The sequence below is a fragment of the Blautia faecicola genome (genome assembly GCF_004123145.1).
GTDB classification, from domain to species: domain Bacteria; phylum Bacillota; class Clostridia; order Lachnospirales; family Lachnospiraceae; genus Oliverpabstia; species Oliverpabstia faecicola.
Genome location: NZ_SDKC01000001.1, coordinates 1,291,200 through 1,406,542, shown reverse-complemented (window position 1 = coordinate 1,406,542; position 115,343 = coordinate 1,291,200). Strand labels below are relative to the sequence as shown.

Annotated in this window: 93 protein-coding genes, 2 pseudogenes, 3 riboswitches and 1 other annotated feature (2 of these 99 cut by a window edge); of the genes and pseudogenes, 11 read left to right on the top strand and 84 right to left on the bottom strand. The window is 46.8% G+C overall.

The features are described 5' to 3' along the window. The 8 genes from ETP43_RS06260 to ETP43_RS06225 form a co-directional block, all read right to left on the bottom strand. Positions 1-800: the start of a DNA topoisomerase gene (locus ETP43_RS06260; RefSeq protein ID WP_129257419.1), read on the bottom strand. The gene continues 1,327 nt to the left of window position 1, outside the view; the window shows 800 of its 2,127 coding nt (coding positions 1-800); the start codon lies at positions 798-800; its stop codon lies beyond the left edge, outside the window. Positions 801-1,071: 271 nt separating this feature from the next. Beyond that, the gene (asd, locus tag ETP43_RS06255; RefSeq protein ID WP_129257418.1) at positions 1,072-2,157 is read right to left on the bottom strand and encodes an aspartate-semialdehyde dehydrogenase; all 1,086 of its coding nucleotides are present in this window, start codon (positions 2,155-2,157) and stop codon (positions 1,072-1,074) included. Between the two features lie 121 nt (positions 2,158-2,278). Next, entirely contained in the window at positions 2,279-3,658 is a 1,380-nt protein-coding gene (gene argH / locus ETP43_RS06250) for an argininosuccinate lyase (protein ID WP_106492623.1), read from the bottom strand. Between the two features lie 154 nt (positions 3,659-3,812). Next, positions 3,813-4,478 (bottom strand): epoxyqueuosine reductase QueH, encoded by a 666-nt coding sequence (locus ETP43_RS06245; protein WP_129257417.1) that lies wholly within the window; start codon positions 4,476-4,478, stop codon positions 3,813-3,815. Continuing rightward, positions 4,466-5,344, bottom strand: coding sequence for a phosphatidylserine decarboxylase (locus ETP43_RS06240; protein WP_129257416.1), 879 nt, complete (start codon positions 5,342-5,344; stop codon positions 4,466-4,468). The genes ETP43_RS06245 and ETP43_RS06240 overlap by 13 nt, the downstream gene beginning before the upstream one ends. A gap of 150 nt (positions 5,345-5,494) precedes the next feature. Then, positions 5,495-6,121 (bottom strand): CDP-alcohol phosphatidyltransferase family protein, encoded by a 627-nt coding sequence (locus ETP43_RS06235; RefSeq protein ID WP_129257415.1) that lies wholly within the window; start codon positions 6,119-6,121, stop codon positions 5,495-5,497. Beyond that, a complete protein-coding gene (locus tag ETP43_RS06230; protein ID WP_129257414.1) occupies positions 6,118-7,221 on the bottom strand; it encodes a lysylphosphatidylglycerol synthase transmembrane domain-containing protein in 1,104 nt (367 codons plus the stop codon). Before ETP43_RS06230 ends, ETP43_RS06235 begins: the two co-directional genes overlap by 4 nt. Then, positions 7,218-7,889, bottom strand: coding sequence for a phosphatase PAP2 family protein (locus tag ETP43_RS06225; RefSeq protein ID WP_129257413.1), 672 nt, complete (start codon positions 7,887-7,889; stop codon positions 7,218-7,220). The genes ETP43_RS06230 and ETP43_RS06225 overlap by 4 nt, the downstream gene beginning before the upstream one ends. Positions 7,890-8,043: 154 nt before the next feature. Here ETP43_RS06225 and ETP43_RS06220 point away from each other — a divergent pair, with 154 nt between their 5' ends. Then, a complete protein-coding gene (locus tag ETP43_RS06220; protein WP_129257412.1) occupies positions 8,044-8,811 on the top strand; it encodes an ABC transporter ATP-binding protein in 768 nt (255 codons plus the stop codon). Continuing rightward, the gene (locus tag ETP43_RS06215; RefSeq protein WP_243114201.1) at positions 8,801-9,613 is read left to right on the top strand and encodes an ABC transporter permease; all 813 of its coding nucleotides are present in this window, start codon (positions 8,801-8,803) and stop codon (positions 9,611-9,613) included. Before ETP43_RS06220 ends, ETP43_RS06215 begins: the two co-directional genes overlap by 11 nt. 71 nt (positions 9,614-9,684) lie before the next feature. Here the strand turns inward: ETP43_RS06215 and ETP43_RS06210 are convergent, their stop codons facing one another. The 8 genes from ETP43_RS06210 to ETP43_RS06170 all read right to left on the bottom strand — a co-directional run bounded on the left by ETP43_RS06210 (position 9,685) and on the right by ETP43_RS06170 (position 25,856). Beyond that, on the bottom strand, positions 9,685-10,377 hold the full coding sequence (locus ETP43_RS06210) for a hypothetical protein (protein ID WP_129257411.1): 693 nt from the start codon (positions 10,375-10,377) through the stop codon (positions 9,685-9,687). Between the two features lie 17 nt (positions 10,378-10,394). Next, positions 10,395-10,841, bottom strand: a complete 447-nt coding sequence (locus ETP43_RS06205) for a hypothetical protein (RefSeq protein ID WP_022171200.1) — start codon at positions 10,839-10,841, stop codon at positions 10,395-10,397. A 13-nt stretch (positions 10,842-10,854) separates the two neighbouring features. Beyond that, positions 10,855-11,349: a hypothetical protein gene (locus tag ETP43_RS06200; protein ID WP_129257410.1), complete on the bottom strand. Its 495-nt coding sequence runs from the start codon at positions 11,347-11,349 to the stop codon at positions 10,855-10,857. A gap of 19 nt (positions 11,350-11,368) precedes the next feature. Then, the gene (locus tag ETP43_RS06195) at positions 11,369-19,630 is read right to left on the bottom strand and encodes an InlB B-repeat-containing protein (protein ID WP_129257409.1); all 8,262 of its coding nucleotides are present in this window, start codon (positions 19,628-19,630) and stop codon (positions 11,369-11,371) included. 146 nt (positions 19,631-19,776) lie between these two features. Beyond that, a complete protein-coding gene (locus ETP43_RS06190; RefSeq protein WP_243114200.1) occupies positions 19,777-21,003 on the bottom strand; it encodes a LuxR C-terminal-related transcriptional regulator in 1,227 nt (408 codons plus the stop codon). Between the two features lie 233 nt (positions 21,004-21,236). Beyond that, positions 21,237-21,926, bottom strand: a complete 690-nt coding sequence (locus ETP43_RS06180) for a zinc metallopeptidase (RefSeq protein ID WP_129257408.1) — start codon at positions 21,924-21,926, stop codon at positions 21,237-21,239. Between the two features lie 132 nt (positions 21,927-22,058). After that, a complete protein-coding gene (locus ETP43_RS06175) occupies positions 22,059-22,835 on the bottom strand; it encodes a GTP pyrophosphokinase (protein WP_117525800.1) in 777 nt (258 codons plus the stop codon). Between the two features lie 432 nt (positions 22,836-23,267). Further along, positions 23,268-25,856 (bottom strand): glycoside hydrolase family 3 protein, encoded by a 2,589-nt coding sequence (locus ETP43_RS06170; RefSeq protein ID WP_129257407.1) that lies wholly within the window; start codon positions 25,854-25,856, stop codon positions 23,268-23,270. A 289-nt stretch (positions 25,857-26,145) separates the two neighbouring features. Between ETP43_RS06170 and ETP43_RS06165 the strand changes: the two genes are divergently transcribed. Further along, complete coding sequence (locus tag ETP43_RS06165) at positions 26,146-26,967, top strand: AraC family transcriptional regulator (protein WP_117525797.1); 822 nt, start codon at positions 26,146-26,148, stop codon at positions 26,965-26,967. A gap of 129 nt (positions 26,968-27,096) precedes the next feature. Here ETP43_RS06165 and queA read toward each other — a convergent pair whose 3' ends face one another. From queA to ETP43_RS06145, 4 genes are all read right to left on the bottom strand, one after another. Next, positions 27,097-28,122, bottom strand: coding sequence for a tRNA preQ1(34) S-adenosylmethionine ribosyltransferase-isomerase QueA (queA, locus tag ETP43_RS06160; protein WP_117525796.1), 1,026 nt, complete (start codon positions 28,120-28,122; stop codon positions 27,097-27,099). Between the two features lie 91 nt (positions 28,123-28,213). Further along, positions 28,214-29,353 (bottom strand): beta-aspartyl-peptidase, encoded by a 1,140-nt coding sequence (gene iadA / locus ETP43_RS06155; protein WP_118575830.1) that lies wholly within the window; start codon positions 29,351-29,353, stop codon positions 28,214-28,216. Positions 29,354-29,536: 183 nt separating this feature from the next. Next, complete coding sequence (yfcC, locus tag ETP43_RS06150; RefSeq protein WP_129257406.1) at positions 29,537-31,057, bottom strand: putative basic amino acid antiporter YfcC; 1,521 nt, start codon at positions 31,055-31,057, stop codon at positions 29,537-29,539. A gap of 256 nt (positions 31,058-31,313) precedes the next feature. After that, positions 31,314-33,797 (bottom strand): glycoside hydrolase family 2 protein, encoded by a 2,484-nt coding sequence (locus tag ETP43_RS06145; protein ID WP_164979618.1) that lies wholly within the window; start codon positions 33,795-33,797, stop codon positions 31,314-31,316. A gap of 366 nt (positions 33,798-34,163) precedes the next feature. Between ETP43_RS06145 and ETP43_RS06140 the strand changes: the two genes are divergently transcribed. Next, a complete protein-coding gene (locus ETP43_RS06140) occupies positions 34,164-35,171 on the top strand; it encodes a helix-turn-helix transcriptional regulator (RefSeq protein ID WP_164979617.1) in 1,008 nt (335 codons plus the stop codon). 280 nt (positions 35,172-35,451) lie between these two features. Here ETP43_RS06140 and ETP43_RS06135 read toward each other — a convergent pair whose 3' ends face one another. The 4 genes from ETP43_RS06135 to ETP43_RS06120 form a co-directional block, all read right to left on the bottom strand. After that, positions 35,452-36,684: a DUF4129 domain-containing protein gene (locus ETP43_RS06135; RefSeq protein WP_129257403.1), complete on the bottom strand. Its 1,233-nt coding sequence runs from the start codon at positions 36,682-36,684 to the stop codon at positions 35,452-35,454. Further along, on the bottom strand, positions 36,681-37,805 hold the full coding sequence (locus tag ETP43_RS06130; protein ID WP_129257402.1) for a DUF58 domain-containing protein: 1,125 nt from the start codon (positions 37,803-37,805) through the stop codon (positions 36,681-36,683). Before ETP43_RS06130 ends, ETP43_RS06135 begins: the two co-directional genes overlap by 4 nt. A 3-nt stretch (positions 37,806-37,808) precedes the next feature. After that, the gene (locus ETP43_RS06125) at positions 37,809-38,756 is read right to left on the bottom strand and encodes an AAA family ATPase (RefSeq protein WP_129257401.1); all 948 of its coding nucleotides are present in this window, start codon (positions 38,754-38,756) and stop codon (positions 37,809-37,811) included. Positions 38,757-38,934: 178 nt separating this feature from the next. Next, positions 38,935-40,221 carry a homoserine dehydrogenase gene (locus ETP43_RS06120; RefSeq protein WP_118315933.1) on the bottom strand — a complete coding sequence of 429 codons (1,287 nt, stop codon included), beginning with the start codon at positions 40,219-40,221 and terminating at the stop codon, positions 38,935-38,937. Positions 40,222-40,429: 208 nt separating this feature from the next. Beyond that, positions 40,430-40,540: riboswitch (TPP riboswitch) on the top strand. Between the two features lie 335 nt (positions 40,541-40,875). Here ETP43_RS06120 and thiC point away from each other — a divergent pair. After that, positions 40,876-42,186, top strand: coding sequence for a phosphomethylpyrimidine synthase ThiC (gene thiC, locus ETP43_RS06115; protein WP_022398772.1), 1,311 nt, complete (start codon positions 40,876-40,878; stop codon positions 42,184-42,186). Positions 42,187-42,350: 164 nt separating this feature from the next. On the opposite strand, the gene tpiA is transcribed toward thiC, so the two are convergent. The 8 genes from tpiA to ETP43_RS06075 form a co-directional block, all read right to left on the bottom strand. Further along, entirely contained in the window at positions 42,351-43,100 is a 750-nt protein-coding gene (gene tpiA, locus ETP43_RS06110; RefSeq protein WP_106492644.1) for a triose-phosphate isomerase, read from the bottom strand. Positions 43,101-43,143: 43 nt separating this feature from the next. Then, on the bottom strand, positions 43,144-44,337 hold the full coding sequence (locus ETP43_RS06105) for a phosphoglycerate kinase (RefSeq protein WP_022170806.1): 1,194 nt from the start codon (positions 44,335-44,337) through the stop codon (positions 43,144-43,146). Positions 44,338-44,501: 164 nt separating this feature from the next. Continuing rightward, positions 44,502-45,521: a type I glyceraldehyde-3-phosphate dehydrogenase gene (gene gap / locus ETP43_RS06100; protein ID WP_022170805.1), complete on the bottom strand. Its 1,020-nt coding sequence runs from the start codon at positions 45,519-45,521 to the stop codon at positions 44,502-44,504. 115 nt (positions 45,522-45,636) lie between these two features. Then, complete coding sequence (locus ETP43_RS06095; protein ID WP_129257400.1) at positions 45,637-46,479, bottom strand: histidinol-phosphatase HisJ family protein; 843 nt, start codon at positions 46,477-46,479, stop codon at positions 45,637-45,639. Continuing rightward, positions 46,476-47,549: a tRNA 2-thiouridine(34) synthase MnmA gene (gene mnmA / locus ETP43_RS06090; protein ID WP_129257399.1), complete on the bottom strand. Its 1,074-nt coding sequence runs from the start codon at positions 47,547-47,549 to the stop codon at positions 46,476-46,478. The genes ETP43_RS06095 and mnmA overlap by 4 nt, the downstream gene beginning before the upstream one ends. Next, positions 47,549-47,989 (bottom strand): Fe-S cluster assembly scaffold protein NifU, encoded by a 441-nt coding sequence (nifU, locus tag ETP43_RS06085; RefSeq protein ID WP_022398768.1) that lies wholly within the window; start codon positions 47,987-47,989, stop codon positions 47,549-47,551. The genes mnmA and nifU overlap by 1 nt, the downstream gene beginning before the upstream one ends. Before the next feature lie 41 nt (positions 47,990-48,030). Further along, positions 48,031-49,215 carry a cysteine desulfurase NifS gene (gene nifS / locus ETP43_RS06080; RefSeq protein WP_129257398.1) on the bottom strand — a complete coding sequence of 395 codons (1,185 nt, stop codon included), beginning with the start codon at positions 49,213-49,215 and terminating at the stop codon, positions 48,031-48,033. 14 nt (positions 49,216-49,229) lie between these two features. Then, entirely contained in the window at positions 49,230-49,694 is a 465-nt protein-coding gene (locus ETP43_RS06075) for an RrF2 family transcriptional regulator (RefSeq protein WP_022170800.1), read from the bottom strand. 146 nt (positions 49,695-49,840) lie between these two features. Between ETP43_RS06075 and ETP43_RS06070 the strand changes: the two genes are divergently transcribed. Next, positions 49,841-51,352: a putative polysaccharide biosynthesis protein gene (locus ETP43_RS06070; RefSeq protein WP_129257397.1), complete on the top strand. Its 1,512-nt coding sequence runs from the start codon at positions 49,841-49,843 to the stop codon at positions 51,350-51,352. A 442-nt stretch (positions 51,353-51,794) separates the two neighbouring features. Here the strand turns inward: ETP43_RS06070 and ETP43_RS06065 are convergent, their stop codons facing one another. From ETP43_RS06065 to ETP43_RS06055, 3 genes are all read right to left on the bottom strand, one after another. Continuing rightward, a complete protein-coding gene (locus tag ETP43_RS06065) occupies positions 51,795-52,829 on the bottom strand; it encodes a 3-deoxy-7-phosphoheptulonate synthase (RefSeq protein ID WP_022398765.1) in 1,035 nt (344 codons plus the stop codon). 16 nt (positions 52,830-52,845) lie between these two features. Beyond that, the gene (gene xerD, locus ETP43_RS06060) at positions 52,846-53,733 is read right to left on the bottom strand and encodes a site-specific tyrosine recombinase XerD (protein WP_129259491.1); all 888 of its coding nucleotides are present in this window, start codon (positions 53,731-53,733) and stop codon (positions 52,846-52,848) included. 201 nt (positions 53,734-53,934) lie between these two features. Beyond that, a complete protein-coding gene (locus ETP43_RS06055; RefSeq protein WP_129257396.1) occupies positions 53,935-54,519 on the bottom strand; it encodes a stage II sporulation protein M in 585 nt (194 codons plus the stop codon). Positions 54,520-54,607: 88 nt separating this feature from the next. On the opposite strand from ETP43_RS06055, the gene ETP43_RS06050 reads away from it, so the two are divergent. Together ETP43_RS06050 and ETP43_RS06045 are read left to right on the top strand one after the other, a co-directional pair. Continuing rightward, positions 54,608-55,540 (top strand): AraC family transcriptional regulator, encoded by a 933-nt coding sequence (locus tag ETP43_RS06050; RefSeq protein WP_164979615.1) that lies wholly within the window; start codon positions 54,608-54,610, stop codon positions 55,538-55,540. Between the two features lie 95 nt (positions 55,541-55,635). Then, entirely contained in the window at positions 55,636-57,312 is a 1,677-nt protein-coding gene (locus ETP43_RS06045) for an alpha-glucosidase (RefSeq protein ID WP_129257394.1), read from the top strand. A 119-nt stretch (positions 57,313-57,431) separates the two neighbouring features. Here ETP43_RS06045 and ETP43_RS06040 read toward each other — a convergent pair whose 3' ends face one another. After that, entirely contained in the window at positions 57,432-58,631 is a 1,200-nt protein-coding gene (locus ETP43_RS06040; protein ID WP_129257393.1) for a D-alanyl-D-alanine carboxypeptidase family protein, read from the bottom strand. A 440-nt stretch (positions 58,632-59,071) separates the two neighbouring features. Between ETP43_RS06040 and ETP43_RS06035 the strand changes: the two genes are divergently transcribed. Beyond that, positions 59,072-60,367, top strand: coding sequence for a CapA family protein (locus tag ETP43_RS06035; RefSeq protein WP_129257392.1), 1,296 nt, complete (start codon positions 59,072-59,074; stop codon positions 60,365-60,367). Positions 60,368-60,426: 59 nt separating this feature from the next. Here ETP43_RS06035 and ETP43_RS06030 read toward each other — a convergent pair whose 3' ends face one another. The 15 genes and pseudogenes from ETP43_RS06030 to hemA form a co-directional block, all read right to left on the bottom strand. Next, complete coding sequence (locus tag ETP43_RS06030) at positions 60,427-61,020, bottom strand: putative ABC transporter permease (protein WP_117525778.1); 594 nt, start codon at positions 61,018-61,020, stop codon at positions 60,427-60,429. 195 nt (positions 61,021-61,215) lie between these two features. Beyond that, positions 61,216-61,392 carry a 30S ribosomal protein S21 gene (gene rpsU, locus ETP43_RS06025; RefSeq protein ID WP_004222305.1) on the bottom strand — a complete coding sequence of 59 codons (177 nt, stop codon included), beginning with the start codon at positions 61,390-61,392 and terminating at the stop codon, positions 61,216-61,218. A 156-nt stretch (positions 61,393-61,548) separates the two neighbouring features. Beyond that, complete coding sequence (alaS, locus tag ETP43_RS06020; protein WP_129257391.1) at positions 61,549-64,188, bottom strand: alanine--tRNA ligase; 2,640 nt, start codon at positions 64,186-64,188, stop codon at positions 61,549-61,551. A gap of 140 nt (positions 64,189-64,328) precedes the next feature. Continuing rightward, entirely contained in the window at positions 64,329-65,549 is a 1,221-nt protein-coding gene (tyrS, locus tag ETP43_RS06015) for a tyrosine--tRNA ligase (RefSeq protein ID WP_118315923.1), read from the bottom strand. Between the two features lie 224 nt (positions 65,550-65,773). Then, positions 65,774-66,025: a binding site (T-box leader), on the bottom strand. 523 nt (positions 66,026-66,548) lie between these two features. Next, positions 66,549-67,766: pseudogene (locus ETP43_RS06010) on the bottom strand (sirohydrochlorin cobaltochelatase); the annotation flags it as partial. A 228-nt stretch (positions 67,767-67,994) separates the two neighbouring features. Beyond that, a riboswitch (cobalamin riboswitch) is annotated at positions 67,995-68,178 on the bottom strand. A 277-nt stretch (positions 68,179-68,455) separates the two neighbouring features. Further along, positions 68,456-69,736 (bottom strand): sirohydrochlorin cobaltochelatase, encoded by a 1,281-nt coding sequence (locus tag ETP43_RS06005; protein WP_129257389.1) that lies wholly within the window; start codon positions 69,734-69,736, stop codon positions 68,456-68,458. Between the two features lie 301 nt (positions 69,737-70,037). Next, positions 70,038-70,230: riboswitch (cobalamin riboswitch) on the bottom strand. A gap of 227 nt (positions 70,231-70,457) precedes the next feature. Next, complete coding sequence (locus ETP43_RS06000; protein ID WP_129257388.1) at positions 70,458-71,093, bottom strand: YczE/YyaS/YitT family protein; 636 nt, start codon at positions 71,091-71,093, stop codon at positions 70,458-70,460. A 90-nt stretch (positions 71,094-71,183) separates the two neighbouring features. Further along, the gene (rnhA, locus tag ETP43_RS05995; protein ID WP_022173191.1) at positions 71,184-71,660 is read right to left on the bottom strand and encodes a ribonuclease HI; all 477 of its coding nucleotides are present in this window, start codon (positions 71,658-71,660) and stop codon (positions 71,184-71,186) included. A gap of 13 nt (positions 71,661-71,673) precedes the next feature. Beyond that, positions 71,674-73,365: a MutS-related protein gene (locus tag ETP43_RS05990; protein WP_129257387.1), complete on the bottom strand. Its 1,692-nt coding sequence runs from the start codon at positions 73,363-73,365 to the stop codon at positions 71,674-71,676. Between the two features lie 17 nt (positions 73,366-73,382). Next, positions 73,383-74,663 (bottom strand): glutamate-1-semialdehyde 2,1-aminomutase, encoded by a 1,281-nt coding sequence (gene hemL, locus ETP43_RS05985; RefSeq protein WP_129257386.1) that lies wholly within the window; start codon positions 74,661-74,663, stop codon positions 73,383-73,385. Further along, a complete protein-coding gene (hemB, locus tag ETP43_RS05980; RefSeq protein WP_129257385.1) occupies positions 74,663-75,646 on the bottom strand; it encodes a porphobilinogen synthase in 984 nt (327 codons plus the stop codon). The genes hemL and hemB overlap by 1 nt, the downstream gene beginning before the upstream one ends. 43 nt (positions 75,647-75,689) lie before the next feature. Then, complete coding sequence (gene cobA, locus ETP43_RS05975; RefSeq protein WP_129257384.1) at positions 75,690-77,201, bottom strand: uroporphyrinogen-III C-methyltransferase; 1,512 nt, start codon at positions 77,199-77,201, stop codon at positions 75,690-75,692. Beyond that, entirely contained in the window at positions 77,198-78,025 is an 828-nt protein-coding gene (gene hemC, locus ETP43_RS18365) for a hydroxymethylbilane synthase (RefSeq protein WP_243114328.1), read from the bottom strand. Before hemC ends, cobA begins: the two co-directional genes overlap by 4 nt. A gap of 108 nt (positions 78,026-78,133) precedes the next feature. Further along, positions 78,134-78,532: pseudogene (locus ETP43_RS18360) on the bottom strand (precorrin-2 dehydrogenase/sirohydrochlorin ferrochelatase family protein); the annotation flags it as partial. Next, positions 78,522-79,751: a glutamyl-tRNA reductase gene (gene hemA / locus ETP43_RS05965; protein ID WP_129257382.1), complete on the bottom strand. Its 1,230-nt coding sequence runs from the start codon at positions 79,749-79,751 to the stop codon at positions 78,522-78,524. The pseudogene ETP43_RS18360 and the gene hemA, both read right to left, overlap by 11 nt. Before the next feature lie 186 nt (positions 79,752-79,937). Here hemA and ETP43_RS05960 point away from each other — a divergent pair, with 186 nt between their 5' ends. Beyond that, a complete protein-coding gene (locus tag ETP43_RS05960; RefSeq protein WP_129257381.1) occupies positions 79,938-80,720 on the top strand; it encodes a sirohydrochlorin cobaltochelatase in 783 nt (260 codons plus the stop codon). A gap of 140 nt (positions 80,721-80,860) precedes the next feature. Here ETP43_RS05960 and ETP43_RS05955 read toward each other — a convergent pair whose 3' ends face one another. From ETP43_RS05955 to ETP43_RS05870, 18 genes are all read right to left on the bottom strand, one after another. Beyond that, positions 80,861-82,417, bottom strand: coding sequence for an ABC-F family ATP-binding cassette domain-containing protein (locus ETP43_RS05955; protein WP_129257380.1), 1,557 nt, complete (start codon positions 82,415-82,417; stop codon positions 80,861-80,863). A 206-nt stretch (positions 82,418-82,623) separates the two neighbouring features. Continuing rightward, positions 82,624-83,028 carry a GerW family sporulation protein gene (locus tag ETP43_RS05950; protein WP_022400074.1) on the bottom strand — a complete coding sequence of 135 codons (405 nt, stop codon included), beginning with the start codon at positions 83,026-83,028 and terminating at the stop codon, positions 82,624-82,626. A 15-nt stretch (positions 83,029-83,043) separates the two neighbouring features. Then, positions 83,044-84,162 carry a DUF2953 domain-containing protein gene (locus ETP43_RS05945; RefSeq protein ID WP_129257379.1) on the bottom strand — a complete coding sequence of 373 codons (1,119 nt, stop codon included), beginning with the start codon at positions 84,160-84,162 and terminating at the stop codon, positions 83,044-83,046. Continuing rightward, positions 84,153-84,488, bottom strand: coding sequence for a hypothetical protein (locus tag ETP43_RS05940; RefSeq protein ID WP_129257378.1), 336 nt, complete (start codon positions 84,486-84,488; stop codon positions 84,153-84,155). The genes ETP43_RS05945 and ETP43_RS05940 overlap by 10 nt, the downstream gene beginning before the upstream one ends. Before the next feature lie 81 nt (positions 84,489-84,569). After that, the gene (locus tag ETP43_RS05935; protein WP_022400077.1) at positions 84,570-85,022 is read right to left on the bottom strand and encodes an NUDIX hydrolase; all 453 of its coding nucleotides are present in this window, start codon (positions 85,020-85,022) and stop codon (positions 84,570-84,572) included. Between the two features lie 113 nt (positions 85,023-85,135). After that, on the bottom strand, positions 85,136-86,617 hold the full coding sequence (locus tag ETP43_RS05930; protein ID WP_129257377.1) for a peptidoglycan D,D-transpeptidase FtsI family protein: 1,482 nt from the start codon (positions 86,615-86,617) through the stop codon (positions 85,136-85,138). Then, positions 86,532-88,001, bottom strand: a complete 1,470-nt coding sequence (locus ETP43_RS05925; RefSeq protein ID WP_129257376.1) for an FtsW/RodA/SpoVE family cell cycle protein — start codon at positions 87,999-88,001, stop codon at positions 86,532-86,534. The genes ETP43_RS05930 and ETP43_RS05925 overlap by 86 nt, the downstream gene beginning before the upstream one ends. Positions 88,002-88,022: 21 nt before the next feature. Further along, positions 88,023-90,215, bottom strand: a complete 2,193-nt coding sequence (locus ETP43_RS05920) for a U32 family peptidase (protein WP_129257375.1) — start codon at positions 90,213-90,215, stop codon at positions 88,023-88,025. A 52-nt stretch (positions 90,216-90,267) separates the two neighbouring features. Next, positions 90,268-90,654: a cell division protein ZapA gene (locus tag ETP43_RS05915; RefSeq protein ID WP_022400081.1), complete on the bottom strand. Its 387-nt coding sequence runs from the start codon at positions 90,652-90,654 to the stop codon at positions 90,268-90,270. A gap of 145 nt (positions 90,655-90,799) precedes the next feature. Then, positions 90,800-91,786 carry a Holliday junction branch migration DNA helicase RuvB gene (ruvB, locus tag ETP43_RS05910; RefSeq protein ID WP_022400082.1) on the bottom strand — a complete coding sequence of 329 codons (987 nt, stop codon included), beginning with the start codon at positions 91,784-91,786 and terminating at the stop codon, positions 90,800-90,802. 27 nt (positions 91,787-91,813) lie between these two features. After that, entirely contained in the window at positions 91,814-92,425 is a 612-nt protein-coding gene (ruvA, locus tag ETP43_RS05905) for a Holliday junction branch migration protein RuvA (RefSeq protein WP_022400083.1), read from the bottom strand. Between the two features lie 264 nt (positions 92,426-92,689). Continuing rightward, a complete protein-coding gene (locus ETP43_RS05900; protein WP_129257374.1) occupies positions 92,690-93,478 on the bottom strand; it encodes an RnfABCDGE type electron transport complex subunit B in 789 nt (262 codons plus the stop codon). A 12-nt stretch (positions 93,479-93,490) separates the two neighbouring features. Next, positions 93,491-94,066: an electron transport complex subunit RsxA gene (rsxA, locus tag ETP43_RS05895; protein ID WP_129257373.1), complete on the bottom strand. Its 576-nt coding sequence runs from the start codon at positions 94,064-94,066 to the stop codon at positions 93,491-93,493. After that, complete coding sequence (gene rsxE / locus ETP43_RS05890) at positions 94,063-94,758, bottom strand: electron transport complex subunit RsxE (RefSeq protein WP_129257372.1); 696 nt, start codon at positions 94,756-94,758, stop codon at positions 94,063-94,065. The genes rsxA and rsxE overlap by 4 nt, the downstream gene beginning before the upstream one ends. Then, positions 94,758-95,375 (bottom strand): RnfABCDGE type electron transport complex subunit G, encoded by a 618-nt coding sequence (locus tag ETP43_RS05885; protein WP_022400087.1) that lies wholly within the window; start codon positions 95,373-95,375, stop codon positions 94,758-94,760. Before ETP43_RS05885 ends, rsxE begins: the two co-directional genes overlap by 1 nt. Continuing rightward, positions 95,365-96,327, bottom strand: a complete 963-nt coding sequence (locus ETP43_RS05880) for an RnfABCDGE type electron transport complex subunit D (RefSeq protein WP_129257371.1) — start codon at positions 96,325-96,327, stop codon at positions 95,365-95,367. The genes ETP43_RS05885 and ETP43_RS05880 overlap by 11 nt, the downstream gene beginning before the upstream one ends. 16 nt (positions 96,328-96,343) lie before the next feature. Next, positions 96,344-97,663: an electron transport complex subunit RsxC gene (rsxC, locus tag ETP43_RS05875; protein WP_129257370.1), complete on the bottom strand. Its 1,320-nt coding sequence runs from the start codon at positions 97,661-97,663 to the stop codon at positions 96,344-96,346. A 38-nt stretch (positions 97,664-97,701) separates the two neighbouring features. Beyond that, entirely contained in the window at positions 97,702-98,634 is a 933-nt protein-coding gene (locus tag ETP43_RS05870) for a putative ABC transporter permease (RefSeq protein WP_129257369.1), read from the bottom strand. Positions 98,635-98,824: 190 nt separating this feature from the next. Between ETP43_RS05870 and ETP43_RS05865 the strand changes: the two genes are divergently transcribed. Beyond that, positions 98,825-99,898 (top strand): ribonuclease H-like domain-containing protein, encoded by a 1,074-nt coding sequence (locus ETP43_RS05865; protein WP_164979610.1) that lies wholly within the window; start codon positions 98,825-98,827, stop codon positions 99,896-99,898. A 178-nt stretch (positions 99,899-100,076) separates the two neighbouring features. On the opposite strand, the gene rpsA is transcribed toward ETP43_RS05865, so the two are convergent. From rpsA to ETP43_RS05790, 15 genes are all read right to left on the bottom strand, one after another. Further along, the gene (rpsA, locus tag ETP43_RS05860) at positions 100,077-101,156 is read right to left on the bottom strand and encodes a 30S ribosomal protein S1 (RefSeq protein WP_022400092.1); all 1,080 of its coding nucleotides are present in this window, start codon (positions 101,154-101,156) and stop codon (positions 100,077-100,079) included. Further along, positions 101,137-101,997 (bottom strand): 4-hydroxy-3-methylbut-2-enyl diphosphate reductase, encoded by an 861-nt coding sequence (ispH, locus tag ETP43_RS05855; protein WP_129257367.1) that lies wholly within the window; start codon positions 101,995-101,997, stop codon positions 101,137-101,139. The genes rpsA and ispH overlap by 20 nt, the downstream gene beginning before the upstream one ends. Before the next feature lie 9 nt (positions 101,998-102,006). After that, on the bottom strand, positions 102,007-102,678 hold the full coding sequence (gene cmk, locus ETP43_RS05850; RefSeq protein WP_129257366.1) for a (d)CMP kinase: 672 nt from the start codon (positions 102,676-102,678) through the stop codon (positions 102,007-102,009). Positions 102,679-102,804: 126 nt separating this feature from the next. Further along, a complete protein-coding gene (locus ETP43_RS05845; RefSeq protein WP_129257365.1) occupies positions 102,805-104,061 on the bottom strand; it encodes a BaiN/RdsA family NAD(P)/FAD-dependent oxidoreductase in 1,257 nt (418 codons plus the stop codon). Continuing rightward, positions 104,058-104,984, bottom strand: a complete 927-nt coding sequence (locus tag ETP43_RS05840) for a MurR/RpiR family transcriptional regulator (protein WP_022400096.1) — start codon at positions 104,982-104,984, stop codon at positions 104,058-104,060. Before ETP43_RS05840 ends, ETP43_RS05845 begins: the two co-directional genes overlap by 4 nt. A 166-nt stretch (positions 104,985-105,150) precedes the next feature. Continuing rightward, on the bottom strand, positions 105,151-105,219 hold the full coding sequence (locus ETP43_RS18355; RefSeq protein ID WP_334295512.1) for a Fic family protein: 69 nt from the start codon (positions 105,217-105,219) through the stop codon (positions 105,151-105,153). Between the two features lie 281 nt (positions 105,220-105,500). Beyond that, positions 105,501-105,755 carry a heavy-metal-associated domain-containing protein gene (locus ETP43_RS05830; protein WP_022173159.1) on the bottom strand — a complete coding sequence of 85 codons (255 nt, stop codon included), beginning with the start codon at positions 105,753-105,755 and terminating at the stop codon, positions 105,501-105,503. A gap of 37 nt (positions 105,756-105,792) precedes the next feature. Then, positions 105,793-108,324 (bottom strand): heavy metal translocating P-type ATPase, encoded by a 2,532-nt coding sequence (locus ETP43_RS05825; protein ID WP_129257364.1) that lies wholly within the window; start codon positions 108,322-108,324, stop codon positions 105,793-105,795. An 87-nt stretch (positions 108,325-108,411) separates the two neighbouring features. Beyond that, positions 108,412-108,822, bottom strand: coding sequence for a metal-sensing transcriptional repressor (locus ETP43_RS05820; protein ID WP_330546407.1), 411 nt, complete (start codon positions 108,820-108,822; stop codon positions 108,412-108,414). Between the two features lie 282 nt (positions 108,823-109,104). Next, positions 109,105-110,067, bottom strand: coding sequence for a beta-ketoacyl-ACP synthase III (locus ETP43_RS05815; RefSeq protein WP_129257363.1), 963 nt, complete (start codon positions 110,065-110,067; stop codon positions 109,105-109,107). 232 nt (positions 110,068-110,299) lie between these two features. After that, the gene (locus tag ETP43_RS05810; protein ID WP_022400100.1) at positions 110,300-110,893 is read right to left on the bottom strand and encodes a DUF5662 family protein; all 594 of its coding nucleotides are present in this window, start codon (positions 110,891-110,893) and stop codon (positions 110,300-110,302) included. 34 nt (positions 110,894-110,927) lie between these two features. Next, positions 110,928-112,802 carry an alpha-amylase family glycosyl hydrolase gene (locus ETP43_RS05805; RefSeq protein WP_129257362.1) on the bottom strand — a complete coding sequence of 625 codons (1,875 nt, stop codon included), beginning with the start codon at positions 112,800-112,802 and terminating at the stop codon, positions 110,928-110,930. A gap of 12 nt (positions 112,803-112,814) precedes the next feature. Further along, positions 112,815-113,570, bottom strand: coding sequence for an exodeoxyribonuclease III (xth, locus tag ETP43_RS05800; protein ID WP_022400102.1), 756 nt, complete (start codon positions 113,568-113,570; stop codon positions 112,815-112,817). Between the two features lie 32 nt (positions 113,571-113,602). Then, positions 113,603-115,075 (bottom strand): aminotransferase class I/II-fold pyridoxal phosphate-dependent enzyme, encoded by a 1,473-nt coding sequence (locus ETP43_RS17895; RefSeq protein WP_164979609.1) that lies wholly within the window; start codon positions 115,073-115,075, stop codon positions 113,603-113,605. A gap of 104 nt (positions 115,076-115,179) precedes the next feature. Beyond that, positions 115,180-115,343, bottom strand: the 3' portion of a protein-coding gene (locus ETP43_RS05790; RefSeq protein ID WP_129257360.1) for a branched-chain amino acid aminotransferase. The gene runs 901 nt beyond the window's last position; only the last 164 of its 1,065 coding nucleotides appear in the window; its start codon lies off the right edge, out of view; the stop codon is at positions 115,180-115,182.

Genomic DNA, 115,343 nt, shown 5'->3' with positions numbered 1-115,343 from the left:
TCTTTAAAACCATTTTCTTTGTACAGATCTGGTGACTGAAAGTATCGGCTGCCTTCTACCGCTCTCCACTCTCCCTCGAACGAACGTCCTTCCAGGGAGAACTTTCCGAGTACACGGTAAAATGGCGTTTTAACAAATTCCCGGATCTCCCGCTCTCTTCGCACCACCATGCCAAGAACACAGGTCATTACCCTTCCCACAGAGATCACCTGGTATTTATTTCCCAGATAATTCGACACACTGTTTCCATACCGTAAGGTAAGGATTCTGGAAAAATTAATTCCCATCAGATAATCTTCTTTGGCACGCAGATAAGCCGACGCACTCAGGTTATCATAGGCACTCAGGTCTTTGGCTTCTTTGATTCCACGGATGATCTCTTCTTCTGTCTGGGAATCGATCCAGACTCGTTTTTCTTTTTTTCCTTTTACACCGGCCATCTGGGCCACCAGACGGTAGATGTATTCTCCCTCTCTTCCCGAATCGGTACAGACATAGATGGTTTCCACGTCTGCACGGTTCAAAAGTCCGCTGACGATCTCAAACTGCTTTCTCACCGCCGGGATCACTTCATACTTGAATTCTCCCGGAAGGAAAGGAAGTGTCTCCAGAGTCCAGCGTTTGTATTTGATATCGTAGACTTCCGGATAACTCATGGTTACCAGATGACCTACACACCAGGTCACAATGGTATTTTCCGACTCCAGATAGCCGTCATGCCGCGTGGTCTTCACCTTTAAAGCTTTGGCAAATTCCTGGGCAACGCTTGGTTTCTCTGCGATAAATACGGATTTTTTCATGTATTTTAACCCTTTCTTATCTCTTCAGAACCCTGTAACCGCCAGAGTGTGTTTGAAAGGACTCCGGCACAGGGCACCAAAGAGTATACCTTTTTTCACAGATAAATTCAAGTGTTACGGTTTTTGAGTCTTGCAATTTAGAACATATAATATAACAATCTTCTCTCACGCAGGCGTTGCCTTTTGCTCGTTACTTGCATAAAAAACAGGATCCTGAATATGCAAGCACACATCCAAAATCCTGTTCGTATATCGTTTCTTATCTTATTTCTTATTTTGCCTGAATATATCCTTTTGCTTTCAGAGTCTCTGCACACAGAACAGCGCCGCCTGCAGCTCCTCTTACGGTGTTGTGGGACAGACCTACGAATTTCCAGTCGTATACGGTGTCTTCTCTCAGACGTCCTACGCTGATTCCCATACCGTTTTCAAAGTTGACATCCAGTTTTACCTGTGGACGGTTATCTTCTTCCAGATACTGGATAAACTGCTTCGGAGCACTCGGAAGTTCTGCTTCCTGTGGGAATCCTTTGAAGTTCACCAGTTTTTCGATCAGCTGTTCTTTGGTAGGATTCTTTCTGAATTTTACAAAGACTGCTGCGGTATGTCCGTTCAGAACCGGAACACGGATACACTGGCAGGTGATCACCGGCTCGGTAGCTTTTACGATCTGGCCGTTTTCTACTTTACCCCAGATACGAAGCGGTTCCTGTTCGCTCTTTTCTTCTTCTCCACCGATATACGGGATGATGTTTTCTACCATCTCCGGCCAGTCTTTGAATGTTTTACCTGCTCCGGAAATCGCCTGATATGTAGTAGCAACCACTTCATATGGCTCGAACTCTTTCCAAGCGGTCAGAACCGGTGCGTAGCTCTGGATGGAGCAGTTCGGTTTTACAGCGATAAATCCACGGGTAGTTCCCAGACGTTTTTTCTGAGATTCGATAACTTCAAAGTGTTCCGGATTGATCTCCGGCACTACCATCGGTACATCCGGTGTCCATCTGTGGGCACTGTTGTTGGATACAACCGGCGTCTCCGTTTTTGCATATTCTTCTTCGATCGCTTTGATTTCCTCTTTGGACATATCAACTGCGGAAAATACAAAATCAACGGTGGAAGCTACTTTCTCCACTTCGTTTACATTCATAACTACCAGTTTCTTTACAGCTTCCGGCATCGGAGTGTCCATTTTCCAGCGTCCGCCTACGGCTTCTTCATATGTTTTTCCTGCACTTCTCGGGGATGCTGCTACGGTTACTACTTCAAACCACGGATGATTTTCCAGCAGAGAGATGAATCTCTGTCCTACCATTCCTGTTGCTCCTAAAATACCTACTCTTAATTTGCTGCTCATTGTGATTTCACTCCTCATTCTTCTTACTCAATGCACAACCGTTACTTTTTGTATTTCTCTCGCGTACATTTGTATTTACTTGGTAATACTATACCAGTTTTTTGAAAAAATCAACACTTTTTTAGTTTTCTTCCAGATATTTTTTATTCCACTCTACGACTTTCGCCATCGCATCCGGTCCCGGAGCACCGATCGTCATACGTTTTTCCACGCAAGTCTTGATGCTGATGGCTTCGTAAATATCCTCTTCAAATACCGGACTGATGGCTTTGTATTCTTCCAGGCTCATCTCATCCAGTGAGATTTTCTTATCCAGACAATACAGTACCAGACGTCCAACAATACCGTGTGCGTCACGGAACGGTACGCCGTGGTTTACCAGATAATCTGCCGCATCGGTGGCGTTGGTAAATCCGTGTTTTGCGCTGTTTTCCATTACATCATTCCGGAACTTCATTGTGGAAACCATACCCTCAAACAGAGCCAGACATCCCTTTACGGTATCGATGGCGTCAAAGGTCAGTTCTTTATCTTCCTGCATGTCTTTATTATATGCCAGCGGGATTCCCTTCATGGTTGTCAGAATGGACATCAGTGCGCCATAGACACGACCGGTCTTTCCTCTTACCAGCTCGGCGATATCCGGGTTTTTCTTCTGCGGCATGATGCTGCTTCCGGTGCTGTAGGCATCATCAATCTCCACAAACTGATACTCGTTGGAGTTCCAGATGATGATTTCCTCGGAAAAACGGCTCAGATGCATCATGATCGTGGACATGGCAGATAACAGTTCGATCACATAATCTCTGTCTGCTACGGAATCCATACTGTTCATCGTAGGACCGGCAAATCCCATCAGTTCGGCACTGTAGGCACGATCCAGCGGATAGGTGGTTCCTGCAAGCGCTCCGCTTCCCAGTGGGCAATAGTTCATTCTGGCGTAAATGTCTGCCAGACGGCTTCTGTCTCTGCGGAACATCTCAAAGTAAGCACCCATGTGGTGAGCCAGCGTGATCGGCTGCGCTTTCTGCAGATGGGTAAATCCCGGCATATAGGTATGCAGGTTTTCTTCCATGATCTTATTCAGTGTCACCAGCAGCTTCTTCACCAGTTCATCCAGTTCTTTGATCTCGTCTCTGACATACAGTTTCATATCCAGCGCTACCTGATCATTTCTGCTTCGTCCGGTGTGCAGTTTCTTACCTGCGTCACCGATCCGGTCGATCAGATTTGCCTCCACAAAACTGTGGATATCTTCGTACTCACTGGTGATCTCCAGTTTACCGGCATCCACATCCGCCACGATACTGTCCAGTCCGGCGATGATCTGATTTTTTTCCTCTTCCGTCAGAATCCCCTGTTTTGCAAGCATCGTCACATGTGCTTTGCTTCCCTGTACATCCTGATGGAAAAACTTCTGATCGAATCCGATGGATGCGTTAAAATTATATACAAGTTTGTCCGTTTCTTTTGTAAAACGGCCTCCCCATAACTGTGCCATATTGTTTCCTCTCTTCCCTGTATTTTCCGGCAGACTTCTTTTCCTGTTCCTCTCTTAAATTATCCGGGAATCAGCGGATTCACTGCCATTTACTTTCTCATAGTAAAGTCTGAAATCATTCTATCATTAATCCTGTGTCGGCGCAAGTCGCTTTTTATATTCCGTTATTCTGCAAGATTTCCTGCTCGATCCGGGCTTTTTGCTCTTCACGCTCCCGCATCGAGAACACACATCCGCAGTAATCCTGCCGGTACATCCCGTATTCTTTTGACAGTTCTGTGGATCGTTTGTACCCGTTTTTCTTCTTAAAATCCGACGGCAGCCACGCCACTTTTGTATCCCGGCACAGTTCTTCTCCGATCTCATTTAATTTCTGTGCATTTTTCATCGGACTGATCGTCAGCGTGGTCGTCACATAGTCAAATCCACCCTTCTCGGCCTCTTTGATTGCCTCCGACAGCCGCAGGCGGTAACAGGCAAAGCACCGCTCTCCGCCCTCCGGGATCTTCTCCATGCCTTTTACTGTCTCATAAAACCGTTCTTTTTCATAGTTGCCTTCCAGAAAAGAGATTTTATGTTTCGCAGGCAGAAGACCGATAAACCGCTCCTGTTCTCTCACCCTTTTCCAGTATTCTTCTTCCGGATAAATGTTGGGATTGTAATAAAACACCGTGATCGCAAAGTCCTCACTCAGTGTCTCCAGACAGTAACTGCTGCACGGCGCGCAACAGCTGTGTAAAAGCAAGGCAGGAACTTTCTGCTCCTGCCTGTTGTGTGCGATTTCATTTTCCATTAATTTCTGATAATTTATTTTCTGCATCGTTTCACCTTATCTCCCACAGCCTCTCCCTGGGTTACTTTTGTCTCGTAACCATCTCGGCTGTTTTTCAGAAGATCTTCATCCGGATGTACCCGTCCCCGCTGGTAAAGCACCACGATCGTGGATCCGCCAAATGCAAATCTTCCCTTTTCTTCGCCCCGGTGTACAAACGCTTCTTCCTGATCATTCTCGATCTTTCCGACCATCAGCGCGCCGACTTCCATCTGCAGGACGGTTCCTGCATCGGTTGTCCTGATCAGGCAGAACTCTCTGGTATTTTCCTTATAGATCGGCTCCTGATCGTTTGCAATCGGGTTAACCGTATGGAAGATTCCGGGTATCTTATAGTTGCCGGATTTTTTTCCGGTTTCTGTATAAATATACCTGTGATAGTCGTCCACTGTCAAGCGGTAAACGAATCCATAGCCGCCTTCATAGGCACGAGCCAGTTTTTCACTCTTTAACAGTTCTTTTACCGTATACGGCGTATGCTTGATCTTCATGATCCCGTACTCCGTGATCGGACAGACGGTAAGTTTGGCATCACAGGGACTGATGATCCGCGCCGTATCTTCTTCCACCGGACGTTGTCCCGATTTCAGCTTTCTCATAAAAAAATCATTATAGGAGGTAAATCTTCGTTTGACCCAGCCGGACTGATCCATCGAATGTCCTTTTAAGAATAACGGGATCAGCCAGCAGGATGCTTTCTGGCTCAATATCCAGCCACCCATTCCGGAAACCCACGGATGTACCAGCACTTTTACCACCGCACGCCCCGGTACGCTTTTATATAATTTTTCCAGAAAACGATCCTGCAATCCGGTCTCTTCCCAGCGATTTCCGTATCGATCTGCGTATTTCATATGCTCTCTCCCTTTTACATATATGTTCTCAGAATTATTCTGTACCTGACTTTTCGAAAAAACATGTATAAAACACAAGCCAAAATGTTGTCGTATGTCATCTGCAATACTCCGTAATACATTTCGGCTTTTGTTCATCATTATTAAAAACTAAAAAACATGAAAGATTTTTAAGATTGCCAGGGCAACAACGCCGACCAGGACTGCCAGTGTGGAATTCCTGGGTTTTTTCACCTGGATATTCGTCACAAACAGCGTACCGACAACAAACATAGCCACATGAAGTGCCACTGCAAAATGGTTCCTCAGCACCGTATGCAGCACAAACACCAGCGGCAGCACGACAGCGATCGATGTGATCGGCAGACCGCTGTAATATTTTCTCACTTCCTCCGTCTCTTCCTGACGTTTTGTCTCACAGACATTAAAGTAACCGAGACGGACCACACCATTCATTCCGTACCATGCAAGGATCACGATACCAATCGGTCCTCTCATACCAAGGCTGTAGGCCAGCAGAATCGGAAATGCTCCAAAGCAGACCATGTCACACAGGGAATCGATCTGAATACCAAAACATTTTTCATCATCCGTACGGTCTGTCTTTCTTCTGGCGATTTTTCCGTCAAACATGTCACACAGTCCCGAAAGAGCCAGGCACAACACTGCCATTTTATACCACCCGTTCACAGTAAACAACATCCCCGCGATGGAACAAAACAGACTGATATACGTCAGAATCACCGTGTAATTGTAATAACCAATAAAACTTATCATGAGTTCCCCCTCTTTCTTTCGTATCCTTTTCCCTTTTCCTGTATCGTTTTCAGCTTTTCGCTGATCTTTTCTCTGTGTTCTTTTTCATTACCAAGAAACAGCTGCGCAGCTACAGTCATGACTGCACTGATCAATAGCTCTGTGTAATAACTCAGTCCACGGCTCAGGATCAGTCCCGCCAGAACCTTTACCTGCCCGAAAATCCCTGTAAACAGCATGGAAAACAGCTTTTCTGAGATTCCCATACCTCCGGGCAGCGGAAGCATATCCACAGCCACGGAAATCATACCCTGAAGTACTACAATATCATACATACTGTACTGATGTAAACCAAAAGATCGATAAACAAAATATGTTACAAAAAACAATGCAACACGCTGCAGACAGGTGATCAGAAACACGATGCCTACCACGCCCGGATGATTTTTCAGATATTCTGCTGTCTTCTGATATTCGTCCATGGCATTTTCCAGTTTTTCCAGACGGGAGGTCTTCTTTTTCAGGATATGCATTTTTACAAGCAGTTCATGTCCTTTGACCAGAATCTGGCGCATCAGCTGCGGGTGAAAGGTCAGCAGCAGCATAAATGCCACACAGAACACATTTAACCACAGACCAAGCCACATCACCGGCATCACATCCTGCATATAGGTATCCTTGATCCGCGGCTGAAAGAACAGCACAAACAGTCCAAGCAGCACCAGTACCAGTTTATAGGTGATCGTTACGATCATCAGCACCACCGAGGATATCGAGATCGGAATCTTTTCTTTTTTCAGATACACCATCTGCATCGGCTGTCCGCCGCTTGCCGACGGTGTGATGCAGCTAAAAAAGAAACCTACGGAAGAAATCAGGAAACACTTCCATTTTTTCAGCCGGATCTGCAACGTATAGAGCAGATAATGAATGATGATCGACTCTCCCCAGATAAAAAATACCACACAGATAACCGCCGGGAAGAGATAACGGATATCTGCTTTTTTGAGATTTTCCCAGATCAGCCCCAGATCTTCTCCGTGAAAGACACCGTACAGGGTAAGACCGAGAACTAGAAACAGGAAAATACCGTTTCCTATGATTTTTTTCTTATTTTTCATGCCAGTTTTTTCTCCATCCACTGACGGAACCGCTCCGTTTTCTTCCAGCGCACCACACACGCATAACAAATTTCTGCAAGTGCAATTCCTGCCGCCACATCCAGGATTCCATGCTGTTTGGTAAATAAGGTGGAGGCACAGATCGCCACCGCCCAGATCCATGTGATCACACGATGCCATCCCGGTACGTTTCGGATATTCCGAATCACCACCACACAAAACCAGCTGTCCATGCAGTGAATCGACGGAAACAGATTGACCGCCGCATCCATCTGATACAGCCCGACAAGCGCCTGGCTCCAGAAATCTGTTCCCACGATCTCCGGGCGAAGATTCGTGGTCGGAAAACACAGATAAAAGATCCCGCATACCGTCTTTGCCAGAAGTTCCGCACATAAAAACAGACAGGCTTTTTTCTTTTCAAAGTAACCCATCACCAGAAAGTTCACGGTGCAAAACAGGAAAAATGAGAGGTAGATTCCCACAAACCAGGGAATCACGGGAATCTGCTGATCCAGAGAAGTCTCAATATTCCACGCTTTTGTATGGGTTCCCACCCATTGTCCCCCGCAGTAAACCAGGGAATTATACACCAAATCAAATACCAGCATCAGCAGATATGTCCAGGGAATCCACTCACCGGTTCTTATTTTTTTCCATATTATCATATTCTTTTCCTTTCGTCAGGACTTTATTATAACATTTTACGACACCTTCACAACTGATTTTCGCAAATCTTACACTTTCGTAAGTAAATCTTAATATATAGCCATCCGCCGGCTTTCTCATATAATAAACTATAAACACACGGAGGATTATTCTATGCCGGCTTTACTGGAACTGGATCATGTCGGACTTTCGTATCACACACTTGCCGGAGAGATCCCGGCACTCTCACAAATCAGTTTTTCGATTCAGGAAGGCGAGTTTGTCTCCCTGGTGGGTCCCAGCGGATGCGGGAAAAGTACCGTTCTGAATCTGATCGCCGGACTTCTGACACCGGAACAGGGACAGATCACCTTGCAGGGACTTCCACGGGAACATTCCGTTCTCTCTATCGGATATATGCTGCAGAAAGATCACCTTTTCGAATGGCTGACCATCTATGAAAATGTCCTGCTCGGTCTTGAGATTCAGAAGAAGAAAAGTAAAAAAGCGGCCGCACATGTGGACCGTCTCTTACAGGAGTACGGTCTCTGGAACTTCCGTTCGTCTCATCCTTCGCAGCTTTCCGGCGGGATGCGGCAGCGCGCTGCCCTGATCCGTACCCTTGCACTGGAACCTTCGCTTCTGCTTCTCGATGAACCCTTCAGTGCACTCGACTATCAGACCAGACTTTCCGTCAGCGACGATATCTGGAAAATCCTGCAAAAAGAAGGGAACACAGCACTTTTGGTCACCCACGATATCTCCGAGGCGATCAGCATGTCTGACCGGGTGATCATCCTCTCAAAAGCCCCTGCTTGCGTCCGGTGCGAGATCCCCATTCTCACCACCCTTGCCGACCGCGCCCCGATGCAGATGCGAAATGCGCCCGAATTCAAACAGTATTTTCAACAGATCTGGAAGGAGTTAAACCATGATGCCTGATTCATCCGCGCAACGTTCCTTTTTACAGAAGCATAAAAAAAGACAGCAGTTTATCCGTCTGATGCGGATCGCTGTCTTTCTGGTTTTTCTGATCGTCTGGGAGATCAGTGCACGGCTTGGACTGATTGATTCTTTTATCTTCGGAAGTCCCAGCCAGGTCTGTCTTGCCTTCCGGGCGCTGCTTCTGACCAATCATCTGCTCTCCCATATCGGGATCACCGTGTTCGAGACACTTGCCAGTTTCTTTCTTGTCGTAGGTTTCAGTCTCTTTTTCTCCGTCCTCCTCTGGCTCTGTCCACGGCTTGCTGCGATCCTGGAGCCTTACCTTGTGGTTTTGAACAGCCTTCCGAAGTCGGCACTGGCTCCTCTGCTGATCGTATGGCTCGGTGCAAATTATAAGACGATCATCCTTGCCGGGATCTCTGTGGCGATCTTCGGCTCCATCCTGAATCTCTATACCAGTTTTACGGAAATCGATCCCGATTCACTGAAACTCATTCGCACGCTCGGCGGAAAACGCAAAGACGAATTGCTGCGTGTGGCACTGCCCTCTTCGGTTCCTTATCTTCTGAGTGTTATGAAGGTCAATATCGGTCTCTGTCTGGTCGGTGTGGTGATCGGTGAATTCATTGGAGCAAAACAGGGACTGGGATTTCTTATCATCTACAGCAGCCAGATCTTCAAACTCGACTGGATGATCCTGTCGATCATCTTACTGTGTATCATCGCCATGCTTCTCTATCAGGCAGTCAATCTGTTGGAAAAACGGGTGGTACACGCCGGCGGGGCAAATCGTTCCTGATAAAAAGCAAGGGCAGGTAAACCGATTTTGTGGTTTATCTGCCCTTTTTGCTTCTCTTTTTGTCTGCTTATCTATTCTCTGTGTTTTCTTTTTTTCCGGTTATCCGCCAGCGCAAACAGCACGATCGCGGACGCAACTGTTGCCATGAAATACATTACATTCTTTTGCAGATCTGCCGTCTTTGCCGCTGCGGTTCCGTTTGTCGTCCCTGTCAGATTCGACTTTGTTCCCTGACCGTTGCCCGTTGATCCATCCGTTTTGGTTCCGGAATTGCCGTTTCCGGAAGTTCCGTTATTTTTGGTATCGGTCGGTTTCGTCTCATTCTGATCGCCGCCTCCGGTATTTTCATCATCTTTTTTGTCATCCTCTGTGCTCTCTTCCGTCTCCACGACAATCTGCTGATCCTCATAGACTTCCGGAAGTGTCAGCATCCCGTCTTTCAGCTGATCCGTCACATCCTCTCCATTTACCAGCACTGCTGTGATCTTCCATCCTTTTTTCGGCTGGATCTGAAACTGCGGGCTGGAAAAGCGCTCCACCGCGTAAGTCACCGTCTCCTGTGTTTCCTCATCGTCACCCTCCTCATGCTGATAGCTCACCTGCGCATGTTCGGATCGTATCGTGACCATGTGGGTATCCGGTACTGTCGTGTTGATGGTGCTTTGCTGCGTAACGGACGAAGTACCTGTCTGCGCAGCCTCTGCCGCAACGGGTATGGAGAGGCACAGGCAAATCCCCATCAGAATAATTGCTGCCTTTTTCATCTGTCCATCCTCCTGCTCTAATCTGTCGCATCCACATAGGATATCTGAAAAGTAACCGTATCCGCATAGGAGCCTGACGGTGCCTTTTTCCAGGATTCTCTGTCGATCGTGATACCAAGCACCGTCTCTTCCCCTGCCGTGGTATAACGGGCTTTTGTAAATGCTGTCGTGTCCGCCAGAATCTCATAGGGGATCTCCCCTTCTTTTCCACTCTGATTTTTCAGTTTTTTGTCCGAGATCAGCTCCACCTGGATGCATTTTCCTTCTTCGATCTGTGCTTCTTCGACACGGATTTTCCCGTAGTTTACCGATTCTTCGTTAAATGGAATCGTGGTGTTTGCCGGAACCAGCACCATATAGGACGGATCCACATGATACGTTACGGTCGTGGTTCCTGCTGATACGCTCTGTGCGATCCCTAAAACAAGCAGCAAGCCCCCTGCAACTGCTCTTTTTTTCTTCATGTTTCTCCCCCCCTTACTGTACTTTCAATACGGTTTCCACATTGGCACCGTTCATCGCCCGTCCGTCATCGAGTGCCGCGGTACTGATCTTCAGTATCGCAGGATATTCCCCGGCGGACAGTTCTTTGGACAGTGTGATCTGTGTGATCGCTTTTCCCGGTTCTACCATTTTGGACTGATAGATTGTCTCATCGGTATCTTTCAGTACCAGTGTAAAGGTAAAATAACACGGATTTCCTTCCGGATTCATCAGATTTACCGTTACATCTTTCGTATCTGCCGGAATGGTGATCGACGGATATCCCGGGATCCGGATGCCCTCCGGCGGATCACTCTCCTTTGCCTCCTGCGTGGAAGCGTCAGGGTCCAGATCCGGCACAAAGGCCGAATCCGGAGATTCCTGTGTTTCCTGTTTGTTGTTTCTCATCAGATACAGACCGGCTCCGATCAGCAGAATGCATGCGCACACGGCGATTCCGATTCCTATCTTTCTTCTGTTATTTTTCAATCTTCTTCCCCCTTACGCATTATTCCAGATCCACTTCTACTTTCAGATTGCTCATGTAGTATTCATCTGCGTTTTTTCCATGTGCATCAAATACCAACATGAAATAATTTAAATCCACTCCATTTTTACGGGTAATTTCAAATGTATGCGATACCGTTTCTCCATCACATTTTCCAATATCATTTGCCCGCGTTTCTGTGTTGTCATAATATGTGCCATCCTGTAACTGATAACTTAATCTCAGATCTGCCCATCCATCTTCTTCCTCATCAATCTTATAGCTGACTTTTATCTTCATCTTCTGATACAGGCGTGCTGCATCCATGGAGATATCCGGCAGATACAAATTATACCAGGATGGATAAAGTCCATAATCATCGGTTGTTACAACCTTTCTGTCCCCCTGGATAAAGAAAGTAAAAATAGTCAGTTCATGTTCATCCGTGATAAAGTATTTGTGTTCCGTCTGTCCCGTAAAAACAGCTGAAGTTATCGGTTTGTATACCGCATATAAAGTAAAATCCTTTTCATCCTCAAATACAGCCGTTTTAACATTCGGTGCATAGCTGATCACATTTGTCGAACCCGCGGACCGGCTCCAGCCTTCGAAGGTCCATCCGAGTCTGTTTACGGTCGGGAGCGTATATGTTTCTTTATATTTGCATGTTACTTTCTCCCGTTTATTACCGGTCTGATAGTCAAACGTAATCGTATATTCGCACGGTTCCCAGATCGGGTACAGGTTGACCGTTCCATTATTGGTCGCACAAAGTCTGCTGACTTTGTCTCCCGGCTGATATACTTTTTGCTCACTTTTCTTTCCACCGGTTCTCCATCCGACAAACTTATAACCTCCGCACACATATCCGTTTTTCGGTATCGTGGTTTCCTGTGTGTAACGCAGCGGGATATTTTTCATCTCTCCCCTTGTTACTTCACCTTCTACATTGAAAACGATCGTATAGGAATTTTCTTTCCAGTTTGCCGTATAGGTTCTGTCTTTCAACGGGCGGGCGGTAATCGTAACCTGTGTATCTTTTTCTTTGATATCGGTTCCTGACCATCCTTCAAACGTATAGCCTTCCCGTTTTGGCTGTACCAGATCCATCGGTTTGCTGTTGATGGTGAATGTTGTCGGATTGGTCTTTCCGGTCGGAAGGCTTCCTCCTGCCAGATTATAGCTGATGGTATATGCTATTTCTTTCCATACTGCCTTAAAGACCAGTTTTCCGTTTTTCACATTTTCATCGGATACGGTATCCGGTACGTTTTTATCCCAGCTTACGAACGTATATCCTTCTCTGGTCGGTTCCTCCTGAGCCGGAATCGCATCCCCATAAGAAAGTGTATATTCCTTGAGTACCGTTCCCTCACTCACAAACTGCACCAGATAGTTGTTCTTCCTCCACTGTGCCTGATAGGTTACATCCTCATTCGGGATCTTCTCCGGAAGTTCCGGTGTCCAGCCTGTGAAGGTGTATCCTTTTCGAACCGGCTGTTTCACATTGAGTGTGGCACCGACACGACCTTCCACAGTCTGTGTCTTCTCTCCGTTTTCCGGTTCAAAGGTCAGTTTGTGTACTTTTCGTTTGTAATAGTAGGTTACCACTGTCTGCTTTTCCGCAGAAATGGTTACGGTCTGCGGTTCCGGTAATTCATATTCATCGCCATAGGTTGTATTGACCGGCGGCGTTACCGTTTCATCCGTCTTGCCCTTCGGGTTCTGTGTTGCCACCCACTGGTAACCGTCTCCTTCTGCTTTCTGCAGATAATGTTTTACTGTGTAGGTTCTTGTATTTGCTTCCCATTTTGCATACAGCGTCATATCTTCATTCGGCATATTTCCGGTATACGCATTCTGTAATGTGCTGTCTGTACACCAGCCCATGAAAGTATAACCTTTCCGCATGGATGGTGCCGGAATCGCTGCGCCCTGTTTCATCTGCAGCTGTTTTGGTTCCGTTCCGTCATTATTTTCCAGCTGTAAGGTATGTACTTCACGTTCATACAGATACTCGAGCACCAGTACCTTTCCGCCTTCGATCTGTCCGGTCTGTGGCTGTGGAGATACGTATCCTTCGAACTTCCGTACTTCCGGTGTAATCACATCTTCCGTCCTGCCTAACAGAGATTCCATGGATGCAACCGTATAGCCGTCATCATTTGCGTTCTGCAGGCTGTATTTTACCCAGTAATACGTTGCTCTCGGTTCCCATTTTGCGTAAATCGTACTGTTTTGGGCCGGAACTGTTCCGTCAAATACTTTCGTAAGACCTGCATCCTGATACCAGCCGTCGAAGGAATAGCCTGCCCGTTCCGGCATCTCTTCCACCCGGATTCCGTAAAGATATGTCTTTTCGGTCGCCGGATCTCCGTTATTTGTCACCATGGTTACCTGATAGGAATTACGCTGGTAGCGGTAGGTGATGGTATCCGGATCATCGGAAACGGTCAGCGTACAGCTCTGTTTTTCCGGTGCGGTAAATCCAGCATACGCCTTTACTTCCGGTTCCACCGAATCTCCGGCTGTTCCGGTAAAGGTTTCTGTCTCTGCCGTCTCCCAGGTATCCGATCCGTCTGCGCTCTGTAACTGATGGATCACCTGATAGGTCTTCTTTCCAGGCTCCCACTTCGCATACAGCGTCATTGCGTGCATCGGCATGGTTTTTCCTTCAAAGGAAACCGTCAGGGCTGCGTCTTCATACCAGCCGGCAAATGCATGTCCGGAGTATTTCGGAACCTCCGAAATGGCTGCTCCATACATGACATCTGCTGTCCCATCGGCTTCCCCGTTGTTTTTCACATAAGTAACCGGGTAGCTGTTTCTGTGATAGTAGTACTGCTTGCAAGCCCCACCATCACCGGTCACCCATAAGTTCTGCGCCTGAGGAGACTGGAATCCCGGATAAGATTTCACTTCCGGTGTCACCTCGGTATCCGTCAGGGCTGTCTTTGTCTCTTCTTCCACCAGGATATACGAACTCGGATCGAATGGATTCTGCTGGTAATGTTCCACGCGGTACTCACTCGGAACCGGTGTCCATTTTCCATAGATTTTAAAGCCATCGTTCCAATCATCCGGTTCCTCTGTGTTCACATCCACTGCCGGCATGATACCGTCAAAAGGATTCTGATGGTTACCGTCTGTATACCAGCCTTCGAAAGTATATCCTGCCCGATCGTTCTGTCTTTCTACTACCGCTTCTATCTCGCCGATCGGCGTGCCATATGGTACATACTGAACCCGGGCAAATTCTTTTCCGTCTGGATTTCCAGTCACTTCCAGAAGAAGCAGGCCGGTATTTCTTGTGTAATAATAATTTACCACAAGGCTTCCGTCACCAAGAACTTCCACCGTCTGTTTTTCCGGTGCGCTGAATCCGGTATACGATTTCACTTCCGGCGTTACGCTGTCGCCTGCATGTGCAGCAAAGGATTCTTCCTCTGTCAGTTCATAGTTTTTCGCATCAAATTCCCGTCCATAAGGAATCTCTTCATATCCGGTAATGCTCCAGAGTTTTTCCTGGTAGTGTCTTACCGTATAATTGACCGTCTGCTGTTCCCATTTTGCATAAACCGTAAGATCGTGATCCGGCATCGTCTCGCCAAAGGACTGCTGATACTCTTCATCCAGATACCAGCCCTCAAAGGTATAGCCTTCTCTCACCGGTACCGGAACGCCGATTCTCTCTCCCGGTCTTGCTGTCAGAGTCGTTTCGTCTAACGTTCCACCTTTCGCATCATACGTCAGTGTATAAGTGTTCAGATCATAATAAACCTTCAGCACCAGACTTCCGTCTGCTTTTACTTCCCCGCTGGCAAGCTCGCCTTTCCGGTGGTAGACCACGGAACTGTAATCACCTTCCGGCGCGGTGACCGTCTCACCGGTGGTTCCGGTCATGGTTTTGATCTCACTTAAGGTATATCCGCCTTCTTCCGGTTCTTCCACGTAGTACCTCACTGCGTACGGGATACCGTCGGAAGCTTTCCATGTTGCGGTATAGGTCATATCTCCTGCCGGCACACTCTCCGGTACTTCCGGGGACCAGCCCTGGAATTCATATCCCGGCCGGTACACTGCCGGAGCCGTCAGGAAGGTTCCATAGCGATAGTCATCACTTGCGACCGTCTCTCCGTTTTCTTCCATCAGGAAGGTAAGATGATACTCTGCTCGTGGATAATAATATTTGACCACGGTTGTTCCGTCTGCCCGTACCGTCTCGGTCTTTTCCTTCGGTGTTTCGTATCCTTCGTGTTCTGCAGGTTTCGGTGTCACTTCCGTGTCGGTCAGTCCGCTGTAACTGATCGGATCCTGTGCCTCATAGACACCGTTGGTTCCTTCCAGATATTCAACCACCTGATAGCCCACATCTTCTGCTTCCCATTTTGCATAAACCATTCGCTCTTTGTTCGGCATCTTTGCAGGGATCGTATATGGTGTTGTCAGTTCTTCATCTTCGTACCATCCCGCAAACCGGTAACCGGTTCTCACCGGATCTTCCGGTTTTTCGATATCGGAATTGTATTTGCCCATGATGGTATCCACATAGGAGCCGCCTTGGCTGTCAAAGGCAATATAGTAGCCATCCCGCAGGTTATCCCAGTGTAACCGAATCTTTATGGTCAGTGGCTGTGTATTGAAGGTTCCTTCCTGATTTTTCCAGGTAATGATCATCTCGCCGTCCTGTTCCGGTTCTGTTCCCGGATCCACGGAGATCACATTGGTGTCCCGGTCATAGGAGAATGCCGGATTGGTCATGACGATGTTAAAGTATTTTGTGCTGTCATCGTAGATTTTCTCCCGGTAATTTCCGTCATCATCCAGACCTTCTTTCATGTCCATGTACTGCATCCGGAAATATTCATCCGACAGCTGTACCGCTTTCACATCCCGCTTCATCTTGATGTCTTTGACATCCGCCTGTGTATAGGCAAAGTCCAGAACATTTTCCAGATGTCCCACCGTGTACAGCGGCCATTCATTTTCATACAAGGTCGGATTGTAGGTAAAGGAGTTCGCCAGAGCCTGTGCCAGGAATTTGATCTCCAGATAGATGCCAAGCTCCAGATACATCGCTCCCATGGCTCTTGTCGTTCTGCCGTTCGATGCGGTGTACTTCAGTTCGTAGTAGAGATAGCCCCACAGCTGTGCATAGCCGCCTACCTCTGCCGTGATACCGACACTTGCCAGTCTTGTGGAAAGGAGTCCCACCGCTACCGTCAGCCGCACACCGGCTTTCAGTCCCAGCATACCCATCGCATAGGCAGTCAGTTCATACTGTTCTTCACATAAGTCAATCGTATCGCTGGTTGCGGTCCGATCCATTACCTTCAGAGAGAATACGTATCGTTTTGCATTTTTATACCAGTAAGACATTCCAATAGAAATGTTCATATTGGCATAAACCACAAATTCCAGTTTCACTTCTATATCAATAATCGCCAGTACCCGGAAATGATTATCTACCAGCAGGCGATTATAGATTTCCACCCAGTCGCCTTCATCTGCCAGAAGTTCCGAGTACCGCTGTGCCAGGCTCTTGGAAACAGAGATTTCTTCTCCCTCTTCCTCATCGCCCAGGCTTCCGGAGAATTTCGTCTTGTCCGTGATATACTCTTCTCCGTTTTCCATCATGCTCTTCAGCTCTCCGGCGATCTTATTGACACCTTTTCGCAGTTTTGATCCTTTGTTGGAACCTCCGGAACTGCCCTCGCCCTCCACGGTCTTAAAATTCACATCCAGAGCAATGCCGGTATACTCATACAGATCCAGCGACGCTGTCACCTTATAATCTGCGATATACGGGAAAATCTTCCATACTTTCCAGACCGCTTTTCCGTCTACATTAATATCCACCCGGACTTCCTGCTCGAAGGTGGAAGTTACAGTGATCTGGATATTTGCATTGGCATTCAGCTGGATATTTACCAGCACCGGAATCTCCAGTGCCAGATGCACGCCGCTGACATCTCCGTCAAAATGTTTCAGTGTTGTACCGAGATTGGCTCTGACCGTTCCCAGGCTGACTGTCACGATCGGTTTGCTGCTGCCGGTTCCTCCCGGTTTTTTCGCATAGGTTTTCGGAATCAGGCGGTCGCTTTCCAGCTGACTCTGTGGTGCGACATCCCCGATCAAAGCACTTTCTCCGTCTGTTTCGTCACTCTGATTTTCCTCTGTATATTCCACGGAAACATCTGCGCCAAGTTCTTCCTCCAGAGAGGCTTCCAGTTCTTCAAAGGAATCTGTAGCGATCGCCGCAGCACCGATCCGGTCCGCCACATCCTGTGCGAATCCGCTCTCCATCGCCTGAACCTGAATCTGTTCTTCCAGGTTCTCCCGGTCTGTTTCTTCTAACAGATCGTCTCCTTCCACCTGGTCCTTCTGATACACATCCATAGCCGCCTGCATCTCTTCGAAAGAAACCGTCTGATATGCCAGGATATAATCCGTACCACTCTGCTCTACTTTTGTGATCTCTCCGTACTCCGGCGTTCCGCTGTTCAGATCGGTATACAGTGCCAGGTAATCACCCGGATCCACGGTGGTACTTTCATCCAGATTCAGTGCCTGACTCATCTCGTCATCTCCGAAGGTCAGTTCACTGACTGCCACGGTAACCGAATGGTTGTCAGGATCTCCATCCCGATCTTTGCTTTTTTCCATTGGAAATACATCCGGCGTAAATAAAACATCTTCCGCCTTTGCTCCCCGGTATTCGTACTGATTGCCGTTGCATCCGGTGATCTCAAAGTAAGAGACATCACTGTTGTCACCTGCTGCCAGATCCATGGATGGGATCACATCGCCGGAATAGACACCGACGATATCCCCCGTCTGTAACAAATCCTTTGTATAGGTAAAGGAACCGGTCGTATCGCTTCCCTCTCCCTGAATCTCACCGTCTATGCCTACCGTCATAACTGCCACGGAAACGGAATCCGCCGCTTGTCCGTTGACGGTCAGGTTACTCAGTTCCCGTGTATGGATATACCGGATCTCCCGGTTCAGTTCCACATTTTTTGTCTCTTCCCGGTAAACCGTAAAATCATATTCCCGGATCGTTTTGTCAAATCCGGTAAAATACAGCTGATCATTTTTCAGCGTCAGTTTGTAGGAAGCGCCCGGCTGCCAACCTTTCGGATTGCTGACGGTACAGGTATTGTCCTCTCCCCGGGTAACTGCCAGCGTGATCTCTTCCGATGGATCGCTGACATTTTTAATCTTACATGCCGCAAGAATCTCTGTATCATCCAGTGCATCCCCGGTATTGGTGATGCCGATGGCAAAATCCGTTGCCACATCATAGGCACGGGCATATGTATCCATGGTGACGGACTCCATCGGCTGCGTATCGGTATACGCTGCATATACGGTAAGATCACCGAGAAGTCTGTCTTCACTGTCCACATAATCCGTACATTCCCGGTCGTAACACCAGCCGACAAAGGTACTGGATTTTCGGACTGCCAGCGGCAGATCATTCAGCGTGGTTCCCGCCGGAAGTTTCTGCTGGGTGATCTCCATGCTTTCCCCCGGCTTATCTGGATTATCCCTGTAAACCATGCCTCCGTCCGTTACATACTGGATCGTATATTCTGTTTCCCTGAATGAAATATCAAAGTTCAGCTGATCACTGTAATCACCGGTATAGTTGGCTTTTTGGGTCAGTTCCGCAGCAAACGTTCTGTTAGTCTGCTTCGTATCCGCACTTAAGTTGGCGATGACCGCATCATTTTCCACGATCTTGTTGGTATCCTTATCGCGAAGCTCATAGCTCACCTCATGTTTGTCAGACTTCAGCTTCCAGTTATTTTCCGAATGTACCGCCACACTGAGCTGATCGTTCTCATAAAAACCTCCGGACTTCGCCTTCAGGGTAAAAGAATCCTGTCCCACAGATACTTCACTGGGAATATCCACCTGATAATACCGCTCGATCCATCTGGCATACAGAACTACATTACCCTCATAATCTCCCGTATCCAGGCTGGTAACTGCTTTCCCGGTCAATTCCGGGTTGTCGTACCATCCACCGAATTCATACCCCGGTTTTCTGATGTCTTCCGCTCCCGGCAGCTTAGCAGCCGGATATTCCGAAGGAGCCTGATAGTTCTCCTGAAAAGTTCCCCCGTTTTTCTTATAGTCAATTCCCCTCTCCTGACTCTCCTCCGATGAGACCGCCGGCTCCTGTCCGGCAGAAGGATCAGCGAATGTCGACACCGGAACGGATGTCGTAAGAACTGCCACACTGAGCAGCAGACTGATCAGACGTTTTTTCATATGTACACTTCCTCTCCTTTTACTTTTTCCTATTTTCTTTATTCTAGCAAAATCAGAAGTGCCATAACATGCCCGTTGAACCGAAAAAAAGTGCCTGTTTTTTCCATATAGTTCCCAAAACAGACACTTCTTTTCCTGATTTTCTTTTATTGATTTACAAATTCTTTTATTTTCTCTCTTTTATCGATATGTAGTTTTTCAAGTATTCCAGATACATAATGTTTTACCGTGTTGACCGAAAGTTCCAGATGCTCCCCGATCTCCTGGTTCGTCCAGTCCCGGCAGGCAAGCATCGCGATGGAAAATTCCAGCGGTGTTAAAAGATCCGTCACTGCTTTCTGCATCTGCGGATTGTGGATCTTCATCCAGCCGCGGCTGAAAGCGATCACGCCATCTACCAGTTTCTTATAGACTTCCGGCTCACTTTTTCTTACACACGCTTCGAGAACCCCCTGTAACAGTCCGTGGTATTCGATAAACGGCTCCATAAATTTATCTTTTCTCGCCATCTCCCAGCCTTCGGATACCGATTGCCTTGCGCCCTCCTGATCTTTCTGGTTGATCTGGCACATGGCAGACACACAATGCCAGTAAATCATCGGGATCGGATAGATCTTTTCCGTCATTGCCATCGCCGTCTGCCCCATGCCCTGTGCTCTGGCATACTCTCCTTTCAGATAAGCGGCATGCCCCAGCATACTGATTGCAAACAACCGCTGCCCGACCGGAAGGTACGAAAGATAACGATCCAGTGACGGCGTTCCCTCTTCCGGTGGAATATGAATCAGAACACTGGTCACATAAACAGCAAACAGGCAGGACGCAATCATGTCGGGATCTTCTTCTTTTTTCAGATGTTCTTTCAGAATCTGTGACACATCTTCCCTTGCCATCTGCGCTTCCTTTGCATTTCCAAGGGTAAAATTCGCAAAAGTAGAAAGCATATCGGCAGAAAGCCGCAGCATCGGATCCTCACTGGTCTGGTATTTTTCCACACATTGAATACAGGATTCTGCCTGTGCCCTGAAAAAGCAGAGTTCCCCGCGGGCAATCTCCCGCAGATCCGGATCTTCAAACTGTTCTACGGTCTCTTCTGCCTTTCCCGGTGAGAATGCACTTCCCATCAGCGGCAGTACCGTGCGTTTCTCCCTTTTCCCGGAAACTCCAAGTCTGGTTCCATCCGGCAGGACAAAACCCTGGTCAAATTCCACACCCAGTACTTTCGCTGCCTCCTGCCATTCCTGCGCGGTCAGGGTATCCCGTTGTAACTTTTTATAAAAATTCTGCCTGGACTGCCCCAATGCAGCCGCCAGCTTTGCCACACTCATGCCCTGTTCTTTGCATATCTGTTTTACGAGTTCTTCTGTTGTCATTCGAATTTCGCCTCCTGTGGCTGTCTCTTTTGTCAATCGTTTGGTTACCATTTGCTTTTATATTATGCATATGTTTTTTCAAAAATCAAGTCATATATACTACAATTACAGATTGCTCCTGAAAACAGATACGCCCGCTCAGACTTTTCAGGTTTCTGTTGCTACCTGCCTGTCTGAACGGGCGTATTCCTTTTCCTATTCCTATTTCAGTCTTTATTCTTTTCCTGTTTTTATCAGTCGTCGTTCCGTCTTGAGATCAGGATCAGTCGAACCAGCTGCAGAATCGCCGATGCAAGCGCTGCCACATAGGTGAGTGCTGCAGCTGTCAGAACTTTCTTCGCGCCCTGTAATTCCTGATCGCCGAAGAGCTGTTTTGCTTCGAGGATCCGGATCGCGCGATGGGAGGCATCGAATTCCACCGGAAGCGTGATCAGCTGAAAGACTACCACAAATACAAATAACAGAATACCGACTTCCAGTAACCCTGACCATCCAAGGATCAGTCCCAGCACGATAATCGGCCAGGAAAGCCGGGAGCCGATGTTGGCTAATGGTACGGAGAAGGAACGGAGTTTCAACGGCGCATATCCTTCCTGATGCTGGATCGCATGCCCGCACTCATGAGCTGCCACACCAATCGCCGCTACGGATGTCGATCCGTATACCGAATCGGACAGTCGAAGGACTTTTTCATTCGGAGAATAATGATCGGTCAGATCGCCGCGGATCCGCTCGATCCTTACATCGTAGATTCCGGCATCGTGAAGGATCATCTGCGCGATGTCCTGCGATGGGATATTTCTGCTGTTCCATACTCTGCTGTATGTCCGGAATGTATTCTTTACATTCCAGGAAGCAATCATACTGATCAGCGCACCGATCAGCACCAATATATAGGTTGCATCATAAAAATAATATGGCATAGTATTCCCTCTTTCTTTTCACGGAGGTTCCGTTTTTTGTTCTCTTAGTGGATTATGATTATAGCATAATCTTTCCCGTCAGACAGCATTTTCACACTGTTTTCATAAAATTCACGTTTTTTTCAGATTTTCTTACAGAAGCGGCAGGAAAAATCCTTTCGGTTCTTCCTCCTCTTCCTTATTTTCCGCGATCAGATTGCGGATGCTCTGCATTCTTTTATCCAGTGCCGCACTCTGTTCCGCACAGTCGTACAGTTCGTCCTGCAGATACTTCATCTGCTCTGCCGGAATGTTCTTTTTATAACGCATCTTGTGTTCCAAACTTGCCCAGAAATCCATCGCGATCGTACGGAACTGCACTTCCACTGTTACCGGTTTTTTCTCATTTTGCAGAAAGATTGGTACCTGCACGATCAGGTGCAGGCTGCGGTAGCCGCTTGGCTTCGGGTTCTGGATATAGTCTTTACGCTCTAATAAGGTAATATCGTCCTGTCGCAAAAAGCTGTCTGCGACTTCATAGATATCTGCCGGGAAGGAGCAGATCACCCGCACACCGGCGATATCCGTGATATTCTTCTCGATGGATTCAAGTGTCATCGGGATATCTTTTCTGCGGATCTTCTTTAACAGACTGTCATAAGATTTGATCCTGCTTTTGATCCCTTCGATCGGATTTTTATCATATTCCAGGGAATATTCCTCATTTAATACTTTAAATTTCGTCTCAATCTCCATGATCGCACACTGATAATATGACATCAAAAGGTCAAATGGTTTCCGGTTTCTCTGCATCATGTCCAAAAATTCATCCGACAGCAGACTTTGTTTGACAAATTTATCGCGCTTTTCTTCGATCAGCGTCCGGCTCTGTTTTTTTATTTCATTTAACACTTCTCTGTTTCTCATCATTTCTTTGATTCCTCCATATAGTAATATCCGGGAATTCTGCTCCCTGGACGTTCTTTCGATCATAAACAGAACAAATTTTGTTCTGGCTCTCTTCCGCTCATTATATCATGATTCGCACCTTCGGTGCTTGACGCTGCTTTGCAGCTATCATGACCGACATTCGCCGCTCCCGATGAATAAGCTGCGCTTATTCCCGCTCGCTAACGCTCATTATATCATGATTTACTTACAGGTGCTACGGGCAAAACACTGTATTCTGTCCGTTTTATGTAATGTGTGGCTATCATATGTAAAAGCAAAAATCCGCCAGAATCTGCTCCTCTCTTTTTTCAAAGATTGCCTGCACATCCTGGCGGATTTCGTTACGTTATCTTTCTGTCATATGTTTCCTAAACAGTTGTAACTTTATTCCATATTCACTTTACATATTTTTTATTTTACCGTCATCCACTCGCCCAGTCCGTCGAACTGTTTTTCATAGCTTACGGCATCCTCATACTGGTTGGACTGCAGAATAATATTTACAGTGTTGTAGATACATCTCTTCAGTTCACGGATATCCAAGGTACCTTCTTTCAGCTCTTTGCGGATATTTTCATGATCTTCTTCCATTCCAGGCATAACCATATCGTTTCCGGCTCTCATGCAGCCTGCCGCGGTACACTCGCCCTGGATCTGTACATTGGTGGTTGTCCAGTCTGTCATGATTGCTCCGGCAAATCCCCATTCATCTCTTGCTGCTTTTGTACAGGTGTCATAGCAGTTTGCAGCGTGTACACCGTTGATCAGGTTGTAGGAAGTCATGATGGACATCGGCTGTGCATCCTTAACTGCGATCTCAAATCCTTTCAGATAGATTTCACGCAGTGTGCGTTCAGACAGGACAGAATCAGAACCCATACGGTTGTCTTCCTGGTTGTTGCATGCATAATGTTTGATCGTAGTTCCGCATCCAGGTACTTTCTGTACACCCAGCGTCATGGATGCAGCCATCATACCTGCCAGAAGCGGATCCTCGGAATAGTACTCGAAGTTTCTTCCACACAGCGGATTTCTATGGATATTCATACCAGGTGCCAGCCACAGGGTCACACCGAACAGTTCCATCTCATGACCGATCATTTCACCAAGTTCCTGAACCATCTCCAGATTCCAGGTCTGTGCCAGCAGAGTTCCTACCGGAATCGCAGTACAGTACTGATAATAAGAAGCTCCTCTCTTTACCTGCTCTTCTGCAAAGAATCCGCCTTCCAGTGCAGCCAGGAAATCCGTCGGTACGATCCGACCGTCATCAACCTGATATTCTTTTTTCAGACGCAGTCCTGCAGGACCGTCAGCCAGTGCGATACTTGCCACATTCCACGGTTCTTTTGCTGCTACCAGCGGTGTCTCGGCTGCGGAACCCGGTACGGAGATACCTGCGGAACCAAGTGCATTGCTCTGGTCTTTTCCCGGATCTCCGGTAGCCATCTGTACCAGCTGATCCTCTGACATTTGCTCTACGATCTCTCCGGCTTTTCCCGGCAGTACATCCGGAATCTGCTGATAAGCCACTTTTTCGGTCGGAATATCTGCGGCTTTCACTGCAACCGGTGCGATTCCTTTTGCTTTCAGTTCCTCATGCCATGCCAGTTCTCTTGCCTGTACTTTTCTGGCAAATGGCATGATCTCGTTTAATTCTTCTTTTAACGGGCAGATATTTTCACACTGTACCATCACTGCTTCCTGATCCAGTTCCAGAGCACCGCTGAGTACGGAAGTATTTAACTCATTTCCCACCCATATACCGTATTTGCCCGGTTCCAGGATCCATGCTGCCTGATCTTCACTGTAGGAAGCCAGCTGATACAGCGGGAAAGTGATCCTCATCTGCTGTTCTTCTCCCGGCGCCAGCAGTTTCGTCTTGCCAAATCCTGCCAGACGGCGGAACTCTTTCACCAGTTTTCCCTGTGGGCAGGAAGCGTAGATCTGTACAACCTCTTTTCCTGCATAAGTATCACCGGTATTTTTCACGGTAACTTCCACGGTAACTTTTGGATCCATGGTTCCCAGGGCACTGACACTGACGGCTCCTGCTGCGATTGCAAAATCAGTATAGGATAAACCATAACCAAATCCATAACGAACCGGAACCTGGAAGGTATCAAAGTAACGGTATCCCACAAAGATTCCTTCTTCATAATACTCTTTCATCAGATTGCCGCTCTTGTAACTGAATACTTCAGCACCCGGATAATCGTTGTAGGTTTTTGCCCAGGTATCGCTCATCTTTCCGGATGGTGTTACTTCTCCGGTAAATACATCGGCAAATGCATTGCCGCCTTCCTGTCCTGCCTGTACATACTGTACGATCGCACGGATATTTGCAAATTCATCGGCAAATGCAAGATCCATCAGACCACCGGTATTGATCACCAGCACGACATCTTTATAGCTCTCACATACTTGTGCCAGCCGTGTTTTTTCTTCTGTAGAGATAAAGTAATCTCCTTCTTTGTCAAAACGGTCTTTGTTTTCTCCCGCAATACGGGCAATGACAAATACTGCGGTGTCTGCGCCGTCAGTTTTTGCTGTCTCTACATCGATGCCATTTCCACACGGCATAAAAAACGGAGTTGCGGAGTATGCATCAAAGAATGCGTTCGGGCTGTCAATCGTCTCTGTTTTTTTCAGAATCTCTGCTTTCCAGTCTTCTCTCGCCTGGTCGTAGATCTTCACATAAGAATCCAGCCAGCTTTCTGTAGTTACTTCGTATCCGGCATTTTTCATCCCCTGTGCGATGGTCACATAATCACGCTCATTGACATCCCCGGAACCGGTACCTCCCTTGATGGTTTTGACTGCTCCCGCACCGTACAGCGCGATCTTTCCACCTTTTTTCGCCGGAAGAAAATGTTTCTCATTCTTCAAAAGAACAAATCCTTCGGCTGCCGCTTTCCGTGCAAGGGCGCGGTTGTCGATCTCACGCTGTGTTACTTCGTTGGATGTTGTTCCACTAAATGTTCTTACTTTTGCTTTCATCTGTTATTACCTCCCAATTCCTGTTACGTTTCAATCGCATTTTCGAATCGCAGTCTTCGTTTCACCCAAATTTTTCCTGTTTTTGATGTTTTGCGGCTCATCTCTGCCGTAAAACGGGATTCTGATTGTATTATCTCTCATCTTCTCTCTTCATACTAGTACTTTTTTATCTTATTATAGGTTGATATTGATATTTTTTTCTTTTTTTGGTATGATTTTTTCAGAGTTTTATTTCTAATTTGATATTTTTCAACAATTCAATCTATTCTGTCTTCTGGAGGATTATTTTATGGAATCCCGTTATTATGAAACGATACATGAGACCGGACATCTGCAGGTGCGGTTTGAACCGGTTTTTTCTCCGGCAGGCGTGTTTCCCGCACACTGGCATGAATACGTGGAAATTTTATATATTAAAGAAGGACTGCTTTCTGCCATCGTTCAGGCTGCCGAATACACGCTGCATGCCAACGATCTGCTGATCGTCAACTCCGGTGATCTGCATATGACCCGAACAAGTGGGTGTGATTATCTGATTCTTCAGGTCTCCGACCGACAGCTTCGTTCGTATCTCCCTGATTTTGACCGGCTGCGTTTTGATACGATCATCCATCTTGATCGTTCACCGGAAAATGCCCCGCTTCTTTCCTGTCTTCTCGCCATGGAAACATATTTTCAGGAACAGATGCCGCACTATGAACTTCTTTTTACTTCCCGGTTATACGAATTCCTGTACCTTCTTTGCAGGGATCACAGCACCGAAGGATCTTCTGATTTTTCCATGGAAAATAACCGGGACCGGCAGCGGATCACAAAAGTCATGAAATGGATCCGGACCAACTATCGTGAGCCTCTTACACTCGATCAGGCTTCCGGATCCCTGGCGGTTTCCCGTGAATACTTCTGCCGCTTGTTTAAAAAATATACTGGTCAGACATTTCTGGAATATCTGAATGATGTCCGCACCATGCAGCTTGCCAAAGAACTGATACAGTCTGATGATACGATTACTGTTCTCATGGAAAAGCATGGACTTACCAATTATAAAGTTTTTCTTCGCACGTTCCATAAGCTTTATGGAATGTCACCGCAAAAATATCGCACGAGTTGAAATACGCTTCGCGAATTTCACATGCAAAAAAATAGGAACAGAAACCCCCTGCAGCACCGAGGGTTTTCTATTCCTATTTGTGGCAATGGGAAAGATTTATCCCATAGTCTGATTGCCAATTATTTTTTATCAGCTGATAAACATCGCATCCCCAAAACTAAAGAACCGATATTTTTCCTGCACTGCCACTTCATATGCATGCATGATTTTTTCTTTTCCGGCCAGTGCGGACACCAGCATCAGCAGTGTAGACTCCGGCAGATGGAAGTTTGTGATCAGGGCATCGATACACTTGAACTGATAGCCCGGATAGATAAAGATCTCGGTCCAGCCGCTGGTTGCTTTTACGATACCATCTTCTCCCGTAGCTGATTCCAGGGTACGACAGCTTGTGGTTCCTACAGCGATCACCCGTCCACCATTCTTTTTCGTATCATTAATCAGTTTTGCCTGATCTTCTTCTACGATATAGAATTCCGAATGCATATGATGCTTTTCCACATCGTCCACTTTTACCGGACGGAAAGTTCCCAGGCCCACATGAAGGGTTACATGGGCGATCTGCACACCCATCTCTTTTACCTGCTCTAACAGTTCCGGCGTGAAATGAAGCCCTGCCGTCGGTGCAGCCGCAGATCCCTCATTTTTCGCATATACAGTCTGATAACGGTTTTTATCCTGCAGTTTGTGAGTGATATACGGCGGCAGCGGCATCTCTCCCAGCTGATCCAGAATTTCCTCAAAGATACCTTCATAATGGAACTGGATCAGACGGTTTCCTTCGTCTACTACATCGATGATCTCTCCGGTCAGTAATCCGTCACCAAAATCAATGACTGCTCCCGGACGGGCTTTCTTTCCCGGTTTTACCAGACATTCCCAGATATCGTTTTCCCGGCGTTTTAACAGAAGGATCTCAATGACTGCTCCGGTCTCTTTTTTATGGCCGTACAGTCTGGCCGGAATGACTTTTGTATCATTTACCACCAGACAGTCGCCCGGTTTCAGATAATTTACAATATGTTTAAAATCTGTATGCTCCAGTGCTCCGGTCTCTTTGTCCAGGTGCATCAGTCTGGAGGAAGAACGGTCTTCCAGTGGATCCTGTGCGATCAGCTCCTGCGGAAGATCATAATAAAAATCTGCTGTTCTCATTTTTCCTAAACTCCTTTATTTCGTGCTTATCCACTATAGCACTTTATGAAAGTTCCTGCAAGTGGAGAGTTGCTCTGACAAACTCTTCTTCCTATCTGACAATCCCCTTTGCGATCACTTCCATAAGTTCCAGTTCCGAACTCAGGATACACAAGTCTGCATCATATCCTTCCTGAATTCTTCCTTTTCCCTTCAGTTCAAGAATCCGCGCCGGATTGGAAGTGATGGTGGATATGGCGATTTCCAGAGGAATATCTGCTTTCTGTACACACTCTTTTACCTCTTTCAAAAGACAGCTGGACTGGCCGACACCCATTCCAAGGAATTCTCCTTTTTCGTTATACAGCGGCAGACTTCCCTGTCCGTCCGAAGATATAGTGATGTGTTTCGGATCCACACCTGCCTGCATCATCCGTCGGATGCCGCTGCACACCCGTACTTCATCACAGACGGTCTCCCAGTAGTCGATATCTTCATTTCCGGTAAAATCAACATTTCCGCCCTTTAATGCATACTCGATCGCCTTACAGAAAAGTTTTTCATTCCGGTTGACATGGGTTGGGAGAATCTGCGATGCCGGTATCTCTGTTTCCTCCACAACCCGTTCGATCAGATCCATACATCTTGGACTGTCTCCCAGATGGACATTAACAACTCCCGCCTTTCCCGAAAGGACACCGCCAAGTCTGGTATCTGCCACCACCCGGACAAATTCTTCATACGTGGGCTGAGAAGATCGGTGATCCGAGATGGCGATCTCTCCGGTTCCGATAATCTCCTGGATCATCATAATATCTTTCGTAACACTGTCTGTCAGTGTGCGAACCGGAATCTGATAACTTCCGGTATAACAGTAAGCCGACATTCCCTGTTCATTTAACCCTTTTGTTTTTGCCACCAGTGCACACATATCCCGGCCGATCCCATCGGTCCCAAGGCATCCGACAACTGTCGTCACTCCGAATCTTGTCATCCCTTCCACTGTCGCTTCCGGTGTTCGATTGGCAAATCCTCCCTCGCCGCCTCCGCCAAGCACATGCACATGGCAGTCGATAAATCCCGGTGTAAGAATCCTGTCGCTTCCATCGATCACATCCTCCGGTAAAAGGAATGGAATCTCCGGCATCCCGCCTGCCTCTTCTATCTTTGCGATTTTATCACCCAGGATAAGCACATCCTTTTTCCCCAGAGGCTCCGGCGCATATACATCAATATTTTTTATTAATTTCATTTTCTCTTCTCCTTTATCCAATCCGTATACTCCACCAGTTGCCAGGATCTCGTGCAAGCACGGACTTTGGTTCGTTGTTCGCGTAAATAAGGCGTGTATACGAAAAAAGTCATTTTTCATCTACACGCCTTATTCTACAATAGATTTATTTTCTCTTCAATCAGTTTCCACTGATCGCCTGCATCAGAATCCGATTCCAACCGCAATTAAAATCGTTATTACTGCCCCGATCATCAGTATACCCAGGTATTTCCACATGAACTTGATCCAGCTGGACCACTCGATTCTTGCAATTGCAAGAGAACCGATCAGACATCCGGAAGTCGGAACGATCAGATTAGTAAATGCATCTCCCAGCTGGAAAGCAAGTACCGAGGTCTGACGGGTAACTCCCAGCAGGTCTGCCAGCGGAGCCATGATCGGCATGGTCACTGCTGCCTGTCCGGATCCGGATACTACAAAGAAATTAAATACGGACTGGAACAGATACATCAAAACAGCTGCTGCCGCACCGGAAAGTCCTGCCAGTGCTTTTGAGATTCCATACATGATCGTATTGATCACCGTTGGTGTCGTCGGATCAGAACCACCAAGCACCTGCATAATTCCCTGTGCCATAGCCACTACCAGTGCCGCACCGATCAGATCTTTCGCTCCGTTTTTAAAAGAAGTTGCAATATCGTTCATTTTCATATCATTCAGATGGAACATCACGCCGATCACACCTGCAACGACACCCATGATAAAGAACTGTGTTGCGATCTCAGGCATATAATAGCCTTTTTTCATAACACCCCAGACTACCCATACAACGGTAATCGCCAGTGTCAGCAGAACCAGAATGTGTCCGATCCCGAAAGAATGCCCATCATCGATACCTGTTTTCTCGTTCTGCTCACGGAAATACTGATCTGTCTTATAAGCAACCGAGATCGTCGGTGTTTTTTTCACTTTCGCTGCATAGAACATGGTCATTCCACAGCCGAGTGCGGTAAATACCACCCACATCACCATACGGAATCCCGCACCGGAAAACACATCAATGCCGGCAATTCCCTGTGCGATACCCACTGAAAACGGGTTCATCCAGGAAGCACCAAAACCGATCTGTGTTGCCACATAAGTAACCAGAACTGCAATGACCGTATCATATCCAACCGCAACAAACAGCGGACACAAAATCATGGTGAACGGAAGTGCTTCCTCTCCCATTCCAAAAACAGCCCCGCCAAGAGAAAACAGTACAAAAAGAACCGGAATCAGTAACTTTTCTGCCCCTTTTGCCTTGCGGATCAGTCCGACCAGTCCCGCTTCGATGGCTCCTGTACGGATCATGATACCGAACGCACCACCAACTACCAGCAAAAATGCAATGATCTGAATCGCAGAATCGCTTACAATTCCATTAAACATGTAATTAAAGAAACCGCTTTCGCCGTCACCGCTGAATAAGGCAACCCCTTCTGTGACTGCTTTTCCCGCATCGTCTGTCAGATACTGGAAACTTCCATCTTTAATTACCGTACGGGTCTTCTCCACCCCGTTCATCATGTACGTAACATCCTGTGTTTCGTAGTAGCCCTTCGGAACAAAGAACGTAACGATCGCAGCAAGGACAACCACAAAGAAAATAATAATGTAAGTGTCCGGAACGCTAAACCCTTTGTTAAATGATTTCAGGCCTTCTCCTTTTTTCTTGCTCATACTTGAGTATCCCTCCATTTTATCTTTACATCCCATAAACGAGTCAACACACCCTCCGCGAGTTTGGCGCATTGGGTGACATTCTTCACCTTTCCACGCAAGCGTGGACTCTGGCTCGTTGTTTGCGTAAATGACATGCAAAGATGATTGTAACATATAACTGAAAAAAAAGGAAGAGATTACAGGCCGGGTTTCCGTTTTTTCTTCGTGCTTTAAAAGTACAGAGAGCACTCCAAAACCCGGCCTGTCAAATCTATTACTCTGCCGGAATCGTAACGCTGCAGTTTTTGTCTCCGGCGGTAAAGGTTACCTTGATTTTTCCTGTACCGTTTGCCCTTACAGCCGCACGGATTCGTCCTTCATATGTCATAGCTTCTGTGTCATAGTAGTTTTCCTCACTAACCGGATTGGCAGATCCATAGCCAATCACTTCTCCCGGTCCCTCAATCGACACTGCAACCCTCTGTGTCTCATCCATATTGAGAATTCCATGTGCATCCACAACTGCAACATCCACATAAGCAATGTCTGTTCCGTCTGCAGGGAGTTTTGCGTCTGCACCAACACCGGCTGTTGTCTTTACTTCGGCTGTCAGATGTACTTCATCCCCTGCTGTAGACAGAATATCTCTTCCGATTTCCATACCGTCTTTGTATGCGACTGCTTCCACCTGGCCGGTTTCATACGTCACATCAAACGTTGCCATATATTTGTGCGGTTCACCGGTTTTCTTTTTGCCAACGGATTTTCCGTTAATAAACAGTTCTATCTCATCTGCCGGTGCATAGACTTCGACCACGATACCTTTTCCTGCATAATCCTTGTGATTCCAGCTTCTGTATGCATCGGAAAAGCACCACTGGGATCCATGCTTTGTCTCACCATAATGTTTCGGTGGCTGTACAGCAATATACGGTGCTGTACGCATTCCCCAGATCATCTCTCTCCAATAGGTAACCGGCCGTCTGTCTCCAAGCAGATTTACATCCCCACAGTAAGCTGCTTTCCACGGATACGGGGCATACATGGCGCCCATAGGATTGGTGCAATCATCTCCATATACATATCCACCAATACCGTTTTCTCCCAGATAGTCCCAGGCTGTCCAGTCAAAATCGCCGATCACATATGGAAGTTTCTCTACTACTTCCCAGTTTTTGTCAAGATCCGGAGAATTCGTCTCGGAACCTACCAGAATCCGGTTCGGATATTCCACGCCTTCCGGTTCATAACGTCCCAGGGCATAATTATATCCGACGATATCCACCTGAGAAGCCGCTTCCTCAGTCATTTTAGCCAGCATCGGGCTCTGCATCAGCTGCGCCATCATATCTCCCATGTTACTCATCATAGAGTTAATCTCACCGGATGGCTGTTCTCCTGTATTCTGATCCTGTCCCTGTGCACCTGGAGCCATCTTTGACAGCATGTCCATACCTGCCAGCAGCAGATTCATGGAATTGGTCACATATCTGGTCGGGTCCAGCGCACGGATCCGGTCCGCCAGTTTTTTGCCCCAGCCGGAATCGATGGAATTCCCAACTTCCGGAATCTCATTACCGATAGAATACATGATCACACATGGATGATTTTTATCTTTCCTGATCATATTGGCCACATCATGTTCCCACCACTCGGTCATATGCATACTGTAGTCATACGCAACTTTGGAAGATGTCCACACATCTGCGTATTCATCCATCACGTACATGCCGTATTTGTCACACGCTGCAAGAAGTTTTCTGCTCATCGGATAGTGAGAACTGCGGATCGCATTAAAACCGATACTTTTCAGTGTCTTTACTCTCTCCTCAGCTGCAAGGGTGAATTCCTTTGTTCCGATAACTCCATTATCATGATGAATACAGCCACCACGCAATTTTACCGTTTTTCCATTAATCCGGAGTCCATGTACCGGATCCAGCTGCATCTTTCGGATGCCAAAGGTTCCCGTCTCTGTATCCAGTACCGTTTCTTTTTCACATACGGAAACTTCATAGTGGTACAGATTCGGATGTTCCGCATCCCAAAGCTTCGGATTTTTCACAAAAAGCCGTAATTTGTAAGTATCTGTGACATGTCCCCGGATCGTGATCGGCATATTTCCTTCTGCCACCGTTTTTCCTGCTTCATCGGTAAGTTTTGCAGACAGGAGGATACTTTTCATCGTTTTATCATCGTTCACAACTTCTGTACACACAGCGATCTCTGCGATCTGGTCATCTACACTTTCTGTTTTCACAAATACGCCGTCCGGTGCGATATGTGTCGGCTCAGCAATCATAAGATGAACATCCCGGAAAATACCACCACCCGTATACCAGCGTCCGCTTGGCACGCCATCTTTTACGATCACTTTGATGGCATTCGCCTGTCCGATTTTTACAAAATCAGTGATATCCAGATAAAAATTACTATATCCATACGCACATTTTCCGGCAAATGCATTGTTTACATAGACAAATGCATTCTGGTATACCGCTTCGAATTCCAGCCAGATGCGTTTGTCTTCTGCCTCTTTTTCAAGCTGCAGCGTCGTCTCATACACCATATCTTCCTCGTGGAAAAATCCGTTGCCCGGACCGTTTGGTTCCTGTGGATTCCTCGGAATCTCCACCAGATGATCATGGGGAAGATTCACCGGTTTCGGCGGCTCTCCCGGACCTCCGAACAGTGCGGATAATCCGCCTCCGTCGCCTGCCTGCACCGTCCATCCCTGATTCAATAATCTTTTTATCATATGCTTCTCCTTTCCTGCCATAATATTTCTGAAAGCTTTTAAAACTTTTTTCATTCGGTTTATAATACCTGCAGAAATATTTTCAGATATCTCCTTATGACATACACCACACAAAGCTGATTGCTGTACACCTTATAGTTACTGTTCACTCCGTTCTCAAGTAACTCCTTATATACAGTGTTTCTTTACTAAGTACTATTGTAATGCTTTTTAAAATGATATAAAATATCTATAATAATTGTATTTTCCAATATTTTATATCATTTTCACGAAAGGATTTCTCTTATGTTTCTTCTTTCATCAGATTCCGCAAAAACGACCCCTGCTGCCGGTTTTGAATCGCTTCCTTCTCCTTCTTTTTTCTCTATGGCGAATGCCTACGATATGACCGGACCGGTCGAGATCTTACAGCTGCGTCACTCTCCGGATAAAGAAAACAACTTTTTCACACTTTTTGAAAATAATATCTCCGGTGTCTATTATGCCTCTTTTTCTCCTCTGGAAGAAGTCAGCGATCTGATACCGCCCGATCACACCAGCCTGCAATCTATGACCTATCTCCATTCTCATGAATATTATGAATTTATGTTTCTCATAGATGGGGAAATCTATCAGAACATTGAACATTTCAGGCATTATTATCCGGCGGGAGGTTGCTGCCTGGTAGACCCTCACGTTCTCCACGCAGAAGAATACGCAACAGCATGCAGAGTTTTATTTTTCAAGATCAGCCAGTCTTTTATGCAGCAGATCCTGGCTTTTCCCCGTTACTTTCCTTCTGAAAATAATACCGCTTATCATCGTCTCCTGGACTATATACAGTCGGAACGTCATTTTACTGATTTTATACCGGCTAACGGATATGAATGGATCCAGCATCATATTCATAATATTTTCGAGCGTATGATCTGTGAATTATCCGCACCATCTGACAACATTTCCCTAAAGCTTGCCTGCTATGCCAGTCAGCTTATGATGGAACTTTTTGACCCGGTAAAGTTCAGCAACACGCCGCTTACATCCGAACATCAGAGAAACCAGAATTTATTTAACCGGATCCGCAATTACATGCTCACTTCTGACCGGAAAATCACACGCGCAGACCTGGAAGCGTATTTTAATTATTCCGGAGATACGCTCTACAAAACCATCAAAAACTTTACCGGGCTGAGTATCCATGATTACAGTTCTTACATCTGTATGAAAAAAGCAGCCGATCTGCTGATTTCCAGTGATGAAAATATCAATGATATCGCAGAATCGGTGGGATTCCGTAACTTTACACAGTTCTACCGGGAATTCAAAAAATTTTATCATGTAACACCAAGGGAATATCGACTGGCCTATGCAAGTTATCGGCAGAAAGATTCATGAAAATATCGGTTGATTCATGCATTCGGTTGACTGCTGCCATGGCAGATGAAAAGAATTTTTATACCTCCGAAAGCAGTTTATAGCTTGCCCTTTTCTGAATGTTCAGATTTTTCAAGCACGCTCTAATACAGAGTTTGAATTTTCATTTTGAAATGCGTGCACAAAAAAGCAATCGTAAAAAATACGATTGCTTTTTTGATTATTTTTCTTCTCAATTAACGCTCTATACATCATATTTCCGCCGCACTGCTTCGAAATCCAATCCATCTGCCCCAAGCTTCTACCGAATCTTAAGCATCCTCTCCATCTCTTCCCTGCTGCAATCATCTTTTCCGTATCTTGCCTTCTCATAAATCCGTGCAAAGGTTTCTGCCTCCCCCGGCTCCAGTTCCATTTCTCTGGCAGTCTGTGTGGGAGTCCAGGCTTCATCCGGCGATTCTTTCAGTTTTTCCAGCACTTTTTTTCGATAATGTTTCCGAATCCTTCCATCTGTGGAACGATCCCAGAACAGATGCTCTTTCTTTTTATGTTCCAGCCCCTTCTTCTTTTCTGCCGCCGGAGCAGGCATCAGGCGTTCGATGGTATCCCCGTTTTCTTCCGTTTTTTCATTAAACCGCAGGTACAGCCGGTATAATGCCCGGATCACCAGAAATACACACGCAAGCACCAGTCCGATACCGATCATCCAGCCAATGAGATCCAGCAGCTTATAGAACAGTTCCAGAAACCAAGGTGCCTGATTGCCGACAGCCGGCATCGCCTGTTGCGCCTGTTCGGTCGCCATGGTCTCCTCTTCCACAGGGGAGTTGGGAATCAGAAGCAACAGCCAGCGAATCACCGTCTTCAAAGCATTTCCCAGCTGCCGTATCAGCTGATCTAAGCCAAGATAGGGCGCGACGATCATCGCAGCCGCCGTCAGTCCCGATACGATCCACATCATACCCTGATTGATTCTGGCCAGCCGTCGCACCGGCAGACGCTCCATTGTTGCATGATTTTTCAAAAAGGTATCCACTTCTTCCAGATTCGTATGGAAATTGCAGATCAGAAAATATACAGCCGCCAGTATCGGTGCGATCCGTACTGCCATATCGGATGCAAAATGACCGCCAAGAAAATACAAAATCACATCGATCCCGATCCACGGATATACCGGCGATTCCAGCCAGCAGGTGTTTCTGGCCGCTCTGGCATAAAAATAAGAAATAGCAGCCAGAACTCCCAGAATCCCCATCCAGATTCCGCGTACCCCGCTTCCTGCCGCCATAACAGAACCCACAACTGCCAGCGCAGCGATCAACCCATACTGCCAGAAATGTCCGGCCCATCTTACAGCCGCAAACAAAATCGCATTCACCGGAAGCAGTAACAGTCCCACCTGGATAAATGGTTCATTTCCGTGGCCGGAAGTTACCACCGCACAGGCATAGATGGCAAATAAAACCAGGTAACCGTGACACAGTCCCAGGAAAGTAATGGCAGCTTCTCTTTTCGTCATTTTTAACTTTTTCATTTCGCCACCTCCCACCGGATCATAGTCACCTTCCGGTTTTCCGGTAATTTCCACTCCATATCATCGTATAACGTTGCGATCCATGCTCCCGTTCCACCGTCCTGCAAAAGGCTGTCAAATCCCTCATAACAACTTTCTCTCTGATTCTTGGAGATCATCACATACGTCCGGTTTCCATTCTCTTTTTCTTCCCTCAGACGATCCAGGATCACTTCCATATGTTCTGCCTTTTTTGTAAGATCCAGTCTTGTCAGACCCTCATACAGAGAGCGCACCTGCTGCGGACCTGTTCCTCCGTTCAGACTGAAACATTCGTCACTTTTCAGATCCCGCCCATTAGTACGGATTCCCACCGGGACCCCCTGTTGCAAAAGCCGGGAAGCCAGAGCAGCCGCCAGGCGGATTCCTTCCTCATGAATCTCATCGAATTTCCAGATGGTCTCATCTTCCACGTCCAGCAAGATCATCACTTCCTGAGCCGATGTGGAATCGTACAGATTGACCATCCACTGATCTGTTCTGGCTGATACCTTCCAGTTGATCTTATGCATGGGATCTGTAGGCTGATATTCCCGGATGCCCCGGAATTCAAAGGGATCTTCATAGAGGTTCTTGTGTGACAACACACTTCCCATGATCTTCTGGAACGGAATCTCCAGCTTTGTATCATCTACCATACGCGGATAGACATAAAAATGATCCGGTGACTCCAGCGTCTTATAGAACTTTTTGTTCATCAACGGACTTCTGGTTACCAATTCTACCTGAGACAGCTCATAATACCCACGCTTGGAACAGTGAAACGGAATGGTTCTCGTGATTTTCTGATATCCGCCGACAGAAAAGATATCTCTTTTATAACACTGATCCGAAACACTGGTATTTTCCCCGTCTGCAAACCATAGATTTCGATGCATCTGAAATCCAACCTGCAAGACCGGAAGAAATAACCATTTCCGATTATAGATGGTTTCCGTCAGCATGGCATCCCGGCCTTCCAGAGACGGCTCTTTCTGAAATTCTACCTGGGCATCCAGGTTCTTTCCCCACAGATGCCCGTAGATTTTCACCAGCGCATAGTTCATCACCAAAGCGCCAATTACGATCACTATAATAACCATCTGTTATCTCTCCCATTCTTCTGTAGGAACACTGACTTTCGACAGGATCTCTTCTATCTTGATCTTTCCGGTAACAGCTCCGCCAAATCCCCTGGATAATACCAGTCTGTGCGCCATCACAGGACCGGCAACTTTCTTGATATCCTCCGGTACCACATAGTCTCTGCCCTGAATCCATGCATATGCCTGAGAAGCCCGCAGCAGGGCCATTGTTCCTCTCGGACTCACACCGGAAAGAATCTCTTTGTCCTTTCTGGTGGCCTGCACCAGTTCTGCCATATAATCTAGCAGAAGCTCATGCACATGAACCTTCTTCACTTCTTCTCTTGCCGCAAGGATCTGTTCTTTTTTACACACTGCCTTCAGTGTCTCATAGGGCTGATCCAGAATAAACCGCTTTAAAATTCCCACTTCTTCTTTCTTATCCGGCAGCCCCATCGATAACTTCATAAAGAAACGATCCAGCTGTGCTTCCGGCAACGGGAAGGTCCCGGTAGTTTCCAGTGGATTCTGCGTTGCAATAACGAAAAATGGCTCTTCCAGCTTTCTCGTCACACCATCCACCGTCACCTGACGTTCTTCCATACACTCCAGCAGACTGGCCTGCGTTCTCGGCGTGGCACGGTTGATCTCATCTGCCAGAATGATATTGGCAAATACAGGACCCGGCCGGAACTGGAATTCTCCTGCTTTCTGGTTATAATAGTTCAGACCTGTAATATCGGACGGCAAAAGATCCGGGGTAAACTGAATTCTTCCAAACTCGGCATCTAAGGATTTTGCCAGCGATTTTGCCAGCATGGTCTTTCCGGTTCCCGGCACGTCTTCCAGCAATACATGTCCTCCTGCTGCCAGTGTGGTCAGCACCAGATCAATAGTCTCTTCCTTTCCAACCAGTACTTTTCCGATATTTTCTCTTAATGCCTGCACCCAGGCTCTTGATTGTTCCATGTAAAAAGTCCTCCCATATCAAGTGATTCAGGTGTTTTATCAGCATTTTGCATGATATTTTTCCCTGTTTTCATGTCTCTTTCGTTACATTTGAACGAATAGTTACATTATAACTTGATATGAGAGGACTTTCAAGTGCTGTGTGCACTTTCTGTGACTCAACACAGTTGTTTTCTTTTTATGCCACACGAATCATTCCGGAGATTTCTTTCACGGTAGACATGCCCTTTGCCACTGCCAGCGCATCCTTCAGATTCTTCTCTTTCACATCATCTGTGATCACTACGATCTCTGCATACTGGTCATTCTTTCTTCTCTGGATAACCTGCGCCAGACTGACACCACTGTTGCCAAATACACTGGCAATATTGGCCAGTACACCCGGACGGTCTTCCACAAACATGCGAATGAAGAACTTACTGCTGATCTCGTTCATGTGCTTGATCGGAAGATTCTTATAACAGGTACATCCGATTCGTCCACAGCAATCATTCAAAATATTTCTTACAATATCAAAGACATCGCCCACAACTGCACTGGCTGTCGGCAGTTCTCCGGCACCACGGCCATAGAACATGGCATCCTGTACGGCATCCCCCTGTACAAAAACTGCGTTGTATGCATCATTAACAGACGCCAGTGGATGATTGACATCGATCAGCATCGGATGGACTCTCGCTTCGATACCTTCCGGTGTATTTCTTGCCACACCAAGGAGTTTGATCACGCAGCCCATCTCTTTGGCATACTGGATATCCGTCGCTGTGATCTTGGTGATTCCTTCCGTATATACGTCATCAAAGGTAACCCGTGAATTAAAAGCAGCGCTGGCAAGGATCGCAACCTTTCTTCCCGCATCCAGTCCTTCCACATCAGCGGTCGGATCACTTTCCGCATATCCCAGTTCCTGTGCCAGTTTCAGGGCATCGGCGAATTCCATGCCATTCTGGCTCATCTTAGTCAGGATAAAGTTGGTAGTTCCGTTCATGATACCCATCACTTCTGAGATATGATTTCCTGCAAGACACTGCTTGATCGGACGAATGATCGGGATACCACCGGCTACTGCCGCTTCGTGTAAGAAATCTTTCTTATTCTTTGCTGCGGTATCCAGCAGAATATGTCCGTCAGCTGCGATCAGATCTTTGTTGGCAGTTACCACATTTTTTCCTGCTTCCAGAGCTTCCAGAATATACGTTCTTGCCGGTTCCATGCCACCGATCAGCTCAATAACGATCTCGATCTCCGGATCCTCCACGATCTCTTTCCAGTTATCCGTAAGCAAGGACGGATCATCGATCTTTTTGGATGCTTTTTCAATATTACGAACCAGAATTTTCTTCAATTCCACTTTTGCACCCAATTTCGGGATCATTTCCTCTTCCTGCATTTTCAGCACTTTATAAACACCACCGCCTACGGTACCTAAACCAAGCAGGGCTGCTTTAATGACTCTGTCTGCCATATGTTTCTCCTTTTCCGCCCAAGAAAGTTTCCTGACTTTCTTTTCTCAGGGCAACATCACTTTTCGCCCATTTTACCACACTAAAGTGAACTTGTGAAGTGTGAAGTTCCGGATACACTGAAATTTCTCCGAATTCTCTCTTGCATTTTCACCTGTTCTGATACATAATAACATTAAGTGCATCGTTTCGATGTACCAGACAACCTTTATATTGCTGACGGGGAGCTGGTGAAAGCCGGCTGAGAGGAGACGTGATTCCGTTTCGACCCGAAAACCTGATTTGGATAATGCCAACGTAGGAAAGATATACCGGATAAAAGAGGTAGACATACACACACTGTTTCTTTTTTCCATCAGACAGATTACAGGATCCTTACTCAGGTAAGGGTCCTTTTTATTTCGCGCAGTATATCCGGCTGTCAAAAGCGATGCATTGGGGACACCACTTTGTACCGCTGTAAAAAAGACAAAATCTTATGATTTTGTTCAGCATCAGAAACCCGGAACCTGCTTTCTGATGCAGGCGTCAGCAACTACTCCTATAGATTCTCCGGACGTATGATTTTTGTTCTGCATGGATACGTCTGTGTTTTGCTGACGTCAAAAACAGATACTTTTTTATTATGTATGTGAAAAGAATGGAGGCAAAACAACATGAGAAATTACACCACTCAGATGGATGCGGCACGCAAGGGAATCATCACACCCGAAATCAGCCTTGTAGCCGAAAAGGAACATATGGATGTCAGTAAACTGATGACGCTTGTTGCAGAAGGTAAAGTAGCAATCTGCGCCAATAAAAATCACACCTGTTTAAGTGCGGAAGGTGTTGGAAGTATGCTCCGCACAAAAATCAATGTCAATCTCGGTGTTTCCCGTGACTGTAAAGACTATGATATCGAAATGAAAAAAGTAATGAGCGCTGTAGAACTCGGTGCCGAAGCCATCATGGATCTTTCCAGCCATGGAAATACCCAGCCTTTCCGCCGTAAACTGACCAGTGAATGTCCGGTTATGATCGGTACGGTCCCTGTCTATGACAGCGTTATTCATTATCAGCGTGATCTTGCAACTCTGACCGCAAAAGACTTTATAGATGTGATCCGGATGCATGCGGAAGACGGTGTGGACTTTGTCACTCTCCACTGCGGAATCACACGAAAAACCATCGAGCAGATCAAAAAGCACAAACGAAAAATGAATATCGTCAGCCGTGGAGGAAGTCTGGTTTTTGCCTGGATGAGCATGACCGGAGAGGAAAATCCATTCTATGAATATTATGATGAAATTCTTGATATCTGTGAGGAATATGATGTAACCATTTCTTTAGGTGATGCCTGCCGGCCGGGATGTCTGGCAGATGCAACCGATGTATGCCAGATTGAAGAACTGGTTCGTCTCGGAGAACTGACAAAACGTGCCTGGGATCACAATGTACAGGTTATGGTGGAAGGTCCCGGACATGTGCCTCTGGATCAGGTAGCTGCCAATATGAAAGTCCAGCAGAGCATCTGTATGGGAGCTCCTTTCTATGTACTCGGACCTCTTGTCACCGATATTGCTCCCGGATATGACCATATCACCGCGGCCATCGGTGGCGCCGTTGCTGCCATGAACGGTGCTGCATTCCTTTGTTATGTAACACCTGCAGAACACCTGGCTCTTCCAAATGTAGAAGATACCAAGCAGGGAATCATTGCCTCCAAAATCGCAGCTCATGCAGCTGATATTGCCAAAGGAATCCCCGGCGCCCGTGATATAGATGATAAAATGGCAGATGCACGTCGTGTGCTCGACTGGGATGCCCAGTATGCCTGTGCTTTAGATCCGGAAACTGCCAAATCCATCCGCGCCAGCAGAATGCCGGAAGATGACCACAGCGATACCTGCAGCATGTGCGGCAAATTCTGTGCTGTCAGAAGCATGAACAAAGCCCTCGCCGGAGAGTATATTGATATTTTGTAAAATTATCACTTTTTAAATGATCGTGTATTTTTCATTTAAAAGTAATTATGATGAAATTATAAAACGCCACGAAGCGCATTGGATCTGCTGAATATCACCAGATCTTCTTGCGTTTCGTGGCGTTTTGACACGTTTCTTTATTTACTTTTTACAAATGTAAGGATTTATTTGTAGTTTACGATCTGTCCGAATTCTTCTTTGAGGGAAGCGCCTCCAACCAGTCCGCCATCGATGTCTGCCTGAGCAAACAGGTCTGCTGCTGTTTTGGAGTTTACGGATCCACCGTACTGGATACGGATCTCTGCTGCTGTAGCATCATCGTATACTTCAGCGATACACTCACGGATCTTACCGCATACTTCCTGAGCCTGCTCAGTAGTAGCTGTTTTTCCGGTTCCGATAGCCCAGATTGGTTCGTAAGCGATAACGGCTTTCTTTGCCTGATCTGCTGTCAGACCCTGGAAGCCAATCTTAACCTGCTGACGGATGAAGTCCATGGTTACACCCTGCTCTCTCTGTTCCAGAGATTCACCACAGCACATGATAGGTGTCAGACCATGTTCAAATGCTTTGTGCATTTTTTTGTTGATGTCTTCATCTGTTTCTCCAAAGTATCCTCTTCTCTCGGAATGTCCCAGAACAACGTATTTTACGCCTGCATCTACCAGCATGTTCGGGGAGATTTCTCCGGTGTAAGCACCTTTTTCTTCGAAGTACATATTCTCAGCACCAACCTGGATGTTAGTTCCTTTTGCAGCTTCTACTACAGGAACGATGTCGATAGCAGGTACGCAGAATACTACGTCTACTTCGTCATTCTTTACCAGTGGTTTCAGAGTTTCAACCAGTTTAACAGCCTCACTTGGAGTCATGTTCATTTTCCAGTTACCGGCAATAATTTTTTTTCTAGCCATGTTACGTTTCCTCTTTTCTTGTATCCTTTCCAGGATCTGATTCTTATTTATCGTTTGCTGCTGCTACACCTGGCAGTTCTTTTCCTTCCAGGAATTCCAGGGAAGCTCCACCACCGGTAGAGATGTGAGTCATCTTGTCACCAAATCCCAGGATATTAACAGCTGCTGCGGAATCACCACCACCGATGATGGTTGTAGCGTCTGTCTCAGCCAGAGCTTTTGCTACTGCTGCGGTACCGTGTGCGAAGTTCGGCATTTCGAAGCATCCCATCGGTCCGTTCCATACTACAGTCTTAGCATCTTTTACAGCGTCTGCAAACAGTTTTTCTGTTTCCGGTCCGATATCCAGACCTTCCCAGCCATCCGGAATCTGTCCACATGGAACAACTTTCATGTTGCAGTCGTTAGAGAATTCATCACCGATTCTGTTATCTACAGGCAGAAGCAGTTTTACACCTTTTTCTGCTGCTTTTTTCTTCATATCCAGAGCATACTGCAGATAGTCATCTTCACACAGGGATACACCGATGGTACCACCTTCTGCTTTTGCGAAAGTATAAGCCATACCACCGCCGATGATCAGAGTATCTACTTTATCCAGCAGGTTGTTGATTACGGAAATCTTGCTGGAAACTTTTGCTCCACCCAGGATAGCAACGAATGGTCTTTCCGGGTTGTTTACTGCATTGCCAAGGAAATCGATCTCTTTCTGCATCAGATATCCAACAACAGCAGTATCTACATATTTTGTAACACCTACGTTAGAGCAGTGAGCTCTGTGAGCGGTTCCGAATGCATCGTTTACGAAAACATCACACAGGGAAGCCAGTTCTTTGGAGAATTCGTCTCCGTTTTTGGTTTCTTCTGCACGATAACGGGTGTTCTCCAGAAGGATTACTTCGCCGTCTTTCATAGCTTCTACAGCTGCTTTTGCGTTTGGTCCGACAACTTCCGGATCAGCTGCAAATTTTACTTCCTGTCCCAGCAGTTCGCTCAGTCTTACTGCAACCGGTGCCAGAGATAATTCTGGTTTCGGCTCTCCCTTCGGTTTGCCAAGATGAGAACACAGAATTACTTTTCCACCATCAGCAATCAGTTTTTTGATCGTAGGAAGTGCTGCTACCAGACGGTTCTCGTCTGTGATCTTTCCATCCTGCAGAGGTACGTTGAAATCGCAACGAACCAGAACTCTTTTGCCTTTTACGTTGATATCATCAACAGATTTTTTATTAAGCATTGGCATATGCCTCCTTTTAATTATTCGCACACTTGTGCCTTTACAGCTACATCTGTATCACGCGGATTCGCCAGGATCTCATACAGGGACAGACTTTTGCTCCCAACCCGCGTATAAAAAAGGAGCCCGGTCCAAAGAGACCGGACCCCCAATGAGCCTATGGATTATGCATTCAGCAGTTTTCCGAAGTGTTTGATTGTTCTTACCATCTGGCTTGTGTAAGAATTCTCATTGTCATACCATGAAACAACCTGTACTTCTGTTGTACCGTTTTCCAGTGGCAGAACCATTGTCTGAGTAGAATCAAACAGAGAACCGAATCTCATACCAACGATATCGCTAGATACGATTTCGTCTTCGTTGTATCCGAAGGACTCGTTAGAAGCTGCTTTCATAGCTGCGTTGATCTGATCAACTGTTACGTTACCTTCAACAACTGCTGTCAGGATAGTTGTGGATCCTGTAGGAGTTGGAACACGCTGTGCAGAACCGATCAGTTTGCCGTTCAGTTCCGGGATAACCAGACCGATAGCTTTTGCAGCACCTGTGCTGTTTGGAACGATGTTAACTGCAGCTGCACGGGATCTTCTCAGATCGCCTTTTCTCTGCGGTCCGTCCAGAGTCATCTGATCTCCTGTGTAAGCGTGAATTGTGCACATGATACCGGATTTGATCGGTGCCAGGTCATTCAGGGCTTTTGCCATAGGAGCCAGGCAGTTTGTTGTACAGGAAGCTGCAGAGATGATATGATCATCTGCTGTCAGAGTTTCATGGTTTACGTTGTAAACGATTGTTTTCAGATCGTTTCCAGCCGGAGCGGAAATGATAACATGTTTAGCACCAGCATCGATATGAGCCTGAGCTTTGTCTTTGGATGTATAGAATCCAGTACACTCCAGAACTACATCTACACCGATTTCTCCCCAAGGAAGTTCAGCTGCATTAGCTTTTGCGTAGATTTTGATTTCTTTTCCATCAACAGTGATAGAATCTTCACCAGCTTTTACTGTGTCAGCCAGAGCATATTTTCCCTGTGTGGAATCATATTTCAGTAAGTGTGCTAACATTTTTGGGGAAGTCAGGTCGTTGATTGCAACGATTTCAAATCCCTCTGCTCCAAACATCTGTCTGAATGCCAGACGACCGATACGTCCAAAACCATTAATTGCTACTTTTACTGCCATGATTTTCATTCCTCCTAAAAAGTAAATAAAATTTGTGATCTTTCTTTAAGATTGTTAAAGAAACATCAACCTGTAATTATTCTACCTAATTTACCTGAAAAATTCAAGCATAATTTCAAATTTTACCCAAAACTTTTCTGAATTCAGGTTTTCCCTGTCTGAAGACTGCATAAGAATCGAATCCGCAGTCAGAAAGCAATGCGGGAAGCCTGTCAAATCCGTATTCCAGATATTCCGGCACATGACCGTCGGAACCGATCGTGATCAATTTTCCGCCCAGTTCCCGGTATCTGCGGATCACATCCGGATGCGGGTTGGTAAATCCGAGCATCCGAAATCCTGCGGTGTTGACTTCCAGTGCGATCTGATGATCAATCAGATATTGCAGAATCGCATCGATTTCTTCCGAAAATCTTTCATATGAATAATATTTGTCTTTTTCTTTTCCATAGCGCACCGCATAATCCAGATGTCCCAGCGTATGGATTTTCGGTGCTCTCTTTAAGTTTTCCAGAGTCGCCCGGAAATATTCACGGTATGCCTCTTCATCTCCCAGTTTTTCGTATATTTTTCCGAAATAAGGGTCTTCTCCGTGGATCAGGTGCATGGAACCGATAACAAAATCAAACGGATACTTCGCAAGATAGGCATCCTGGCGTTCTTTCAGATGTTCCTGCATGCCCAGTTCCACACCGAGACAGATGCGGATCCGGTCTTTGTACTCTTCCTGTACCTCCAGCACGCGTTTTACATAGGCATCCGTATCCAGATCAAACTCGCCTTCCGGATAATCCATATCCATATGATCGGTAAAACAGATATGATCCAGCCCCAGTTCTATGGCACGTTCTACCTGATCGGTGATCTTTGTCTCACTGTCCGCCGAAAATTCGGTGTGAATGTGACAGTCTGCGGTTATTCTGCCAGCGTACGGACCGGCTTCTGTTTCTCTGATCATACGATGGTTCCTCCTCCTAACACATGTTCGCCCTGATATAATACGAGAGCCTGTCCCGGGGTTACTGCACGCACCGGAGTATCAAAATGACATTCTAACAGATCCTCTCCGATCCGTTTCACTTTACAGGTATCCCCTCTGTGATTATAACGGATCTTACCAAGTGCTTCGATCTCTTCCGGAATATCTTCCACCGCCATAAAGTTCAGGCGGTTCGCCCGCACGGTGGTCGTAAACAGATCTTCGTTGCTTCCAAGAACCACTTCATTGGTTTCCGGACAAATTTTCTGTACAAATACCGGTTTTCCAAGGGCGATATTCAGTCCTTTTCTCTGTCCGATCGTGTAGCGGGTGATTCCCTTGTGGCGTCCGAGCACTTTACCGTCTTTGTCCACAAAATTGCCCTCCGGCACTTTTCCCTGACCGTATTCGTCGATAAATCCCGCATAATCGTTATCATCCACAAAGCAGATCTCCTGAGAATCCTTTTTGTGTGCAGTCGGAAGTCCGATCTTTTCTGCCATGTCACGGATCTGGTCTTTGGAATAGTCACCTATCGGCATCAGTGTCCGTTTTAACTGTTCCTGTGTCAGATTATACAACGCATACGTCTGATCTTTTGCCGCAGTCACGGAATTGCGGATCGCATATCTGCCGTTTGGCAGCTGCTCGATTCTTGCATAATGTCCGGTGGCAATATAATCTGCACCGATGGCAAGACTTCTTTGCAACAGGGACTCCCATTTTACATAGCGGTTGCAGGCGATACACGGATTCGGTGTGCGGCCGTGCAGATACTCGTCCACAAAATAATCCATGACATTTGCTTTGAATTCTTTCTTGAAATTCATAACATAATAAGGAATATCAAGAATCTGTGCCACTCTTCTCGCATCGTCAACGGCAGAAAGGCCGCAGCATCCCCCGTTTTCTTCCTGGATCAGCTCCGGCTCGTCCTGCCATATCTGCATGGTTACTCCGATCACATCGTAACCCTGTTCTTTTAACAGCCAGGCTGCCACAGAGGAGTCAACTCCTCCGGACAGCCCTACAACTACCTTTTTTTTCATTAATATTCTTCCTCTTCGGTCTCGCCTTCGCTGATATCAGACTTCGGTTTGCTTAAACCTTCGATCTTGATATTGTGTTTTTCAGCGTAATCCCACAGTGCTGCGTGGATGGCTTCCTCAGCCAGCAGAGAACAGTGAACTTTTACAGGCGGCAGTCCGTCCAGCGCTTCCATAACGGCTTTGTTGGTTACTTCCAGAGCTTCCTGGATGGTTTTTCCTTTTACCAGTTCTGTTGCCATACTGCTGGTTGCAACAGCTGCACCACAGCCGAAAGTTTTGAATTTGCAGTCCTGGATGATGCCGTTGTCATCGATATCCAGATACATTCTCATGATATCTCCACATTTTGCATTACCTACGGTACCTACTCCGCTGGCGTTTTCGATTTCTCCTACATTTCTCGGATGCTGAAAATGATCCATTACTTTTTCGCTATACATATCTATATTTCCTCCGTATATTCGTATGTTAATCTTTTTTATTATTTATTCTGTTTTTTCATGAAGTCTTCGTACAGCGGAGACATGCTTCTCAGACGCTCTACGATACCTTTGATCTGTTCTACAACGAAGTCCGCATCTTCTTTTGTAGTTTCTTCGCTCAGTGTCAGACGCAGGGAACCGTGTGCGATCTCATGAGGCAGTCCGATAGCCAGCAGTACATGGGACGGATCCAGAGATCCGGATGTACATGCGGAACCACTAGATGCGCAGATGCCTGCCATATCCAGCATGATCAGCAGGGATTCTCCCTCGATGAACTGGAAGCTGAAGTTTACGTTGTTCGGCAGACGCATGGTTGGATGTCCGTTCAGTTTGCAGTACGGGATCTCTTCCTGGATCTTTTTGATCATGTAATCTCTTACTTCGATCTCTTTTGCAGTACGTTCTTCCATGGTACGAAGTGCACGCTCTGCTGCCACACCGTATCCTACGATGCCCGGTACATTTTCTGTTCCGGCTCTTCTCTTTCTCTCCTGAGCGCCGCCGTGAACGAAGGAACGCAGTTTTAATCCTTTACGGATATAAAGACATCCGATACCTTTTGGTCCGTTGATCTTATGTCCGCTGGAGCTTAACATATCAATATGACATTCGTCTACATTGATCGGGATCTGACCAAATGCCTGTACAGCGTCGGTATGGAATAAAATACCGTGTTCTTTTGCGATCGCACCGATTTCTTTGATTGGCTGCAGGGTACCGATCTCATTGTTTGCTGCCATGACTGAGATCAGGATGGTCTCCGGTGTGATGGCTTTCTGCAGCTGATCCAGATCTACAACACCATTTTCATCTACATCGATGTAAGTGATCTTTGCTCCCTGTTTTTCCAGCCATTCGCAGGTATGCAGGATCGCATGATGCTCGATCTTTGTGGTGATGATGTGGTTTCCTTTTGATTTATATGCTTCGTAAGTAGCTTTCAGTGCCCAGTTATCAGACTCGGAACCACCTGCGGTAAAGTAGATGTCGTTCGGATTTGCTCCGATGACAGATGCTACTTTTTCTCTTCCTTCTGTTACGGCTTTTTTGCTGATTCCTGCCAGTTCATATACGCTGGATGGATTGCCATAGTATTCTGTAAAATACGGGAGCATCGCCTCTACTACTTCCGGTGCAACTTTTGTGGTTGCCGCATTATCCAGATAAATAATTTTCTTCATGATGATTTTGCCTCCTATCCCTGACAGCCTGCAGGCTGTACCTGTCCTTTTTCTTTCAGTTTTTTACTCTCTTCCACCAACTGGTTGAGATACATGGTATCCACTGCATGAGTAATTCCTTCGTTGATGCGCTGCCATACATATCGCGTCACACACAGATCTGCATTTTCGCAGCCACCGTTTCCTTCTTCGCCGTTTGCCGGACAGGTTACTGCCCGCAGATCTCCTTCCAGTGCACGAAGGATATCTCCAACCGAGATACCGATTGCCGGTCTTGCCAGCTGGTACCCTCCGTTGGCTCCCCGGATGCTTTTCACCAGTCCTTCCTTTTTCAGACTGGCCATCAGCTGTTCAAGATAACGCTCGGAGATGTTCTGCCGATCCGCTATACTCTGTATAGACACCGGTTCTTTTTCACTATATACAGCCAGATCGATCATCGCTCGGAGACCGTATCTGCCCTTCGTTGATAATTTCATGTTGCCTCCCTTCCGGAAGTTTCCTTTGGTCTTTCAGATTCCCTAGTAATCTACTGGGATATGACCCTTTGTCAATATAACACGACTCCCCGGTTCTGTCAAGGCTGGCAGCCTCATATATTTAAAAAAAAGCCCCGGAGCTTGTTATGTTTTCTTCTGCGAAGCATCCTGTCCTCACCGGTACTGCCATCCTCACCTGTGCGGGTACCTTGAGCCGCCTGATTGGCTTCTTTTATAGGATATTCCTATCCCGCACCATTGGTGCACAGGGTCTGGGAATCTACCAGATGATTTTCCCGGTCTATGCCTTCTGCCTGTCCGGTGTCACCGCCGGCATTCAGAGTGCCTTATCCCGCTGCTGCTCCGCCGCTTTATCCAAGGAAAATCCGAGAAAGGGATGGGTATTTTTCCTGAGTGGAAGCGGACTTTCTGTGGGACTTTCACTGATCGTGTCCTTTTTTCTGTACACCCGCGCACCCTGGATCAGCCTTCATATCTTACATGAGATCCGATGCTGTGAACTTCTGCAGCTGCTTGCTTTCAGTCTGCCCCTCTGTTCCATACACACCTGCATCCATGCCTGGTACTTTTCCACCCGCCGAACCACGGTTCCGGCTGTATCACAATTACTGGAACAGTTTGCCCGGGTGGGTGCTTCTTATGTCATTTACCTGATTTTCCTGGAGCAAAACCTTGCTCCGACACCGATCCTCGCCGTTGGCGGCATGCTTTTCGGAGAACTGGCGGCATGCTTCTTCTGCGTTGTCTGTCTCGCTTTCCAGAAACCTTCCTATAAAGGCACTACCGACTTTCGCGTCCGTTCCTGCCTCTGGGAAATCCTTACCTTATCCGTCCCGCTCACCCTGAACCGCATGCTCGTCAACCTCTTACAGAGTACCGAAGCCATCCTCATCCCAGGAAAACTCGAAGCATCCGGACTTACAAACGCACAGTCCCTCAGTCTGTATGGCGCACTGACCGGTATGGCATTGCCCTTTATTTTATTTCCTTCTGCGATCACGTCCGCCCTTTCCACGATGCTCCTCCCAACCATCGCCGGACAACAGGCAGCCGGAAAAGAAGATGCCATCATCCGCTCTACCGAACAGACCATTCAATACTGTCTGTGGCTCGGCTTTTTATCCGGAGGAATCTTCTTCTTTTTCGGAAAAGAGCTGGCACAGATCTTCTACCAAAACCAGGACGCCGGCATCTTTTTACAGATTCTGGCCTTTCTCTGCCCGTTCCTCTACCTCACCGCCACCCTGAACGGCATCCTGAACGGCCTGGGACACACCGTCCAATGCCTGATCCAAAGCCTCGCCGGCCTTGGAATCCGAATCCTCTTCGTGACCTTCGCAATCCCCCACATGGGAATCCGCGGCTACCTCTTCGGACTGCTTTTAAGCCAGCTTATCATTACGGGATTAAACCTGATCTTTTTACATAAAAGTGTAAAATTTCGATTTCCAGCAGTAGAATGGATCGTCCTGCCCTGTTGTGGAATGATCCTTGGATGTGGATGCGGTCTGTTTCTCTACCGTATACTGTCTGAAATGAAAATGAGTGGATATATCGCACTGTTCGGAAGCGTTCTTATAACCGGAGGAATATTCCTGATGATGATGAAATTATTCACCCAAAAAACTCCACGCTAGAGCGCGTCTGAAAAAGGCTCTAGCCATGTTTCTCTTACATATCATAAAACAGTTTTTATAACACACGAACTTTTCAGATTTACTCTGTGCCTTCTTTTTCACACCATTCACAAACGACTTTTCGTTTATCTCTAAAAGCATCACAACAATTTTGGATTCACCGAGTCCAAAATTCTCGAAACCACTTTATAAACCAAACTTAACGTCGTTTGCCAAAACCAGTGGCTGGCTTGCGATCCATGGGTGGACAACACTTTTTGGGCATTCAGGGCAAGCTTTGAAATCCAGCACTTACGTAGACTTTGGCGCTGGTCAGCTGACCAGCGTCAATTAGTCGAAGTTAGTGATTAGTTCAAAGTTGCCCTGCCCAAGTTGTCCACCCATGGATCGCAAGCCAGCCACGTCCCTTTAGCCAACTACTCTTATTTTTTTGTTTTTTATCCTAACAAAGCTCCGCAATCGTATGCAGCAACTCTCTCGAATCCTCCCAACCCAGGCAAGGATCCGTAATCGATTTTCCATACACGTGATTCTCGCATCCGATCTTTTGATTACCCTCAACCAGATAACTCTCGATCATCACGCCCTTCACCAGTTTCCGAATATCCCCGGAAATATTTCTACTGTGAAGCACTTCCTTCACAATACGAATCTGCTCCTTAAACTGTTTATTCGAATTCGAATGATTTGCATCCACAATTGTAGCCGGATTCTTCAGATCTCTTTCATTATATTTCTCCAGCAAGAATTGCAGATCTTCATAATGATAGTTTGGGATCGCATTGCCATGTTTATTCACCGCACCACGAAGAATCGTATGCGCCAGCGGGTTGCCGTCAGTCTCTGCTTCCCAGTTTCTGTAGATAAAGTTCTGTTTGATCTGTGCTGCCACAACAGAATTCAGCATCACAGACAGATCTCCACTGGTCGGATTTTTCATACCTACCGGAATATCCATACCACTGGCTACCATACGATGCTGCTGATTTTCCACGGAACGCGCACCGATCGCAACATAAGAGAGAATATCATCCAGATATCTCCAGGTTTCCGGGTACAGCATCTCATCTGCGGCTGTCAGACCGGATTCCTCAATAGCACGCATGTGCATCTTACGGATCGCGATCAGACCGTGCAGCAGATCCGGTTTCTTCTCCGGGTCCGGCTGATGCAGGATTCCCTTGTAACCTTCACCGGTTGTTCTCGGTTTGTTGGTATAAATTCTCGGAATCAGGATCAGTTTGTCCGCTACCTCTTCCTGTACTCTGGACAGACGGTTGATATATTCACAAACTGCCTCTTCGTTATCTGCGGAACACGGTCCGATGATAACCAGAAACTTGTCGGATTCTCCGGTAAATACTTTACGGATCATCTCGTCTCTTTCTTCTTTGATCCGTGCCACCTTCTGTGTCACCGGATAATCCGCTTTGATCTCTGTCGGTGTTGGCAGTTTTTTCAACAGTTCAATACTCATAATAACTTCTCTCCTCTTATTTTCTCGGGTGTGCTTTGGTATAAACATCCCTGATTTTATACACATTCATATTCAGATACATCTGTGTTGTCGATATATCCGAATGTCCCAGCATCTCCTGCACGCTCTTTAAATCCGCTCCGTTCTGGATCAGATGAGCGGCAAACGAATGACGCAGGGTATGCGGTGTGATATCTTTCTCAATTCCGGCGGTTTGTGCATAGTGCTTGAGCACCTTCCAGAACCCCTGCCGGCTCATCGGTTTTCCGGAACAGTTCGTAAAAAGCACTTCACTCTCCTGTCCCTTCAGAAATCCGTCCCGCACCGTATGCATATACTGCTGCAATGCTTTTTTCGCCTGACTTCCAAACGGAATCACACGCTCACTGTCTGTATCCCTGCAGTTGATATATCCCATCGCCAGATTGACATCCGACATTTCCAGATGGATCAGCTCACTGACCCGGATACCGGTGGCATATAAAAGTTCCAGCATTGCCCGGTCCCGCAGTCCCTTCGGTGTCCTGTCTGATGGCTGGCGAAGAAGCAGATCTACTTCCTCCACAGACAGAATCTCCGGCATCTTCTTTTCCACCTTCGGCGGATGCAGATGATCTGCCGGGTTATTCTCTATGAGATGTTCCTGATACAGATACTGGAAAAACGCACGCATGGAAGCCACGCTTCTCGATACCGTAGATGCTGCGAAATGATTTTTCTCCAGATACAGCATGTAAGAATTCAGGCTGGTTTCTGTGATATCCTGCACCCGGGTCATCTGGTGTACCTCCTGAAAATACAGCATCATTTTCTTCAGATCTCTCTCATAGGACACCACTGTATTGCCGGACATTCTTTTTGTATTATGTAAATAGGATATAAATAATTTTATCTCTGTTTCCATATCTTCCCGTGTCCTCATTATGTGATAATAGCGCAAAAACCTCACCTGTTTTTGCCGCATAGACCTATTATAGCCGTGTTTTTACAGAAAAGCAAATCCTTATTTTCCTGATTTTTTCTTCTTTTTCCAATATTTATCTGAAACTACAACATATCGAAATCCGGTATTTTATGTCTACCATATCTTGTAAAATTTTTCTTTTTAAACATGTTCCAGCAGCCATCTCATCCAGACCGGATGGACATACGCTTCCAGGACAACACCCGCCAGACACAGAAAAATTACCGCTGTTCCTGTAAGAAGATAGATTTTTATAACTTTTACAGGTTTCTTCCAGATATTTCCCCGTTCCTTATAAATTTTTGTCATCAGCAGTGCAACCGCGGGAAAATATACAATCATCTGTGGAAATAACGAACCTGCAAAGATCCAGAACCCCCGGATTCCCTGTTCCAGAATCAGAAGGCTTCCCGCCGCTCCGGCAAGAAACCCCATCCAGGCAGCTGCTACCACAACGATAAAGCGCGCCGCACCCGTAAGTCCTGTAAGTAGAAAAAACGCAACGGCAAACATCCGGTTTTCCAAGAGATACCAAAAATACTCCGCGGATTTTCCCTTTTTATTCTTAATCTGTGTCAGTGCATACAGCTCCAGCATCTGATTCTGCCCGTTTCGCCAGGGATATGCAAGGTTGGCAAACAGAATTCCGCCAAGCAAACCAAGAGCAAAACACCCGGCAAGGAAGCCAAGCACCATCCACATCTCCCGCTCCCAGATTTTTTTCATTTTCTACCCCTCCTATGTATCCTATGATAGAAAAGACCTATTTAGTATGATAAAATACAGGTATCTTATCATGACAGGAGGAACTTTTATGAATCAGACATCTCAGCAGCCGGGTCTGAAAGAAAAACAGTCCCACGGTACCCGCCTGTTTCCCTGTGCTTATTACCATTTCAGCAATCTCAGTTACCGTCTCCGCGTCCGCCATCACTGGCACGAAGAGGTTGAGGTTGTTTATCTTCAGCATGGTTCCTACAAACTGGATATCAATATGGAGCCTTACGGAACCGATCAGGAATGTTTTCTGTTTCTTAACAGCGGCGAGCTTCATTCCCTCCGCTCTGTGAGCGTGGAATTTGATGAGCAGGCGATCGTTTTTTCGCCCTCTATGCTGCTGTTTCACAATTATGACTCGATCGATGAATTGATCTTACTGCCGCTGGCACAGAACAAACTGACATTTCCCCGTTTTCTTGATCAGACCAGTCCTTTTTTCCCTGCATTCCGCAGCTGTTATCAGCAGATCAGCCGGATTTTCTCAAAAAATAATGAGACACTCATCACCGGAGAACAGATTCTCACCGATAACGTCATCGCTCAGTTACAGATCAAAGCCGGAATCTTACAGCTGATCGGGATCCTGATGGAAGCCGGTCTGATGCGCCAGTCACCGGGATCAGAGAGCCAGAAAATTACAGCTATCAAAACTATACTTTCCTATATTACGGAGCACTACCAGGAAAAGTTGTATGTGCAGGATCTGGCATCTCAGATCAATATGAATGAACAGTATTTTTGTCGCTTTTTCAAGCGTTCCATCGGAAAGACACCGATCGATTATATCAACGATTACCGTTTAAATAAAGTCATCCGCCTGTTGGAAACCGGCGATGCCCCGGTGACAGAGGTCTGTCTGGAATGTGGTTTTAACAACATGGGGAATTTTCAGCGCCTCTTCAAGCGGAAAACCGGAACCACCCCACTGCAATACCGGAAATTATATCTGGCAAGGAAGTCAGAATAATATACTTTCCAATCAGTTTTCCGGTAGTATTTTTCTTATTTCTCTTCTATAATGTCAGTAAATGATTCGTAAGAAGCAACAGGAGGATTTTTACAATGTTAGAAAAAAAGTGGTGGCATGAGAAAGCCGCATATCAGATTTACCCGAAGAGTTTCTGCGATACCAACGGAGATGGTATCGGTGATCTGAAAGGTGTGATCAGCAAACTGGATTACCTGAAAGATCTGGGGGTGGACATCATCTGGCTCTCCCCGATCTACTGCTCCCCGCTGGCAGATCAGGGATACGATATTTCCGACTATTACGATATCGACCCGAGATTCGGAACCATGGAAGACATGGACGAACTGTTAAAAGAGGCAAAAGCCCGTGATATGTACATCGTTATGGACCTGGTTGTCAACCACTGTTCCGATGAACACGAATGGTTCAAAAAAGCCTGTGAAGATCCGGACGGTGAGTACGGAAAATATTTCTACATCGCCGATACCAAAGATTATAAACTTCCAAACAACTGGCGTTCTTACTTCGGCGGTCCTGTATGGGATCTTCTGCCGGGACATACCGACAAATATTATATGCATGTCTTCCACAAAAAACAGCCAGATCTGAACTGGGAGAATCCCAAGCTCCGGGAAGAAATATACAAAATGATCAACTGGTGGCTGGATCGCGGTGTAGCCGGCTTCCGTATCGATGCAATCATGAACATTAAAAAGCCGAATATTTATACCAGCTATCCCGCAGACCGTGATGACGGGCTGGCAGGCATCGATAACATGCTTCATGATGCGGAAGGTATCGATGACTTTCTGCATGAGATGAAAACAGAAACGTTCGAAAAACATCATGCATTTACTGTAGGTGAAGTATTTACCGATCGTCCGGATGCTCTGGAAGCATTTATCGGAAACAATGGCCACTTCTCTTCCATGTTTGATTTTGCCGAAACCATCGCCGGTAAATCCGATGACGGATGGTACAAATGCAAACCGGTTGTATGGGGTGAGGAATATAAAAAAGCTGCCTTCGGTACTCAGAAACGCCTGGGGGATATCGGATTCATCTCCAATATCATCGAAAATCATGATGAACCTCGCGGTGTCAGCCACTATATCCCGGAAGCAGACGTCAGTGACACCAGCAAGAAAATGCTTGCCGCTGTCAACGTTATGCTCCGCGGGCTGCCTTTCATCTATCAGGGACAGGAACTTGGTATGACAAATGTTGCTTTCCACTCCATAGATGAAATTGATGACTGCAGCACCCTCGATGAATACCAGGTAGCACTGGACGCCGGACTGACTCCGGAAGCCGCTTTCAAAGCTGTTGTTCCTTACAGTCGTGACAATGCCCGCACTCCATTCCAGTGGGATGCAACTGCTAACGCAGGATTTACCACAGGAACCCCGTGGCTGAAAGTGAATCCGAATTATACCGGTATCAATGCCGCCGAACAGGTGAACCGCCCGGATTCCATGTATCACTGGTATAAAGAACTGATCGCCCTCCGCAAGAATCCGGAATACAAAGATGTGGTTGTATACGGTGAAGTTGTTCCATACAAAGAAGAACAGACCAATCTGATGGCTTATTACAGAAAAGGCACTGACAGAACTCTGCTGGTAGTTGCCAATTATCAGCACGATGCTCAGGATGTTGTTCTTCCGGGAACTTACAAAAAAGTGCTGATGAACAATCTGGAAACACTGGATCTTAACGGAGATATCCTTCATATGCCAGGGTATCAGGTAGTAATTTTCGAAATGTGATGATTCCGATACGTTCTGCGCAGATCGTAATGTAAACCCGGATCCGATACTGTTACATTTTCAAAACTGACGGGAAAGCAGTTTTCTGTTTTATTCCCGTCAGTTTTTATATCAAACAGTTACCCGTCTGCCGAATAATCATCGCCCTTTATCATTCTCTTTCTGATGTGTTTGATATAATCCCACAGACCGGCCTTTTTCACAGATTTTGCAGCCACTATATCCGTTTTGCCAACCATCTTTCCATCCAGCAAATACTGTGCTTCGCCAACGATATCTCCTTTCTTTACCGGTGCTTGAAGATTCTTCATATAAACAATCTTCTTTTCTATCTGCGAAAGATTTTTCCCTTCCGTATCCAGATACCGGAATTCTCCTGTATACCGACATGCCACCTCTTTTTTTACCCCTCCTTTTACCGGCACCGGATCCGGATTTTTCCTGTTTTCATCCAGATAAAGATTACACTTTCCAAATCCATAATCAAGCAAGGCTGCCGCATCTTTAAATCGCACCTTGGCATCCGGCGCACCCATGACTACCGCAAGCAACGTCATCTCTCCCCTCCGTGCAACTGCAGATACACAGTATTTTGCCACACTGGTACTTCCGGTTTTCAGACCAATGCACCTTTCATAACTGCGAATCAGCTTGTTGGTATTGGTCAGGCAGAATTCTTTCTCTCCCTGTGCCGTTCTGTGGATAATATTTTCCATCCAGATAGAGGAATAGTTAAGAATACGGGGAAAACGAGTAATCAGTTCTCTCGAGACAATCGCAACATCAGAAGCCGTGGTATAATGTGCATCGGAATCTGTAAGTCCGCAACAGTCCACATACTGTGTATGTATCATACCAAGCTCTCTGGCTTTTTCATTCATTCTTTTCACAAATTCTTCCTCGCTTCCCGCAAGATGTTCTGCCATTACCACGGATGCATCATTCCCCGATGCAACTACGATACATTTGATCAGGGTCTCCACTGTCTGTTTTTCTCCCTCTTCCAGAAAAACCTGAGATCCCCCCATGCTTTTTGCATAGGCACTGGTTACCGCCTCTTCCTCCAACGTGATCTGTCCGTCTTCCAGTGCTTCAAAAATCAAAAGCAGAGTCATGATTTTGGTAATGCTTGCCGGACTTCGCTGTTCTTCTCCGTTTTTTTCGTATAAAACAGTTCCTGTAGATGGTTCCATAAGTACCGCTCCCGGTGCGCTGATCTCCGGCGCCGGCTGTACCGCACCCTGGATTGTCACAGGACAGATTTCAGCCGTTATCAGCATCAGAAGTAATACCCATGTGATAATTCTTTTCTTCATCATCTTTGCTCGTTTCGGATCTTTGTTTCACTATATGCCGGAACATTTGCTTTTTGCACGGGAATATGAACGGTTCTTGTTACTGTTCACTCCGTGCCCAGCAACACGCTGTGCGATGCACAGAATTTATGCTGATCGCATAAATTCGCGCGATATGTCTCGGATTTTCTGTGACCTTCGCTCACAAAAAACACCTCGCGGGATATTACCAGTGAACAGCAACCTGTTCTTTACTTTTTTTATACAATTTGCTTGAGATTTTCTTGCTACTTTCTTTCTTTTTGTGTATAATAATTATATTTATGATGTGACTTTCAAAAGTAAATTTTGCCACTCACTGCTGGACAGTTACGAGTCAAAATGCATTTCTAAACATCTTGCGGAATGCTACCTGCTGAATAGTACCGATAATTATTACAGAATGAGAAACAACGAGGAACTTTATGGATACACCTAACACACAAAACAATACCAGTCGGATGCGGGAATCACGCAAACTGGAACAAAAACGGAAACGCCAGCAACAGGTCCGGCGTCAAAAGATATTTCTTGCCTGTTCCTGTCTGATCCTGACTGCCGGAATCGGTTTATTCGTCACACTCTATCACAATCATCAAAGGGCCGCCGCCCAGGAGGCCGAACTCCGGAAACAGATAAAGCAAAAGCAGGAAGCTGAGCTGCAAAAACAGCAGAAACTGGAAAATAATACCATTCGTTTTGTCGCCGTCGGCGATAATCTGATTCATCAGGGAATCTATGAATCTGCAGATACCACACAGACCGTATGGAATTATGATCACCTGTATGAACACATCCGGGATGATATCTCTGCCGCAGACCTCGCCGCAGTCAATGAAGAAAGCATCTTTGTATCCGATCGTGCAAACATTTCTTCTTATCCCGCTTTCGGAGCCCCTGTGGAAATCGGTGATGCACTTGTTACCGCCGGATTCGATATCGTGGAACAGGCAAACAACCATGTTTTTGACAAGGGAATCACCGGTATTACCGATACGATCCGATACTGGGAAACCAGTCACCCGGAAGTTGCTCTCCTCGGTATCCATGATTCCGCAGAAAATGCCGGTGAAATCACTACCATCAGTTGTAAGGATGTTACTTTTTCCCTTCTCAACTACACAACTACAGTAAATAATGAACCTTACGATGAACTTCCAGATTATGCAGTTGATCTTCTCCGCACAGATCAGGTAATATCCGATGTCAAAAAAGCAAAGGAAATCAGTGATATGACCATCGCCTTTCTTCACACCGGAAAAGAATATTCCACTGAACCGGATACTGAGGAGAAAACATTTCTCCAGTTGCTGTTACATCAGGGTGTCGATATTGCCATCTGTGCCCATAGCCATACGCTACAGAATTTTGAGACACTGACAGATGACAGCGGACATCAGATGTTGGTCTATTACTCTCTTGGAAACTTTATTTCCACACAGAAAGACCCTGTCTGTCTCCTTGGCGGCATGGCAGATATTACCATTGTTCGGGATCCGGTCTCCGATGCTCTTTCCATCCGTAATGCTGATCTGGTCCCTCTGGTTACTCATTATAATCATGATCAGAATATCTATACCGTTTACAAGCTTTCCGATTACACCGAGGAGCTCGCTGCCTCCCATGGTGTTCATGCCGAAAGCACAGAACCTTTCACTCTGGAAACTTTACAGGAACAATATAAAAAGGTGCTGACTCAGGATTATCACACCCTGGGTTAGCACCCGTTTTTTACTCATTCTGTGACTGTTCAGTATCCTCACAGTTACCTGCGGAATAGTTACCTCATTTTTCCAATATGAAAACTGACACGTTCTTTCATCTCTTCCACTTTTCTCGGCATTCTGTTCATTTTCGCTTTGAACAGATGCAACGAAAAATCAAATGTATAGATCACAACCACGACTGCCGCCAGGTTTCTGCCGAATCGAACAGAATAGCTGTCGGATACGAAGTTTACAAATCTCTGCAGGAAGCCAAACATAAAGATTGTATAGAATCCCCACGCTATCGTACTCTCCAGACAGATCACACCTTTGTAATTAAAAGGTTTCTCCGTATAATCCCACCAAACCTGTCCAAACAGATTGCGCATAAGCACTGCCGTAATATATTCCAGCGTCGTAGCAAGAACCGCACCCGCCAGATAAAGCACCACATATTGACCTTCCAGCGGACGAAGCATGCCATACACTGACAAAGCTCCTACTGCATAGATCGGACAAAAGGGTGAAAACGCAAATCCGCGGTTAGTCAGTTTCCTGTTACAAAATGACATATAGATGGATTCCACTACCCACCCCATGAAACTATACAGGATAAACCATTGGATAAAATGATACAGATCCGTGCCATACACTGCATGTGTCCACATAGAAATTTCCCCTCATTTCTTTTTCTGCACTTATCAGCAGATTTATAGTATGCGAAAATTATATCATATGCCTTTGCAAAAGACTATACAGATTTCAATTCTTAAAGAAATTATAAGATTTTAAAAATATATACGTAAAAGAGGGATCCTGCTTGCAGTATCCCTCTTCTCATGGCTTACGCCAATGTGCACATATTAATTATATTTACGTTTTCTTGCAGCTTCAGATTTTTTCTTACGACGAACACTTGGTTTCTCGTAATGCTCTCTTTTGCGGATTTCCTGCTGAATGCCTGCTTTTGCACAGCTACGTTTAAATCTACGCAGAGCACTATCTAAAGTTTCGTTTTCTTTTACGATAACGTTTGACATAGTCTCACACCTAACCTCCCTCCAGTTGTAGATTGTGCATAATACAACTGTTTGGGTATTTTATTGCACTGGTATTTATTATAGCAGATTTTTTTATTTCGTCAACTGGTTTTTTGAAATTTTTCCGGTTTTTTTGTTGTTTTTTCCGGACTGGAATTATTTCAGCTGTCCCTCTACCAGTTCTGCTACTTTTGCGATAGCTTCCGGAATCTTATCCGGGTTCTTGCCGCCGGCCTGTGCCATATTCGGACGTCCACCACCGCCGCCTCCGACGATTGCAGCCGCTGCCTTGATCAGATTACCTGCATGTGCTCCTTTATCCATAGCACCCTGTGTTGCCATGGCAAGAAGGCTTACTTTGCCATCTTTGGCAGATGCCAGAACTACCACACCTTCACCCAGTTTTTCTTTCAGCTGATCGCCCAGGTCACGCAGTCCATTCATATCTACGCCATCAACGGCAGATGCCAGAACTTTCACACCTTTTACTTCCACAACCTGATCCATAACATTTCCCAGAGAATCCTGAGCCATCTTACTCTTCAGAGATTCATTTTCACTCTGCAGTTCTTTTACTTCTTTCTGCAGATGTATGATCTTTTCTGTGATCTCAGCAGGACTGGTCTTCAGTGTTTTTGCGATTGTATGCAGATTTTCTTCCATCTGACGATAGTATTCGATCACGTTGTTACCTGTCAGTGCTTCGATACGACGAACACCTGCCGCAACACCTGCTTCGGATACGATCTTGAACAGTGTAATATTCGCTGTATTTGCCACATGAGTACCACCACAGAGTTCTACAGAGAAATCACCCATGGATACCACACGTACCTCATCGCCGTATTTCTCACCGAACAGTGCCATAGCACCTGTTTTCTTAGCTTCTTCGATACCCATGATCTGTGTGGTTACCGGCAGTGCAGCCTGGATCTCTTTATTTACCAGAGCCTCTGTTTCTGCAATCTCTTCCGGAGTCATTGCCTGGAAGTGTGCGAAATCGAAACGCAGTCTGGTCGGATTCACCAGAGAACCTTTCTGTTCTACATGAGCGCCAAGAACGGTCTTCAGGGCTTTCTGCAGCAGATGGGTTGCGCTGTGGTTCTTACAGGTATCTTTTCTTTCCTGCTCGTCTACTTTCAGAGTTACTTCTTCTCCACCGGAGATCATACCGGATTCCATCACACCGACATGACCGTATTTGCCGCCGCGAAGTTTGATGGTATCTTCCACACGGAATACACCGTTTGCAGTGGAAATCACACCGGTGTCACCTTCCTGTCCACCCATGGTAGCGTAGAACGGTGTCTTCTCTACAAAGATGGTTCCTTTCTGACCTTCCATCAGGGAATCCACGATCTCTGTCTCTGTGGTCAGAACGGTTACTTTGGAGGTAGCTTCCAGTTTGTCATATCCGGTAAATTCGGTTGTGATATTGCGGTCGATCTCATCGTATACGGTTGCATCAGCACCCATATAGTTGCTGACTGCGCGAGTTTCTCTTGCACGTTTTCTCTGAATTTCCATCTCTTCCTTGAAGCCGTCTTCATCGATGGTATATCCTTTTTCTTCCAGGATCTCTTTGGTCAGATCCATCGGAAATCCGTAAGTATCGTACAGACGGAACGCATCAGAACCACTCAGTACGGTTTTTCCGGCTTCTTTCATCTCTGTTTCCAGATCCGCAAGAATCTTCAGACCCTGGTCAATGGTCTTGTTGAACTGACTCTCTTCGTTATGCAGAACGTTCAGGATAAAGATTTTCTTTTCTTCCAGTTCCGGATATCCGTCTTTGGATCCTTCGATGACGGTCTCACTCAGTTTCTCCAGGAACGGTCCTTCGATACCAAGAAGACGACCGTGACGGGCTGCACGACGGATCAGGCGGCGAAGCACGTATCCTCTTCCTTCGTTGGTCGGCATAACGCCATCGGAGATCAGGAAAGTAGCGGAACGCATATGGTCAGTGATCAGACGGATAGATACATCGTCGTCATGATGAACTCCATAGGTTTTTCCGGCAACTTCACAGACTTTATTTCTCAGGGCACACAGCGTATCCACATCAAAGATGGAATCTACATCCTGAACAACAACGGCCAGACGTTCCAGTCCCATACCGGTATCAATATTTTTCTGTTTCAGAGTCTCATAATGACCTTCCCCGTCATTTTCGAACTGGGTAAATACGTTATTCCATACTTCCATATAACGGTCGCAGTCACATCCTACGGTACAGCCCGGTTTGCCACAGCCGTATTTTTCTCCACGGTCATAGTAGATCTCGGAACACGGACCGCAAGGACCTGCGCCGTGCTCCCAGAAGTTGTCTTCTTTTCCGAAACGGAAGATTCTGTCAGCCGGAACACCAATTTCTTTATTCCAGATATCGAAGGCTTCATCATCCTCTTCGTATACAGACGGATACAGACGGTTCTCATCCAGCCCTACCACTTTGGTCAGAAATTCCCAGGACCATGCGATGGCTTCGTGTTTGAAGTAATCACCAAAAGAGAAGTTACCAAGCATCTCGAAGAAAGTACCGTGACGGGCTGTCTTTCCTACGTTCTCGATATCACCGGTACGGATACATTTCTGGCAGGTAGCCACACGGGTTCTCGGCGGAATCTCTGCTCCGGTAAAATACGGTTTTAATGGTGCCATACCTGCATTGATCAGCAGAAGGCTGTTATCATTCTGGGGTACGAGGGAAAAGCTGTTCATTACCAAATGACCTTTGCTCTCGAAAAAGTCCAGAAACATCTGACGAAGTTCGTTTACTCCATACTTTTTCACTGTATGTTCCTCCTCATATTTATTGCTGTCAGAAGCTCCACGATTCCGGAGTTTTCCCAGAAACATTCCGGAGCTTCCACAAATTTTCTCTATCTTTCTACTTTAGCACAATTGTGATGCCCGTGCAAGTGACACCCTTCTTATAAGCAGATTTTCATGAATTTTTTCTTACCACGTTTTACAACAAGACCCTCTTCTGTGATGTCTTCTTTTTTCACGTTGTAGCGAATGTCTGTAATTTTTTCTCCGTCTACGGATACACCTCCCTGCTCGATGGCACGACGTCCTTCAGAACGGGAAGTTACCAGACCGGCTTTACACAGCAGAGAAATCAGGTCGATGGCACCATCCTGAAAATCCTCGGCTGCCAGTGTTGTGGATGGCATATTAGCTGCATTACCCGCAGAGAACAGTGCTCTTGCGCCTTCCTGTGCTTTCTTTGCTTCTTCCTCACCATGTACCAGGGCAGTCAGTTCGTAAGCCAGGATCTCTTTTGCCTGGTTTAACTGGCTTCCTTCCCATTTATCCATTTCGTCAATCTGCTCTAACGGCAGGAAGGTGAGCATACGGATACATTTGAGGACATCGGCATCTGCCACATTTCTCCAGTACTGATAAAAATCAAACGGAGAAGTTTTGTTTGGATCCAGCCATACCGCACCGGACTGTGTTTTACCCATTTTCTTTCCTTCAGAGTTTAACAGCAGGGTGATGGTCATGGCACATGCGTTCTTTCCTAATTTACGGCGGATCAGTTCGGTACCACCCAGCATGTTACTCCACTGATCGTCTCCGCCAAACTGCAGGTTACAGCCGTATTTCTGGTACAGCATGTAGAAGTCATAGCTCTGCATCAGCATGTAGTTGAACTCCAGGAAGCTTAATCCTTTTTCCATACGCTGTTTGTAGCATTCTGCGGTAAGCATACGGTTTACGGAGAAATGCGGTCCGATCTCGCGCAGGAAATCTACATAGTTTAATCCTAACAGCCAGTCTCCATTATTTACCATCAGTGCTTTTCCGTCAGAGAAATCAATAAAACGCTCCATCTGTTTTTTAAAGCAGTCACAGTTGTGCTGAATGGTTTCCTGTGTCATCATCTGACGCATATCACTTCTTCCGGACGGATCACCAACCATGGCAGTACCTCCACCGATCAGTGCAATCGGTTTGTTTCCTGCCATCTGCAGACGTTTCATCAGGCACAGTGCCATAAAATGCCCTACATGCAGACTGTCTGCAGTCGGGTCAAACCCGATGTAAAAAGTCGCTTTTCCATTATTGACCAAATCTTTAATTTCTTCTTCGTCGGTTACCTGGGCGATCAGCCCACGGGCAACTAATTCGTCATAAATTGTCATGATAAACTTTCTCCTTTTTGTGTTTATTGAATCTGATGCCCCGGATTGCTCCGCAGCTTTGCTGCTCCCGCAATCCTGCAAACATTCGAAATCCGCTGATTTACTCCGTAAATCGCTACTTTCTCATGTTTGGCGACTTTCAAGTTCAGAAGCTTTATCGTGCAAGCACGAACAGCTTCCGAGTTTGAAAGTCTGAGCATCAAAAAAACCTGGCCTCGTCCTTTTTATAGGACGGAAGCCAGGTTCCGTGATACCACCTAATTTCGCAGAAGGTTCGCACCTCCTGCCTCTGTAAGTACAGGTAAATCTATACTCTGACCCGTATAACGGAGGTCCTTCCGTTGCAGCCTACCAGCACGATGCGTTCGGTGCAAAGCTCAAAGATGTATTCACAGAAAGTTCCCCGCGGGCCTCTCACCAACCGGCTCCTCTCTGTGCGGATGCTTGCTGCTACTGGTTCTTATCAATGCATTTTCTTATGAATCAATCATATGGATGTAGTATACAAACTTCTGCTTTTTTTGTCAAGGGGCTGATTTGCCGTCAAAGTTACTGTCCACTCCGTTTTCGGTAACTATTTCCTTACTCTGCCTTCACCGGGTCACTTACGCTTACTTCGTGGTCATACCATTTTCCTTTTGTTCCGACCAGTGCCAGATCAAAGGTTTCATCCAGTGCTTTTACCGGAACATCAAAGCCATATACTTCTTCTGTACTTCCGTCATCATAGGTGATCGTATCGGTTGTTGGCTGCAGAAGTTCTGCACCGTCTTTCTGTGCATCTGCCGCTTTTCCCACATACAGGTTTACGATATTCTTAGATACCAGGCTGATATGGATCGTCATTTTTCCGTCTTTTACTGTCAGGATACCTTTTCCGTCATTTGCTTCGTTAACATGGAACATTCCACTGTCTGTGTCAAATTCTGCTTCATAAGTACCATCTTCCAGTGTGCCGGCTGTTTCCTCTGACTCTTCGGAAACAGCTGCATCATTTCCATCCATTGCAGCTTTGGTATGTGCTACATACAGATCCTGGATGGCAGAGATCTCTCCCAGTCCTGCGATCTGAGTATCAATCTTGTCAAATGCTCCTGATGCCTCGAACTGGCTCTTCCAGGAATCCTCATCATCTCCGGCCATATCATTATTTGCATGGTCTCCGGCTACTACCATCAGCGGACGAAGCACTACTTTTTTGTATCCCGCCTCTTTGATCTTTTCGATCACTGCTTCACATGCAGTATCTTCCGGTTTCCCTTCTACGGTACCGATAAATACATTGTCATATCCCAGATCATTCATCTGGCTCTGCATCTGGCTGTAGCTGATCTTTGCAGTGTGGGAAGTTCCGTGTCCCATGAATACAAATGCGGTTCCGTCTGCTTCCGCAACTTCCAGACTGTCGTATCCGGCTGTTTTCACTGCTTCTGCCGTGATGGCTTCTGCTACTGCTTTTTTGTCATCATTGACTGCATCGTCACTGTCCCCAACTTCTCCTAACAGTGGTTCTGCGATGGTTACGGATTCAAATTTATCTTTGTAGCTTTCTACTGCTTCTGTCAGCTCGTCATACTCAGCGCCATGCATCAGATGGGTCGGCTGTACCACCAGGTTCTTTACGCCATTGTCTACGGCACGCTGCAGGGCCTGATCCATATTGTCGATCTTCTCGTCATCACGGGCCTGTACATGGTTGATGATGATCTGTGCGGTAAAGGCTCGTCTTACGGACCAGTCCGGATATGCGGTCTGCAGGGCTTTCTCGATACCTCCGATATCTGCTGTACGGCTGTCATTGAAAGAAGTACCGAAACTTACTACCAGCAGTTCGTTGTCACCGATGTCATCTCCGTTTAACGGATCGTCCTTGGATGCGTCACCGGTATCTCTTCCGAAGTAATCAGGGTCTGCATTTTCACCTTCTACCAGTTCTTTCTGTGCGTCGGTCAGAGCATCCCAGGCTTCTTTGGCTTCTTTACACTGTTCGTCAGTGTTGTCGTTTCTTTCCTGCACATAAATCTGATCGATCAGGGCTGCTACTTTATCTGCTGCCTCCTGGTCAGATGCACTGTCATCTGCGGCTTCTTCGGTGGCTTCTGCCTCTGTTTCGGTTGTTGTGGATTCGGATGTTGTTTCTTTGGTGTCGCCACAACCAGTCAGAAGTGTTGCTGTCATGGCTGCTGATAACATCAATACTACCAGTTTCTTTTTCATGTTAAATCCTCCTGTTTTCAGATATAAGTACATAAATGAATAAAAAAAAGAAAATCATAATTGATCCAACGGACCAATTATTACTGTCCTATACAAGAAAAACCTCCGCCAATTGGCGGAGGTACAGGTTACACAAGAATCAGCCAGTATGATTCTGACTTTCTTAATTTTGTACTGCCAGTCCCTCGTGGCCTGAATTCTCAGTTACCGCGCACAGTAACTGTTCTTATTCCCGTACTGCGAAAGGCAGGTCTCCCGACTGATCGCTCTGACACTTTGGCTCCCTTCCCGGTTTCCCAGTGGTTATTAGCCTCAACTCGCGAATTACGGTGACGAGTTCGTACCGGATTCTCACCGGTTTCCCTTTTCACCGGACATTTTTTCGTCCGGCACCTTACACATTTTATTCAGTTATGCTGTATTTCCTGTTTATTCTAGCACCGCTCCAATTACTTGTCAATGTTGCATCGTAACTGTTCAGTAGCCTCACAGTTACGATGCAGTATGCATTTCTAATCACCTTCGGTGATGGCATTTTGACTTGTATGTCTCTGGATTTTGGCAAAAAACAGCCAGTCTGACCAGTCACTGAATAGCAGCTGATCGGACAGGCTGTTCCTTTTATTTATCTGTCATAACTTTTCAGTACCTTCACAGTGGGTGCTGAGCAGTTACGTATCTGATATGTTTTAGTTTGCTGTAGAAGCGCTCTTTCCATCAATTGCAGCTTTACTATGTGCTACATACAGATCCTGGATAGAAGAGATCTCTCCCAGTCCTGCGATCTGAGTATCAATCTTGTCAAATGCTCCTGATGCCTCGAACTGGCTCTTCCAGGAATCCTCATCATCTCCGGCCATATCGTTATTTGCATGGTCTCCGGCTACTACCATCAGAGGACGAAGCACTACTTTTTTGTATCCTGCTTCTTTGATCTTTTCGATCACTGCTTCACATGCAGTATCTTCCGGCTCGCCTTCTACAGTTCCGATAAATACATTCTTGTATCCCAGATCGTTCATCTGGCTCTGCATCTGGCTGTAGCTGATCTTCGCAGTGTGGGAAGTTCCGTGTCCCATGAATACGAATGCGGTTCCGTCTGCCTCTGCCGCATCCAGATCATCATATCCTGCAGTTTTTACTGCCTCTGCTGTGATGGCTTCTGCTACTGCTTTTTTGTCATCATTGACTGCATCGTCACTGTCCCCGACTTCTCCCAACAGTGGCTCTGCGATAGTTACGGATTCAAATTTATCTTTGTAGCCTTCTACTGCTTCTGTCAGCTCGTCATACTCAGCGCCATGCATCAGATGGGTCGGCTGTACCACCAGGTTCTTTACGCCATTGTCTACGGCACGCTGCAGGGCCTGATCCATATTGTCGATCTTCTCATCATCACGGGCCTGTACATGGTTGATGATGATCTGTGCGGTAAAGGCTCTTCTTACGGACCAGTCCGGATATGCGGTCTGCAGGGCTTTCTCGATACCTCCGATATCTGCTGCACGGCTGCCGTTGAAGGAAGTACCGAAACTTACTACCAGCAGTTCGTTGTCACCGATGTCATCTCCGTTTAACGGATCGTCCTTGGATGCATCACCGGTATCTCTTCCGAAGTAATCAGGGTCTGCATTTTCACCTTCTACCAGTTCTTTCTGTGCGTCGGTCAGAGCATCCCAGGCTTCTTTGGCTTCTTTACACTGTTCGTCAGTGTTGTCGTTTCTTTCCTGCACATAGATCTGATCGATCAGGGCTGCTACTTTATCTGCTGCCTCCTGGTCAGATGCACTGTCGTCTGTTGCTTCTTCTGTGGCTTCTTCTGTCGGCTCTGCTTCTTCTGTGGCTTCTGCATCCTTTGTTGTTTCTGTTGTTGTGGATGCACTGTCATCCTTTGCTGTGTTTCCACATCCTGTCATCATGGACATGGTCATAGCTGCTGAAAGCATCAGCACTACAATTTTCTTTTTCATCTCATGGTTCCTCCTGTCTTTGTCCTTTTGAGATTGTGTACCACGGTGGTACAGGACGGCTCTCCGAAGAAGGTTGTCTGGGGTCCTGCCCGCATGAAACGTAAAAAACCTCCGTCCGGAGACGAAGGTAGTAGGTACTACATTTGGAATTCTTCTTATAGTTTCAGAATCAGTTTCAGGGATACCAGAACCGTTTAACGGTTATAGATGTTTCTTTCACCATAAGTGCCGGAAAAACCATTTTTATACAAGCAAACAGGTTTTTCTTTCGTACTGCCAATTCCTCGTGGCCTGAACTTTCGTTCCCGTACTGCGCAAAGGCAGGTCTCCCGGCTGATCGCTCAAGCGGTTTGACACCTTCCCGGTTTCCCAGTGGTTTTTGTCTTCCCTCGCGAATCACGGTGACGAGTTCGTACAGGATTCACACCTGTTTCCCTTTTCACCGGATTAACAGAAATCTTCTGTCATCCGACACCTTACGCTTTTCTATGTGGTCGATATTCGGTAATTTTTACCGTTATCTTTTTAACAGAATGAGTATAGCATTCTACGTGCATACTGTCAATCATTATTCCGTGATCGTTGGAAAAACTCACGAAAAAAATACACCGGATGCTGTGCTGTCTGCTCTCACACCGTTTTTCAAAATATAATTTCAAATATACTCCGTGCTCACAGAAAATCCGCTGGACACCAGCGGATTTTCCCTTATTCTCGTTCTTTATTTGTGAAACATTTCTCCTGCTGCCATCTTATCCGTAAAATGTTCTCTGCAAAACTGGATGAACGGTCCCATACAGAAAGCATAGACCAGTGTGGCCAGTCCCAGGTCTCCTCCCAGAGCAAAGCCGACCGCACAACATACCACGTCGGTACTGATTCTTACTGCGCGGAACGGAAATTTTGTTTTCTCCGTGATTGTCAGTGCCTGTGCATCGTATGGAGACACGCCAAGCTCTGAAGAGTAATACAAAGCAGAGGAAATAGAAATCAGTATCACAACAATCAACAGTAAAATCACACGCACTGCCATTGACGGATGTTCTCCCACCATTTTTACAACTGCTTTTCTGGTGGCATCTGTGACAAATCCACTGAAAAACAGATTGACAACTGTTGCAATTCCAAGTAATTTTCGGTTAAAGATAAATGCTATGATCAGCAAAACAGCACACACCACAATGTATACCGTCTGGTATGTCGCATGAAAAGCATTGGAAAATCCAAAAATAATAACGCTGAACGGATCCACTCCAAGCCCTGAAATTTTCTGGAGTCCTACGGAAGCCGCAGTCAGTGCGATTCCGATTACCGCCATTGCGATACGAACCCCCAGATTATTCTTTTTTGTTCCCATAATAAAAGATCCTCCTTCTCTTCCTCTCTCCCGAAGATCAGATTTTTCATCTGTTTTTTATAACAAAATCATTCTGAATGACCTTTTTCTTTATGCGATCCCCGGATCCACCAGCAGATTGTCTCCATCCGCCGCGGAGGTTGCCAGGTAATCACACCGCTCATTCATCTCGTGACCGTCGTGGCCTTTCACCCAGATAAATTCTACCTGGTGCGGTTCTTTCGCCTGTAACAGCCGTTTCCACAGATCCACATTTTTTACCGGTTCATTTTTTCCGCGTTTCCAGCCTTTTTTGATCCAGCCGTCGATCCAGTGCTGGTTAAAAGCATCAACCAGATACTTGGAATCGGAGTATAACTGGATCTGGCAGGGACGGTTTAGAGCTTCAAGTCCCACGATCGCCGCCATCAGTTCCATCCGGTTATTCGTTGTCTTTTTGTATCCTGCGGAAAGCTCTTTCTCGTGAAGATTTCCGTTTCGATCGGTATAATGCAAGACACAGCCGTACCCGCCCGGTCCGTCCGGGTTGCCTCTGGCTGCGCCGTCGGTATAGATTTTTACTAACATAACACTTCTCCTTTTATTTCCACACACCCGTTTCTTCAAACTGTTTCGCACTCTCCTGCGCTGCCTCGATGATCTTCGGATCATAGCCGATCATGGCAAGCAGACGGATCGCATTTCTCGTCATGGCTCTGCCGGTACGGAGTTTATAGTCAAATACCACATCCTTTTCCTGAATCTCTTCCTCAAAGTGATAATTATCATACTCTTTTTCCAGGATATAAGACAGTTCGATATCGTGCGTTGCCGCCATCGCAAGGACTTTCGGTTTTGCCAGAGAATGAAGAATCTGCGAGGATGCGGCAATTCGCTCGATCGTGTTCGTTCCGCGAAGAACCTCATCCACGATACATAGTACCGGTTCGGGCTTTTCACATTCCTCTAGGATTCGTTTCAGAGAACGGATCTCTACCATATAGTAACTCTCTCCACCTGCCAGATTGTCACGCAGTGCCATCGAGGTAAGAACTTTCAGAAAACTTCCCCGGTGCTGTTTTGCGATGCAGGTATGCACCGTCTGCGCCAGGATCGTATTGATCGCGATCGTCTTTAGGAATGTGGATTTTCCGGAGGCATTTGAGCCAGTGATCAGCACACCCCGCTGCATCCGGATACCATTTACCACCGGATCAGCGATCAGCGGGTGATACAGTTCCTCAACTTCCAGAGATGCACCCTCTGCGTTGTCTGTTTCCGTAAATTCCGGCAGACTGTAATACGGAAGGCTCTCTCGGAACGAAGCGACTGCGATCAGGGCATCCAGTTCCCCGATCGCCTGATACATGTCCTCGATGATTGCTTCATTTCCTTCCACATGCTTTAGCATCGAATAAAACTTGATAAAATCCACCTGGAAAATGATCCGCAGATAGGAAACAACGATGGCTTCCAGCCCGTCCTGTACAGAATTCGTCGAAGCCACCAAAAAAGCACCCCGGCGGAAACTTTTCATTTTCTTTCTTCCCTCTCGGATCCGGTCGAGATACGTCTGGATCACCGGATTGTCCAGTTTTTCAAACTGATCCGCCGCCCGCAGAAGGCGCAGGATGCAGACGAAGCAGTTCAGATACGGTTCGATCTTTTTGGAATCTCTTGTATGAACCACCGCACTGACACAGAGCATCAGGAGCAGCAGAAACATACAGGGAATCGGTTTTATTAACGTAGCGATGATCGCTGCGACCGAAAGTCCCGCAAGCATGGGATATTTTGCTCTTCCGGTGCGATCCACGTCTTTCAGTGCATCGATGTAATCTGCAATCGACATTTTCCAGATCTTTTTGACTTCCTTTACCCGGGTGAGTACCTGGATCCGCTCCTCTTCATGTGTCTGAAAATACGCAATCAGTCGTTCTCTCTCCTCAAGCACTTCCCGGTGCATCTGTGGCTGACGCAGCATCTGATAGAGGACATCTTCTCCGCAGGACGATAGTGTATTGTTCATGCGTATAAAAATTTCGTCCATCTGCAGATCGTTCCAGGTGATGTCATCGATCATAAACGGTTCGCCCTCATGCCGTCTGGCATAATGGGAAATGCTCTCAAGTTCCTCCTGGGTATATTCCCGATCCGGTATGGTTCCCCAGCGCTGTTTTAAGTGCCGCAGAAACCATTTGCGCTGCCGGATCTTATCCCAGATGATCATGGCAGTGCACAGGATCAGGATGCCCCCTGCCGTGAGCAGGGTTATCATCCATTCACTTTTCATTTATTATCCTCTTAAAATTACTCCGCTTTCAGGAATCCCTCAAAGATATCCAGAGTCTCTTTGGTTGTCTCTTCGGTATGCGCATTGGATAAGAACATTGCCTCGAACTGAGACGGTCCAAGATGTACCCCATGCTCCAGCATATAGCGGAAGTAACGGGCAAATTCTTCGGTATCGGAAGTCTTCGCATCTTCATAATTTTCCACATCCTGATCGGTGAAATAGATGCATCCCAGAGAACAGATATGGTTGACTTTCCACGGTTTTCCGTATTTTTTCACCAGTTCTTTCATGCCTTCATACAGCTTGTCACCCATATGGCTCATGTTGGTGTAGATTTCCGGATGATCTTTCAAGATTTTTAACTGCGTCAGTCCTGCTGCCATAGCCACCGGATTACCGCTCAGGGTTCCTGCCTGGTATACATGACCGACCGGTGCGATCACTTCCATGATCTCCCGTTTTCCGCCAAAGGCACCGACCGGCATACCGGCACCGATGATTTTTCCGTAAGTCACCAGATCCGCCTCGATACCAAAGCGTTCCTGTGCACCGCCGAATGCCAGACGGAAGCCTGTGATAACCTCGTCAAAGATCAGAACCGTACCATTTTTTGTGCAGAGTTCCCGAAGACCTTTTAAGAAGCCTTCTTTCGGAAGTACCACACCCATGTTGGCAGCTACCGGCTCTACGATCACGGCTGCGATCTGTCCTTCATTCTCTTCAAAGAGCATCTTGACGCTTTCAAGATTGTTGTATACAGCAGTCAGGGTATCCTGGGTTGCTCCCGCAGGTACACCGGCACTGTCCGGGATTCCCGCGGTCATCACACCGGAACCGGCTTTTACCAACAGGGCATCGGAATGTCCGTGATAGCATCCGGCGAATTTGACGATTTTATTTCTTCCGGTATATCCTCTGGCGGCACGGATCGCGCTCATCACGGCTTCTGTTCCGGAGTTTACCATACGGATCATCTCGATAGACGGAATATTTTCACATATAAATTCTGCCATCTCCACCTCGCTCTCGGTAGCCGCACCGAAGCTCAGACCGCTTTCTGCTTTGCGGATCACGGCGTTCCGGACTTCCGGGTTGTTATGACCAAGGATCATCGGTCCCCAGGAACTGATATAATCGATATATCTCTTGCTGTCTGCATCTACCACATACGGACCTGTGGCTCCCTCGATAAACCGCGGGGTCATTCCCACAGAGCCGTAGGCACGTACCGGGCTGTTGACGCCTCCCGGAATAACTTTCACTGCTCTTTCAAATAATTCGTCTGATCTGCTCATTATCCGATCCTCCCTTCGTCCATACATTTTGCCAGTTCTTTTGCATAATAAGTCAGATAAATCTGTGCGCCGGCGCGATAGGTGCTCACTGCCATCTCACACATGATCCTCTCTTCATCGATCCAGCCTTTCTGTGCAGCTGCTTTCACCATCGCGTATTCTCCGCTGACGCTGTAGGCTGCTACCGGAACATTCGTCACTTCTTTTACTTTTGTGATCATATCCAGATAAGACATCGCCGGTTTTACCATGATGATATCGGCTCCCTCATCCACATCGAGAAGGGCTTCTTTCACACCTTCGCGGCTGTTGTGCGGATCCATCTGATAACTCTTTCTGTCTCCGAATGCCGGAGCAGAATCTGCCGCCTCACGGAACGGACCGTAGAAAGCAGATGCGTATTTTACCGCATAGGACATGATCGGGGTCTCTTTGTGACCGTTTTTGTCTAACATGTTGCGGATTGCCAGCACACGACCGTCCATCATATCGGAAGGTGCTACCATGTCCGCACCTGCCTGCACATGGGACAGAGCTGTCTTTGCCAGCAGATCCAGGGTGCTGTCATTTTCCACTTCATGACCGCAGAGCATGCCGCAGTGACCATGACTGGTGTACTCGCACAGGCACACATCGGTAATATAATACAGTTCCGGGAATTTTTCTTTTCCCACCTGCAGAGCGCGCTGTACGATACCGTCCTGGGCGTATGCCTGGCTTGCGATCTCGTCTTTATGATCCGGGATACCAAAAAGCATTACGCTTCCCACGCCTGCTTTTGCCAGACGCTCCAGTTCATATGGCAGACGATCCAGTGTGTAACGGAACTGTCCCGGCATCGACGGGATCTCGTCCTCTCTTCCGGTACCTTCCTGCACAAACATCGGGTAGATCAGGGAAGATTTGTCCATCCGGGTCTCCCGTATCATCTTTCTGATCGTCTCTCCTCCACGGAGCCGTCTCGGTCTCTTTATCATATCCATGTTCATTTTCCTCTTTCTTCTGTCGGTTTGTTTTTGTTGTTTTTTATTTCTGCATTTTTAATTCTATTACCAGATCCACCAGACTGTCAATAGACGCTTCCTTTGCAACTGCCGTTTTCATCCCATAGCGCAGTGCCTCCGCCTCTGTCTGTTTTCCGATACAGGCTGCCAGAACTTTCGTATCATCCAGTCCCGGTGTAGCTGCCACAAAGCCTTTTACTGTCGATGCACTGGTAAATACCGCACAGTCGATCTTTCCGCTCTCAAACTGTCCTTTTTCATCGATCAGTTCCTGACTCTCATAAAAGGTATCATAGATTGCCACATCGTCTACCGTAAGATCTTCTCTCTTTGCCAGTTCTTCGGTCACTTCTTTATTTCCAATCGCCGCTCTCGCCAGTAAAATCTTCGCTCCCGGCTCACACTCTTTCGCCATTTTCGCTCCAAGCGATGCCCCGTCAAAGACTTCCGGCATCAGATCCGGATACAGATGATGTTCTTTTAACGCTTTTGCGGTTCCTCTTCCGATGGTAGCGATCTTTACCGATCCCAGTGCACGGATATCTTTTCCGGCATCCATCAGCAGTTCAAAGAAAATTCTCACACCGCTCGGACTGGTAAATGCAAGCCACTGATAGGTGTCAAGTTTTTCAAATGCCTTGTAAATGTTCGTTCTGTCTTCCACCGGTTTTACACCGATTGCCGGAAGTTCCAGCACTTCCGCTCCCTGTTCCCGGAGTTTCTTTGCCATGCCGGAAACCAGTTCTTTCGGCCGGGTTACCAACACTTTGTAACCGGCAAGCGGCAGTTTTTCATACCAGCCGAACGTATCTGCCACCTGGCAGACCTGTCCGACCACGATGATCGCCGGTGTCTGAATCTTCGCCGCATCGGATGCCTGTTTTAAGGTGGCTACCGTTGCCACCACCCGTTTTTGTCCCGCGGTGGTTCCCTGCTGCAGCACTGCCGCCGGAGTTTCCGGATCCATACCGGCTTCCAGAAGCCCTTTGCAGATATCTTCCATTGCAGTGATTCCCATCAGAAATACCAGTGTTCCCCGAGTTCTTACGAGCGCTTCAAAATCAATATTATAGTTTTCCCCTTCCCGTTTGTGACCGGTGATCACATGGACAGAAGAACAAAAATCTCTGTGTGTGACCGGGATTCCGTTATATGCCGGAACCGCGATGCAGGAAGTCACACCCGGCACGACCTCATATGGGATATCATGTTCACACAGAAGTTCCAGTTCCTCGCCGCCGCGTCCAAAAAGGAACGGATCACCGCCCTTTAAGCGCACGACACGTTTTCCCTCCTGGGCTTTCTCCAGAAGAACCTGATTAATATTTTCCTGTTTCATCGTGTGGTGTCCGGCGCGTTTGCCCACATTGATCTTCTCTGCGGACGCCGGCACAATCGCCAGCACGCCGTCGCCTACCAGACTGTCATATACCACAACCTCGGCTTTTGCGAGGATTTCTCTTCCCTTTATTGTAAAAAGTCCTACATCTCCCGGACCAGCACCTACCAGCCAGACTTTTCCCTGTGTACTCATCCTTCTGCCTCCCTGATCAGTTTCTTTGCCAGAGCCACGCCAAGTGTCTCCGGGTCTTCTAAGGATCCGCGCATCGTTCCGATCGTATGCTTTCCGGTACTCTCCTGATAATACAGACCGCGCAGGAAGATCTCATCTCCCTCGATCACCGCATGCGCCGCCACCGGCGAAGAACAGCCGCCGTCAAGATAGCGGACAAAGGCACGTTCACAGAGTGCCGCAATAGTTCCTTCCCGGTCTGAAAAATGCTCCAGATACGAATAGTCTTCTCCCTGCCGTCCCTGAACTGCAAGAATCCCCTGTCCTGCTGCCGGGATCACTTCGTCCGGCTCATAATACCTGGAGATCCGGTTTTTCAGTCCCAGTCTCTTTAATCCTGCCGCCGCAAGGATCAATCCGCCGTACTCTCCGTCATCCAGTTTTTTCAGTCTTGTCAGGACATTTCCACGGACACTCTGAAACATCGCTTCCGGATACATCTTCTGTAACTGCAGAATTCGTCTCTGACTGGAGCATCCGATTGGTTTTGTAAGATCCAGTGTATCTGCCCCTTCCGGAAGTACCAGCACATCTCTCGGATCCTCTCTTTTTGAAAATGCCACGATCGGCAGTTCTTCCGGAACTTCCATCGGCATATCTTTTAAGCTATGCACAGACAGATCACTTCGCCTGTCTATCAGTGCCTTATCCAGTTCTTTTACAAACAATCCTTTGCCGCCCACTTTATCCAGTGTCCGATCCAGGATCTTATCACCGGTTGTCTTCATCGTCAGCAGACGGATCTCTTTTTGGGGACATTCTTTTTTCAGGTAATCCATCAGCATCTCACTCTGGATCACCGCCAGACGGCTCTCCCGGCTTCCGATACAGATCGTATGATTTACCACTGCCTCGATCTGTTTTCGAAGTTCGGCAGTTCCTTTATGGTCTTTTCCCGAACCATTGATGCCGATCACATACGGGTCTTTGCGGATCACTCCCGGGAAATGAAAATCACATTTTTCCTGGTTACTTGCCACATTGACAAGCGCGCCCAGACATTTTGCCACACTGTAGATCCCGTCATTTAATTTCGGATCATTCGTAGCCACCAGTACCATCCAGGCATCGTAAATATCCTCTCTCTGATACTCCCTGTGGAAAATCGTAAGTTTCTTCTCATTTTCCAGTTCTTCCAGCTCTCCGGTCACTTCCGGAGCTACCACGACAATCTGTGGTGCAAACGGAAGTAAGGTCTTTACCCGTCTTGTGGCGATAGCTCCTCCACCGATCACCACGATCTTTTTCTCACTGATATCCACAAATAAAGGAAAAAAAGCGTTATTCTTCATATACTTTTTCCAGTCCTTCCACACAATCTATAAATGCATCGGTCTCCAGGGTATCCCGCAGTCCAAAAATCATCTTCGTCACTACTTTTCCCGCCGCCGTATCGATCGATGCTTCTAGGTCTTTTCGCTCCTGTTCGCTAAGAGGCAGTTTTCCAAGAATCTTATGTAACCGGAGGTTCAGATCCGTCACCGCATCCTCTTTGATCTCCTGGATCCGCGGAATCAGTGCCCGTCCCTGATACCAGACATAAAAATCATCGATTTCTTCCTGAATGATCGCTTCCGCCTGTTCCATCGACTGCAGGGTTGCCGCACTCGGTCCGCTCAGTTTGAAATCATCGATCGTATACAGCTCTGCTCCTTCGATCTCACCGATTCCCGGCTCCATATCCCTCGGAACAGCAAGATCGATAAAAATGATCTGTTTTTTCAGATCCAGTCCTTCTATCTGCTCTTTCGTCAGTGTACAGTTCGGACTTGCCGTCGCACTGACAACCAGATCACAGCCCGGAAGAAAATCCAGACGTTCTCCGTAATTGATTCTGGAGCATCCCATCGGGATCGTCACCACACCACTTCGATACTGACGGACCGTGACTGTCACATCCGCTCCGGTCCGTCTCAGGGACTGTGCAGCCAGTTTACCCATCTCTCCGTTTCCGATAACCATGCAGCGTGCCTCTGCAAACGGAAAATTCCGTTCTTTTAACATTTCAATCGCCTGATCCATCGCGGTCTGATTGGCTCTGGAGAAAATAACGTTCGTCTTTACTTTCTTTCCCGCCGTCACCGCTTTTCGAAACAGGACTTCCAGTACATTATCTGTCACAAAAGCATCTCTCGCCAGTGTCAGCGCATCTTTGACCTGTGTGATGATCTGGTCTTCCGCCAGGATCATGGATTTTAACCCACTGGTCAGATGAAACAGATGATCCACTGCCTCTTCTTCCTTTCGCTCCACAAAATACTCTCCGTACTGGGTTGGATCCACTTCTTTGATTTTACAAAGCTCTTCTAACAAAGTTCCGTCCCAGTCCGCTTTCGTGCTCGCCCACAGTTCCATACGGTTGCAGGTGGACAGGATGACACAACCCTGGATCCCCGAGATTTTCTTCAGTCGTTCCATCGCCGCTGTCGCATTTTTCTTTGTAAAGGAAAACATGGCGCGGATATCTACATTTGCTTTATTATAATCAATTCCGATCATCGATATACTCATATCTTTTGTTCCTCCCTGACAGCATTTTACAGTTTTATAAAAATGCATTACGAGTTATCATACCACATCTTTCGCTTTTGGAAAACAGTCACACGAATTTTTGTACAGACAATTGACAAAAAGTAGTCAATAAGGGTACACTACACACAGAGGAATTATTACTATTGATGAAAGGAACAAAACCTTATGTCTACAACAAAAAAAGCCATTCTGGTGGTCAGTTTCGGTACCAGTTTTCCGGATACCTGCAAAAAGACCATCGATGTGATTGAACAGCGTATCGGTGAACATTTCTCCGATTATAAGATTTATCGTGCCTGGACCAGTAAAATGATCATGGCAAAACTTCTGGCACGAGACAATATCAAAATCAACAATGTAACCGAAGCCATGGAGCAGATGATCGCAGACGGCATCACAGAAGTGATCGTACAGCCTACCCATGTGATCAACGGTATCGAAAATGATCTGATGAAAGAAGATGCTCTTGCCTTCAAAAATCATTTTAAGCGCATTACCTTTGGCGATCCGCTTCTCACCACACAGCAGGATCATGTAGAGATCGTCAATGCCATCTGCCAGGAGTTCTCCGACCTCCCGTCAGACTGTGCCCTGATCCTTATGGGACACGGAACCAGCCATTATGCTAATGATGTCTACGCGGCACTGGATTACCGTTTCAAAGACCTGGGACATGACAACATCCATCTGGCTACCGTAGAAGGTTACCCGACGCTGGAAAATGTCATCCGTCTGGTCAAAGAACAGGGAGCAAAAAAAGTGATCCTCACACCGTTTATGATCGTAGCGGGCGATCATGCGCGAAACGATATGTCCGGTGAAGACGAAGATTCCTGGAAAAATCAGTTCCAGGCAGCAGGATATGAAGTGGAATGTTGCCTGAAAGGGCTCGGCGAGTATCCGGCAGTACAGAATATGCTGATCCGCCACGTCACCGAAGTCTGCTAGAGCGTGGCTGAAAAGAAGCGATATGCAAACTCCTACCATTGCATACCGCTTCTTTTTTACTGTATTCCCTGTTGTCTCTTGATCCTGTCGGCCAATTTCCCAGAGAGATTTAATATTATGTATTCAGTTCATATAATATCTTATCCCCGTTTTGTAGACCACGCAGAACAATCCCACACGCTGGTCGCCAGTCCTTCATAGAATTCCGGTTCGTGGCAGACCATCAGGATACTGCCTTTGTAGTCTTTGAGTGCACGTTTTAACTCTGCCTTTGCATCCGCATCCAGATGGTTGGTCGGCTCGTCGAGAACCAGAAGATTTGTCTCCCGGTTAATGAGTTTACACAGCCGCACTTTCGCCTGTTCTCCACCACTCAGCACACGCACCTGGCTCTCGATATGTTTGGTCGTCAGACCGCATTTTGCCAGAGCGGAACGTACTTCGTACTGCGTATAGGAAGGAAATTCTTCCCAGATCTCTTCGATACAGGTCTTTGTATTATCCTGTGAGGATTCCTGTTCAAAATATCCGATGTACAGATAATCTCCCAGCTGGGCAAATCCATCCAGCGGTTTGATCATTCCCAGAATACTCTTTAACAGCGTTGTCTTACCGATACCATTGGCTCCGGTCAGTACGACTTTCTCCCCACGCTCCATCTCCAGATTCAGTGGCGAAGACAATGGTTCGTCATATCCGATCACCAGATCTTTCGTACAAAACAACTGTTTTCCGGCAGTTCTCGCTTCTTTAAACAAAAACTGTGGTTTCGGGCGCTCCTGCATCAACTCGATTTTTTCCATCTTATCCAGTTTTTTCTGGCGGGACATCGCCATATTTCTGGTCGACACTCTGGCTTTGTTTCTCGCCACGAAGTCTTTCAGTTCACTGATCTCCTGCTGCTGTCTCTTATAGGCCGCCTCCAACTGCGCTTTCTTCACCGCATAGACCTCTTCAAAATGATGATAATCCCCCACATAGCGATCCAGCTTCTGATTTTCCATATGATAAATGATATTTACCACACTGTTCAAAAACGGAATATCATGGGAGATTAGGATAAATGCGTTCTCGTACTCGTTCAGATACCGTTTCAGCCACTCGATATGCTGCACATCGAGATAGTTGGTCGGCTCGTCCAAAAGCAGGATGTCCGGTTTTTCCAGCAGGAGTTTTCCGAGAAGGATCTTGGTACGCTGTCCACCGGACAGTTCCGTCACATCACTCTCCAGTCCCAGATCCAGCAGTCCCAGCGCCCGTGCTACCTCTTCGACTTTCGCGTCAATGATGTAAAAATCGTGCATCGTCAGAAGATCCTGGATCGTTCCCAGTTCTTCCATCATCTGTTCCATCTCTTCCGGGGAAGCCTCTCCCATCTGATCGCAGATGGTGTTCATCTTCTCTTCCAGTTCATACAGCCAGGAAAACGCAGAAGACAGCACTTCCCGGATGGTCATTCCCTTTTTCAGTTCCGCATGCTGATCCAGATAACCCACACGCACATTTTTTGCCCACTCAATTTTTCCCTCGTCCGGCATCATCCGGTCGGTGACAATCTTAAAAAACGTGGATTTTCCTTCTCCATTGGCTCCTACCAGTCCGATATGCTCCCCCTTCAATAAGCGGAAAGACACATCCTGAAAAATGGCTCTGTCACCGAATCCATGGGACAGGTGTTCTACGTTTAATATACTCATAAATGTTTATTCTCCTGTTCATTAGCATAAAAAGTGCCCCGCCATCTTGCGCAGCGGGACACCCTCTTAACAACTGCAAAATAAATTATATCCGATGATCATCAGGGCTGCTGCAATCAATACCGTCCACACACAAGTGGGAATCAGCAGCTGGATCAGCATACCCACGCCGACCCAAAAAAATACAAACCCCAGGACTCTCGTGATTACTCACCCTGCTTTTTCTCTTCTTGATTCAGTATATGCTCGATATCGTCAGAGGTATTCGCATCGTCCTTGTCTTTTCCTGTAAATTTATCTGCCAAATCCGGAACCATGTCGAGGATCTTGGTGATGGCATCCTGATTCTTTACATTGACCAGTTTGGTTCCGTTTTTATTGATGACCAGAACAGCTGACGGAGAAATCTTTCCGCCCATACCGCCGGCTCCGTTGTTTTTATTGCCTTCTGCAAATGCTCCGGCTCCCACACCAAAAGATACATCTACCAGCGGTAAAATAATCGTATCGCCTACGGTGATCGCATCTCCGACAACGGTTTTTGTAGTGATAAAGCTGTCCATTCCTTTAAAAAGTGCTTCTACTGTATTCTGAAAACTGTTTTCTGCCATAGCAAAAACCTCCTTTTATCTGATCTTTTTCAAAGTCTTTCGTACATCCGGATTGCGGTAGATCTTCCATGCCTGCCACAGCAAACAGGCTGCCACGATCCGTCCTCTCATCCGAAGGTTGCCCTCCAGAATCTTCTCCTCAAATCTAGGATACACTGCCACGCCTTTCCCGTACAGCGGATAGGCGATCGCCACTGCACCGAGTATCTGTCCGGTCAGTGCCGGATCCTCACATCCGAAGGTAATGGATCCCCTGATCTTTCGGGGCAGTACATGGCGAATCAGTTTTCTTCCCTTTTCTGTCAGAAAATGGAGCGCCGCCTGTGTACTCTCTTCTTTCCACAGCGTTCGCCATTGCTTTATTTTATCACAGAATCCCCGGAATGTTAACCGGATATTTGTAAGCTTTTTCTTTAGTTTTCCCGGAAATCCAAGAATCGAACCGATGATTTTTTTGCATCTGTTCCAAAACCGTGACAGTTTTTCGGAGATTGTTTCTTTTTTCGGAGTATTCTCCGTCTTTTCCGGCTCTGTCTTTGTAAGTTCTGTTTCTTTCGGCTTGTCCGTGTCCTGTTTTTCTGTTATTGTCGCGTCCGTTTTCCTTGTTTCGGACTCTGTTGTTTTTGCTTCTTTCGCTTCTGGCTCAGTCGTCTTCAATCTCTCTGATTCTATCTGTTTTTCTTCCACTCTCTGCTCTTTCTCAGCCGTCCGCGCCTTTTCTTCTATCTGTAGCGGCTTTTCTTTCTCTTTTCTCTCCACAGCCGCCTTCTGTGCCTGTGCAGCCTTCTGCGCCGCCTGTTTTCTCTGTTCCTTACGTCTCTGTGCTTTTTTCCTTCTTCTCTTCTTTTTCCATCTTTTCAGAGCCGCTCCGGCTTTCTTCAGTGGCACACAAAAAAAATAACACTCCCAGTCCAGTTCTTTCTCCCGGTACTGTATCCGCAGATGAATCAGATGCAGCAGCCAGGAAACCCGGATTTTTCCGTTTGCCTCACTCCATCCGGGGGATGGTTTTTCTCCTTCCAGCTGATATCTTACCGGAACAAACAGCACCGAAAGTACAATCGCCAGAAGCAGTCCCAGGATAACCAGCAGGAGGATTCCCAGAATCTTTAAAATTGTCAGTATTACGTGCATGCTTCATCCTCCTGCTGTCCGCTGAGATAGTGGCGGATGTCTCCGTTTTTCTGCTTTCTGTATGTAGCCTCGGCAAGCTGCCGGACCAGTTCCAGCGCCTCTCCATAACCGCATGCGATTCCGATGATCTCCGGGCATCTTCGATAAACAGTTTTCTGTAATAACTGGTTTGCCTCTGTGATCTCCAGCTGGTTTTCCGGATTCTGCGCCAGGGTGATCAGATAAACCTCATACTGTGGTCTTCGATGCTCCACACGCCAGCGGATCCGCGTTGCCTTTTTCTTTGCCTGTTCTCCGTAATATAAGTTCTTAGACCATTTCAGCATCCTGTCTTCAAAAACACCCCTTTCTTATGCGGAAAAGGGAGGGATCTTTTATCCCTCCCCATTTTTCACCATGTATCCGTTTTAAAAATACTTGCGGTTTCCCCAGAGATTGGATTTTCGCAAATCCAGATACTCATTGTATGCCATCTCAAGAATCTGGCGTTCATTGGAAAATTTCAGCAGATGGTAAGCCTCGTGAAATTTGTAATAACCGGAATCCACAAAATACTCTTCCCGTTGCGGTTTGCTGTGATAGCTGTTCGCCGACATCAAAAACCAGTGCACGTCCTTTTCCACCACATCATCCTGAATACTGAAGCTGTACTGGCTTTTTCCCACGTATTTTACAATGGAAGCCTGTACACCTGCTTCTTCTTTTACCTCGCGGAGAGCCGTCTCGTGATATTCCTCTCCTTCTTCCACAGTTCCCTTTGGCAGAACCCATCCTTCATACCTGTTTTTATAGCTTTTGTATAAAGTCAGGATTTTTCCCCGATATATTACCACTCCGCCACAGCTCGTTGCCTCAATCATTTGCAAATCCTCCTGTAATGCGTTGTGTATCTTTTTGCTGCTGTACTTAACGATCGTTTCGCAGCATTTTCACTGCCTCAAGTATACCTCTTTTCTGAAAACTCTGCAACCTTTTAGTTATTGTAATACGCATCAAAGATTTTCTGTGCGATCGGCACTGCCACTTCGCTTCCGGAACCGGATTCCTCTGCGATCACGCTGACGACGATATCCGGATCTTCCACATTGGAAAATCCTACAAACCATGCATGCGGTGTCGTGCTGCTGGCATCTCCGTGCTCTGCGGTTCCGGTCTTTCCTGCTGCTGTGTAACCTCTTCCGGAAAGTGCAGATCCGGTTCCTTTTTCCACAACACCGGTCATCAGTTCTGTCAGTTTGGATGCTTCCTGTGCGGTCATCAGTTTTTTATAAATCTTTGGTGTATAGGATTTTACTGTCGTTCCGGTATAGCTCTCGATCTTTTCCACCAGATATGGTGTCATCAGGTTACCGCCGTTTGCCACAGCGCTTGTAAGCATCGCCATATACATCGGAGATACCAGGGTATCGCCCTGTCCGATCGCTGTCTGCATCGTCAGTGCATCTGCGCTGTTCGCTTCCAGACCAAAATTACATTTGCGATAGGGAAGATCAATAGGAAGCTGACTGTTGAATAACAGCCCTTTTACCGTATCCACATACTCGCTCCGATCCAGATCTACTCCGATCTGTGCAAATGCCGAGTTACAGGAATGGGCAAATGCACTTGCAAAATCCTCATGTCCATGAACCGTATTGTGATAACAGTGGATCGTATAACCGCCATTTTCCACCTCACCGACACAGTCAAAGGAGAAGTTGTCAAACGTATTGTTCTGTCTCCAGTAGGCAAGTGCCGTGACGATCTTAAAGGTAGATCCCGGCGGGTACTGTCCCTGTGTTGCACGGTTTACCAGAATCGAACTGCCAGCATCCGCATTGATCTGATCCCAGTCATCTGAGATCGTATTCGGGTTAAAGTCCGGTTTGCTGACCATTGCAAGGATCTTACCGGTATCCGGCTCCATCACCACAACCGCACCTTTTCGATCGCCGAGCGCATCGAACGCTGTCTGCTGCAGCTTTGTATCCAGTGTCGTATAGACATTATCCCCGACATTTTTCTCATTCTGAAACTCTTTCTGCACCTGTTCCGCCACATTCGCATGGGAGGTCAGAAGCTGTGAGTTCATTACCTGTTCCAGACCGCTGGTACCCTTATCCGAATATCCTACCACATGGGCAAATACATTCTTATAAGGATACTGCCGGTACTCATTTCCCTCTGAATCTTTTTCCGTACTGGCAAGAATATCTCCGTCCGAAGCCAGGATCTTCCCTTTGGTTACCCGCTCCTGATACGTTCCCTGTCGTTTGCTGTTGTACGGACTGTTGGCGTACTCATCCCGCAGTTCCACATTAAAGTAAACCAGATAACCGATCAGGGCAAGGAAAATTCCCACAAAGCAGTAGGCAATGATTGTGTATTCCTTACCAGTTGAGGCTTTTTTCTGTTTGCTCCTGGATTTTTTCTTCGAGTGTTTTCTCCCGGTATCCAGATCCTCCTGAAACTCCATTTCCTCCAGGCGGGTTCTGTTTTGGTGGTTTCTTTGATTTTTTACGTTTCTCTTTTCTCTTTCTTTCAAGTTCTTCACCTTCGTCTTCTCTGAGAATATACAGTCCCTGGATGATGGCAAACATCAGAATCGTACAGATCACCGAGCTTCCGCCATAACTTACCAGTGGAAGGGTAATTCCTGTCATAGGAATAAATTTGCTGGTTCCGCCGACTGTCAGAAATACCTGGAACGCATATTCCGCGCCCAGTCCCATCGCGATCAGCTTATAAAATGGTTTGCTCATCCGCATGGAAACATTGACAATCATAAGATAGCAGCTCATGCAGACCAGAAGCATGCAGATTGCAAAGATCGCTCCCAGTTCCTCACAGATCGCTGCAAATATAAAATCCTTGTCCACAACAGGGATGATATTCGGCATTCCTTTTCCAAGTCCCATACCGAACCATCCGCCGGCACTGATACCGAACAGTCCCTGTGCAACCTGATATCCCCCTCCGACTTTATCATATACCGCAATCGGATCCTGCCATACAATCACACGCTGCCGTACATGATTAAACAGAAAATACGCCGCAACCGCAGCCACTGCACCACCGGCAAGTCCCGCCAGTGCATACCGGGCTTTCTTTGTTGCCACATACAGCATGACAATATATGCCACGAAGAATACGACCGCACTTCCCAGGTCCTTTGACACCACTAGGATCAGCACATGAGCCGCCGCCACAATAGTCGTGATCACGACCCGTTTAAAGCTGGTATCTTCTCTCAGCATACCTGCCACAAAGAATACAAAGGTGATCTTTACCAGTTCCGAAAACTGGAAGGTAACACCACCGATCTCAATCGATAACTTGGCTCCGCCGGAGATTGCTGCCATGGCGAGTACCACCATCAAAAGAGCAAGTCCCACGATTCCATACAGCCAGGTCAGATCCTTTAAGATCTTTACCTTTCTGACGATCACCGGTACGATAAACGAAAGCACCATACCGATCACCACGATTTCAAACTGCTTGACTGCCTTGTCAAAACTCAGTCTGCTCAGGATCAGAAAACCGATACTCAAAAGCATACACATATTATTGACAATCAGCAGATTTCCTTTTCTGTAGATCACGCGGTACAGGATCTGTACCACGACAATAAACAGGAACACCGCTCCGTACATCATCAGTATCTTCATATCATTGTTCTGTAAAAACAGAACCGTATATGCTACCAGATTCATAAACAGCATCAGTACGATCTGTCTGCGCAGCATATTTCTCTGATCTTCAATATCCCGTTTCCGAAATACGGTAAAACAGGAAAATGTATAGATCATCATCAGAAGAATGATGAGATATTTGGATACTTCTGTGATTACATTTTCCACTGCATCTCCTCCACTTTCTGTCTATTCCACGCCCCGCTGGAAATGTCCTTTGGTTGTCTCTTCTGTCTGCATCCATCCGTCCGGCTTCTGCCCTCTCAGATAAACCTCCACAAACGCCCGGACAATCTTCTCTGTTTCTTTCTCCGTTTCTGTCGTAAAGGACAGACGATATGCTTCCACGCCCAGTTTTTCTGCCTTTTCCTTTTCTTTCAGCAGGGAAGTCGGCAGCGCGTTGTAGATTGTATTGTAACAGAACTCACAGCTGCATACACCGTGAAATTCTTTCTGATACCGGTCTTTGAGCGTATACTGTGCACAGGCATGATTGCAACGATCCATCGTTTTCTGGACACACTGTACGGAAACCATCATCGGCGTATATCCGTACACGATCAGTTCACTGTTTTTATTGTTTCTGTGCGCCAGTTCTTTCGCATTCAGTTCCAGCGGAACTGTATCGCCAAGAATTCCTTTTTCTATCCAGAACGATTCCGCCCGGTTATTCATGGTATAAATATTGGCGTCCAGAACGATCCGGGAAGTAAGTCCCATAGCATCCAGGATCCCGTAACTTTCCATATTCCGCACCATGAAACCGCCAAGCCCTTTCTGTACCAGTTCGGTAAATGTTTCTTTCCTTCCGTCCAGTTCCCGGTCACGGACGATCCGCGGCAGTGTCAGAAACAGTTCTTTTCCCGCTGTCTGAAGTCTGTTTATCCACGCTTCCACATCCTGTGCAAAGTCTTTCACCGGGAAAATTCCGCAGTCCGCATAGATTCGGCGGATTCCGTCTGTCTGTGCCACAGCCGCAAGCTGTTCGTTTGTTTGTACTGCTGCGCTGAGCGTTCCCGGAGCTGTCTGTTTTTTGACATCCGGAACATCTTTCGGATCACGTTCCTTCGCTTTTCTCTGTTTCCACGGACGAAGCATCTCTTTTTGAAGTGCTTCGAGTGCCTGTCGTCTCAGATGGTTTAACTGCTGCATCGGGAGAAAAATATCATCTCCCATGAAAATATCCAGCTTCTCAAAAGCAAATCCGGATCCTCCGGTTTTTTCCATCTGTCTACGGATCCTGTCCTCTCCCAACGGACAGTTCGTCGCAGCCTGCACGGTTTCTCCTTCCACCGTCACACTGACATCCCCCGCCTGTACTTCCAGAATTGCCGGACATCCGGTATATACGGTCAGCGTTCCCTGTACCGGAACCGGTGTCTTTTTCTCCATATATTCTTTCCGTATTCTGGAAAATAATTCCTCATTTCGAATCGTGCCGCCGCTTTTTTCATTTTCCAGTGCCATCATCGATCTTCCGTTTCGCTGCTTATAATAGCTTTGATGAAATCCGTCCCGGTTATAGATATCCCACAGGATCTTCCGATCTTCTTCTGTAACCACCGGTCGTTTTTCCCCTGCAAGATAGCGGTCCAGATATTTCCGGTAAACAGATACCACACCCGCGGTATATTCCGGTTTCTTCATTCTTCCTTCGATCTTCAGTGAATAAACACCCGCCTCGATGATCTCCGGCAGGATCTCCACCGTGCACATATCTTTCGGGCTGAGCACATACGCGGTCTGCTCATTGTTCAGGCGTTTTCCGTCCCTGTATACCTGATACGGCAGACGGCAGGGCTGTGCACATCTTCCCCGGTTGCCGCTTCTTCCGCCGATCATACTGCTCATCAGACACTGACCGGAATAGCAGTAACAGAGTGCCCCGTGAACAAAGCTCTCAATCTCCATATGTGTCGCATCGTAAATCTTTTTAATTTCTTCCAGTAACAGCTCCCTCGCAGTCACCACACGGGTTGCCCCGGCTTTCTTTAAAAGTTTTGCACTCTCCACACCGGTGATCGTCATCTGCGTGCTTGCATGGATGTGCAGCTTTGGAAAATATGTTTTAATAAATTCCATCACCCCGAGATCCTGAACGATGACTGCGTCCAGTCCCGCCTCGTAGAGTGGTGCCAGATACGCATATAGTTCTTCTTCCAGTTCCCGGTTTTTTAACAGCGTATTGATGGTCAGATACAGCTGCTTTCCCTTCAGATGTGCCAGATCGATCGCCCGGATCAACTGTTCCTGATCCAGATTGTCCGCATACGCGCGGGCACCGAACTTCTGACCTCCCAGATAGACAGCATCCGCCCCGGCTTCAAATGCAGCTTCCAAAGCCTCATAGGAACCGGCGGGCGCCAGTAATTCTACCTTCATATACTCCTCCTTACAAAAAAGGCTATCGCAGATGCTGCGACAGTCTTCTTTTTTATTTCAGCAGATTTTCCATATCTTCTTCCAGTTTCTTCATCTGCTGTTCCAGTTCTTCTTTTTCCTTCTTCAGATTCTCAACCTCGATCTGTGCTTCGATCAGATCGTGTTTCAGATCATACATTTCCTTATCTTTCAGCTGGGAATCCTCTTCAAAAACTTCTGCCTGATGCTTTGCCTTGAAATAATCATCTGCAATGTTCAGGCTGAGCAGCGTGTTTTTTGTTTCCACCGGCTGTCGGTTGTATCCCGGCAGTTCGGAAAGCTGGGCAAGTTTATGGTTCATATAAGAAGCCACATTTTGCAGATATTCTTCACTTTCATATCCACTTAATGTGATGATCTTTCCTCCGATTAATACCTTAATTGTATTTTTTGCTGGCATTACGGCATTTCCTCCATTTTATGTATGCTCTGCAAAAACAGTGTGCGATTTTGCAGACAGTCCACAATTTTTTGAAACATTACCAAAATGTTCCGCTGTCAGGACTCTCTTCTATTATAAACAAAATCCCCCAAAAAACAACCCCTTAGATTCCCAAATGATGATATGCCAGCTCCGTAGCCACCCGTCCTCTCGGCGTGCGGTTTAAAAATCCGTACTGAATCAGGTACGGTTCATACACATCTTCGATGGTTCCTGCATCTTCTCCGATGGCTGCCGCCAGGGTATCCAGCCCTACCGGTCCGCCGTTAAACTTCTGAATGATCATCTCCAGTATCTTGCGGTCCGTCTGATCCAGACCATACCGGTCAACTTCCAGAAGTTCCAGTGCAAAATCAGCTACTTCTTTCGTGATCTTTCCATCGTATTTGACCTGTGCAAAATCACGCACCCGCTTTAACAGACGGTTTGCCAGACGCGGGGTCCCTCTCGAACGCTTTGCCATCTCCCTAGCACCGTCCGCATCAATCTCCACACCCAGTACCTTTGCCGAGTGCTGGATGATCGTCTGTAATTCTTCCTCTGTGTAAAATTCCAGATGATGAATCACTCCGAAACGATCCCGCAGCGGCGCTGTCAGAAGTCCCGCTCTAGTGGTTGCCCCGACCAGTGTAAAATGCGGCAGATCCAGCCGGATCGAACGCGCAGTTGCACCTTTTCCGATCATGATATCTATCGCATAATCTTCCATTGCCGGATAGAGTACCTCCTCCACCTGACGGTTCAGACGGTGGATCTCATCCACAAAAAGGACATCCCCTTCCTGCAAATTGTTTAAGATGGCTGCCATCTCGCCCGGTTTTTCGATCGCCGGACCGGAGGTTACTTTCATATGCACACCCATCTCATTGGCGATAATCCCTGCCAGTGTGGTCTTTCCAAGTCCCGGCGGGCCATAGAACAATACGTGATCCAGCGCATCGTTCCGCTGTTTCGCAGCTTCTATATAAATCTTCAGATTTTTCTTTGCTTTCTCCTGACCGATATAATCATCCAGACACTGGGGACGAAGGCTGCCCTCGATGCGGATGTCTTCTTCCATCATATCGGTTGTGATAATACGTCTTTCCATACTCTATTTTTTCTCCATATACATAGCCTACAGCATCTTCTTCAACGCGGCTTTCAGCAGGGTTTCCACATCCATCGTCTCCGCACCCTCTACTTTTTTCACCGCGCGCAGTGCATCGGTGTTCGGATAGCCAAGTGCTACCAGTGCCTGTACTGCTTCCTGCAGCTGGCTGTCTCCTGCCGTCTCCGTTGTGTCTGCGGCTGCCTGGTTGGCTAATTTCTGTTCGAAGGCATCTTCCAGATCCAGTTTGTCTTTCAGTTCCAGAATCAGTTTCTGCGCTGTCTTTTTACCGATTCCCGGTGCTTTGGCGATAGCTGCCGCATCGTCTGCCAGAACCGCAAACCGCAGATCATCCGCTGACAGTGCCGAAAGAATCCCAAGCCCTGCCTTCGGTCCGATGCCGTTGACACCTAATAACAGTTTGAACACCCTCAGATCGTCTCTTGTCGCAAAGCCATATAACTGCATGGCATCTTCTTTTACATTCAGATATGTATATACTTTTACTTCCTGACCAATCGGAATTGCGCCAGAAAAAACGGAACCGGGTACGAAGATTCGATAGCCGATTCCGTGATTATCTACAATAATGCACTGGTCGTCCGCTTCCTCCAGTATGCCTTTCACGTATCCTATCATACTAAACTCCTTTTTTCGGGAACTGTCCCAAACAACAGTTCCCTTAATCTACGTTCTATCATACCACAAGGTGGACGGCCTTTCAATTTTTAATTTGCAGATACCAGGTTTCCAAAGCGAAACGCTTTTCGTGTTTGCATGAGAAAGCTTTTTGCCTTGGAAACCGCCAGACATGAGAAAGTAGCGATTTACGAAATAAATCAGCGGATTTCGAATGGCTGGAGGATTGTGGGAGCAGCTTTGCTGCGGAACAATCCGTAAGTATCAAATAATACAGTGTCTCGGACAGTTTTCTTTACACAGTCCGCAATTGGTGCATTTCTCATAATCGATATGTGCCACATTGTCTGTAACCGTAATCGCCTGTACCGGGCAGTTCTTTTCGCATTTTTTGCAGCCGATACAACCTTTGTCACAGGCGTTCATCGTAGCCTTGCCTTTATCCTGAGAGCTGCAGCTTACTTTTACTGTCTGCTCATACGGGATCAGCTCGATCAGGTGATGTGGACAGACAGCCACACACTGACCGCAGGCTTTACATTTTTCTTTATCTATATGGGCGATGCCATTGATGACACGGATTGCATTAAAGTTACATGCCTTTACGCAGGTTCCGTAACCGAGACATCCATGGTGACATTTTTTCTCTCCGCCACCCGGGATAAATGCCATGACCGCGCAGTCTTCCACGCCGTCATACACATAATTGTTTCTGGCACTTTCACAGTCACCCGCACATTTTACAAATGCTGTCATGCGGCGTCCCTCTGTGATCTCCTCTCCCATGATGGCTGCGATGGCTTTTGCCACTTCGTTACCACCTACCGGACATCCATTTACCGGTGCTTTTCCGGCTGCGATTGCAGCTGCCAGTCCATCGCATCCCGGATATCCACAGCCACCGCAGTTATTGCCCGGAAGCTGTTCTCTGACGGCGATCTCTTTTTCATTAACTTCCACTGCAAATTTCTTTCCGGCTACCCCAAGGAGCAGTCCGATCACCAGTCCTGTGCCGCCTACCAAAGCCGCAGCAATAAGTATTCCTGTAATCATAAAACTCCCTCCTTAAATCATTCCGGAAAATCCGAAGAACGCAATGGACATCAAACCTGCGGTCAGAAGTACGATCGGCATTCCCCGGAAAGGTTTCGGTATATCGTTATATTCGATTTTCTCACGAAGTCCTGCCATCAGCACGATGGAAATGGTAAATCCGACTGCGGTTGCAAAACCGTTGACCGTACCTTCCATGATTCCGTAATTATTCTGTACATTTAACAGTGCCACACCAAGTACTGCACAGTTGGTGGTGATCAGAGGAAGATACACCCCCAGACTCTTATACAGTGCCGGCATCGTCTTTTTCAGGAACATCTCAACCAGCTGTACCAGAGCAGCGATCACCAGAATAAATACGATAGTCTGCATATATTCCATCCCCGTTGTCACCAGCACAAATTTATAAATCAGACTGGTACAGAAAGAAGAAATCGTCAAAACGAAGATTACCGCCGCACCCATACCTGCTGCCGTGTCCATTTTCTTCGATACACCGAGGAAAGGACACAGACCGAGGAACTGGCTTAAGACTACGTTATTTACCAGCGCCGAACCGACGGCGATCATTAACAATGTTCTCATGACTGGGTTCCTCCTTTCTCAGCGCTCTTTTTACTTGCACACATATGATTGCTGCAGCCTGCACAGAGACTCTCGTCACATGCTTTCGGAGCTGCTGCAGGATCTTTTTTCATTTTCACACGGTTCTGCAGTGCCACCAGCATCGCCAGCACAAAGAAAGCTCCCGGTGCCAGAATAAAAATAGTAGCTCCGCCGTTGAAAATCGTCATGCCAAAGATCTTACCGGAACCGATCAGCTCTCGGACGATACCGATACTGGTAAGTCCCACGGTAAATCCAAGTCCCATTCCGATTCCGTCAAACAGAGAACTGATCGGACCGTTCTTGGACGCATATGCTTCCGCACGTCCCAGAATGATACAGTTTACTACGATCAATGGAATATAGATTCCCAGAGAATCGTAAAGACTCGGGATAAATCCCTGTAATAAGAACTGTACGATAGTTACAAACGATGCAACGACTACGATATAAGCCGGCATACGCACACTGTCCGGAATCATTTTCCGAAGCATCGAGATCATCAGGTTGGACAGGGCAAGAATTACCATTGTCGTCATACCCATACCAAAACCATTTTTTGCAGATGTGGTAACTGCCAGTGTAGGACACATACCAAGCATCAGCACAAAGGTGGGATTCTCCTTGATGATACCATTATACAAACGTTCCAGAGGTGAATTTGCTTTCATCACTGATCTCCCCCTTCCATCACACGAAATGCACAAAGACCGGCGTTGACACCGTTTGTCATGGCATTGGTCGTAACTGTGGCACCACTGATGGCATTGATCTCGTCATCCTGTGTTGCGCCGTTTTTTGTATACTGTAATTGTTCTACCTGTTTTCCGACAAACTGATCTTTGAATGCAGGAGTATCCGCATTCATACCAAGTCCGGCGGTCTCCCCGATCGACAGGATCGAGATGCCGTTCAGCGTACCGTCGTTTTGTACACCCATGGAAAACTGGATATCTCCGCCATATCCTTCCGAAGTCACAACGGTAAATGCATAACCGAGCATCTCTCCGCTCTGATCTTCTGCACGCATGATTTCTTCTATGGACTGCGCTTTATAACCTTCCTGATCCAGCTGATCTCGGATCGTCTGTATCAAAGTATCATCCATCTTTACCTCTTCAAAAGCTGCAGCATCTGTAAATACCTGTTCATAAGCCTCTGCTTTCGCCTGCGCTTCCTGTCTGGCAATCGGATCTTTTGTGATCTCATATACACCACCAAGGGCCACGCCCGCCACCAGAGTGATCAGTGTAAGGGCAAGGGCATCTTTGATAATCTTATTTTTCATGCTTCACCCCTCCTTTTCCAAATGCTGTCGGTACAGTCAGCCGTTCGATAACCGGAATCAGCAGGTTGCCGAAGATGATGGCATAGGATACGCCCTCTGCGGAGGCTCCGAAGATACGAAACAGTCCTGTCAGACATCCCAGGATCACGCCATATACCAGCTGTCCTCGTTTGGTGATCGGTGTCGTTACATAATCGGTGGCCATAAACCATGCGCCAAGCATCAGTCCACCACCCAGAAGCTGTTCTAACAGATAATAACCGTCTGCTCCATGTCCGCCGAACAAAATTACGAAAATAGCAAAACTTCCGATATATGTACACGGGATTCTCCAGTCAATAACTTTGAGGACCAATAAGAATACCGCTCCGATCAGAATCGCCAGTGCAGAAGTCTCACCGATAGTTCCCTGCGTATTACCAAGAAACAGGCTTAACAGATCTACTTTTTCTCCTGCTTTTACTGCTGCCAGAGGTGTGGCACCGGATACGGTATCCACCAGTTTAACAAGACCGCCACCTGCAGTAAAGTTGGTCATCTGACCGGTAAAAGATAACAGCAGGAAACATCTTGCCGCCAGTGCCGGGTTCATAATATTCTGTCCCAGACCACCAAACAGCTGTTTTACGATCAGAATGGCAAAAACACCACCGATCACCGGAATCCACCAGGGAGCAGATGCCGGAAGGTTCAGACCCAGTAACAGCCCCGTGATCACTGCGCTTCCATCCCGGATTGTCAACGGTTTATGCATCAGCGTTTCATAGATTCCCTCTGTCGCCACACAGGTTGCCACTGACAGACAGACCAGCAGCAGTGCCTTCCATCCAAAGAAACACACACCTGCCACTGTTGCCGGCATCAGAGCCACGATTACCATTTTCATAAGATAATCTGTGGTCACTTTTGAACGGATATGCGGCGATGAGGATACATGTAATAACTCTCCCATATTTCACATCTCCCTCTTATTTTTTCTTTCTATTGGCCATAACCATTTTTCTCATGGAACGGATCTCCTGTACCAGCGGTCGTTTTGCCGGACAGACATAGCTGCAACAGCCACATTCGCAGCACTCCATACCATTATACTTGACAAAGGCTTCTTCTTTTCTGTGTTCCGCAAAGGTTGCAAGCTTCGTCGGAAGCAGATGCTCCGGACATTCACTGACACACCTTCCACAGTTGATGCAGGCGGTAGCCCGGGAACGGCTGACCTCATCTTTTGTCAGTACCAAGAGCGCGGATGTGGTTTTGGTTACCGGTACATGATAATCAAACATGGCAAATCCCATCATCGGACCACCGGAGATCACTTTCTCCACTGTGCCCTTCAGACCACCTGCCGCATCCAGAAGTTCCTGAAAATCCATACCCACCGGTGCCCGGAAGTTCGATGGCGTATTCACACCGTCTCCGGTAACGGTAACAATCCGCTGCATCAACGGTTTTCCTTCCGCTACCGCCTCATAGACAGACACTACCGTATCCACGTTATCCACGATACATCCCGCATCTGCCGGAAGCATGGAAGAATTGATTGTCTCTCCGGTCACTGCATAGATCAGCATACGCTCTGCACCCTGTGGATATTTTGTCTTTAATGGCTGTACTTCGATATTTGCTTCGCCTTCTACCAGCTCCTGCAGTTTTGCGATGCCCTCCGGTTTGTTGTCCTCAATACAGATATATCCTTTTGCACCATCAAAAAGCTGCAGCATCACTTTCAGTCCGCCGACCAGTTTTTCCGGCTGTTCCAGCATGATCCGGTAGTCGGAAGTCAGATATGGCTCACATTCTGCACCATTGACCAGAATGTATTTGATCTTTTCCGGTTCTTTCGGTGAAAGTTTTACATGAGTAGGGAATCCTGCACCACCCATACCTACGATACCCGCTTTCTGAATCTTCCCACGGATCTCGTCTTTGGATAATTGTGTGATATCTTTTGTTTCTTCAAACGCTACTGATTCGTACACTTCATCGTTTTCCACTATAATCGCATCACAGTAGCCTCCGGTTGCTGTCAAACGTTTTTCAATTCCCTTTACCACGCCGGATACCGATGCATAAACCGGAGCGGATACAAAGCCCCCTGCCTCTGCGATCATCTGTCCCACCAGAACCCGATCACCTTTTTTTACAATCGGTTTTGCAGGTGCCCCGATATGTTGGGATACAAGATAGGCCAGTTCTTTTCCCGGACGGATATCCTGGATCACCCGGTCTCTCGACAGATCCTTTCCGTCATACGGGTGGATACCTCCTCTAAATGTTCCAGACCCCATACACTAGTCCTCCCTTTTCATTTTTTTGCGCGCCTTCATCAGCTTTTACGCACTTTTTTGTCCTGTTTACGTTTCTTTTTCAGAGCCAGTCTCCGGCGCCGTTCAAAACTGCTGACCATATTCGGATAAGCGCGGAGATGTCTTCTTGAGATGTAACGGATGCTCTTTTTCACATCCCCATATTTCTGTACAAATTCTTCGTATTTGCCCAGAATGTTTTCCTTTGTTTCCAGAAGTTTGCTGTCGTTCGCACTGTAACGTTCCACCATCTCGCTGAATACTTTCTTACGTTCTTCTATCAGATCGTTCCACTTGCCAATCGGAAGTTCCATCCGGTAAACTTCCGCTTTCGCACGGGCTTCCTCTGCCACCTCATACAGTTTGGTATCCCGCAGATTCTCCTGGAATTCGTCCCAGACAACATCCAGTTTCTTCATCTTGCTTCGCAGATCGAAAGCTGCTGCTGCGGAAAATGCAAAATCCACGGTATATCCCGCCAGCCATACATAGACCAGTACGATTCCTGTTTTTCTCGGAACCATTTCCACCAGATCCCCTACAACCGGCTGAAATACATAAAACAGAATCAATGTGAAAAATCCCCATGCTACAGAACTGCCCAAGCAGATCTTTCCCTGAAAGTTAAACTTTTTGTCGCTGTAATCCCACCAGTTGGTGTGAAAAATAGCTTCCATCAGCACACCTGTCACATATTCCAGAATCGTGGCAACTGCCACCCCTGCAAAATAGAGTTCCAGAATGTTTCCTGCTACCGGACGTAAGATCACGTAGACGGTCACCGCCCCAACTCCATAGATTGTTACAAACGGTCCGGACACAAATCCCCTGTTTACCCATTTTTTGCTTTTGGCTGATACGTAACAGCTTTCCCAGATCCATCCCATAAAGCTGTATACAATAAACCAACTGAGAATATGATACAGATCAACTCCCAGAATCTCAAAACTCAATCCCTCTTCCTCCTTCTTTTTATTTATGATAAAATTCTCATATCACTGTTATCATTATAGCTTATTATTTCTAAAAAAAATACTGTTTTTTTTATTTTTTTGTGTATAATATTAGAAACAGGGTATATTTTAGCCATTATTTTTGGTACATTTTGACATTTTATTAACATACTTACAGAAAGGATACTATATGCTGCAAAAAGATTATCCGGTGGTATTTCCGGATTACATACTGACACAGGAAGAACTTTCTCCGGATAAATGTCTGTTCTTTGATATTGAAACCACAGGATTATCCTGGAAGACCTCTCATCTTTATCTTCTTGGAGCTGTTTTTTATGAAAATGAAATCTGGATTCACAGGCAGTGGTTCTGCCAGAAACCCGGCGAAGAAAAAGAAGTGCTTCTTGCTTTTTCCGAACTTCTCTCCACCAGAAAACTGTTGCTCCACTACAACGGAACCACCTTTGATGTACCTTACCTGATGCACAAATACACCTTCTATCAGCTTCCTTCCCCCTGGGAGGGGACCCGGCAGATGGATCTGTACCAGCTGTTTTCCCCATTAAAAAAACTCCTGCATCTGGATCATATGCGTCAGAAAGATCTGGAACAGGCGATTGGACTTTTCCGGAAAGATTGGTACAGTGGCGGGAAACTCATTGAAGTGTATAAAAAATATCTGCTGAGCGGGGATGAAGATCTGCTTGAGATGCTTCGTCTGCATAGCAAAGAAGATGTGGATGGGATGCTGCATCTTCTGCCACTCTTTTCGATCCGTGCTTTATGGACCGGAAATTGTCAGGAATTTATCACATGCAATCACACGCCGGAGAACAATTTAATCCTTTCTGTGCAGCCGAAATATCCGTTTCCGGTCCGTTTTGAAAAGGAATTGCCACATGCTGTACTCCATGTAACTCCCGATCAGCTCCTCTTAGAGATTCATCCGGAGGCAGGATGCAAAAAATTCTTTTATCCCAATTATAAAGATTACTACTATCTCCCCATGGAAGACGAGGCGATTCATAAGAGTGTGGGGGCTTATGTAGATAAAGATCACCGTGAGAAGGCGACCGCCGACAACTGTTACAAAAAAGTAAGTGGATGCTTTTATCCCCAGTATGAGGATCTTTTCACTCCGGCTTTCCGGGATGAACGCAAGGAGAAAAACAGCTGGTTTCTTTTGCCGGGAGATTTTGATGAAGATCAGGAACAACTTCTAAAATACTTAAACCATCTGCTTTCTCATGTGCTACAATAAACATTTTTGAATGATTGATTATAATATAGAAAAAATCCGCGATTGTCACACACGCAATCACGGATTTTGTTTTGTCATATGCACAAAAACCACCCGACATACTGTTTTGCATATCGGGTGGCTTATCTTTTGCTTACATAAATTTATGATCTGTCAGATCTCTTTGCCCGGCTACAGATTACTCTTCCTCTGCTGCTTCTTCAGCTGCTGGCTCCAGAGCTTTCATGCTCAGGCTGATTTTTTTCTCTTCGCCGTTGAAATCAACAACTTTTGCTGTGATTACCTGACCTACGCTCAGAACATCTGAAGGTTTTTCCACATGTTCTCTGGAAATCTGGGATACATGCAGAAGAGCATCTACACCTGGTTCCAGTTCAACGAATGCACCGAACTCTGTCATACGTGCGATAGTTCCTTCTACTACATTTCCTACAGCATATTTTTCATCTGCATGCAGCCATGGGTTCTGATCTTCAAACTTCAGGCTCAGTGCAATCTTGTCTCCGTTGATATCTTTGATCAGAACTTTGATCGGCTCACCAACTTTGAAGATCTTCTTCGGGTTTTCTACTCTTCCCCAGGACATCTCGGAGATATGCAGCAGACCATCTGCTCCGCCCAGATCGATGAATGCACCGAAATCTGTAACGTTCTTAACAACACCGTCTACAACATCGCCAACTGCGATCTTCTCAAACAGAGCTTTCTGCTGTTCAGCTTTTGCAGCCAGTAACAGCTGTTTTCTGTCACCGATGATTCTTCTTCTTCTCGGGTTGAACTCTGTGATAACGAATTCGATTTCCTGATCTGCATATTTGCTCAGATCTTTTTCATAAGTATCGGAAACCAGGCTTGCAGGAATGAATACTCTTGCTTCGTCGATCACTACGCTCAGTCCGCCATTCAGTACCTGAGAAACTTTTGCTTTCAGAACTTCTTTGTTTTCGAAAGCTTCTTCCAGTCTCTTGTTTCCTTTTTCTGCTGCCAATCTCTTGTAAGTCAGCAGAACCTGTCCTTCACCATCGTTTACTTTCAGGACTTTTACTTCCATAGTATCACCAGGTTTTACTACAGTTGTAAGGTCGATAGAGGAATCGTTGCTGTATTCGTTCTTTGTAAGAATACCATCAGCTTTGTAACCAATATTTAAAATGATCTCGTCTTCTTTGACGTCGATTACTGTACCTTCGACTACCTCCCCATTTCTAATTGTTTTTAATGATTCTTCCAGCATTTGTTCAAAACTTAATTCTGACATGTTTTTGAACCTCCTCAATTATATTATTTGGGGTGGAAGCCCCCGCTGTAATACCTACGCAACCAATACATTGAAAAGGCTTAGTATCCAAATCAACAAGTGTCTGTATATAGTAAGTATTTTCACACTCTTTTCGACAAATCTCGTATAATTTCTGCGTATTGGAACTATGTCTGCCGCCAATGACAATCATGGTATCTGCTTCGCAGGCAATCTGCCGTGCTTCCAGCTGTCTTTCCTCGGTCGCACTACAGATCGTATTTAAAACAACTTTATCATACCTCTTTTTTTCAAGAATTTCAACTAATTCTTGAAATTTGTTGTAATTAAATGTCGTCTGACTCACCACACACAGCTTTTCACCCTCCGAAAAGGCGAGATTTTCGGCTTCTTCGTGGCTGGATATCACAGTCACCGGACCTTCACACCAGCCTTTGATGCCTTCCACCTCCGGGTGTGTGTCATTGCCAACGATAATAATATGGCGTCCTGCTTTACTTTCCCGCTCCACAATCTTATGGATCTTCCGTACAAACGGGCAGGTGGCATCCACACATTCCAGCCCTTTTTCTTCGATCACTTCGTAGATTTCTTTCGGTACGCCATGAGAACGGATCACCACAGTTCCTTCCATAAGATCTTTCAGTTCCTGTTCATTTTCCAGAACCCGGACACCTTTTTTCTCCAGATCCGTCACCACTTCTTCGTTGTGAATGATCGGTCCATAGGTGTAAATATTCTGTTTGCCCATGTTGACCTGCTCATATACTTTTTCCACCGCCCGTTTCACGCCGAAACAGAATCCCGCGGTACGGGCTACCAGAATCTTTCTTTCTTCCATATGCACCTCTTATGCCTGTTTCTTTTTCTCAAATTCTGCAATCACTGCCGCAGTCACTTCTTCGATTCCCATAAAGGACGCATCCACCAGCACTGCATCTTCTGCCTGGCGAAGCGGGGAGATCTCACGGTTCATATCACGGTTATCTCTCTCGATAATGTCAGCCTCGATCTGATCGAGTTCACCCGGCATTCCTTTTTCCTGCAGTTCCAGATATCTTCTCTTCGCACGCTCTTTCGCGCTGGCGGTCAGATAAATCTTGACTGTCGCATCCGGAAGTACCTGTGTTCCGATATCTCTTCCGTCCATGACTACATTTTCTTTTGCTGCCAGCTGTCTTTGCAGTGCTACCAGTTTTTCTCTCACTTCTTTGATCACGGAGATCTTGGATGCGGTATTTCCTACGATTTCCTGACGGATCTCTGTGGATACATTTTTTCCGTTTAACAGAACCTGCTGTACGCCGTCTTCGTAAAGGATCGTCACATCGATATCCGGGCAGGCTGCTGCTACTTTTGCCTGATCCTGTGGATCAATGTTCTGTTCCAGCACATACAGTGCCATGGCACGATACATGGCTCCGGTATCTACATAAATAAAAGACAGTTCTTTTGCTACTCTTTTTGCAATGGTACTTTTTCCTGCACCAGATGGTCCATCGATTGCGATTGCATAACTCATATGTTTTCCTCTTTCCCCGGAATATTCCGTTTTTTTTATTATTTTATCAAAACCACTTCATCCTCTGACAGTCTTATTGTCCTAAAATATCCTGCAATGTCCTTCTTACCAATCAGTTTTCTGCTTTTATCTTTCTGCCTCAGCTGCCGCCATTGCCGCCGCATGAGCCGTTGACCAGGCGATCTGCAGATTATAGCCACCGGTCAGTGCATCCAGATCCAGCACTTCTCCGGCAAAATAAAGCCCTTTTGTCTTTTTGGACTCCATCGTCTTCGGATCGACTTCTTTTACCTGAACGCCGCCTTTTGTGATGATGGCTTCCTGGAAGCCCCGGAGTCCGGTCACGGTAAATGGAAAGGCTTTCGTCTTTTCGATAAATCCGGCACGTTCCTCTCTGGTGATCTCATGCACTTTCTTTCCCGGTGCGATGCCGCCGAGATCCAGCATAACCGGAAGAAGTTTTGCCGGGAATAAAGAACCGGCCACGTTTTTAAACTGTTTGTTCTTTCCTTCTTCGAATTCCCGCAGAAGTCTTGCGTCAAGCTGCTCTGCGGTCAGTGCCGGTTTCAGATCGATCCTCGCCGTCAGATACTTCTTTTTTAAGAGTTTTCCCACCTTTGCGCTGGCTGATAACACCAGCGGACCGGTAATCCCAAAATGCGTAAACATCATTTCCCCGAAATCTTCGTAGACACATTTTTTTCCGTCATACAAAGACAGGGTTACATTTTTCAGGGACAGCCCCTGTAATCTCGGAATATATTCCTCAGCTGTCACCATCGGCACCAGAGACGGTTGCAGATCTGTTACGGTATGACCGCCCTCTTTCGCCATCCGGTATCCATCCCCGGTGGAGCCTGTCGACTGATACGAATTGCCGCCGGTGGCAACCAGTACCTGTTCGCCCCGGATCTTTTCTCCGTTTTCCAGCTGAATTCCGGTGATCCTTGCATTTCCATCCTCTTCTTTTTCTACCAGAAGCCGTTTTACCCGGCTGCCCAGATGGATCTTCACACCGGCTTTTTTCATCTGCTGTTCCAGCGCCCGGATGATATCCGAGGAATGATCGGACAGCGGAAACATCCGTCCGCCGCGCTCCATCTTTGTCTTTACGCCTGCCGTTTCAAAAAAGTCGATCACATCGTAGTTCGTGTAACCGTAGACGGCACTGTATAAAAAGCGCGGGTTGGTAATGAAGGACTCAAACAGTTCCTCTGTGGCACAGCCGTTGGTAAAGTTGCATCTGCCTTTTCCGGTAATGAAAAGTTTCTTTCCGAGCTTTTCGTTCTGTTCAAACAGATGCACTTCCATCCCATTTCGCGCCGCGTAGACAGAAGACAGCATGCCTGCCGCACCTCCGCCGATAATCAAAAATCGTTTCATGTTTTCTGGTCCTCCTGTTCCGGGTTCAACATCTTGATCGTATCGTCCGCGTGTTCCATCTCATCGTTGCTGTATACCTGATACTCGTCCCATATTTTCTCCATGGTCTCAAGGGTATGCACGACTTCTTTCTGCCGTTTCATACAGAGTGCCACCACCAGTGCGTTGACCACACTTAACGGTGCCACCAGAGAATCGACGATGGATGCCATATCACTTCTCGCGATAAGATTGCAGGATGAATACAGATTGATCGGAGAATGCACACTGTCGGTCAGTGTGATCACCTTGGCATTCCGGTTGTTGGCAAACTCAATTGCCTTTAAGGTTCGCATGGAATACCGCGGAAAACTGATGCCGATGATTGCATCCTGATCTCCGATACGGATCATCTGTTCAAAGATCTCGCTGGCGCTGCTCGTCTGGATCAGACGCACATCGTCCAGGATCATATTCAGATAAAAACTCAAAAAGCTAGCTAAGGGTGCACAGCTCCGGATACCGATAATATAGATAGTTCTCGCAGAAAGCAGTGTCTCCACCGCCATCTCAAATGCCGCATGATCGATATGTTCCATCGTCAGCTTGATGATCTCGATGTCTGACTGAAACACGGTATCCAGGATTTCTGCTTCCGGCACATGCCCGTAGGTCACTTTCATGCGCTGGATGGAATTTAACTTATTCCGCACCAGTTCTTCCAGTGCCCGGTGAAATTCCGGAAATCCTTTGTACCCCAGCTGTGTGGCAAACCGCACGGTCGTCGACTCACTGACACCCACTTCTTTCCCCAGTTTCGATGCCGTCAGGAATACCGCCTTGTCATAATTTTTCAACACATAAGCCGCCAGACGTTTCTGCCCTTTGCTGAAGGTCTTGTCATATTTTTGAATCCGCAACAATAAATTATCTGCCTGTTCCATGCTCTTCGTCCTCTGTCGTATAATTTCAGTTTTTTATTATAGCATGATTTTTTCAAAAAGTGTACTATAGTTTTACAGGCATGGAAGTTCCGACCTTTCCCGGATCTTCCATGCCTGTAGGTTTTGATTTTTATTTATTTTTGACTTCCAATGCTATAAATCTTTATCAGATTTTCACATATCTCTGATTCCTGCTGTTTGGCTTATCCGGTATCGTCATCCTGATCAGATTCATCTCAATCGCCGGTTGAAGATGATTTCTTTTGAACAGGCTCCGAAAGATATTCGGTTTTCTCCCTGATCTGATCAGATATATCATCCAAAATTTTATCAATCCGCAACCGTATGAATTCGAAAAAAATAGTAGATTCATCAGCAGCAGGGCAACAGGGAAATATCAGCCTTACTCTGAGTGCCATTCTAAGTGCCACATCGAAAAAGCGAATACAGAATGCTCAGTTTCTTTCCGAAAAAGAAAAGGCATCCTCCCGGACACCTTTTCCTTTTCCCATTTTCTCATCTTCCGAACAGGGAAAATCCTTTTTTCTTATACGGTTCTTCTGTCACAGAAGTTACCTGATAGCCTGTTTTTTCGATGGCTGCTTTCAGTTTCTCATGATCCAGAGATTCTTCGGAGATGATCTCTGTCTGTTTCTTTCCGTGAGAAGAGCTTACTTTCTTGATTGAAAATGCATTTCTCACAGCTTCGTTCACATGACTTTCGCACATACCGCACATCATGCCATCCACGCCAACGATTGTCTTTACCATTTTGTTTCCTTCTTTCTTTCAGATCTGTTCTTCACTTTTACTGAATGTTTTCCACCTGATAACCCTGGTCTTCCACCGCTTTTTTCAGAACCTCATCTGCTACTTCTGTCTCCATGGATACCACTGCGGTTCCTTTTTCATGGCTTACCTGTGCTTCGGTTACATGTTCCAGTTCTTCCAGAGTCTTTTTCACTCTTGCTTCACAGTGTCCGCACATCATACCTTTGATTGTCATTGTCTTTGTCATATTCTTTTCTCCTTTCGATGCCTCCCATTGCGGAAGGATAACTTCATTTTTTATCTTATGATCTCTGTGTGAATCTTTCACTTTAAAAAGATTCAGGCGCAGAGCATTCGATACTACACAGAAACTTGACAGGCTCATCGCCAATGCTCCGAACATCGGGTTCAGCGTCCATCCGAAAATCGGGATCCATACACCGGCTGCCAGCGGGATACCGATAATGTTATAGAAAAATGCCCAGAACAGGTTCTCATGGATATTTCTCAGAGTTGCACGGCTTAACCGGACAGCTGCCGGCACATCACTCAGGCGGCTCTTCATCAGTACCACATCTGCGGCATCGATTGCCACATCGGCTCCGGCGCCGATGGCGATTCCAATATCAGCTCTGGTCAGTGCCGGCGCATCGTTGATACCGTCTCCGACCATGGCTACTTTTCCATATTCTTTTAATTTACGGATAACTGCTTCTTTTCCATCCGGAAGGACTCCGGCGATCACCTGATCCACGCCTGCCTGTGCGCCGATCGCTTTTGCAGTCTGCTCATTGTCTCCGGTCAGCATAACGACCCGGATACCCATATTCTGCAGTTCCTGTACCGCTTTCGGGCTGTCCTCCTTGATCACATCGGCAACGGCGATCATACCGATCAATACGTCATCCTTTGCAAAAAGCAATGGCGTTTTTCCCTGTTTTGCCAGCGCCTGTGCCTGATTCTTTACATTTTCTCCTACTGCCACCTGGCTGCTGATGTATTTCATGCTTCCACCGAGCAGTCTGTGTCCCTCCAGCGTTCCTGTCAGACCATTTCCTGCCAGTGCCTGGAAATCTTCCACTTCTTTGGTGGCAATTTTTCTCTGTTCGATTTCTAACAGTACTGCCTTTGCCAGCGGATGTTCACTCTTCTTTTCCAGTGCTCCTGCCAGCTCCAGCAGTGTATTTTCCTCGTATCCCGGTTCGCATATCAGATCCGTTACTCTCGGTTCACCACTTGTGATGGTTCCCGTCTTATCCAGAGCCACGATCTGTACTCTTCCGGCTTCTTCCAGCGAAACAGCGGTTTTAAACAGGATACCATTTTTTGCTCCCATACCGTTACCAACCATGATTGCTACCGGTGTGGCAAGTCCCAGTGCACACGGGCAGCTGATAACCAGTACGGAAATACCTCTTGCGAGTGCGTAGCCGAAAGTCTGTCCGGCAAGCAGCCATACGATTGTTGTAACTACCGCGATCAGGATAACCACCGGTACAAATACACCGGAAACTTTATCTGCGATCTTCGCAATCGGCGCTTTTGTCGCAGCCGCATCGGTAACCATCTGGATGATCTGAGACAATGTGGTATCTTCCCCCACTCTCGTTGCCTCACAGCGGATAAATCCGGACTGGTTGATCGTAGCTGCCGATACCAGGTCACCCTCTTCTTTATCCACCGGGATACTCTCTCCGGTCAGCGCCGCTTCATTGACTGCACTGTGTCCTTCCAGAATCTTTCCATCCACCGGAATACTTTCACCCGGGCGGACAACAAAGATATCTCCTTTTTCCACCTGCTCGATCGGTACGGTGACTTCTTTTTCTCCTTTGACCAAAACGGCTGTCTTCGGTGCCAGATTCATAAGACCTTTCAGCGCATCCGTGGTCTTTCCTTTGGATCTCGCCTCAAGCATCTTTCCCACGGTGATCAGCGTCAGGATCATCGCTGCGGATTCAAAATAAAAATCCATCATATAATCCATAACGGCTTCCATATTGCCGTCCACCTGTGCTCTGGTCATTGCGAAAAGCACATACACACTCCATAAGAAGGATGCCATTGATCCCATCGCTACCAGCGTATCCATGTTCGGAGATCTGTGCCACAGGCTCTTGAAACCGCTGATAAAGAATTTCTGGTTGATCACCATGACGATACCTGCCAGAAGCAGCTGTACCAGTCCCATCGCGATGTGGTTGTCATTAAACCATGCCGGCAGCGGCCAGCCCCACATCATATGCCCCATGGAAAAATACATCAACACCAGTAAAAATCCGACGGATGCGATCAGTCTGCGTTTTAAGACCGGTGTTTCCTTATCTTCGAGTGCGGATGCATCGGCTCCGGACTGTTTTTTTTCTCCGGCTCCTTTTTCGGAAGCGCCGTATCCTGCCTGTTCCACCGCCGCAATAATCTGCTCCGGCGGTACATCACCTTCCACGCCCATCGAGTTCGTCAGAAGGCTGACAGAGCAGGAGGTAACTCCCGGAACTTTTCCCACTGCTTTTTCCACTCTGGCACTGCAGGCGGCGCAGCTCATTCCGGTTACGTTGTATTGTTTCATGTCTTGATTCACCCTTTCTGTAAATACTTTATATGATAACTGTTTTTTAATTTTCAGTTATTTTCTGACCTTTTGACCCTAGTATCATTATTTCATCAGTTTCTGCAACGTAGCCATCAGCTCATCCACCACTTCGTCTTTTCCCTCCCGGATATCCCGGACAACGCAGGAATGAATATGGCTGGATAACAGCTCCCGGTTAAATGCATTCATCGCTGCACTGACTGCTGCGGACTGAATCAGGATGTCATTACAGTAAGCATCCTTTTCAAGCATTCCCTTGATGCCGCGGATCTGTCCTTCGATGCGGCTCAGACGATTCATCAGTTTCTTTCGCTCATCCTGGGAGCGGGCTGTCGTCTTGCAATGACAGTAGCATCCGGTTTCTTCCTGTGCAGTATTGCTTTCCGGTTCTGCTTTTTCCGTCGCACACATCTCACATGTCTCGTTATCTGTTTTTATAGATTCGTCCTGTAATGCAGGATTCTGTTCTTTCACTCGATCACCTCATTTAGTTTTCTTGTATACCCCCTGTGGGTATTTTTAATATATACCCCCTGTGGGTATTTTGTCAAGGTACTTATTGTATATTATTTCTCATTTTTCGGGTTTTATTTTTCCATATTCTGAAGTAACTGCAAACTTTCTCTGATCACCTGCGCAAATCAAATTTAGTCCACGGAACCAATTATTGGTATACACTGCAATACAAAAAGAGCAACGGAACTCTTCTCATCAAAGTTTCCGTTGCTCCCATATTCTTTTCTTTCTGTTTTCCTTCTACCACTCCAGCTGCGCCGCACCCCAGGTCAGCCCTGCACCGAATCCGGAGAGAATGATCTTCTGTCCCGGCTGCAACATTCCCTTTTTATTCATCTCATCGAGAAGAATCGGGATGCTGGCTGCGGAGGTGTTGCCGTACTGCTCCATATTCATCGGAAACTTTTCTTCCGGCACTCCCAGCCGCTTAGCCACGGACTGAATGATCCGGCTGTTTGCCTGATGAAGAACGAACCAGTCGATGGTTTCCAGTTTCGTTCCCGTCTTTTCTGTTACCTGCCGGATACATTCCGGGACTTTTTTTACTGCAAACCGAAAGACTTCCTGTCCGCTCATCTGAATATATCCAGTTTCAGAAGCATTCTCTTTCCACGGATTCCCCATCGCTCTTCCCGGACAGGTAAGCACTTCACCGCCCGCGCCATCCGACCACTGGACAAGTCCTTCCAGCCCATGATCTGCCGCTGTTACCACCGCTGCCCCGGCGCCGTCTCCGAATAGAACACAGGTAGAACGATCCTTCCAGTCGATCAGTTTGGACAGCACTTCCACACCCACCAGCAAGACGTTTTTATAGATTCCTGCACAGATATACGCATGTGCGGTATGCAGGGCAAATAAAAATCCGGAACATGCCGCACTCAGGTCGAATGCCGCCGCTTTCGTAGCGTTGATAGCTTTCTGCACCAGACATGCGGTACTGGGAAACTGAAAATCACAGCTGCACGTTGCGACCAGGATCAGATCAATCTCCGATCCATCCATCCCTGCGTCCCTTAACGCTTCCCTTGCTGCTGCGGCTGCCATATCTGCCCCGCTTTCCTTTGTCGCGATCCGTCGATTCCGAATACCTGTCCGGGAAGCAATCCACTCATCACTGGTATCCACCAGCTTCACCAGATCATCATTGCTCACCACATGTTCCGGCAGATAACTTCCTGTTCCTATCATTTTCGTTGTCATATATATTCCTCTTCTTCGCTTTTATTTTGATTCTCAAATCATTACCTTTTCAAAGTATATGTTATCTTTATATTTTTGTCAAGATACATACGCAATAGAGCTATGGCAGAAATACGAAGCAATATATCTTCTCTGTTATCACACCATGTAACAAAATCTGTGTAACCAAAAAAAGACCGTCGACACCGCTCTGCTCTCACACAGCGACATCAACCGTCTTTTTTCTACACTTTTATGAATGTACCCGCCTCTTCGGGCTTACATAGGTGGATCCACTTCCGCCGAATCTGCCTTTGTTTTTCAGATACACATGTTTGATATACCAGAGGGTCTTTTTCTCCCCCTTCACTGCCAGCATCCGCAGCAGATATTCGATCTGTGCGCTGGTATCCGGGTGGATGAACCACAGACGATCTTTTCCCTTCATAAAATATTCCAGCGGCGAGGCATCGGTATACGTTTCCGGATGATAGGTCCGTGACGCGCTGATGCGGTCCATGATCATCTCGGCGATGTATTTTCTTGGCATCGGCATACCGGCGAGCACGTGCTCTGCCCCGATCCCATAGTCTACCCAGTATTCAAAATGATGTTTGTTTCTTCCTTTGTGATGCAGCCAGGAAGTAGACACTCCGGTTGCTTCTCTCTCTGCATTGTTGGGACTTCTGGTTCCCTGATAGTATTTTGCTCCCACCAGGAACTCGGTAGGAGAATATTTCGACAGGTCATGCAAAAGTCCCTGTTTATATAATCCCACTTTAAAACAATACTTCATAACCAGAAGTTTATGGGATGTGATCGTCTTAAAATGTCCCCATGCATTCATGTTACTTGTCTCCTGTCTTCCTAAAATGTCGTGATCAGCCTTCCGACCTTGATGCTCTGGTATCCCCTAACAGAACCAAAATCGTTCTCGGTTTTACATAAATCGATTTCTTCTCTTCCAGCAACGGTTCTTCCCCTTTCGGGTAGACACTGTCCTTCTTCGAGGAATCGATCGCCAGATACCAGTGCATCCTCTCCGGGATATCCGGCAGGGCGAATTTATGTTCATTCCAGTGCATATTGTAGATCACATAGATAAATACATCCGCTTTCCCGGTCATCTCTTTTGCGTAGCCCCCGCAGTACAAAATACCGATCTGCCGGCTGCTGCTCTCCGTGTCTGCAAACCAGGCACGTTCCGAATGATAGGAAATTTCCGGCCAGCCGAGGGATTTGTAGTCGGTCGGGCGGAGTTCCTGCGGCATATGCAGGATCGGATGATCTTTCCGAAAACGGATCAGATCTTTTACAAATCCACTCAACTGGCTGTACGATCTGCCCTTTTTCCAGTCCACCCAGCCGATTTCATTGTCCTGGCAGTACGCATTGTTATTCCCCATCTGGCTGTTTCCCAGTTCGTCACCACCGTATAACAGCGGCGTTCCCTGTGACAGAAACAACAAAAGCAATGCATTTCTCATCTGGCGTCTCCGAAGTTCCAGAATCGATGTCTTTCGTGTCGGACCTTCCACGCCACAGTTCCAGCTGTAATTATACGCACTTCCGTCCCGGTTTTCCTCACCATTTTCCATGTTATGACGGGTATCATAACTGGTCATATCCACCAGTGTAAATCCATCGTGGTTTGCCAGATAATGGATCTCGCCGTGATCCTGCGGATTTTCTCTGGTGTAATATAAGAATCCATTCACCTGATCCTCGTCACCTCGCAGGAATCGGCGCATCACACTCTGAAATCCGCTGTGACAGGCTGCCAGACGTTTTTTTCCACCCAGTTTTCTTGCAATCGCGCTCATATCATAGCCACAGCCGATCAGTTTCACATCCGCAAGTACCGCATCTCTCGCCAGCAGTTCCATCCAGACACCGTCACCCATCAAGACAAATCCATCCACCCGGTACTCCATCCGCCAGAACCGCAGCACTTCCAGCACCGTCTGCGGATCCGTCTCCACCGGAAAATAAAAATCCATTAGATACTCGATGCCAGCCTCATGAAGAGCACTGAAAAAACTTTTCAATTCTTTCTCCGGCTGATTGCTCTTACAGTACGCCGCCTTCGGAGCAAAATAATTTCCCTTCGTATATCCCCAGTAATTCAGTTTTTCTTCCTGATACCGGATCGTTTTCTCATATCCATACCGGTCTTTTTCTTTCGTTTTCAGCGGATATTCTTCAAAATCATAGGACGGCATCAACTCCAGAGAGGTAATCCCCAGTTCTTTCCAGTACGGAATCTTCTCTGCCAGTCCCTGAAAGGTTCCCTTCGCCCGCACTCCGGAGGTCTTCTGCATCGTGTAACCCCTCGGATGTACTTTGTAAATCACCATATTTTCATAAGAAACCGGTTCCGCTAGCGGTGTCACCGGATATCCTCTCAGCACTTTTGCCGCGGTCTCCGCTTTCTCTTCCGCTTTTTCACCAAAATGCGGTTCCCCCTTTACCAGTCTTGCTGCAGGATCGGTAAATGTTGTCTCTCCCTGCCGATACCGGTACTCATACTGGTACAGTCCCGGTTTTTCGACCAGCACCGCATACCGGCTGCCGGTGCGATATGTCTCATCCAGCAAAATGCGCTGTTCTTCGCTCCCATTCTTATAAAACAGAAGTTCCAGCGGTTCACCGCTTCCGGTATCTACCGCAAAATTATACCGGTTTCCTCTCCCGGTCACTCCCGGACGGGATGGATCCCCCGGACTGATCTTCCAGGGTTTTCGTTCTGTTCCCATCTTTTTCCCCCTCTATAAACGGATATCCAGCTCTACCGGACAATGATCGGATCCAAAGATTTCTGTATGGATCTTCGCATCTTCCAGCTTGTCTTTCAGGCTTTCGGACACACAGAAATAGTCGATCCGCCATCCCGCATTCTTTTCTCTCGCTTTAAACCGGTAAGACCACCAGGAATAGATGCCCTCCTGATCCGGATAAAAATAACGGAAGGTATCGATGAAACCGGATTCCAGTACTTTTGAGAATTTTTCCCGTTCCTCATCGGTAAATCCGGCATTTTTCCGGTTGGTTTTCGGGTTTTTCAGGTCAATCTCTTTGTGTGCCACGTTGAGATCACCACAGAAAATCACCGGTTTCTCTTTCTCAAGCCCCTTCAGATACGCCAGAAAATCGTCTTCCCACTGCATCCGGTAAGGCAGTCGTGCCAGTTCATTCTGGGAATTCGGTGTATACACGGTCACCATAAAGAATTCCGGGTACTCCAGTGTGATCACCCGTCCTTCCTGATCATGTTCCTCGATGTTGATTCCATATCGTACAGACAGCGGTTCCTGTTTTGTAAAGATCGCTGTACCCGAATATCCTTTTTTCACTGCATAGTTCCAGTACTGATAATAACCCGGAAGATCCAGATCGATCTGTCCCTCCTGCAACTTACTCTCCTGAATACAGAAAATATCCGCATCCAGCTCCTGAAAGCGTTCTTTAAATCCTTTCGTCACACAGGCGCGCAGCCCATTTACATTCCATGATATCAGTTTCAAACATCTGTCCTCCTGTTTTGTCAATGATTCTATTATAACACACAAAAGCTGTCCAGTGAAGCATCCGATGGTCCGTGAAAATGAAGTCCTTTTTTCCGGTACTCTTCCATATATTCCCAGATTTCCTCCGTCACCAGTTCTCCCGGATTCACTAACGGGATTCCCGGCGGATACGGGATCAGTGCCTCCGCTGCGATCTGTCCCTTTGCCTCCCGCCATGGGATCCGTTTCTTTTCTTTAAAAAATGCCTGCCGCGGCGTATCGATCATCGGCGGAATCTCCGGAACCGGACGCGTTGCAGCATGCACGCTGTCTTCCTGCTTCTTTCCCGTCTCTTTTCTGCTGATGTCTTCCAACGCCTCCGCCAGCCGCTTCATATCGCTTTCCTCGTTGGCATAGGTCACAACGGCAACCACATACCGGTCATCGGAAAGTTCCATGCCGATCTTATATTCCTCATACAGCCGGTCTGCCAGCTGATAGCCGGATAATCCCAGATCTTCCGCTGAAATTACCAATCTTACCAGATCCAGATCATAGATTGCCTCTCCCCTGGCTTCTTCTCCCACACAGAAAATCCCCGGAATCTTTTTGATCGTCTCTCGCGCCATTTGTGCCAGTTTCAGTCCCCGTGCCAGCATCTCGTCCCCGTGAAGCGCCAATTCATACCGCGCCGCATCCAGCGATGTCATCAGAAGATATGACGGACTGGTACTCTGTACCATATGCAGACAGTTCTCCAGCCCTCCAAGATCCACCCGGTCACTTCCCACATGAAGCAGTGAGCTCTGCGTCAGAGATCCCGTCACCTTATGCATGCTCTGTGCACACAGATCCGCTCCCTGCAGAATCGCTCCGAGCGGTAATGTCTCCGTGGCCGTTCCCTCTTTTTGAAAATACAGATGCCCTCCATGTGCCTCATCCACCAGAAGTACAGCGCCGTGTCTATGGCAGATTTCCGCGATCCCCCGGATATCACTGCACACACCATAATAGGTCGGACTCACCAGAAATACGGCCTTACAGTCCGGATGCTGCCGGAAACCTTCCTCCACCGTCTCCGGCGTCAGGCTTCCCCACAGTCCGGTTGCCGGATCCTGTTTCGGCATCAGATAAATGGGAACCGCTCCACTTAGCGTCAGTCCCATCAGCACAGATTTGTGGGCATTTCTTGCCACCATGATCTTCTCGCCTTCTTTTACGGAAGCAAGCACCATCGCTTCATTGCCACAGGTTGTCCCGTTGACCAGAAAATATGTCTTTTTCGCGTGAAATACTTCCGCCGCCAGTTCCTGCGCCTCCCGTATCACACCCTCCGGTTCATGCAGATCGTCCAGACCTTCCGCCTCTGTCAGATCAAACCGGAAAATCCCGTCCCCCGTCCACTGTCTCCAGCGGAGACTGATCCCTTTTTCATACCGGTGCCCCGGAATCTTAAAATATACCGGACGATCTGTTGTATAATCTACAATTGCATCCAGTAATGGGGTTTTTCTTTGTTCCATACGATTTCTCCTATCCGCGTAAAAAAGAAAGAGCCACCGCATCGTTATCTTCTGCGACAGCCCTTTCTTATATCAATCATGCATATCAGCACAATTATTCTTTATTATTTTACCAGTCTTGTCCAGCCATATTTGTCTTCTACTTTACCCCACTGGATACCTGTCAGATAATCATACAGTTTCTGAGTCAGTTCACCAATCTGGAAGTTATTGATGGTGATTTCTTCTCCTTTGTAAACCAGTGCGCCTACCGGAGAGATAACTGCTG

Coding starts and splice junctions, on each gene's coding strand:
- cobA (WP_129257384.1), bottom strand. CDS start 77,201: ATGAGTACACAGGGAAAAGTCTGGCTGGTAGGTGCTGGTCCGGGAGAT.
- ETP43_RS05935 (WP_022400077.1), bottom strand. CDS start 85,022: ATGATTGAGGCAACGAGCTGTGGCGGAGTGGTAATATATCGGGGAAAA.
- ETP43_RS06075 (WP_022170800.1), bottom strand. CDS start 49,694: ATGAAATTATCAACGAAGGGCAGATACGGTCTCCGAGCGATGATCGAT.
- ETP43_RS06140 (WP_164979617.1), top strand. CDS start 34,164: ATGGCGAATGCCTACGATATGACCGGACCGGTCGAGATCTTACAGCTG.
- ETP43_RS05960 (WP_129257381.1), top strand. CDS start 79,938: ATGTCTACAACAAAAAAAGCCATTCTGGTGGTCAGTTTCGGTACCAGT.
- hemB (WP_129257385.1), bottom strand. CDS start 75,646: ATGGATATGATAAAGAGACCGAGACGGCTCCGTGGAGGAGAGACGATC.
- ETP43_RS06095 (WP_129257400.1), bottom strand. CDS start 46,479: ATGATCAGAGAAACAGAAGCCGGTCCGTACGCTGGCAGAATAACCGCA.
- ETP43_RS06000 (WP_129257388.1), bottom strand. CDS start 71,093: ATGGGAACAAAAAAGAATAATCTGGGGGTTCGTATCGCAATGGCGGTA.
- queA (WP_117525796.1), bottom strand. CDS start 28,122: ATGAGAACAGCAGATTTTTATTATGATCTTCCGCAGGAGCTGATCGCA.
- rnhA (WP_022173191.1), bottom strand. CDS start 71,660: ATGTTAGTAAAAATCTATACCGACGGCGCAGCCAGAGGCAACCCGGAC.
- ETP43_RS05880 (WP_129257371.1), bottom strand. CDS start 96,327: ATGGGAGAGTTATTACATGTATCCTCATCGCCGCATATCCGTTCAAAA.
- ETP43_RS06130 (WP_129257402.1), bottom strand. CDS start 37,805: ATGGTTATTATAGTGATCGTAATTGGCGCTTTGGTGATGAACTATGCG.
- thiC (WP_022398772.1), top strand. CDS start 40,876: ATGAGAAATTACACCACTCAGATGGATGCGGCACGCAAGGGAATCATC.
- iadA (WP_118575830.1), bottom strand. CDS start 29,353: ATGAAATTAATAAAAAATATTGATGTATATGCGCCGGAGCCTCTGGGG.
- ETP43_RS06040 (WP_129257393.1), bottom strand. CDS start 58,631: ATGATGAAGAAAAGAATTATCACATGGGTATTACTTCTGATGCTGATA.
- rpsA (WP_022400092.1), bottom strand. CDS start 101,156: ATGTCAGAATTAAGTTTTGAACAAATGCTGGAAGAATCATTAAAAACA.
- rsxA (WP_129257373.1), bottom strand. CDS start 94,066: ATGAGAACATTGTTAATGATCGCCGTCGGTTCGGCGCTGGTAAATAAC.
- rpsU (WP_004222305.1), bottom strand. CDS start 61,392: ATGTCAAACGTTATCGTAAAAGAAAACGAAACTTTAGATAGTGCTCTG.
- nifS (WP_129257398.1), bottom strand. CDS start 49,215: ATGAAGAAAATTATTTATCTGGATAATGCGGCAACCACAAAAGTTGCA.
- ETP43_RS06230 (WP_129257414.1), bottom strand. CDS start 7,221: ATGAAAAATAAGAAAAAAATCATAGGAAACGGTATTTTCCTGTTTCTA.
- ETP43_RS06165 (WP_117525797.1), top strand. CDS start 26,146: ATGGAATCCCGTTATTATGAAACGATACATGAGACCGGACATCTGCAG.
- ETP43_RS17895 (WP_164979609.1), bottom strand. CDS start 115,075: ATGGAACAAAGAAAAACCCCATTACTGGATGCAATTGTAGATTATACA.
- argH (WP_106492623.1), bottom strand. CDS start 3,658: ATGGCACAGTTATGGGGAGGCCGTTTTACAAAAGAAACGGACAAACTT.
- ETP43_RS05825 (WP_129257364.1), bottom strand. CDS start 108,324: ATGAAACAATACAACGTAACCGGAATGAGCTGCGCCGCCTGCAGTGCC.
- ETP43_RS06235 (WP_129257415.1), bottom strand. CDS start 6,121: ATGATAAGTTTTATTGGTTATTACAATTACACGGTGATTCTGACGTAT.
- ETP43_RS05940 (WP_129257378.1), bottom strand. CDS start 84,488: ATGCTGAAATGGTCTAAGAACTTATATTACGGAGAACAGGCAAAGAAA.
- yfcC (WP_129257406.1), bottom strand. CDS start 31,057: ATGAGCAAGAAAAAAGGAGAAGGCCTGAAATCATTTAACAAAGGGTTT.
- ETP43_RS06170 (WP_129257407.1), bottom strand. CDS start 25,856: ATGAAAGCAAAAGTAAGAACATTTAGTGGAACAACATCCAACGAAGTA.
- ETP43_RS05840 (WP_022400096.1), bottom strand. CDS start 104,984: ATGGAACAGGCAGATAATTTATTGTTGCGGATTCAAAAATATGACAAG.
- gap (WP_022170805.1), bottom strand. CDS start 45,521: ATGGCAGTAAAAGTAGCAATTAATGGTTTTGGACGTATCGGTCGTCTG.
- ETP43_RS05810 (WP_022400100.1), bottom strand. CDS start 110,893: ATGAATGCATGGGGACATTTTAAGACGATCACATCCCATAAACTTCTG.
- ETP43_RS06035 (WP_129257392.1), top strand. CDS start 59,072: ATGGATACACCTAACACACAAAACAATACCAGTCGGATGCGGGAATCA.
- cmk (WP_129257366.1), bottom strand. CDS start 102,678: ATGAGTTATGCAATCGCAATCGATGGACCATCTGGTGCAGGAAAAAGT.
- ETP43_RS06245 (WP_129257417.1), bottom strand. CDS start 4,478: ATGCAGAAAATAAATTATCAGAAATTAATGGAAAATGAAATCGCACAC.
- ETP43_RS06005 (WP_129257389.1), bottom strand. CDS start 69,736: ATGAAAAAGAAAATTGTAGTGCTGATGCTTTCAGCAGCTATGACCATG.
- ETP43_RS06215 (WP_243114201.1), top strand. CDS start 8,801: ATGATGCCTGATTCATCCGCGCAACGTTCCTTTTTACAGAAGCATAAA.
- ETP43_RS05990 (WP_129257387.1), bottom strand. CDS start 73,365: ATGAAAAGTGAATGGATGATAACCCTGCTCACGGCAGGGGGCATCCTG.
- ETP43_RS06125 (WP_129257401.1), bottom strand. CDS start 38,756: ATGGAACAATCAAGAGCCTGGGTGCAGGCATTAAGAGAAAATATCGGA.
- ruvB (WP_022400082.1), bottom strand. CDS start 91,786: ATGGAAAGACGTATTATCACAACCGATATGATGGAAGAAGACATCCGC.
- rsxE (WP_129257372.1), bottom strand. CDS start 94,758: ATGAAAGCAAATTCACCTCTGGAACGTTTGTATAATGGTATCATCAAG.
- asd (WP_129257418.1), bottom strand. CDS start 2,157: ATGAGCAGCAAATTAAGAGTAGGTATTTTAGGAGCAACAGGAATGGTA.
- ispH (WP_129257367.1), bottom strand. CDS start 101,997: ATGGAAGAAAGAAAGATTCTGGTAGCCCGTACCGCGGGATTCTGTTTC.
- ETP43_RS06050 (WP_164979615.1), top strand. CDS start 54,608: ATGAATCAGACATCTCAGCAGCCGGGTCTGAAAGAAAAACAGTCCCAC.
- hemL (WP_129257386.1), bottom strand. CDS start 74,663: ATGAGCAGATCAGACGAATTATTTGAAAGAGCAGTGAAAGTTATTCCG.
- ETP43_RS06105 (WP_022170806.1), bottom strand. CDS start 44,337: ATGCTTAATAAAAAATCTGTTGATGATATCAACGTAAAAGGCAAAAGA.
- ETP43_RS06220 (WP_129257412.1), top strand. CDS start 8,044: ATGCCGGCTTTACTGGAACTGGATCATGTCGGACTTTCGTATCACACA.
- ETP43_RS06190 (WP_243114200.1), bottom strand. CDS start 21,003: ATGACAACAGAAGAACTCGTAAAACAGATATGCAAAGAACAGGGCATG.
- hemC (WP_243114328.1), bottom strand. CDS start 78,025: ATGCTGATGGATTACCTGAAAAAAGAATGTCCCCAAAAAGAGATCCGT.
- ETP43_RS05865 (WP_164979610.1), top strand. CDS start 98,825: ATGCTGCAAAAAGATTATCCGGTGGTATTTCCGGATTACATACTGACA.
- ETP43_RS05900 (WP_129257374.1), bottom strand. CDS start 93,478: ATGATTACAGGAATACTTATTGCTGCGGCTTTGGTAGGCGGCACAGGA.
- ETP43_RS06145 (WP_164979618.1), bottom strand. CDS start 33,797: ATGATAAAAAGATTATTGAATCAGGGATGGACGGTGCAGGCAGGCGAC.
- hemA (WP_129257382.1), bottom strand. CDS start 79,751: ATGAGTATATCGATGATCGGAATTGATTATAATAAAGCAAATGTAGAT.
- rsxC (WP_129257370.1), bottom strand. CDS start 97,663: ATGGGGTCTGGAACATTTAGAGGAGGTATCCACCCGTATGACGGAAAG.
- mnmA (WP_129257399.1), bottom strand. CDS start 47,549: ATGAAAAAAAAGGTAGTTGTAGGGCTGTCCGGAGGAGTTGACTCCTCT.
- tpiA (WP_106492644.1), bottom strand. CDS start 43,100: ATGGCTAGAAAAAAAATTATTGCCGGTAACTGGAAAATGAACATGACT.
- tyrS (WP_118315923.1), bottom strand. CDS start 65,549: ATGACAATTTATGACGAATTAGTTGCCCGTGGGCTGATCGCCCAGGTA.
- ETP43_RS05915 (WP_022400081.1), bottom strand. CDS start 90,654: ATGCCAGCAAAAAATACAATTAAGGTATTAATCGGAGGAAAGATCATC.
- ETP43_RS06175 (WP_117525800.1), bottom strand. CDS start 22,835: ATGATGAGAAACAGAGAAGTGTTAAATGAAATAAAAAAACAGAGCCGG.
- ETP43_RS05805 (WP_129257362.1), bottom strand. CDS start 112,802: ATGGGAACAGAACGAAAACCCTGGAAGATCAGTCCGGGGGATCCATCC.
- ETP43_RS05920 (WP_129257375.1), bottom strand. CDS start 90,215: ATGAAGGTAGAATTACTGGCGCCCGCCGGTTCCTATGAGGCTTTGGAA.
- ETP43_RS06135 (WP_129257403.1), bottom strand. CDS start 36,684: ATGAAAAAGTTAAAAATGACGAAAAGAGAAGCTGCCATTACTTTCCTG.
- ETP43_RS06210 (WP_129257411.1), bottom strand. CDS start 10,377: ATGAAAAAGGCAGCAATTATTCTGATGGGGATTTGCCTGTGCCTCTCC.
- ETP43_RS05955 (WP_129257380.1), bottom strand. CDS start 82,417: ATGAGTATATTAAACGTAGAACACCTGTCCCATGGATTCGGTGACAGA.
- ETP43_RS05930 (WP_129257377.1), bottom strand. CDS start 86,617: ATGGAGTTTCAGGAGGATCTGGATACCGGGAGAAAACACTCGAAGAAA.
- ETP43_RS06055 (WP_129257396.1), bottom strand. CDS start 54,519: ATGAAAAAAATCTGGGAGCGGGAGATGTGGATGGTGCTTGGCTTCCTT.
- ETP43_RS05845 (WP_129257365.1), bottom strand. CDS start 104,061: ATGAAACGATTTTTGATTATCGGCGGAGGTGCGGCAGGCATGCTGTCT.
- ETP43_RS06065 (WP_022398765.1), bottom strand. CDS start 52,829: ATGAGTATTGAACTGTTGAAAAAACTGCCAACACCGACAGAGATCAAA.
- ETP43_RS06225 (WP_129257413.1), bottom strand. CDS start 7,889: ATGATAATATGGAAAAAAATAAGAACCGGTGAGTGGATTCCCTGGACA.
- ETP43_RS05815 (WP_129257363.1), bottom strand. CDS start 110,067: ATGACAACGAAAATGATAGGAACAGGAAGTTATCTGCCGGAACATGTG.
- ETP43_RS05945 (WP_129257379.1), bottom strand. CDS start 84,162: ATGCACGTAATACTGACAATTTTAAAGATTCTGGGAATCCTCCTGCTG.
- nifU (WP_022398768.1), bottom strand. CDS start 47,989: ATGTATAGCGAAAAAGTAATGGATCATTTTCAGCATCCGAGAAATGTA.
- ETP43_RS06205 (WP_022171200.1), bottom strand. CDS start 10,841: ATGAAGAAAAAAAGAGCAGTTGCAGGGGGCTTGCTGCTTGTTTTAGGG.
- ETP43_RS06240 (WP_129257416.1), bottom strand. CDS start 5,344: ATGAAATACGCAGATCGATACGGAAATCGCTGGGAAGAGACCGGATTG.
- ETP43_RS05885 (WP_022400087.1), bottom strand. CDS start 95,375: ATGAAAAATAAGATTATCAAAGATGCCCTTGCCCTTACACTGATCACT.
- ETP43_RS06120 (WP_118315933.1), bottom strand. CDS start 40,221: ATGGCAGACAGAGTCATTAAAGCAGCCCTGCTTGGTTTAGGTACCGTA.
- ETP43_RS06030 (WP_117525778.1), bottom strand. CDS start 61,020: ATGTGGACACATGCAGTGTATGGCACGGATCTGTATCATTTTATCCAA.
- ruvA (WP_022400083.1), bottom strand. CDS start 92,425: ATGATAGGATACGTGAAAGGCATACTGGAGGAAGCGGACGACCAGTGC.
- ETP43_RS06045 (WP_129257394.1), top strand. CDS start 55,636: ATGTTAGAAAAAAAGTGGTGGCATGAGAAAGCCGCATATCAGATTTAC.
- ETP43_RS05830 (WP_022173159.1), bottom strand. CDS start 105,755: ATGGTAAAGACAATCGTTGGCGTGGATGGCATGATGTGCGGTATGTGC.
- ETP43_RS06195 (WP_129257409.1), bottom strand. CDS start 19,630: ATGAAAAAACGTCTGATCAGTCTGCTGCTCAGTGTGGCAGTTCTTACG.
- ETP43_RS06180 (WP_129257408.1), bottom strand. CDS start 21,926: ATGCCATATTATTTTTATGATGCAACCTATATATTGGTGCTGATCGGT.
- ETP43_RS05950 (WP_022400074.1), bottom strand. CDS start 83,028: ATGGCAGAAAACAGTTTTCAGAATACAGTAGAAGCACTTTTTAAAGGA.
- ETP43_RS06070 (WP_129257397.1), top strand. CDS start 49,841: ATGTTTTCTTCTGCGAAGCATCCTGTCCTCACCGGTACTGCCATCCTC.
- xerD (WP_129259491.1), bottom strand. CDS start 53,733: ATGGAAACAGAGATAAAATTATTTATATCCTATTTACATAATACAAAA.